The following is a 113,559-nucleotide window of genomic DNA, read 5'->3' on the forward strand; positions in this document are numbered from 1 at the left end:
ACCGGCCTGTCACGCCGGGGGTCGCGGGTTCGAGTCCCGTCCGCTGCGCCATATTTAACGAGTCAGACACTGTCTGGTTCGCGATTGAAAAGCACCGAAGCTTTCAGTCAAACGAGTTACTTGAGCGTCAGCTCAAAGCGATACGCAGCGGTAGTTCAGTCGGTTAGAATACCGGCCTGTCACGCCGGGGGTCGCGGGTTCGAGTCCCGTCCGCTGCGCCATATCTGTTTCAAGGACCACTGAACGCCTTGAAACACCGAAAGCAACCTCTGGTTGATTCGGAATCGATAGCAAAGACCCTGGTCGAAAGACCGGGGTTTTTTGTGTCTGAAATTTGACCTCTCCCAAATTCCTCCCTTGTAGCCGGCGACGAACCCTAGCCGTGGCTCGTTCGATGCTGCCGGGCAATCTACCTGCGTCTCCGAGTCGCTGCGATGCAATGCCGCATTGATTTTTTGATTCTTTAGTCAAATTTTTGTAACTGGTTGTTTGCTGCGAGCTCAGAAACCTATAAAGTTAACCTTTCGGTCAGCTTTGCACTGTCATCACGCCCTTTGCTTCGTCAAAAAGGGCTTCTGCAAGACTCGAGATTCCCAGTAGATAACCAGAAGGGCGGATCCATAACCGCCCAGAGGATGATCCATGTCCAACCGTGAAATATCCCGGCGCTCGTTCCTTCAGGGCGGGCTGGTGGCGGGTGTGAGCGTTACGCTCACGCCGCTCAGCAGTCAGGCGCTCGGTGCCTTGATGGAAAACAGCGTGACCGTGCCGTCCGAGCAGTGGCTCGGCAACAACGGCAAGGCGCGCCAGCGTAACGATGCATTGTCCAAGGTCTGCGGCAGCAAGGTGTTTGCTCGCGACATCCGTTCCAAGGACATGCCGGGCTGGCCCCAGCAGCAAGGCCACGCCATGTTGCTGAAAACCATCAAGGCTGACCGCATCTACGACGGCTATGACCTGTCGTGGCTTGGCGCCGATCTGCAGCCTGACCGCATCGTCACCGCTGCCGACCTGGACAAGGACGGCATCGTGTTCCCTGAAGAGCACGCACCGGATCCTCTGCTGCCGGAAGGCAAGGTGCCGATGTTCATCGGTCACCCGGTCGCGATCCTGATCTGGAACGATTTCGAGCGTTTCCGCCAGGCCAAGAACAAACTCAAATTCAATGACAAAGCGATTCGTTACGGTGCCCATGTGCCGTTCTACGAAGGCGATCCCTATGGCAGTTTCCGCTACGTGCGCGTCGGTGGCCCGACGTCGGCGGACGAGGATGAGTTCGCCAGCCTCAAGGACTCGATCCTGTTCCCGATGCTGAAGAACCGTCGCCCGGTGTGGAATTCCCAGCCGAACCTGCACGGCAACCTGACCGAGCGCGGCCTGTTCTACGCCGACCGCATGAAGAAAGAGATCGACACCCCGCCGGACAACTGGCTGGTGTTCGACGAACGCTACAAGACCCCGTCGATCGAGCCGGCCGCGATGGAGCCGGACAACGGCAACGGCTGGTACGACCCAGCGACCAAGACCCTGCATTTCGTCGTCGCCACCCAATGTCCGCTGGAAACCGCCACCGAGACCGCGAAGATGATCGGACCGTCGCGTTTCGGCCTGGCGAACCTGAACATGCACCCGGGCTACACCGTCGGTTACGGTTCCAAGGACCACAACATTTTCGTTTACTACGCGGCTTTGGCGGCGTTGTACGGCGCAGGTGTGCCGATTCGCCTGGCCAACGACCGTTACGAGCAGTTCCAGAGCGGCATCAAGCGCCACCCGTTCGACATCCGTTACCAGTTGGCGGTGGACAAGACCGATCACAGCTTCAAGATTTTCCGTGCCGAGATGAGCGTCGATGGTGGCGGCCGGATCAACTACAGCCCGTCGGTGGCCGCCGTTGGCGCCACTGCCGCGCAATCGATCTACTACATGCCGCAGAACGACCTGCAGGTCACCGCTTACCATTCCCGTGCCGTTGAAGCAGGTTCGATGCGCGGTTACGGCACGCTGCAGAGCATGGCTTCCACCGAGATGATGGTCGACGAAATCGCTGATCGCCTTGGTGTCGACGCCATTGATCTGCGCCGCAAGAATGCGCTGCGTTCGGGGATGAAAAACACCCAGGGTGCGATCCCGGCCGGTGCGTTGCGCCTGCACGAGATTCTCGACAAGGCTTCGCTGCACGAAGTGTGGAAAAACCGCGACGCGATCAAGAAGCAGCGCGAAGCGGCAGACCCGGATAACTGGTATGGCGTAGGCTTTGCCATTTGCCAGAAAGACTTCGGCACCGGTTCCGAAGCACCGATGGCCAGCATCGAATTCACCGCTGACGGGCACATTTCCCTGCGTCATATCGGAATCGAGATCGGCACCGGCATGTCCACCTCGCAAGCGTTGGTGGTGGCTGACTTCCTCGGCAGCGCGGCTCACGACGTGAAGACCGGCGAAACCGAGTGGGATGAGATGCAGCTGGTGACCGCCGGCAACCCTTACATCATGAGCCAGGCCGAGCAGGACAACTTCCTGCGCAATCCGCGCTGGGTCGGCAAACTGGCGTCGGCCTCGTCGGCGACCAACTCCGCCTATTACTTCAGTCACGCCACCCGCGAAGCGGCGCGCGTGCTATTCAACCACGGTCTGTGGCCGGCAGCGCTGGAGATCTGGCGTCAGGGTCCATACGGCGGCCAGGCCAACCCTTACGTGGTGCGTCGCGAAGATGCGCACTGGGTCGACGGCAAACTGACCGCCAACGGTATGCAGCCGCTGACCTTCGAAGAGCTGGCCAAACGTGCTCACGAGCGCGGTCTGGTCACTGGTGCCACGGTTCACGGTTTCAACCGCTGGAGCTGGGCCGAAGCCGAATACAGCATCGACGGCGTGCGCGAGCGTCTGCCGCTCGACGGTCTGGCGGTGAAGTACGGCGACGGCGCCCCGAAAGCGAAAAAGGCACAGATGACCAGTGCCGGTTTCCACCTGTTGGATCGGCAGAATGTTGCCTATCCGGTGGTTCAACTGAACAACGCCGCCGTGACCTATTACAGTCCGGTCGCGACGCTGGTCGAGTTGAAGGTCAACAAAGGTTCGGCAGAAGTCGAAGTGCTCAACCATCACTCGTGGCTGGAATGCGGTCGGGTGCTGGTCGAAGAACTGGTTCGTGGCCAGCTCGAAGGCGGGATCGCCATGGGCATCGGTCACGCCTTGATGGAAGAGATGCCGCTATACGAAGGCGGGCCGGGGGAGGGTGACTGGAACTTCAACCGCTATCGCCTGCCGATGGCACGGCATGTGGCGGTGTGGAAGCAGACGTCGGAAATCCTGCCGCCGCTGTCCCCAAGCGACCCGTCCAAAGGCATCGCCGAAGTGGTGATGATCCCGGTGGTCGGCGCCATCGGTAACGCCGTGGCCCACGCCATCGGTAAACGTGTTCGCGATCTGCCAATCACTGCTGCGCGCATCAAGGAGGCCCTCAATGGCTAACCGTCCGCTTCAACTGACCCTCAACGGTCAATCCGTCGGCCCGGTGGACATCCCTGATGACCTGCCGATGATCGATTACCTGCACGAATACAAGAACCTCACCGGTTCGCGCCTGGGTTGCGGCCAGGGCATCTGCCACGCCTGCGTGGTGATCGTCGACAACCCGGACGGCAGCAGCGAAGAAGTGCGTACCTGCATCACCGGCGCGCATTACTTCGAGGGTAAGAAAGTCCGCACCATCGAAGGCCACGCCAAGCGTGACGAGCAAGGTCAGGTCACCGAGCTGAACCCGATCCAGCAGCGTTTCGTCGACGAATTCGCCTTCCAGTGCAGCTACTGCGCGCCGGGCTTCGTCAACGCCGCGACCGTGCTGGTGGAAAAGCTGCAACGCCAGCCGATCGTCGAAAGCAAACTGGAGCAAGTCATCGAGGACAGCCTCGGTCATCACGTCTGCCGTTGCACCGGGTACGTGCGTTACTACAACGCTACCCGCAACGTGCTGACCGATCTCGGCCTGGTCAAGGAGGGTTAAGCATGAAGCAATTACTGACCCGCCTGACCCTGGCGGTCGGGCTGGCTGCTCCTGTGTTGGCGGCGCATGCGGATGATCAGGTCAAGCGCGGCGAATACCTTGCCCGCGCGGCCGACTGCATGGCGTGCCACACGGCGCCAGGCGGTGCGCCGTTTGCCGGAGGCCTGCCGATCGTGTCGCCGTTCGGCACGATCTACGGCACCAACATCACTCCAAGCAAAGAGCACGGCATCGGTTTGTACAATGATGACGAATTCTTCGCTGCGCTCACTGAGGGCAAGCGTCGTGACGGCGCGAACCTCTATCCGGCGATGCCGTACACCTCCTACCACTTGATGCCGCGTGCGGATTCGGATGCGATTCATGCGTATCTGAAAACCGTCGAACCGATCGAGCGTGCAGCTCCGGTGACGAGCCTGAGCTTCCCGTTCAACGTGCGTCCGGGCTTGATTGGCTGGAACATGATGTATGGCAAAGCCTTGAAGCTCGAATCTGCCGAAGGCAAAAGCGAGGCGTGGAAACGCGGCCAGTACATGGTCGAAGTGCTTGGCCATTGCGGCGAATGCCACACGCCGCGCGGCCTGCCGGGCGCGATGCAGTTGGACAAGCGCCTGACCGGCGGCATCCTCAACGGCTACCTGGCACCGAGCCTGCTCGCCACTGATCTGGCGGCGCGCGGCTGGAACCATCAGGACCTGAGTACGTTCCTCAAGCACGGCATGAGCGCCCAGGGCACGATGTTCAACGAGATGTTTCCGGTGTTCCACAACAGCACTCAGGGTCTGAATGATCCGGATCTGGCGGCGATGGCGACTTTCCTGCTGGGCGACAAGCCTCCGGCGGCGAAAGAGCTGACCGAAGTGCCGGTGGAAAAACTCAGTGCCAGCGCTCAACGCGGCCGTCAGGAATACTTGAATGTCTGCGCTGGCTGTCATGCGGCCGGTGGCGAAGGCAAACCGCACATTGCGGTAGCCATGCGCGGCAACACCACGCTGCGCCTGGAAGATCCGCGCAACCTGTTGCGAGTGATCGAGGACGGTATCGGCGAACAGAAATTCGCCGGGTTCGAACACATGCAGCCGATGCCGGGTTTTGCCGACAAGCTCAGTGCCGAACAACTGACCGATCTGCTGAACTACCTGCGTCAGGGGTGGGGTGGGCAGTCGGCCGAGCTGGCGGTCGGCGATGTGCAGAAGCTTCAGGCTGATGCTCCGTCCATCGAGCACAAGGCGCACTGATCATGCAGCATCTCGATCTGCAAGTTGTGCGCCGGGCGCTGGAGTGGTCGACGGCGGGGCAGCGCATCTGGCTGTGTACCGTGCTGACGACCTACGGTTCGGCGCCCCGCGCGCCGGGTTCACTGCTGGCGGTGAACGACGGCGGGCAGTGGATCGGGTCGTTGTCCGGTGGTTGCGTCGAGGAAGACTTTCTCGAGCGCGTCGCCGAAGGTGCGTTTCTCGATTCGATCAATGTCGTGCGTTATGGCGAAGGTGACGATCCGCGTTCTCGGGTCAGCCTGCCGTGCGGCGGTATTCTCGATGTGCTGGTAGAGAAATTTGACGCCGGCTGCGATGTGCAGGCGCACCTGCGTGAACTCGAATCGGCGTTGCTGGGGCAGCGCCGGTTGATTCGCGAGGTCGATCTGACCACCGGAGCGCGCAGCCTGTTTGCCGATCGCGAGCAGGGCGCGCGGATCGAGCGTGAAATCGACCGGGTACGGATCCGCATCGGGGCCGCCCAGCGTTTGCTGCTGGCCGGCTATTCCAGCGTGGCGCAGGCCTGTGCGGAGTTCGCGGTCGGTCTCGGCTTCGAAGTGATTCTCTGCGACCCGCGTGATGAAGTGCTGGAAGGCGTGGTGCTCAATGGCGTGGAGATCCGCCGGCAATTGCCGTCGGTGTTCATCGCCGATGGCGGTTGTCACCGTGATACAGCGGTGGTGGCGTTGACCCACGATCCGCGCATCGACGATCTGGCGATGATGGAAGCTGTGCGCACCGAGGCGTTTTACATCGGCGTGATGGGTTCGTTGCAGACTTCACAAAAGCGCTTCGAGCGTTTGCGCCGGATTGGCGGGCTGGGGGAGAGCGAGCTGGCGCGAATTCATGCGCCGATCGGCCTCAACCTTGGCAGCAAGACGCCGGCGGAAATTGCTTTGGCGGTGCTCGCAGATATCCTGCGGATTCGCAGCGGCATTGCACGCGATCAGTTGTGATTGATGCTGGATGTAAAAAGGGCCACTTTTCAGTGGCCCTTTTTTTGCTCATCAGAAACCGAGCTTGTCGCGCAGTCCGTAGTACCACGCGCCCAGTGCGGCAAACGGTGTGCGCAGCAGTTGCCCGCCGGGGAACGGGTAGTGCGGCAGGTCGGCAAACGCATCGAAGCGCTCGGCTTGTCCGCGCAGAGCCTCGGCCAGTACCTTGCCGGCCAGGTGTGTGTAGGTCACGCCGTGGCCACTGCAGCCTTGAGAATAATAGATGTTGTCGCCCAGACGTCCGACCTGAGGCAGGCGCGACAGGGTCAGCAGGAAATTGCCGGTCCAGGCGTAGTCGATTTTCACGTCCTTGAGCTGCGGGAAGGCCTTGAGCATTTTCGGGCGGATGATCGCTTCGATGTTCGCCGGATCCCGCGCGCCATATACCACGCCGCCGCCGAAGATCAGGCGTTTGTCGCCGGTGAGGCGGTAGTAGTCGAGCAGGTAATTGCAGTCTTCTACGCAGTAGTCCTGCGGCAGCAAGGATTTCGCCAGTTCATCGCCGAGCGGTTCGGTGGTGATGACCTGAGTGCCGCACGGCATCGATTTGGCCGCCAGTTCCGGCATCAGATTGCCGAGGTAGGCGTTGCCGGCAACGATGATGAATTTGGCTCGGACCTTGCCCTGCGGTGTATGCACGACCGGGTTGGCGCCGCGTTCGATGCGCACGGCCGGCGACTGTTCATGGATGGTGCCGCCCAGGGATTCCACAGCGGCGGCTTCGCCCAGCGCCAGGTTAAGCGGGTGGATGTGGCCGCCGCTCATGTCGAGCATGCCACCGACATATTGGTCACAAGCCACCACTTCGCGGATGCGGCGTTGATCGAGCAGTTCCAGTTGGGTATGGCCGAAGCGTTCCCACAAGCGCTTCTGCGATTCCAGGTGGCCCATTTGCTTGGCGGTGAGGGCGGCGAATACGCCACCGTCCTTCAAGTCGCACTGAATGTTGTACTTGCTGACGCGCTCACGAATGATCCGGCCGCCTTCGAACGCCATCTGCCCAAGCAGTTGCGCCTGCTTCGGGCCGACGCTGCGTTCGATCACATCGATGTCACGGCTGTAGCTGTTGACGATTTGCCCGCCATTGCGCCCCGAAGCGCCGAAACCGACCTTGGCGGCTTCCAGCACGGTCACGCGAAAACCGTTCTCCAGCAGGAACAGGGCCGAGGAGAGTCCCGTATAACCAGCGCCGATCACACAGACATCCGTCTCCACGTCATCCTGCAGGGCAGGGCGTGGTGGTACGGCGTTGGCCGACGCAGCGTAATAAGACTCTGGGTAAGGGGTGTTCGCCATCCTGCAGCCTCTGTTTAATATATTTTACGAGTGCAGCGATCCTACCCCAGTTGAAAAACCTCCGCCAGCCACCGAGAAATCTTCTTGCGCCGGGTCAAAATTAAATATTTTGCATATTCATAGGGTTAGGTGAAAAAAAGGTGTTGACACCCCTCCGGAATTCCGTAGAATGCCGCCTCACAGCAGGCACGTAGCTCAGTTGGTTAGAGCACCACCTTGACATGGTGGGGGTCGTTGGTTCGAGTCCAATCGCGCCTACCAAACAAAATCCGCTCTGCTGGGCGGTCTGGAAGGGCTCACCGAAAGGTGGGCCCTTTTTTGTTGTCTGCGATTTGCAGAGCCTATGCAAATTTCGGTTTGGCCCACCTCCGCTACACTTCGGCACATCTGCAGGAGTGTATTCATGAGTCGCCAATTCAGGCGCGCCAGTCCAGGCGATATCGAAAGCCTGTTGAAGCTTGATCCTGTCGCTGAAAAAAAATGGCGACCGTCGTGAGGACATCGCGAGGGCCGTTAGGGCAGAGGAGTGCTGGGTTGTCTGCGAGGCGAGCGTACCCCTCGGTTACGGATGTCTGGATCGAAGCTTTTTTGGTGAATGGTTCATACCCCTCGTGATCGTCTCCAGTGCGAACAGGCGTTCCGGTGTGGGGCGGCAAATCGTGAACGGTCTGGAGCAGCATGCTTGTGCAGAAAAGATCTTCACGTCGACCAATACGTCCAACTCGCCGATGCGGCAGCTGCTGACCAATCTTGGATATCAGCACAGCGGAATAGTAGAGAACCTTGATCCGTGGGATCCCGAGCTCATTTTTGTAAAATTCTTGAGCCAGGCGCGTATCGATCGCGATGCATTTTGATCCATTCGTCGCCGACCGTTGCGAGCGTCCTTTTAAATAGTGTGGATATTTAAGGGGTTACGCTTCTTATTAACCATTCGGTTATCAAAAATGCGTTGTTACATACTGGAAAAATCAGTAATATCCGTCCCGCGTTCACCACCACGGTTTATGCATTTTTAAATCCCAAGCTTCCATCAGCTGCTTGGGATTTTTTTTGCCCGCGATTTGCCTTTTCCGCACCTCTGCCCATTCTCTCGTCTCGCCCGCTTCTGTTTTACGGGAAGGGTGACAGGCAAGCCCACACTTTTTCGACTACTACTGATTGGCTGATTTCATCTCTGCCGGACGGGAGTTAATCGATGCTGGTTCACTGGTTTCTTGCAGCGATTCATTTACTGGCATTTGCCATGGGCTTCTGGGCGGTGTTGACGCGTGGGACGGCCCTCAGCTGCCTGGCGTCTGGATCCGGTGAGGTCGGGCGCGTATTGCTTGCCGACAATCTCTGGGGGCTTTCGGCGCTGGTGTTGCTCATCACCGGTGGCATGCGCGCCTTCGGAGGGTATGAGAAGGGAGCCGACTACTACCTGCATCAACCGCTGTTCCATCTGAAAATGACGCTGTTTGTGTTGATTCTGCTTCTGGAGCTCATGCCGATGATCACCCTGATCAAATGGCGTGTGGGACGGGCGCGTGGTGTTGTCCCTGATACGGGGCGAGCAAAGGTTTTCGCACGGATCAGTCATGCCGAAGCGCTGCTGTTGATATTGATTGTCGTGGCGGCCACCGGGATGGCGCGTGGCGTTGCATTCGGCTAGGTGGGCGAGTTTCCCAGCCGCTATTCGGAAATGTCCGACAGCCAGCCCATGGAATGACGGTTAGTATCGGTTGCAAGAAGGCTTGAGGCAGGAAGGGGCGTAGCACGCGCCGTCACCAGGGAGGTGGGGGGAATGGCAATACGGCGCTTGAATCTTTAGCCAGTCATTGGCGCGCAGGCAAACGAACTGGCTACTGACTGCGATAGGGCTCAGGGCGTTTGTGGCTTGTCCGGAGCGGTCAGGCCCGCCTGGATGCGCTGGTAGATCTCTTCCCGGTGTACTGCAACGTTCTTCGGAGCATTGATGCCGATTCGAACTTGCTGGCCGCTGACGCCGAGAATGGTGATCGTGATGTCATCACCAATGTTTATGCTTTCACCGACTTTGCGGGTGAGTATCAGCATGGTCTTCTCCTTGATTGCTTTGTAGGGCACCTGATTCAGACAGTGCAGAGGTCGGTGGTACGTATAGATTAGTGCGAAGTCTTACAGTTTGGGTGCCTCTTTCTGACGCGCAGCAGCGGCATTAATTCCCAGCGCGTAACTATACAGGGGCTGCCAGCATCAATCTCGTCCTTTTGTGCCCATTTTGCGGGGCTCCGAAAGTATTCTCGAATGTTAAGATCGCCGCTTTGAAAATTCAGAGGGAAGCGTTGTGCGCAAATTGGTCTGGGTAGTCGCGGCACTGGCATTGGCAGGATGTGGCGAAGGCAAGAGTGTGGATGCGCAAAAGCCGAAACCGGCGGTAGTAACGGCGCCTGCTGTGGTGGGTCCGCAGTGGGAGCTGGAAGTGCGCGGTGAAACCCCTCAGGCCGTCAGCGACCTCAGCGGCTGGCTGATCGAGCACGGCTTTGTGGCTAGCGTCATCAAGGATGCCAGCGGCAAGACCCGAATCCTCCTCGGTCCTTTCAATTCGAAAGATGATGCCGAGGCGCGTCAGGCGGATGTGAATGCAGCACTGGTCAAGGCGAAGAAGCAGAACATCGAAACGCTGGTGATCGAGCGCGCCCCCGCGCAATAAGCGATCCATTTGGCGGAGCTGACTAAAGGGTGCCTCCCGTGATTCGTTTTCAAGGAATCACTGAAGATACCCGGAAGGAGCTCCGCATGGCCTCCGCCAATCCTTACAAGTTGTTCGACGTTGTTTTGCGTCATAAGCAGCAGTTGAGCCCGCATCTCATGCGGATCACGCTCGCAAGCCCCACCGTCACCGAGATGGCAACCTGGGCGCCGGATCAGCGAGTAAAGCTGTTTTTCCCGGCAGCCGACGGTTCACCCGCCAGGCTTTCTCAGGGCGAGGGGTGGTACGCGCGGTTCCGCTCGATGCTGGTTGATCGTCGCCCGGCGATGCGTACCTACACCATCCGTCATTTGCGCGCGGAAGCGGGCGAAGTCGATATCGATTTCGTCCTGCACGGCGAGACCGGTCCAGCCTCCCGTTGGGCGTTGCGAGCGCTGCCTGGCGAGTCAATGCAGATTCTGGCACCCGACAGCCGATTCTCGGCACAAGAAGCAGGGGGATTTGAATGGAAGCCACCGCAAACGCTCAAGCAACTTCTGCTGGTCGCCGACGCCACAGCGTTGCCGGCCGCCATGGGGATTCTGGAAGAACTGGCGACTCTGGCTGCACCGCCGCAGACCCAGGCGTTTTTCGAAGTCGACAGTCGTGAGGACATGTTGGCGGTTCCTGACTGGCCCGGGCTTTCGGTGCAATGGCTGATCCGCAATCACGCAGCTGCCGGCACGTTGATGGTGGAAGCTGTGCGGCAGGCAACGTTGCCTGTCGATGCATCGCCCGTTGGGCAGGCGGTCGAACTGGCGGATGTCGACATCGAAGAAGAGATTCTGTGGGAGATCGCCGATACGGCCAGCGAGGGATTCTATGGCTGGATTGCCGGGGAGTCCGCCGCTGTAATGAGTCTGCGCAAGTACTTGATCAAGGAGCGTGGCATCCCTCGCGAGTCGCTCAATCTGATGGGCTACTGGCGTTACAACAAGTCCGGCGATTGAGCACAAAAAAGGCCTTGAGTTTATCGCTCAAGGCCTTTTCTTTTGATCAGGTAATCAACCGCAGGATTTCAGGTTCACCGGACCGACAAACTCGTTGCCGCGTCCCATCACGCACGCCACGCTCTGGTTGCGTTGACGTTCCCAGTCTTGCACCGGATAAGTCTTGTCCCAGGCTTCGTACAGTTGGCGATCCTGCTTCGACAAGCGCAAGCCGTACTGTTTGCTCATGTAAAAGTAGGTGCGGGCGATCATGCCGCGAATCGAAGGGCGGGGCATGACCTTCTTCGCCTTGAAGTCGACTTGAGTCAGGCATGAGCCGTACTGACCCTTTTCGACCGGCAGCCAGCCATAGCTGAAATTGCTGCGGTCGCCATTCACCTCGCCAATGCTCGGCACCAGGTTGTGCAGGTCGGCTTCGGCTTTCTGATAGCTCGGGTCGTAGCGGGCGCAATTCTTGCGACCGCCTTCCTGCCAGCATTGACGTTGATGGCCGAACTGCCAGGCCGGAACGATGTGCTCCCATTCAATGCGGGACGCCCGCTTGGCGTTCTTGCGTGGGACGTAGCCGCAGGCGGCCAGATCGACCTTGTTGCCAGTGTATTTGCACCCGCAATAAAACTCGGTGGATTGTGGAGCGTACAGCTTCCAGGCGACCTTCTTGGCCTCGGTGAACGTACGCGGCGCGCCAGCTTGCGCACCCAGGGAAATGAACAGCAACAGCACAGCAGCAAAACGCAGAATCATTGAATCAATCTTCCTTCGGCACAACCCAGAAAATCTGTACGCCGCCATCGTCGCGGTAGGCGAGGGTGACGTTGTCGTTCTCGTCGATTTCTTCCAGCAAGCGCTCCCAGTCATCCACCGGCTCGTCCGGAAGGCGGAAGATCAGTGCGGCTTTGGCTTTTTGTGCGGTAGGCGAGTTGATGATTTTTTGAACGCGCATGCCCATGCGTTCGTAAGCGTCAGGAGCATCAGGGGAAGTGGCCACGAGGTTATCCTTATTAAGCTGTACGTGCATACAGTATTTAACTGTAGGCATTTTCGCAACTGCTTAAAATTCAAGAAAATCCTCTGACAGCGGTTTTCCGATTTTGATGTCACTCAGGTGAAATTTTTCTTTTGAGGAGACGCAAGCTTCACCCTCCGTCAAGTTGACGAAGGGTGAAGTCAGTGCCCGATCAGGAAAGGATCAGGCGAGGATGAATCAGTATTCCCAGAACATCCGTTGCAGCTCTTTGCTGTCGTTGGTCTTGGTCAGCGCGACCATGGCCAGGATGCGGGCTTTCTGCGGGTTCAGATCGTGGGCAACCACCCAGTCGTACTTGTCGTCAGGCTGTTCGGCGTTGCGCAGGACGAAACCACCGGCATTGACGTGAGACGAGCGAATGATCTGCACGCCGTCCTTGCGCAGCGCCTGCAGGGTCGGAACCACGCGGGAGGAAACCGAACCGTTGCCGGTACCGGCATGGATGATCGCCTTGGCGCCGGACTGGGCGAGGGCCTTGTAGGCTGTGTCGCTGACATTGCCGTAGGAATAGGCGATTTCTACATCAGGAAGGCTCTTGATGTTTTTGATATCGAATTCCGAATCCATGGTGTGGCGCTTGGCTGGCAGGCGGAACCAGTAGGATTTGCCTTCAACCACCATGCCGAGCGGGCCCCAGGCGCTTTTGAAGGCTTCGGTCTTGATGTTGATCATCTTGCTGACGTCGCGACCCGACTGGATTTCATCGTTCAGGGTCACCAGTACGCCTTTACCGCGAGCTTCTTTGCTGCTGGCGACAGCCACGGCGTTGTACAGGTTCAGCATGCCGTCCGCCGACATGGCGGTGCCCGGGCGCATGGAGCCGACGACGATGATCGGCTTGTCGGTTTTTTCCACCAGATTCAGGAAGTACGCGGTTTCTTCCAGAGTGTCGGTGCCGTGAGTGATGACGATGCCATCGACGTCTTTGCTGTCGGCCAGTTCGGAAACGCGACGACCCAATTGCAGGAGGTTTTCGTTGGTGATGCTTTCCGAGGCGATTTGCATGACCTGTTCGCCGCGTACATTGGCCAGCGTGCTCAGTTCGGGAATGCCGGCGATCAATTGTTCGATGCCCACTTTCGCAGCCTGATAGGTCGCGCTGTTGGCAGCGCTGGCGCCTGCGCCGGCAATGGTGCCGCCGGTGGCCAGTACCACCACGTTGGCCAGTTTGGTCTGGGTTTCAGCTTCTTTTGCCTGGAGGGCGGTTGGCAGGAGCAGGAGGAGGGCCAAAGCGCCCGGAACGAAACTCTTCAAAGCAGATGTCATTATTTTTCTCTCTAGTAGTGAGACGGTGCTGATGCAGGTTCATCTAGATGCGCCCCGGGCCGATCTGAATGCCAGGGGTGCAGGGAGGGAGCAGGATCTGTACCAGTCGTACTGTGCGTGAGAGAAATGTTTAACCTTATGATTTAAATCAAGATTTATTTGAAGTGTGGTTGTGAGCTTGTCTCGCTCATCCGGGTTTCCGAACACAGGCTGTTTTCTCGTTCGGCTCACCGAAAAGGACTACGAACCTCGTCCACAGACTGAACTGGCTGCTTTCCAGATCTCTGCTAAAGAAAACGGCGCGCTGGCCGATGTGCCTTGATAGGGATCCAATTTTTCAGGAGTTCAAATGTCATTGACTATCGGTTTTTCAAATCCCGGTTCGGTCACGATCGGCGGCAAAACGGCAGCTACGATCAATGCAATGAGTGAAGCTGAAGCCGACGCGTCAGCCGAGGCACTGGGTACCGAGAAGGTTGAAACCAATCAGGTCAGAACCGGTGGTCCTGCCCAGGAAGCAAGCGCGAGCGAGGCTGAAGGCGGTGACAATCTGAGCATCACTATCAAGACGTTGCTCAAGCGCATGCAGGAATTGCAGAAGCAGCTTCAGGAGCAGCAACAGCAACTGGCCGCCGCGCAGGCTGCGAGTTATCCAACCCCCGAAGCCAAGTCGCAAGCGGTGATGTCCATCCAGGGGCAGATCGCTCAAACCAGCGGTGCCCTGCTGGAAGTCTCGGCTGCACTGGTCAAGGAAATGTCGAAGGGTTCTTCTGCTGGTAACGTGGTCAACACCACGGCTTGAGCGCTCAAGGGGCGGATCGATGGATTCGCTCTGCAACGCAATACCGATTTCTGATTGTTGACAAATGAAGGCGTGATTCGCATAGTTCGGTCTACGCAAACGTTTGCGCGGCCTTCGCGATGGATTGAATTGTCGTGGGTGCAGCGAGCTTACGCCAGCGCAAGCGTTGCTCACAATAATCATAAGATCGGAGTGAACCCATGAAGCTGCCATTCGCTGGACGTCTTCTTGCTGTCGCCATGCTGGCTGCCGCATCCGCCGCACTGCCTGTCTCTTCGGCTTTCGCCGAATCCCCTGAAAAACCCAAAGTCGCCCTGGTCATGAAATCCCTGGCCAACGAATTCTTCCTGACCATGGAAGACGGCGCCAAGGCCTACCAGAAAGAACATTCCGCCGATTTCGACCTGATCTCCAACGGCATCAAGGACGAAACCGACACGGCGGGGCAGACGCGCATCGTCGAGCAGATGATTCTGGCGAAGGTCAACGCACTGGTCATCGCACCGTCTGATTCCAAGGCGATGGTGCCGGTGATCAAGAAAGCCGTCGATGCCGGTATCACTGTGATCAACATCGACAACCAGCTCGATCCGGCTGTGATCAAAAGCAAGAACATCAGCGTTCCGTTCGTAGGCCCGGACAATCGCAAAGGCGCGCGTCTGGTGGGCGAATATCTGGCCAAGCAACTGAAGGCCGGTGACGAAGTCGGCATCATTGAAGGCGTCTCCACGACGACCAACGCCCAGCAGCGTACCGCTGGCTTCAAAGATGCTATGGAGGCTGCGCAGATCAAGGTTGTCTCCCTGCAGTCCGGCGATTGGGAAATCGACAAGGGCAACAAGGTGGCCGCTTCGATTCTCAGTGAATACCCGGACGTCAAAGCGCTGCTGGCCGGTAACGACAGCATGGCCGTGGGTGCCGTTTCCGCCGTGCGCGCTGCCGGCAAGGCGGGTCAGGTGAAGGTTGTCGGTTACGACAACATCAATGCCATCAAGCCGATGCTGAAGGACGGCCGCGTTCTGGCGACTGCCGACCAGTACGCCGCGAAGCAGGCGGTGTTTGGCATCGAGACCGCGCTTAAAATCATCAAGGGCGAGAAAGTCGACAGTGGTGCCAATGGCGTGATCGAAACGCCGGTCGAGCTGGTCACCAAGTAAGTCCTTTGGCGACACAATGGCGCTCGTCCGTCCGGGCGAGCGCATGGAGATTTTTATGTCAGTTTCCGCTCCGAACGCTGTCCTCTCGGTCAGCGGTATCGGCAAGACCTATGCGCAACCGGTTCTGACCGGCATCGACCTGACGTTGATGCGCGGTGAAGTGCTGGCGCTGACCGGTGAGAACGGTGCAGGTAAAAGCACCCTGTCGAAGATCATCGGTGGCCTGGTCACCCCTACCACTGGCCAGATGCAGTTCCAGGGCAAGGATTATCGCCCCGGCAGTCGCACGCAGGCTGAAGAACTGGGTGTGCGCATGGTCATGCAAGAGCTCAATCTGCTGCCGACGCTTTCGGTGGCGGAGAACCTTTTTCTCGACAACCTGCCGAGCAATGGTGGCTGGATCAGTCGCAAGCAACTGCGCAAAGCCGCTATCGAAGCCATGGCTCAAGTCGGCCTCGACGCCATCGACCCGGACACACTGGTCGGCGAGCTTGGGATCGGTCACCAGCAAATGGTCGAAATCGCCCGTAACCTGATCGGCGATTGTCACGTGCTGATCCTTGATGAACCGACCGCGATGCTGACCGCGCGCGAAGTCGAGATGCTGTTCGAGCAGATCACCCGGTTGCAGGCGCGCGGCGTCTCGATCATCTACATCTCCCATCGCCTCGAAGAACTGGCCAGGGTCGCTCAGCGCATTGCTGTGTTGCGTGACGGTAACCTCGTTTGCGTCGAGCCGATGGCCAATTACAACAGCGAGCAACTGGTCACCCTGATGGTCGGTCGCGAGCTGGGCGAGCATATCGATCTGGGGGCTCGCCATATCGGCGCGCCGGCCCTGACGGTCAAAGGCCTGACCCGCTCCGACAAGGTTCGCGACGTGTCCTTTGAGGTTCGCGCCGGTGAGATTTTTGGCATTTCGGGGCTGATCGGGGCAGGGCGCACCGAACTTTTGCGGCTGATCTTCGGTGCTGATGTCGCGGACAGCGGCACGGTGGCACTCGGTTCACCGGCAAAAACGGTGAGCATTCGCTCGCCAGTCGATGCGGTGCGCAACGGCATCGCCTTGATCACCGAAGATCGCAAGGGCGAAGGACTGCTGCTGAGTCAGTCGATCAGCGCCAACATTGCCCTGGGCAACATGCCGGAAATTTCCAGTGGCGGGTTCGTCAACAACGGCGACGAAACGAAGCTCGCGCAACGGCAGATCGACGCCATGCGTATCCGCAGTTCCAGCCCGACGCAGCTGGTATCCGAGCTGTCCGGCGGCAATCAGCAAAAGGTGGTAATCGGTCGCTGGCTTGAGCGCGACTGCTCGGTGTTGCTGTTCGACGAGCCGACTCGTGGTATCGACGTCGGTGCCAAATTCGATATCTATGCCTTGCTCGGCGAACTGACCCGGCAGGGCAAGGCCTTGGTCGTGGTGTCCAGCGATTTGCGCGAGTTGATGCTGATCTGCGACCGCATCGGTGTGTTGTCGGCGGGGCGTCTGATCGATACGTTCGAACGCGACAGCTGGACCCAGGATGACTTGCTTGCCGCCGCATTCGCCGGCTACCAGAAACGTGATGCGTTGCTCAACGAAGCAGCGCCTAGGGATCTCCCATGAAAACTGCATCTTCCGCCGGCAAATCCAGTGGCAATTTCTACGGCCTTGGCACTTATCTGGGCCTCGCGGGCGCCTTGCTGGCAATGATTGCGCTGTTCTCGGTCATGAGCAGCCATTTCCTGTCGTACAACACCTTCAGCACCCTGGCCAACCAGATTCCCGACCTGATGGTGCTGGCAGTGGGCATGACCTTCGTCCTGATCATCGGCGGTATCGATCTGTCGGTGGGCTCGGTACTGGCACTCGCGGCCTCCACTGTCAGCGTGGCGATTCTTGGCTGGGGCTGGAGCGTACTGCCGGCGGCCTTGCTGGGTATGGCTGTCGCGGCGTTGGCTGGCACGGTAACTGGCTCGATTACCGTGGCGTGGCGAATTCCGTCGTTCATCGTGTCTCTGGGTGTTCTGGAGATGGCCCGTGGTCTGGCCTATCAGATGACCGGTTCGCGCACGGCCTACATCGGTGATTCCTTCGCCTGGCTGTCGAACCCGATCGCCTTCGGCATTTCGCCGTCGTTCATCATTGCCTTGCTGGTCATCTTTATTGCCCAGGCCGTTCTGACCCGTACTGTGTTCGGTCGCTACCTGATCGGCATTGGCACCAACGAAGAAGCGGTGCGTCTGGCGGGGATCAATCCAAAACCCTACAAGATCCTGGTCTTCAGTCTGATGGGGCTGCTCGCCGGCATTGCGGCGCTGTTCCAGATTTCCCGGCTGGAAGCGGCCGACCCGAACGCCGGTTCCGGCCTTGAGCTGCAAGTGATCGCTGCGGTGGTGATCGGCGGCACCAGCCTGATGGGCGGACGTGGTTCGGTAATCAGCACCTTTTTCGGCGTGTTGATCATCTCCGTCCTGGCGGCCGGTCTGGCGCAGATTGGCGCGACCGAGCCGACCAAGCGCATCATCACCGGCGCGGTGATCGTAATCGCCGTGGTGCTCGATACCTATCGCAGTCAACGCGCAAGCCGACGGGGCTGATAAATGGCAACGATCAAGGATGTGGCGGCACTCGCAGGAATTTCCTATACGACCGTGTCCCACGTAGTAAACAAGACCCGGCCGGTGAGCGAAGAGGTGCGGGTCAAGGTCGAGGCGGCGATCAAGAGTCTCGACTATGTACCGAGCGCCGTGGCCCGGTCGCTGAAAGCGAAAACCACCGCCACCATCGGTTTGCTGGTGCCCAACAGCCTCAACCCATACTTCGCCGAACTGGCGCGCGGGATCGAGGATTACTGCGAGCGTAACGGTTACTGCGTGATTCTCTGCAACTCCGACGACAACCCGGACAAGCAGCGCAGCTACCTGCGGGTCCTGTTGGAAAAACGCATCGACGGCTTGATCGTCGCCTCGGCGGGTGGCGACAGCGGTCTGGCGCAAGGGTTGGCGGGTGTAAAGACGCCGATGGTAATCGTCGACCGTGGGCTCGAAGGCGTGGATGCCGACCTGGTGCGCATTGATCACGAATATGGCGCGTACCTCGCGACGCGGCATCTGCTCGAGCTCGGTCATCGCGATATCGCCACGATCGGTGGTCCGGCCAGCACCAGTGTTGCGCAAATGCGTCAGGCCGGTTTTGCTCGAGCGCTGAAAGAGGCCGGTGTTGAAGTGGCCCCGTCGCGCATGCTGGAAAGCGACTTCACCAGCACTGGCGGTTACAACGCTGCTTCCATCCTGCTTGAACGTAACCCGCCGAGCGCGATTTTTGCCGGTAACGACATGATCGGCATTGGTGTGCTGCGGGCGGCGGCAGAGCGCAACGTGCGCGTGCCCGCCGAGTTGTCGGTGATCGGTTTCGACGATATCCAGATGAGTCGTTACGTGTATCCCGCGCTGACGACCGTGGGCCAGTCGATCCTGCAATTGGGCGAGATGGCCGCGGAAGTTCTGTTGCGAAGAATTGCCACCCCGGATCTGGCGACGGATCAGCGGATCGTGACCCCGAGTATTGTCCTGCGCGAATCGACTGCACCGCTGTCCGGCGTGTTCACCGAATACCGCTGAAACGAATTGAAGAGTAGTGATGTATGTCCGCAAATGTAGTGGTAATAGGCAGCCTGAACATGGACCTGGTCACCCGGGCGCCGCGCTTGCCCCGGGGCGGTGAGACGCTGATCGGTCATTCCTTCGCGACCGTGTCCGGTGGCAAGGGCGCCAATCAGGCGGTGGCCGCTGCGCGACTGGGAGCGCAAGTGTCGATGGTCGGCTGTGTCGGCAACGATGAATATGGCGTGCAATTGCACGACGCGTTGCTGGCCGAGCAGATCGATTGCCAGGCGCTCAGCGTGGTGGAGGATTCCAGTGGCGTGGCGCTGATCGTGGTCGATGACAACAGTCAGAACGCAATTGTCATCGTGGCCGGTGCCAATGGCTCGATGACCCCGGCGGTCATCGACCGGTTCGACGCCGTGCTAAAGGCTGCCGACGTGATCATCTGCCAGTTGGAAATCCCTGATGCCACCGTAGGCCATGCCCTCAAGCGCGGACGTGAGCTGGGCAAGACAGTCATCCTCAACCCGGCGCCGGCCAGTCGTCCGCTGCCGGCAGACTGGTTTGCCGCCATCGATTACCTGATTCCCAACGAGAGCGAGGCCGCCGCCCTCAGCGGTTTGCCGGTGGACTCGCTGGAGACCGCTGAAAAAGCCGCGGCGCACCTGATTTCACTGGGCGCCGGCAAGGTCATCATCACGCTGGGCGCTCAAGGCTCTTTGTTCGCCAACGGTACGGGTTACCAGTATTTTCCTGCACCCAAAGTGAAGGCTGTCGACACCACCGCCGCCGGGGACACTTTTGTCGGCGGATTTGCCGCTGCACTGGCGGCCGGCAAAACCGAGGACGAGGCCATTCGTTTCGGGCAGGTCGCTGCGGCCCTGTCGGTTACCCGGGCAGGTGCCCAGCCGTCCATTCCCACCACCTCCGACGTACAGGCATTCAAACCCGCATGAAAAAGACTCCTTTGCTCAATGTCGCCCTGTCGCGGCTGATTGCCTCCCTCGGCCACGGCGACGTGGTCGTGATCGGTGATGCCGGCCTGCCGGTGCCGCCGGGTGTCGAGCTGATCGACCTAGCGTTGACGCACGGCGTGCCGGATTTCGTCAGCACCCTGAAAGTCGTGCTCAGCGAGATGCAGGTGGAAAGCCACGCGCTGGCCAAGGAGATTTTCGACAAGCAACCGACCGCGCTGTCCACGCTGGACGAGCTGAATGACGAAGGCTCGCTGGGGCGGCGTGACCTGCTCAGTCACGAGCAATTCAAAGTACTCAGCCGACAGGCACGAGCGATTGTTCGTACGGGAGAATGCCAGCCGTACTGCAACATCGTGCTGGTGGCTGGGGTTACGTTCTAAACAGGGTTCGCCCCTTTTGATTTCATCTGCACAAGGAATGCGCCATGCACCGCTATGCTCAAAAATTGCATCAATTGATTCGGGGGCTGCTGCTTTTGTCCGTGATAACCGCGACCGGCGCCCAGGCGGCGGAAAAGATCGACCTGATCATTGACACCGATCCGGGTGCCGACGACGTGGTCGCCCTGTTGTTTGCCCTGGCCTCCCCGGAAGAGCTGAACATTCGCGCGTTGACCACCGTGGCCGGCAATGTGCGTCTGGACAAGACTTCGCGCAATGCCAGGTTGGCCCGTGAGTGGGCTGGGCGGGAAGATATTCCGGTGTACGCCGGGGCGCCAAAACCGCTGATGCGCACGCCGATCTACGCTGAAAACATCCATGGCAAGGAAGGCCTGTCGGGTGTCACCGTGCATGAGCCGAAGAAAGGCCTGGCCGAAGGCAATGCGGTCAACTATCTGATCGACACCCTGAAAAAAGCCAAGCCGCACAGCATCACCATCGCGATGCTCGGCCCGCAGACCAACCTGGCCCTGGCGCTGATCCAGGAGCCGGAGATCGTTCAGGGCATCAAGGAAGTCGTGATCATGGGGGGCGCTCACTTCAATGGCGGCAACATCACGCCAGTGGCCGAATTTAACTTGTACGCCGACCCGCAAGCCGCGGAAGTTGTGCTCAAAAGCGGCGTGAAACTGACTTATCTGCCGCTGGACGTGACCCACAAGATCCTCACCAGTGACGCACGCCTGAAGCAGATTGCGGCGCTGAACAACAATGCGAGCAAGATTGTCGGCGACATCCTCAACGAGTACATCAAAGGGGATATGGAGCACTACGGCATTCCGGGTGGCCCGGTGCATGACGCCACCGTCGTGGCTTATCTGCTCAAGCCTGAACTCTTCACGGGTCGTTCGGTGAATGTGGTGGTCGATAGCCGTGAAGGCCCGACATTCGGCCAGACCATTGTCGACTGGTATGACGGCCTGAAGGCGCCGAAGAACGCTTTCTGGGTGGAGAACGGCGATGCCCAAGGCTTCTTCGATCTGCTGACCGAGCGTCTGAAGCGTCTGAAGTAAGCCATACGCCCGCAAGCGCCAGCTTGCGGGCTTTTACTTTCTCTCGGTGTCCGATGTCCCTCCGAAGTCATCGGGATACTTCTCGAACAGCTGGGCAATGAACGACTGTGCGCCTTGCGTTCCCAGGGTCTTCACCAGCAAGTCAATGCTGATCAATGCCAATTCCTCCGGGCTGCCCGGACTGTAAGAGCTGTGCCCTTGCGGCCAGGTGGCCTTGATGTCGGCGGTAATGCTTACGGTGGTCATGGCAAGGCTCGGTCACGGGATTGAAGTCTTGAGTTAACCACTTTGTCGGGCGGTTAGCACTGCGACTTAGGCATGAGCACAGCGCTATGCGACACTTGGTCGTTTCCGCAAAAAAACAAGGATTGCGCTGTGCAGATCGATTTGAATAGCCCCGACGGCCTGACCCTTGATGCTGTCCGCCAGATGCTGGCGTCAGCCAGTGATGACGAACATACCCAGCTGCGGGTGACCAAGGGCGGGATTGCTTATATTTCTTCGGGTGTCACTGGCGGTCAGGACATCGACGGTTTGCTGTTTCGCCTGGAGACTTGGGCTAAAGGATCGGGATATGTGGGGAATGTTGCGGCCAGTGATGAAGTCTGGGTTATGCAGATCTTCAATGCGCTCAAGGACAACTGGCCGAATCCGCCCTTTGACTACATTGATGTCTACTGAACGTCATTAATATTCAGTGACGTTTTACGGGGTGAAGCGACACGCGTTGCTCAGGCACACTCGGCGTTTTTCCGATGGTGGGGCAGGGTGATGGCACTCATCGGGAAACCAATCGCCGTATTGGTGGTCGCACGATTTCTGGTAAAAATTGAATAAGGAGGCTTCATGCCTTGGAAGTTCGCGTCACTGGGTGCACTGATGGCCGTTGCTTTGTTGGGAGGTTGCACCACGACCTCCAGCGAGTCGCAAAAGGATCCCGTGGCGACTGAGGCCGGACATGGTCGTTGTGAAGTATCGGCTGCGGAGTTCGCTCTCGGCAAGAAAGCTTCGCCAGAGCTGTTGGAGCAAGCGCGCAAGAAAGCCGGTGCGCAGAACGCCCGGTTCCTCAAGCCGAATGACATGATTACTTTGGAGTACCGCTCCGATCGCCTCAACCTGAATACCGATCAGAACCTGGTGGTCACTCGCGTCAGCTGCGGCTGAGTTTCGGGCATTTGTCTTACCCATAAAAAACCCCGTCACATGGACGGGGTTTTTTTAGTGCGCCGGGAAATTACTCTGGGCGAACTTGTGCAGCTTGCATACCCTTTTGGCCTTTCTCAGCCACGAAGGAGACGGTCTGGCCTTCTTTCAGGCTTTTGAAACCGTCAGTTTCGATAGCTTTGAAGTGTACGAACAGGTCGTCACCGCCACCTTGAGGAGTGATGAAGCCGAAGCCTTTTTCATCGTTGAACCATTTAACGGTGCCGGTTTGGCGATTAGACATGGTGTATCTCCAAGAAACATATATTTTCAGTAGTACTGTGCTGCTCAGGCCAACTGGGCACACCGGGGTATCATAGTCGAAATGTTCGCTTTGGTAGCCCCCCGGACGTGCTGTTTGCCAATCAGTCGTGTTTTCTTTACTGCCTGTTTCGGCTGGAGGCCCCGGTTTAAAAGGCTTCGAGCGAAAAATAAAGACAATAAAAAAACCTGTAAAACCTGCATAAATCGTACGAAATGGCCTGAATCAGATGCTTTTCAGCGGTGCTGGAGGCAGTGAAAAGGCCTGTTTCATCATTTTTTCGCCGGGGTATTGGCCTTGCATTTGGCAATTTGCCCCAAGGCTTTCTGTTGCAGTTCAGGCGTGGCCTTGTTGTCCATCAATGCCTGAATGTCGCTGGCCGGGTAGGACTTGATGGCATCGGCACCGCACGCGCAGTGGGATTTTGCGGCAGCGGCACCTATTTGCGGAGTGGCCGCCTGGGTGCACTGAGCCATGTATTTCTCACGCTCGCCCTTTGGCCAGTCGGCGTGGGCGCTCAGCGGCAGCAGCAAAACGAGGGGGGCGACTGCAGCAAGCAGGGTGTTAAGACGCATGCGAGGATGCTCCTTGTGGGTCAATGTCTTGTTATCTGAGGGCCCAAAGGCCGATCAAGTTCAGCACTCTGGCATAAAACAGACGATTTGCCTCTCGCTAAAACCTGAGTGCATCGGTGACCGTTCATCTGTGCTAGCATGCCTGGCTCGGGCGTTCGCAGGCTCCGGATGACCTTCAGTCCCGGTAGCGGCAGCGCACGAATTTTCCGATTTGAATCCCAGTCACTCTGGTTCGGTTTTCCGGTTGGCCGCAAGGCTCCTGCCGCTGTAAGGCAGGCGTTCGTCATTGAATGGCCTGGATCGGATCTTGTACTGGCTCATCCCAACCCACGTGACCTTTGGTAGGGGTCACCACTAGGAGAGGAGGCGCCATGCCAACTATTACTCTTCCCGACGGCAGTCAACGTTCATTCGATCACCCGGTTTCCGTAGCCGAGGTCGCCGCCTCCATCGGTGCAGGTCTGGCCAAGGCCACCGTAGCCGGCAAGGTCAATGGCAAGCTGGTCGACGCCTGCGACATCATCGACAGCGATGCGACGCTGCAAATCATCACGCCAAAGGATGAAGAGGGGCTGGAGATCATTCGCCACTCTTGCGCCCACCTGGTCGGCCATGCGGTCAAGCAGCTGTACCCGACTGCAAAAATGGTCATCGGGCCGGTCATCGACGAAGGTTTCTACTACGACATCGCCTTCGAGCGTCCTTTCACTCCGGACGACATGGCCGCCATCGAGCAGCGCATGCACCAGCTGATCGATACAGAATATGACGTCATCAAGAAAGTCACTCCGCGTGCCGAAGTGATCGAAGTGTTCAAGGCTCGTGGCGAAGACTACAAGCTGCGCCTGGTCGAAGACATGCCGAACGAGCAGGCCATGGGCCTGTACTATCACGAAGAATACGTCGACATGTGCCGCGGTCCGCACGTGCCGAACACTCGCTTCCTGAAATCCTTCAAGCTGACCAAGCTGTCCGGCGCCTACTGGCGCGGTGATGCCAAGAACGAGCAATTGCAGCGCGTTTATGGCACCGCGTGGGCTGACAAGAAGCAACTGGCTGCTTACATCCAGCGTATTGAAGAAGCTGAAAAGCGCGATCACCGCAAGATCGGCAAGCGCCTGGGCCTGTTTCATACCCAGGAAGAAGCGCCGGGCATGGTGTTCTGGCACCCGAACGGCTGGACGCTGTACCAGGTGCTCGAGCAGTACATGCGCAAAGTGCAGCGCGACAACGGCTATCTCGAGATCAAGACGCCGCAAGTCGTTGACCGCAGCCTGTGGGAGAAATCCGGGCACTGGGCAAACTACGCCGACAACATGTTCACCACTGAGTCGGAAAGCCGCGACTACGCTATCAAGCCAATGAACTGCCCATGCCATGTGCAGGTGTTCAACCAGGGCCTGAAGAGCTACCGCGAGCTGCCGATGCGTCTGGCCGAGTTCGGCGCCTGCCACCGTAACGAGCCATCGGGTGCGCTGCACGGCATCATGCGTGTGCGTGCGTTCACTCAGGACGACGCCCACATCTTCTGCACCGAAGAGCAGATGCAGGCTGAATCCGCTGCGTTCATCAAGCTGACCATGGATGTTTACCGCGACTTCGGCTTTACCGACGTCGAGATGAAGCTGTCCACTCGTCCGGAAAAACGCGTCGGTTCCGACGAGCTGTGGGATCGCGCCGAAGCAGCTCTGGCTGCAGCCCTTGATAGCGCGGGTCTGCCTTACGATCTGCAGCCGGGTGAGGGGGCGTTCTACGGTCCGAAAATCGAATTCTCGCTGAAAGATTGCCTCGGCCGCGTGTGGCAGTGTGGTACCTTGCAGCTCGATTTCAACCTGCCTGTGCGTCTGGGAGCCGAATACGTTTCCGAAGACAACAGCCGCAAGCATCCGGTGATGTTGCACCGTGCGATCCTCGGTTCGTTCGAGCGTTTCGTCGGAATTCTGATCGAGCACTACGAGGGTGCGTTCCCTGCGTGGCTGGCGCCAACCCAGGCAGTGATCATGAATATCACTGATAAACAGGCAGATTTCGTCGTTCAGGTCGAAAAAACTCTCAACGAAAGCGGGTTTCGTGCCAAGTCCGACTTGAGAAATGAAAAGATCGGCTTTAAAATCCGCGAGCATACTTTGCTCAAGGTTCCATATCTCTTGGTTATTGGGGATAAGGAAGTCGAGATGCAGACTGTCGCTGTGCGTACTCGTGAAGGTGCTGACCTGGGCTCGATGCCCGTCGCCCAGTTCGCTGAGTTTCTCGCGCAAGCGGTTTCCCGGCGTGGTCGCCCAGATTCGGAGTAATTATTATTAAGCGTGAAATGAGACAAGATAAACGAGCTGCACCGAAAGCCCCGATCAACGAGAATATCTCGGCACGCGAGGTTCGGTTAATTGGCGCTGATGGCGAGCAGATTGGCATCGTCTCGATTGATGAAGCGCTTCGTATTGCTGAAGAAGCAAAGCTTGATCTGGTAGAAATTTCTGCCGACGCAGTCCCACCGGTTTGCCGTGTGATGGACTACGGCAAATCGATCTTCGAAAAGAAGAAGCAGATTGCTGCGGCGAAGAAAAACCAGAAGCAGATTCAGGTAAAAGAAATCAAGTTTCGTCCAGGGACGGAGGAAGGGGATTACCAGGTAAAACTGCGCAACCTGGTACGTTTCCTGAGTGACGGGGACAGGGCCAAGGTATCCTTGCGATTCCGCGGCCGTGAGATGGCCCACCAGGAGCTGGGGATGGAACTCCTCAAGCGGGTTGAACAAGACCTGCTCGAGTACGGTTCGGTCGAACAGCATCCTAAGATGGAAGGACGCCAGCTGATCATGGTCATCGCCCCGAAAAAGAAGAAGTAATCAACAGGGCACGGCAGGCCTTCTGATTATGTTTATCAACTGAATGCGGAGTATCCGAACATGCCAAAGATGAAAACCAAAAGTGGTGCTGCTAAGCGGTTTCTGAAAACTGCTAACGGTATCAAGCACAAGCACGCTTTCAAGAGCCACATCCTGACCAAAATGTCGACCAAGCGTAAGCGTCAACTGCGCGGTAGCAGCTTGCTGCATCCGTCTGACGTGGCAAAAGTCGAGCGCATGCTGCGCCTTCGTTAATTTTTGGATCAAGAATAGAGGAAGTAACTCATGGCTCGTGTAAAGCGTGGCGTCATTGCCCGTAAACGTCACAAAAAAATTCTGAAACTTGCTAAAGGCTACTACGGCGCACGCTCCCGCGTATTCCGTGTTGCCAAGCAAGCGGTAATCAAGGCAGGCCAATACGCCTACCGTGACCGTCGTCAGAAAAAACGTCAGTTCCGCGCTCTGTGGATCGCTCGTATCAACGCTGGTGCTCGTGTTAACGGTCTGTCCTACAGCCGTTTCATCGCTGGCCTGAAAAAAGCGTCCATCGAGATCGACCGTAAGGTTCTGGCTGATCTGGCAGTGAACGAAAAAGCGGCGTTTGCTGCGATTGTCGAGAAAGCTAAAGCCACCTTGGCTTAAGTACCCCCGACAGTCACCCGGCCTCACCTCTGTGGAGCCAGGTGTTAAACGTCATAAATAGGGGAAGAGCCTTCAAGCTCTTCCCCTATTTTGTATCTGGAGTCTGTACATGGAAAACCTGGATGCGCTGGTCTCTCAAGCACTAGAGGCTGTGCAAAGCGCTGAAGATATCAATGCCCTGGAGCAAATCCGGGTTCAATACCTTGGCAAAAAGGGTGAATTGACTCAGGTGATGAAGACCCTGGGGAATTTGCCGGCAGAAGAGCGTCCGCAGGTCGGCGCGCTGATCAACGTTGCCAAGGAACGTGTCACAGGCGTTCTCAATGCGCGCATGGCTCTGTTTGAGGAAGCCGAACTGGCTGCCAAGCTGTCTGCCGAATCCATTGACGTGACCCTGCCGGGCCGTGGTCAGACCTCCGGTGGTCTGCATCCGGTAACCCGGACTCTGGAACGTATCGAACAGTTCTTCACTCATATCGGCTACGGCATTGCCGAAGGCCCTGAGGTCGAAGACGACTATCACAACTTCGAGGCGCTCAACATCCCAGGCCACCACCCGGCCCGGTCGATGCATGACACCTTCTATTTCAACGCCAACATGTTGCTGCGCACCCATACCTCGCCGGTACAGGTCCGCACCATGGAATCGAAAAAGCCGCCGATCCGCATCGTCTGCCCAGGCCGTGTGTACCGCAGCGACTCCGATATCACCCACTCGCCGATGTTCCACCAGGTCGAAGGTCTGCTGGTCGATCGCGATATCAACTTCGCCGACCTAAAAGGCACGATCGAAGAGTTCCTGCGGGTGTTCTTCGAGAAAGAACTGGCCGTGCGTTTCCGTCCTTCGTACTTCCCGTTCACCGAGCCTTCCGCCGAAGTCGACATGGAATGCGTGATGTGCAGCGGTAAAGGCTGCCGCGTCTGCAAGCAGACCGGCTGGCTGGAAGTGATGGGCTGCGGCATGGTTCATCCGAACGTGCTGCGCATGTCCGGAATCGATCCGGAAGAGTTCTCGGGCTTCGCCTTCGGCATGGGCGTTGAGCGTCTGGCCATGCTGCGTTACGGCGTGAACGACTTGCGTCTGTTCTTCGACAACGACTTGCGGTTCCTCGCGCAATTTCGCTAGTCGTAACGAATTCTTAGGAGAGCAGGATGAAATTCAGTGAACAATGGCTGCGTGGCTGGGTCAGCCCGCAGGTAGATCGCGACGCGCTGGTTGCCCGTCTGTCGATGGCCGGTCTTGAGGTCGATAGCGTTACGCCGGCCGCCGGTGTTTTCAGTGGCGTGGTTGTGGGCGAGGTGCTGAGCACCGAGCAGCACCCCGATGCCGACAAATTGCGCGTTTGCCAGGTCAGCAATGGCGCGGAAACTTTCCAGGTTGTGTGTGGTGCGCCAAACGTGCGTCCGGGCCTGAAAATTCCGTTCGCAATGATCGGTGCCGAGCTGCCGGGCGACTTCAAGATCAAGAAGGCCAAGCTGCGCGGCGTCGAGTCCAACGGCATGCTGTGCTCGCAAGCCGAACTTCAGATCGGCGAAGGCAATGACGGTCTGATGGAGCTGCCGGCTGATGCGCCGGTGGGCGAAGATTTTCGTGTTTATCTGGACCTGGAAGACGCCAGCATCGAAGTCGATCTGACTCCGAACCGCGGCGACTGCCTGTCCCTGGCCGGTCTGGCCCGTGAAGTCGGCGCGTTGTACGACGCTCCGGTCACTCGCCCGGTGGTGAAGGCCGTTCCTGCAGTGCACGACGAAGTGCGCTCCGTCGAAGTCCTGGCACCTGCTGCCTGCCCGCGTTATCTGGGCCGTGTCATCCGTAACGTTGACCTGTCCAAGCCGACGCCACTGTGGATGGTTGAGCGCCTGCGTCGCGCCGAAGTCCGCAGCATCGACGCCGCCGTCGACATCACCAACTACGTGATGCTCGAGCTGGGTCAGCCGCTGCACGCTTTCGATCTCGCCGAAATCAATGGCGGCATCCGTGTGCGCATGGCAGAAGAGGGCGAGAAGCTTGTGCTGCTCGACGGTCAGGAAGTCAGCCTGCGTAGCGATACGCTGGTGATCGCCGACCACACTCGCGCTCTGGCCATTGCCGGCGTGATGGGTGGCGAGCATAGCGGTGTATCTGCGACCACTCGCGACGTATTCCTTGAAAGTGCGTTCTTCGACCAGATCGCGGTGGCGGGCAAGGCTCGTTCCTACGGTCTGCACACCGACGCTTCGCACCGCTACGAGCGCGGTGTAGACTGGCAACTGGCCCGTGAAGCCATGGAGCGCGCCACTGGCCTGCTGCTGGAAATCACCGGTGGCGAAGCTGGCCCGATCATCGAGACCGTCAGCGAGCAGCATCTGCCGTCGATCGCACTGATCACCCTGCGTGCTCAGCGCATCACCCAGATGCTGGGCATGCAAATGGATTCGGCCGAAGTCGAGCGCCTGCTCAATGCTTTGGGTCTGAAGGTTTCCGCCGACGGAGCAGGGCAGTGGCGCGTAGAAGTGCCAAGCCACCGCTTCGATATCAGCCTGGAAGTCGATCTGATCGAAGAGCTGGCGCGTCTGTACGGTTACAACCGCTTGCCGGTTCGTTACCCGCAAGCTCGTCTGGCGCCACAGGCCAAGGCTGAAGCGCGCAGCGATCTGCCGGAGCTGCGTCGTCTGCTGGTCGCTCGTGGCTATCAAGAAGCGATCACTTACAGCTTCATCGATCCGAAGCAGTTCGAGCTGTTCAACCCGGGCGTCGAGCCGCTGCTGTTGGCGAACCCGATCTCCAATGACATGGCCGCCATGCGTTCGTCGCTGTGGCCGGGTCTGGTCAAGGCGCTGCAGCACAACCTCAACCGTCAGCAGGATCGTGTTCGTCTGTTCGAGAGCGGTCTGCGCTTCGTCGGTCAGCTGGAAGGTCTGAAGCAAGAACCGATGATCGCCGGTGTGGTGTGCGGCAGCCGTCTGCCGGAAGGCTGGGCGCAAGGCCGCGATACCGTCGACTTCTTCGACGTCAAGGCTGATGTTGAGGCGGTGCTGGGCTTTGCCGGTGCGCTGGATCAGTTTACTTTTGCACCGGGCAAGCACCCTGCACTGCATCCAGGCCAGACCGCACGCATCGAGCGGGAAGGGCGTGAAGTCGGCTTTATCGGCGCGATTCACCCTGAGCTGTCGAAATCCCTGGGTCTCGACCGTCCGGTCTTCGTCTTCGAGCTGGTTCTGGCTGAAGTCGCTCTGGGGAAAATGCCGAAATTCCACGAGTTGTCGCGCTTTCCTGAAGTGCGTCGTGACCTGGCACTGATTGCGCACAAAGACGTTGCAGCCTCGGCTGTACTGGACGTAATCCGTGAAAATGCAGGCGAATGGCTGACAGACCTCAGGCTATTTGACGTGTATCAGGGTAAAGGCATTGATCCTGATAGAAAAAGCCTCGCAGTCGGCTTGACCTGGCAGCATCCATCGCGCACTCTTAATGACGATGAGGTGAATTCGACGACGCAAAATATCCTCACCTCGCTCGAACAAAGGTTGAACGCCACGTTAAGGAAGTGACGTATGGGGGCTTTGACGAAAGCTGAGATGGCGGAACGTCTGTATGAAGAGCTGGGCCTGAACAAGCGGGAAGCCAAGGAGTTGGTGGAACTGTTTTTCGAGGAAATCAGGCACGCTCTTGAAGACAACGAGCAGGTCAAATTGTCGGGTTTCGGCAATTTCGACCTTCGGGACAAACGCCAGCGGCCTGGCCGCAACCCGAAAACGGGGGAAGAAATCCCGATCACGGCTCGCCGTGTGGTCACCTTTCGTCCAGGGCAGAAGTTGAAGGCCCGAGTTGAGGCTTATGCTGGAACCAAGTCATAACGACGAACTCCCCGTCATCCCGGGCAAACGCTACTTCACCATCGGTGAAGTCAGCGAGCTGTGTGCGGTTAAACCTCATGTGCTGCGCTATTGGGAGCAGGAGTTTCCTCAGCTCAACCCCGTCAAACGGCGCGGAAACCGCCGGTATTATCAGCGCCAGGACGTGCTGATGATCCGGCAGATCCGTGCGCTCCTTTACGATCAGGGGTTCACCATCGGCGGCGCGCGCCTGCGTCTGTCCGGCGATGAAGCCAAAGACGACACCACCCAATACAAGCAAATGATCCGCCAGATGATCGCCGAGCTCGAAGACGTTCTGGTGGTTCTCAAGAAATAATTTCCTGCTTTTAAATACTTCCAGTTTTCAAAAGCTTGCGATATATTCTTGAGCGTTCTTCGAGATGAAGAACGAGTTTCAAACCTAGTCGGGGCGTAGCGCAGTCCGGTAGCGCACTAGCATGGGGTGCTAGGGGTCGAGTGTTCGAATCACTCCGTCCCGACCATTATTCCTGAGTAGAATCAGACACTTAAGCCGATCAGCCAGATCGGCTTTTTTGTGCCTGCGCAAAACTCCTGGTGCAGCAAAATCGTTCAAGGTTTTCTTTCTTCAGCTTCATTCTTAGATCCGCTGGATGTTTGCGCATCCTTCTCGGTCTCATGGGCCTCTGCGCCGGAGTTCGACCCCGAGGCTTCTTCACCCTTCTTGTCGGCCTTGTCTATCCTGGATTCGGTGCCTCCCTGGTTGACCCCGGGAATACCCGTAGGCGGAACGGTGCTTCCCGCCATCGCCAACGGTGCGGTGGCAGATAAAAGACTTCCAAGCATGAGGGCTGCAATGGTTCTGTTCATCGTCGGGCTTCCGCGTCAGGTGGATAGACGTTGGAAGTTCTGACGCGGGGTAAAGTGCCGGTCAACTGACGGGCGGGAACTCATAGCTATTTGTTCACGGACGCCCGCTATAGATGTGGTTCAGCAAGAACAGCTCGATGATCGCCACAAAGACGCAGGTCACGACAAATCCGCGGGTGAAGACTCTGCGAGGCTTTTGGCCGGACGTCTCGAAGCTGCACAGTGATAGCAGGTCTGAGAAAAACTCCAGTAAGCTCATCCGTGTCTGTCCTTCGCTTGATGTTTGTATCGCGGTGTGGCGCAGTTTATCTCAACGGCTTAGTCGATTGCGGCCGCGCTTCACTGCTCACGCAACTGGTTCCATTCAATGCCGAACCTTCCAAGATACTTCCTCAATCGGTCCGCATCGTTGGGCTGTGCTTTCGCCTGTCGCGACACGCCGAACAGTCGTCTGCCGGCATCCGACAAGCTGTCTGCCTGTCTGCAAACCTCCAGCACTGCCTTCAATTGCAATCGATCGAACAGGTCCAGCGTCTGCGCATCGCCCGGCAGCTCATTCTTCATCCCGGTTGGTTGCGCCAGGCCCCACGCATACCGCAGCCGATCAATTTCCTCCTCGACCTGCGCTTCATCGATTCGCCCGCTGTCGGCCAGCGTCGCCATACGCGTGATCGAGGCCGAGAGTTCACGGAAATTGCCCAGCCACGCAGCTTCCCGTGAGCTGGCGAAACTCAGGTAGCGCCGTCGGGCTTCAAGATTGAAACGCACCAGTTGGCCGTATTCGCGTGCGTGACGTTCAAGCTCGAAATCGATATTGGGTTCGATGTCTTCGCGGCGTCCGGCCAAGCCTGGCAGGTCGAACGTCCAGAGGTTGATCCGTGCGTAGAGATCTTCCCGGAACAGACCTTCGGCGACGCGACTGCGCAGGTCGCGGTGGGTGCCGGCGATGATCAGGAAGTCGCTGTCGACTTCCTTGTCCGAGCCCAGCGGGAAGAAGCGCTTCTCTTCGATGGCCTTGAGCAGCATCGCTTGTTCATCTGCCCCCAGTTCGCCGATCTCGTCGAGAAACAACATGCCGCCGTCAGCCGCTCGCAGCAGGCCGTCGCGAGCGTTTTGTGCGCCGGTAAAGGCGCCTTTGACGTGGCCGAACAGCGCGGACATTGCGCCGTCGCCACGCAGGGTCGCGCAGTTGACTTCAACGAAACGCCCCTGCATTTGATGGCGACTGCGTTTGAGCTCATAGATGCGTCGGGCAAGAAAGGACTTGCCGGCGCCGGTCGGGCCGATCAGCAGCATCGGCGCTTTGGAGCGCACGGCCACGCGTTCGATCTGCTCGATGGAACGGTTGAACGCGGTGTTGCGAGTGGCGATGCCGGACTTGAGAAACTCCAGGCCTTCCAGACGTTTGTGGGTGAATCGTGAGGCAATCCGGTCGTAGCGCGACAGATCAAGGTCGATCAGGGCGTGGGTGCCGGTGGCCGGCTCTTCTTCGCTCTTGCGACGGGCGGGGGAGGTCTGGATCAGGCGTGCCGGCAGGTAGCGCGCCTCGGTCAGCAAGAACCAGCAGATCTGCGCGACGTGGGTCCCCGTGGTGATGTGCACCAGATAGTCCTCACGCTCGGTATCGAAGGTGTATTCGGAGGTGAAGTCGTGGAGTGCGCCGTAGACCTCTTCGAAATCCCAGGGGTTGCGCAACGCCATCGGGTGGAGGCGTACCTCTGTGTCCGGCGATACCTGACGGATGTCCTCGCGAATGCGTTCGGCCAGGCTTGCGTCCCGTGCATCTGTGCCGTGTATCAGTTCCAAGCGATGGATCAAGACGTCCGGTTGCTGGCACAGGCCGACGCTAGGCCGCCAATGGCTCCAGCGATTGGCGCCTTTGCCGACGCGATCGAGGGTGGCGCCGATGAAACCGATGGCGACAGTGCGCTTGCTGGGCATGGATTATCCTGAAAGATAAATGACGATAACCAATGATAGTATTCGAGGGCGTTATTTGTCGTGGCGAAAATTCAGGGATGCTCGTTGTTAGAACAAAACCCTTTAAAATCAACTAGATAAAAATATTTCGCGAACGTTTTCCAAAACTGGCACAGCGGCTGCAATACCTGTCACAACGAACAGGACAACACAGCGAGACGCCACGATGGCCAACTTCAACCTCTTCAACACGCAATCGAAAAACCTGCCGGCGTGCGACACCTTGAATGCTTCCGGGGCTGCGGCTTATGCCTACACGCCCAAGCATCAGCTGGCCCAGCTGGCAGTCACCGGTTGCCTGAATTCGACCTTTTACGCAACGGCTCAAAGCCAGTTGGATCAGGTGCTGAAGCTGGTGGCGGAGCTGGACAGCCGTTTCGTGGCAAATGCCGCTCTTTATGCTCGCCAGAAAGGACACATGAAAGATATGCCGGCGTTGTTGCTGGCAGCGCTGACGGCTCAGCGTTCGGCTCTGGTGCCGGAGGTGTTCGGGCAGGTCGTGGACAGCGGCAAGATGCTGCGCAACTTCGTGCAGATCTTGCGCAGTGGCGCCACCGGTCGCCGCTCCCTCGGTTCTCAACCCAAGCGTCTGGTGCAGAACTGGCTGAACAGCGCGACCGAGCGACAGCTGTTGCAGGCATCGATCGGCAATCAGCCTTCGCTGGCGGATGTGGTGAAGATGGTTCACCCAAAACCGTCCGAGGCCTGGCGTGAAGCGTTTTTTGCCTGGGTGATCGGCAAGCCGGTGGATGCAAAGGCGTTGCCCGCACTGACTCGCGATTTGCTGGCCTTTCGCAGCGGTGCGAGTGAGCAAGTGCCTGAAGTGCCTTTTCAATTGCTCGGTAACGAAACCTTGAGCAAGGAGCAATGGGCGGCTCAGGCACGAAATATGGGATGGCAGGGCCTGCGCATCAACCTCAATACGCTGGCGCGCCACGGTGCTTTTGAAGTACCGGGTTGCACCGAATACGTGGCCGCGCGGTTGGCGGATCCTGAAGCCGTGGCCAAGGCGCGGGTGTATCCGTACCAGTTGCTGGCGGCGTACCGGATGGTCGGCGATGACGTGCCGGCGCTGATTCGCGAGGCTTTGCAGGATGCGCTGGAGCTGTCGTTGACCAATGTGCCGAAGCTGCAGGGTGCGGTAGTGGTTTGCCCGGATGTTTCCGGCTCGATGGGCAGCCCGCTGACGGGTTACCGTCAGGGTGCGACCACGGCGGTGCGCTGCATCGATGTGGCGGCATTGATTACGGCGGCGGTGTTGCGTAAACAACCGACGGCACGGGTGATGCCATTCGAATGGAAGGTGGTGGATATCACCCTCAACCCGCGCGACAGTGTGATCAGCAATGCCGAAAAGCTTGCAGGCATTTTCGGCGGCGGAACCTGCTGCTCGGCGCCGTTGAAGAAACTGGCGGACAGCAAGGCCAGGGTCGATACGCTGATCATGGTGTCGGACAACGAATCCTGGATCGATGCGCGACGTCAGGGCGCCAGCGAGACGATGCTGCAATGGGAGCGGATAAAGCGCATCAATCCCCAGGCACGCCTGATCTGCATTGACCTGCAACCGGGTTGGGCGACACCGGCGGCGGATCGTGACGACATCCTGAATATCGGCGGTTTCAGTGACGCGGTGTTCGATGTGATCGAACAGTTCACTGCCGGCCGGTACGGACCGCAGCACTGGGTCGAAGCGATTGAGCGCATGGGATGAAGCCATGAGCCGCCCAAAGAATTGATTTGTCACGGGCACTGAATGCCGGTGGGACTACATCCAAGACGTCCCACCAAACCCTTGTCAGTGCGCGTGACGGCACGAATGCCGATGGCTGTACATCTGAGGCCGGCTAACCCCGGTGCGTGGCAACGCGCAACAGTCATCAATCTTTGTCGTGCCACCTTTTTGAATCCGCCGGCGAATGCCGGTGGAACTACCTGAAGAATCGAGATGATGAAAGAACACACTTACCAACTGCTGAAAGTCGCCAACGGCAAACCGATCAAGCTCTGGACCGAAGGCGTCCCGGTGGAAAACGAAGCGCGCGAGCAGTTGATGAACACGGCGAAGATGCCCTTCATCTTCAAGCACCTGGCGGTCATGCCGGACGTCCATCTGGGCAAGGGCTCGACCATCGGCAGCGTGATTCCCACGGTCGGCGCGATCATCCCGGCAGCGGTCGGGGTGGACATCGGTTGCGGCATGATTGCCGCGCGAACCTCGCTGACGGCGGCCGATCTGCCGGACAACCTGCATGGTCTGCGCAGTGCCATCGAGCAAGCGGTGCCCCATGGCCGCAGTTCGACCCGCTCGCGCCGCGACAAAGGCGCCTGGGACGAGATTCCGCAGCAGGCGGATCAGGCCTGGGCGGCGCTGAATCCACGGTTCAAGGCGATCACCGACAAGTACCCGAAACTGGCCAACACCAACAACCGCGGGCATCTCGGAACACTGGGCAGCGGTAATCATTTCATCGAAGTGTGCCTGGACGAGGCCAACCGGGTCTGGTTCATGTTGCACAGCGGCTCGCGCGGTGTCGGCAACGCCATCGGCAACCTGTTCATCCAGATGGCCCAGGCGGATATGCGACAGCACATCGCCAATCTGCCGGATCGTGACCTGGCGTACTTCGAAGAAGGCAGTCGGCATTTCGACGATTACGTCGAAGCCGTGGGCTGGGCCCAGGATTTCGCCAAACAGAACCGTGCGCTAATGATGCACGCGGTGATTCAGGCCACGCGGCAGATCATCCGCAAGCCATTCGACGTAGCGCTGGAAGCGGTGAATTGCCACCACAACTACGTGCAGAAAGAGCGGCATTTCGGCGAGGACATTCTGGTCACCCGCAAAGGCGCGGTGTCAGCGAAGAAGGGCGAGTTGGGGATCATTCCCGGTTCGATGGGCGCCAAGAGTTTCATCGTGCGCGGTCTGGGCAACGAAGAATCGTTTTGCTCCTGCAGCCACGGTGCCGGTCGGACCATGAGCCGTACCAAGGCCAAAAACACCTTCACCGTCGAAGACCAGATCCGCGCCACCGCGCACGTCGAATGTCGCAAGGACGCTGCGGTGATCGATGAAATTCCGATGGCCTACAAGGATATCGACAAAGTCATGCACGCCCAGCGTGAGCTGGTTGAGGTGCTGCACACCCTGCGTCAGGTGGTGTGCGTCAAGGGATAACGCGTGCCGCCAGGCACGCCGGAACAAGGATTGAAGGACATGAAATTCGAAGAACGTCACCCGCTGTGCAACACCATGCGTGCCCGGGTACTGGAAGAACTGACGCGCATAGAGCGCGAACGCAATGTCACAGTGCTGTATGCCTGCGAATCGGGCAGCCGGGCCTGGGGTTTTGCCTCGCCGGACAGTGATTACGATGTGCGCTTCGTTTATGTGGAGAAACCGGAGTGGTTCGTCCAGGTCGATGCACCAAGTGATGTGATCGAGCGCCCGCTGGATGACGAGCTGGATGTCAGTGGTTGGGAGCTGCGTAAAACCCTCGGGCTGTTGCGCAAATCCAACCCGACCTTGCTCGAATGGCTCGACTCCCCGCTGGTTTATCGCAGCGAGACTGCAGCGGTTTCCCAACTGCGGGCACTGGCCGAGGCGTTCTACAGCCCGTCAGCCGCGCGCAATCATTATCTGTCGATGGCGAAGAAGAACTTCCGTGGTTATCTGCAAGGCGAAAGCGTGCGGTTCAAAAAGTACTTTTACGTACTGCGGCCGCTGCTGGCGGTGCGCTGGATCGATCAGGGACGGGGTCGGCCGCCGATGACGTTCAGCGATCTGCTGAGTACCGTCGATGACCGAGCCTTGCTCGATGAAGTTGATGAACTGCTCGCGCTCAAGCGCAATGCCGATGAGAGCGCATACGGTCCTCGTCGTCCGGCGCTGCATGCGTTCATCGAGGCGGAGCTTGAGCGTGCGGTGCCGACATTGCCCAGAACCCGGGAGGATTCGCGGCAGCTCGATCGATACCTGCGGGAAACCGTTGGTCTGTACGCCTAAGGAAAAAAATGAAACAGGACGTGATTGAACTGGACGGCGCCATCGGCGGTGGCCAGGTGTTGCGCAGTGCGCTGAGTCTGTCGATGGTGACGGGCCAGGCGTTTCGAATAGTGCGGATTCGGGCCCGGCGCAGTCGTCCGGGCCTGTTGCGCCAGCACCTGACCGCCGTGATGGCGGCGGCGCAGGTCTGCGGTGCAAAGATCCAGGGGGCTGAACTGGGCTCGCAGACATTGAGCTTCGAGCCGGGGCCGATTCGTGGCGGCGATTATCGCTTTGCCATTGGCACCGCCGGCAGTTGCACCCTGGTGTTGCAGACCTTGCTGCCCGCCTTGTTACTGGCGCCGCAAGCCAGCCGCGTGCGGATCAGCGGCGGCACGCATAATCCGCTGGCGCCACCGACCGATTTTCTCAGCCGCAGCTGGTTGCCGCTGCTGCGACGGATGGGCGCGGAGGTTGAACTGACGTTGCTGCGCCACGGGTTTGTACCGGCCGGCGGCGGTGAAATTGACGTCAGGGTGCAACCATCGAAACTGTCAGCACTGCACCTGTGTGAGCGCGGCTTGCCGCTCTCGCAACAGGCGTTTGCGCTAACGGCCGGACTGGCGCCGAGTGTCGGTGTCCGCGAGCTCGAAAGGGTGGCCCAGCGATTGAACATGGCGTCAGCAGAATTGAACACCGTCATCCTTGATCCGGCCTGTGGCCCGGGCAATGTGCTGCTGCTGGAATATTCGTTCGAACACGTCACGGAGGTTTTCAGCGCTTTCGGTCAAGCCTCACTGCGTTCGGAGAAGGTTGCGGACGCCGCGATCGATCAAGCGACCGATTGGCTGCACAGCGGTGCGGCGGTGGCAGAGCATCTGGCCGACCAGTTGCTGTTGCCGATGGTGCTGGCCGGAGGTGGATCGTTCACCACACCCAGGATGACCGAGCATTTGCACAGCAACATTTTGGTCATCGAGCGTTTTGTACCGATAACGATCCAGTGTGAGGAAGAAGGTGCAGACCGGTTGAGGGTTGAAGTTCGAACCAAGGAGTAACAGGCGGCAAATTGCTGGCCCCCGAATGTTTCAAGTCCCGGCAAACTCGCTTTTTTTCAAAAGGTTAGGTGGGCTATATGCGGACGATTGTCATCACCGTAGCAACGCTTTCCCTCGCTCTGTTCGCGGTGCAGGCCCAGGCCAGGGAGCTGAGCAAGAGCCATCGTTTTGCGTGTACCTGGGGTTCGGACATTGCCGCCGGTGCGCAACAGTCGAAGCTGTCCGGGATTTCCCTCTATGGCGCGCGCAAGCGCTTGCAGGCGCGCAAGTTCCAGCAACCGTGGATGCGCATGACCGCCATGGGCATCACCGAGCAGACCTACGACAGCGCGTCGCGGCTCAAACCGGCGGCCGTCAAGCAGACCTATTACGAACAGTGCATTCGCCACGAATTGGCCCAGCGTTGAACGAAAAAGCCCGACCTGAAAAGGTCGGGCTTTTTCATGTCCGGCGCAATGACAGCGTCACTTGTCACTTTCGCAATTGACCATCCACGACACGCCAAAACGATCCACCAGCATGCCGAATCGTGCGGCCCAGAAGGTGGCTTCCAGCGGCATGTCGACGCGACCGTCTCTGGCCAGGGCGTTAAATACCCGCTCGGCCTCGACGATGCTGTCGACATTCAGCGAAATCGAGCAACCGCTCATGCCTTGGGTCGGGCGGTCGGGGGTGGTGTCCGAAGCCATGAGCATCTGATCACCGACTTTCAGGCAGGTGTGAATGATCAGGTTGTGGTGCTCTTTCGGTACATGTTCGGCGGCTGGCGTTTCGCCGAAGGTCATCATCGCTTCGAGCTTGCCTTGCAGGCATTGCTCGTAAAACGTAAAGGCTGCGCGGCAGTCGCCGTTGAAGATCAGGTACGGGTTGATTTTCATGGTGGTGCTCCCGAATAGGCAGTGGAACGCTGCGCGGCCGGGTGTGCCGAAGCAGCGTCATGGATTGACTCCATCCAGCAAAGCGTCAGATCGCCGAATTTCCAGCCGATGCTGCAAGAATTTCCTTTCGGGGTGACCGATGGTCTGCGGGGGAGGGACGTCAGGAATCGCGCGGATTCTTTTGCACCGCAGCGCCGGCCACCCGGGCGGCAGGTCGGGTTTGCATCAGCGCATCGATTGCCTTGCGATAGTTCTGTCCGCCCAGCGCCATGCTGTTGTTGTGCGTTGCGCCGGGCACCAGCAACAGGCGTTTCGGCTGCCGGGCGGCGGCGAACAGTTGTTCGCTGAAGCGTGACGGCACGAAGGCGTCGGCCAGGCCGTGTACCACCAGCAACGGCATGTGGATCTCGGCGATCTTGTCGATGGAATCGAATTTCTGCGACAGCAACCAGCGGACTGGAAGGGAGGTGTTGGCCACGGCTGCCGCAACATCCGCCAAGGAGGTGAAGGTGGATTCGATAACCAGTCCGCGCACCGGCAATGGGGTGTGGTTTCTGGTGGCGTCGCGACCGAGTTCGGCAGCCAGATCGATGGCGACCGCGCCACCCAATGAATGCCCGTAGATCAGGCGTTTGTTCGGATCGGGTTGCAACAGCTGGAAGCGTTCCCAGGCTACCCGGGCATCTTCGTACACCGTGCTTTCCGACGGCAGATCGCCACGGCTCTGGCCGAAACCGCGATAGTCGATGGCCAATACCGAATAACCTGCCGCGCGCAATTGTTCGATACGAAACAGTTGCCCTGTCAGATTCCAGCGTACGCCATGCAAATAAAGAATGGCCGGTGCATCGGCGCGCTCTGCCGGCCACCACCAGGCGTGAATGTTTTGCCCGGCCTTGAAGCTTTTCGGTTGCAGGTCGAGTTCCTGCACGCTGCCGGGCAAACCGTGATACCAGCCGGCGGTGCCCGGTTCGATGCGAAACAGAAGCTTGCGCTCTGTGTGTTCCAGCACGGCACAACTCGCCGGCACGCCGACGATCAGGGCGGCCATGCAGGCGAACGCCAGACGGCGGCGTCGAACTCGGGTCATGAAGGCCAGGAACATTAAACGTTTCACCACCGCGTGGACAAAGAACGCTTTTTACCAGAAGCCTGGACACGCGCGTGACATTTTCGACCGCCGCCCACCCGCAACGATTACAAAATGCTGCAACGACTCAGTCGATCTTCAGCACGATCTTGCCGATGTGGTCGCCCGCTTCCATGTGCGCATGGGCCTTGGCTGCTTCGGCGAGCGGATAGACCTTGTCGATGATCGGCAGGCAGCGTCCGGCGGCCAGCACCGGCCAGACGTGTTCGCGCAATTGATCGGCGATGGCGGCTTTTTCCGCCGAGGTACGGGCGCGGAGGAGGGAACCGGTGACCACCGCACGTTTGCCGAGGATCGCCAGCAGATCGATGTCATTGGCTCGCGCGCCGCCGAGGAAACCGAGCATCACCAACCGTCCATCCATTCCCAAGGCGCTGATGTTCCCGTTGAGGTATGAGCCGCCCATGATGTCGAGGATCACATTCACGCCCTGGCCGGCGGTTTTCTCGGCGATGACCGCCGCGAACTCCTGTTCCCGGTAGTTGATCGCGTCGCCGCCCAGATTGCGGATCGCTGCACATTTATCGGCGCTGCCGGCGGTGGCGAAAGCTTCGATGCCAAACTCGCGGCACAGCATGAGCGCGGTGGTGCCGATGCCGCTGGTGCCGCCGTGGATCAAGGCGCGCTGACCACGGCTGGCGCCGCCGAGGCCGAACAGGTTGGCCCACACAGTGAAAAAGGTTTCAGGAATAGCCGCAGCCTGAATCCAGTCGAGCCCGTCGGGAATTGGCAGAGTCTGGCCGGCCGGGACCGTGCAGTATTCGGCGTAACCTCCGCCATTGGTCAGCGCGCAGACCCGGTCACCGACCGCGAATGTGCTGACACCGCTGCCAATCGCCACGACCTCGCCGGCCACTTCAAGGCCCGGAATCGGGTTCATGCCGGGCTTCATCGGGTACTTGCCGGCGCGTTGCAGGGCGTCCGGGCGATTGACGCCGGCGGCGTGCACGCGGATCAGAACTTCGCCTTCGGCGGCGACCGGCAGCGGCACGCGTCGGGATTGCAGAACCTCGGGCCCACCCGGTTCGGTGATTTCGATTCGGGTCATTTCATTGGGCAACGTCATTTTCGATTCCTCTTGAAAAAGTGATCAGTAGATGGGAACGCAGTCAGGGCGCAATGATTCCCGTCATTCGGCGCAGCAGCGTTGTTCGACGGAGGAGGGCAGCAATTTCATGGCGTACTCAAGTATCAGAGCGATCAAGATGGCACCGCCGGCTATCACGAAGAGCAACACATGCTGTCCGCCCGTGGCGTTGAACAGCGCCGAATAGGCGAACCCGGCCAGCGCCTGAAACGTGGCGAACGACACTGTGGCCCGGCTCCACGCCACCTGTTGGCGATGGTGATCCGGCACCAGCTCATGCACCCGAGCCAATGCCAGCGGCACAATGCCCGGTGGAAAGGAACCGAGGACCACCGCCAGCAGCGCCAACGCCAGGAACGAATGCGAAACCGCCAGCAAACCCAGGGTGATCGCCTGCACCACCAGCACCACACGAATGCCGGTCCGCGCGCCGAGGTGGTCGGCGAGAAAGCCATAACTCACCGGGCCGACGATGGCGCCCAGACCGTACATGACCCAGATCAGCGCGCCGACGTGCGCCCCGGCGCCCAGGCCACGGGCGACGTAATCCACCAGAAAGACCATGGCCGGTACCAGCCCGGCAGCCATGAATGCGTACTGGGCAAACAGCAGATAAACAGCGGGCGGTGTCGGCTCGACCGGTTCCACCTGAGCCGTTGCGGTGGTTGCATGGGGCAGCTCCGAGGGCCAGCCGAACCAGCTCAATGCCGTCAGTGCCAGCGACAAAGCGCCCAATCCCAGCCACGTTGCTTGCAAGCCCAGGCTCAACAGCAGCGGAACGATCGTGCCCGAGCCGGCGATGCCCAGACCGATGCCGAGGAAAATCGCCCCACTGGCCAGGCCTTTGCGCGCGGCCGGTACATGGGGCAATACAGTCGCAGCCACCAGCACCATGATCGCGCCGCCCGCGATTCCCGACAGCAGGCGCCAGCCGAAATACCAACTCACCGACACGGGGTACGCACAGGCAAAAAACGCCACGGTCACCGCCAGCATCATCAGGCGCAGAGCGTTTCTCTGGGTAAGCCGGCGTGCCAGCGGGCGGCCGAGGAGGGCGCCGATCAGGTAACCGACCAGATTGGCCGCGCCGAGATAGACCACATCATGGGCGGAAAACCACTGCGCCTGAATCAGCGAAGGGATCAGCGGTGTGTAGGCGAAACGCGCCAGACCGATGCTGACCAGGCTGGCGCAGAGTCCGGCGAAGATCGCCAGCCAGACACTTGTGTCCGGACGTTCGGGCGAAGCAATTGAAGTGTGCATCACGGCAATCCTTTGAAAGGTTTATGGCGCCCAGCATATCGGCTATCGTTGCTGCGTTAATGCAGCGAGTTTGCGTGATAGTGATGCGTTTATGCATCAATGGAGAACGCTATGAACTGGGATGATGCAAGGGTGTTTCTAGCGGTCTGCCGCGAGTCGACATTGCGCGGGGCCGCGCGTGTACTGGGCGTGGATCAGGCGACAGTCGGGCGCCGCATCACGGCACTGGAAAAGTCGCTGGGCGCGACCTTGTTCCTGCGCACCTCCGAGGGCTATGCACTGACGGCAGTCGGCGAAGCGGCGCTCAAGTCGGTGGAAAAAATGGAGCATTCGGCGCTGGAACTGGAGCGGCGTATCCAGGGCCTGGACGACCGCCTGACCGGCAGTGTGCGGGTCAGCACCACCGATTCGCTGGCCATCGACTTTCTGATCCCGGCGATGGCGCAGTTGCACGAACAGCATCCCGACGTGCGCGTGCAACTGGACGCCTCCACACAGATCCTCAGCCTGGCCAAACGCGAAGCGGACATCGCCGTGCGCAATACCCGTCCAGACAATCCGGACTTGATCGCCCGGCGCATCGCGCGTTGGCCGGTGGGGCTGTTTGCCTCGCAGGCTTATGTCGACAGCCATGGCGTACCGGCACCGGGCAGTGCGTTCGAGGGCCACGATCTGGTGGTTTACGAGCCGTATCTGCAGGGCAACAAGGATCTGACCCTGGTGTCCGAGCCCATGACTCGCGGGCGGATCGTCGCCGGTCTGAGTTCCAGTCTGCTGGTGCGGCGCTCGATTGCCGCCGGTCTGGGTGTAGGAGAAATCCCGGTCTACATGGGCGAGCGTGATGGTCTGGTCAGGCTGTGGCCGGAACGTACGCGGCCGTTACCTTATGAAGTGTGGCTGGTGACCCATGCGGATTTACGCCACACCGCGCGGGTCAGGGCGGTGATCGAACACATCGTCGAGGCCTTTATGTCGGAAAACGAGTAGTTGTTCTGCCAATAAAAAACGGCCTTCAGTGAAGGCCGTTTTTTGTGGGCGCCGAAACCTGCCCCTCATGGCATTTCCGGCAGTTCCTGCGGCCGCAGGTCAAACACCAGGACTTCGGCATCCTGGCCATTGCTCAGGGTCAGTGCCTGTTCTTCACGAACCCTTACGCCGTCGCCTTCCTTCAACTGCATGCCGTTCAGTTCAACGCTGCCGCGAGCAACGTGCACATAGGCGTAGCGGTTGGCGGGCAGTTCGAGTGTCGCGCTTTCCTGGCCATCGAACAGTCCGGCATACACCCGTGCGTCCTGCCGTACTTTCAGCGAGCCGTGGCTGCCTTCGGGCGAAATGATCAGTTGCAGGCGACCGCGTTTTTTCTGTTCGCTGAAGTGCTCTTGCTGGTAACGCGGTTTCGCGCCGCTGACGTCCGGCACGATCCAGATCTGCAGAAAGTGCACCGGCTTGGTTGCCGAGTGGTTGAACTCGCTGTGGGCCACGCCGCTGCCGGCGCTCATCAGTTGCACATCGCCGGGGCGGATCACCGAACCGGTGCCGAGGGTGTCCTTGTGTTCCAGCGCACCTTCGAGCACATAGGAGAAAATCTCCATGTCACGGTGCGGGTGCTGGCCGAAGCCTTTGCCAGCGGCGACGCGGTCATCGTTGATGACCAGCAGGTCGGAGAAACCCTGTTCACGCGGGTCACGGTAGCTGGCGAAGGAAAAGGTGTGGAACGACTTCAACCAGCCATGATTGGCCAGACCACGGTCGGAAGCTTTGCGAAGGGTCAGCATGATGAAATCTCCTTTCAGGACGTTGATTCGTCCGAGTGAGGAGAAGGTTACTGGTTACCCTGCGATGCAATAAGTAGATGAAAATTGAAATACTGTCCCTTTATGGTTGACAGTTGTGTGGGCTGGATCACGCATTCTTTTCCAACGATTTCGCCTGTTCCGGCCATAATGCGCAAACTTATGACTTTGCATGGATTTTGGTGATACCCCCATGAAGACCGTGGCCATGGTGCTGTTTCCCGATTTTCTGCTGCTCGACATGGCCGGGCCGCTGGAAGTGTTTTCGGTTGCCAACCGCTACCTGAAACCGCAATCCCACTATCACCTGACCACCCTGGGCACCGAGCGCGGGCCGTTGCGTGCGTCCAATGGCGTGCTCGTGCACACCGATCGGCACATCGACGAAGCCGATGAGCGCTATGACTTGCTGCTGGTACCGGGCGGCCCCGGCGCCTACAACGAAAAACACCCGCCGTTGCTCGCCTGGCTGCAAGGCGCGGTCACGCGCGCCGGGCAATATGGCTCGATCTGTACCGGCGCCTTCGTGCTGGGCCATGCCGGACTGCTCGACGGCTATCGTGTGACCACCCACTGGAATTACACCGAACGCTTGATCAAGGGCTTTCCGAAGGCAAACGTCGCGACCGACCAGATTTTTATTGAAGATCGCAACCTGATCACCTCCGGAGGTGTCACCGCCGGGATCGATATGGCGTTGGCGGTGGTGGCTCGCGATCATGGCAAAAAGATTGCCCAGGATGTGGCCAAGGTGCTGCTGGTCGTCATGAAACGTCAGGGCGGGCAATCGCAGTTCAGCCCGTTGATGGCGGCAGTGGCGCCCCAGGAAACCCCGATCACCCGGGTGCAGAACCATGTGCTGGAGCACCTTGAAGAAGCTTTTACCGTCGAGCGCATGGCAGGGCTTGCGAACATGAGTGCGCGGCATTTTGCCCGGGTGTTTGCCCGTGAGGTCAACATGACGCCCATGGAATTCCTGCAAAGTGCGCGCATCGATTGCGCGCGCAATCTGCTGGAAACCAGCGATCTGCCGTTGAAAACCGTGGCCTACAAAAGCGGTTTCGGCAGCGTGCGGCACATGCGTTTTCTGTTCGGCGAAAAGCTTGGGCTGACCCCGACGCAGTATCGCGAACAGTTCAGCTAGAGCGGTTCTGTCCGTTACGGGCATCCGGATGTCCGTGCTGGACCCCGCGTGGTGGTTGTACCGTCATCGAGGCCTGCGAAGATAACGGACATGAACAGCCTCAACGAATTGAACTCGGCGTCGGTCCTGCGTTTCGGGCCGTACGCCTTCCATTTGCGCCAACGGCTGATCCTCGAAGGGGATCGGCAATTGCGCATGGGCGGTCGTGCGCTGGACATTCTGCAAGTGCTGGTCGAGCGCGCCGGCCAGGTGGTCAGCAAAGAACAATTGATCGCGCTGGTGTGGCCGACCTCGGTGGTCGAGGAGATCAACCTGCGGGTACACATCGCCGCGCTGCGCCGGGCCCTCGGAGAGGGTGAAAACGGTCAGCGCTACATCGTCAATGTGCCGCAACGCGGGTACAGCTTCGTGGCTCCGGTGCAGGGCGACAGCGTCACCCAAGTGGTGTTCGAAAACCTGCAAGCGCCCCAGCACAATTTGCCTGCACGACTGACGCCGGTCACCGGGCGCGATTCACTGGTCGGCGGTCTGGTGCGGCAACTGCCGTTGTCCCGGCTGCTGACGGTGACGGGGCCTGCCGGTGTCGGTAAGAGCACCGTGGCGCTGCGCGCAGCGGAACTGCTGCTGCAACATTTTCGTGACGGCGTGTGGCAGGTGGATCTGTCGCTGATCGATGAAAACATCCCGCTCCTCGATCACTTGCTGAAAACCCTCGACCTCGATTTCCCCACTCTGGCAGCGCGCCATGCCTTGCTGGTGCTGGACAACTGCGATCACCTGCACCAGGCCTGCCGGAGCCTGCTGCAAACATTGCTCGATGCTGCGCCGCGTCTGTCGATCCTGGCCACCAGCCGCGAGCCGTTGCGTCTCGCTCTGGAAGTCCTGCAGCCGCTGGCGCCCCTGACCCTTCCCAAAGCTTCGGCCCTCAACAGTGTCGCCGAGGTCATGGGCTATTCGGCGGTGCAGCTGTTTGTCAGTCGTGCCCGCGCCCGTCAACACGGCTTCAGTCTGCGTGAGCAGGATCTGGAAACGGTGCGCGATATCTGTCGCCGGCTCGACGGTCTGCCGCTGGCGATCGAGTTGGCAGCCGCGCAGATCGATGCGCTGGCGCTGGTCGGATTGCAGACGCAACTGGACCAAGGCCTGCAAGTCCTGAGTCACGGTCGCCGCACCGCCGTGCCGCGCCACCAGTCAATGAAGGCTGCGCTGGACTGGAGCTATCAACGCTTGAGCGAGCAGGAACAGCGCGTGCTGCAACGCTTGTCGGTGTTCAAGATGGCATTCACCCTGGATGCCGCCATCGGCGTGATCAGTTGCGCGCAATTACCACCCTCGACACTGGTGGCTGTGGTCGAACAGCTCGCGGCCAAATCGCTGCTGACAACGGACCGGTCCGGCGGAGCACTGCGCTATCGAATGCTCAACATCACGCGCCGCTATGCCCGCGAACAGCTGGAGCAGGGCGGCGAACTCAATGATGTCGAGCGTCGGCACGCGCGCTACCTGGGCCGTACCCGTCCCGTCTCAAGCGGCCGACTGACCGCGCAGTTCGTCGAGCAGTAAGCGCACTTTGCGCAAGTCCGGGGTGGCATAGCCTTCGGTGAAGCGCTGGTAGACCGGCGTCAGCAATTCGATAGCCTCACGATAACGCGACTGGCGCTGCCACCACTGTGCCAGCGAAGTCGCGCTGCGCAACTCCCAGGCCAGGGCACCTTGAGTCCGGGCAATCTCGAGCGATTGCTGCAAGGCGCTTTCGACCGTGTGATGACAGGGCGATTCAGCGGCCAGCAATCGCTCGGCCCGGGCCCGCAAAATCTCCGCAGTACTCCAGCCGGCCGCGCCGCTTTGTGCTCGTTCAAGCAGGGCATCGTCAACGAAGCCCGGATCCAGCGTGACCATGATTTCCCTGACCAGACCGCTGTCGGCGGGCGGGATGGTGGGGGATTTGTCGGCGTCGATCACCTGTGCGTACTGCCGCGCCCACGTGTAGAACAGCAGCACCGAATGCTTCTGCGCCTGTTCGAGCAACAGTTGCAGCAGCGCCCGGGCGTTCTGTGTATCTCCGTTGTAATGGGCGATCAGGCACGAAGCGAGTGCCAGGGTGTAGCAGATCGAGGTGCCGTGATTGATCTGCACCGCGATGTCCAGCGCCTGCCGTGCTGTACGCCAGGCTTGCTCGGGGAAACCTTGCAGCCACAGCACACGGGCAAGGACGGTCAGCGAAGCGACGCTCTGGTCGTATTGCACGCCGAAACCGTGAGTGAAGCGGTTGAGGTGGCCGCTGTGGGCCATGCGCTGAATGACTTGCTCGGCGTGGATTCGCGCCTGGTGCTGATCGCCGGCGTAATGCAGCGCGAGCACCCGCAAGCGGTGGGTACTCAGGGACAGCTGCGCATCGCCGTGCACTCCGAGACTTTCGAATTGCTCGCTCTGCTCCAGTGCCATCCGGTAATGCCCGCAACTGAGATTGACCGCCATGTGCCCCGACACGGCGCGCAACTGACCGGCCATGTCGTCGTGCTGTTGTGCCAGCAGCCGGGCGCTGACGAAGGCCTCGATGGTTTCCGGCGTGCCGCCCCAGGTGTGGTAACAGGCGCTGCCCAGGGCCAGTTTCAAGGCGATTTCCAGTCGCGGGCAGGGCTCGTCGGATGAAGCCAGCAGCGCCAGTGCCCGGCGCACATGAACGCCGTACTCCTTGAGCAAGGACAGTTCCTGCCACAACGGCGCCGAGGTCGCCGTCAGTCGAACGCCGAGCGCGCGCGAGCCTTGGTCATTCAGCGTCCACTCAAGGGCCGCCCGCAAGTCTTCAAGGCCACGGGCGTAACGCTCGATCCAGACTTCAGTCGCCGTGTTCTCCCAATCGGCCTGGGCCTGATACATCAGCGCCAGGCTGCGTTCGGCATGGCGTTCGCGGGTTTCGCCGAGTTCGGCGGCCTGGTCGAGTTTTTCCAGCGCATAGCGGCGGGTGGTGTCGAGCAGGCGATAGAACACTTCTTCATCGCCGACCTCGACGTTGAGCAGCGACTTGGCGACCAGTTGCGTGATCGAAGCAAAGACTTCGTTCGGCTCGATGTGCTGACCGACGATAACCGCCGCCGCCGATTCCAGCGTGAACGCGCCACGGAATACACCCAGTCGGCGCAGGCCGGTCTGTTCGCAGGCATTGAGCAGATTGAAGCTCCAGTCCAGCGTAGCGCGCAGGGTTTCATGCCGACCGAGGCGAGTCTGGTTGCCAGCCGGCAAACGCCCCTGGAGCTGACTCAGCAAACCCTCCAGCCCAAGACCCGCGACCTGCGCAGCGGCCAGTTCCAGTGCCAGCGGGATGCCGTCCAGTCGCCGACAGATGTCGATGATCAAGGGCAGGTCGGCATTACCCGGCTCAAAATGTTCGTGGGCCGCCATCGCCCGTTCGACGAACAACTGCAGCGCGGAGAATTCCATCGCCTGATCGCGATCCAGCACCGCAATCGGCGGCGGGCAGTCGAGGGATTCCAGGCGCTGCACATACTCGCCCTCGGCACGCAGGCTTTCGCGGCTGGTGGCCAGAATGTGCACCTGCGGTGCGCCGCGCAGAATGTTTTCACTCAGCATCGCCACGGCGTCGATCAAGTGCTCGCAGTTATCGATCACCAGCAGCATCTGCCGCTCGCGCAGGCTGTTGATCAGGCAGGCCATCGGTTCACTGTCGTGCAGCGAAAGGTCCAGCAGGGCGGCGAGGTGCGAGCAGATCGAGCCCGGATGTTTGAGCGGGGCCAGATCCAGCAGACGAATACCGTCGCGATAACGGCCGATCAGTTGCTCGGCGACACGCAGGGCCACGGTGGTCTTGCCGATGCCGCCGGGGCCGACCAGGGTGATGCAGCGCTGGCGCGGCAGTTGCGTCATCAGGCTGTCGACCACCGACTGGCGCCCGATCATCCGCGTGCGGCGCAGCGGCAGGTTATGCCGGCCGAGGTTGGCGGTGGTGGGACGTTGTTCAATCGATTGCAGCACGACCGGCGCGACGAAACTGTATCCGCGCTGCGCCACCGTGACGATGTAGCGCTGCCCGGCCTGACCGTCGCCGAGGGCCTTGCGCAGCGCGGCCATGTGCACCCGCAGATTGATGTCCTCCACCACGCTGTCGGGCCAGACTCCGGCGATCAACTGCTGCTTGCTCACGACCTCGCCGGCATGGGCCAGCAGGATCAGCAGGATGTCCATGGCGCGCCGGCCCAGGCGCAAAGGCTGGTCGCCTTCAAGCACCAGCCGCTGGCCGGGGTGGATCCGATAGGGGCCGAAACCGATGGCCTGATTCGGGGAAAGACTCAACCGCTCACTCCTTCGACGCTTTTTATGATCCTGATCCGTCAGGGTGAAGAATCCGTGACGGGCAGGGCGAATAGAGGCTTGAGGGGCACGCAAGCCGTCTGATCCGCAGTATCCGAGCATATTCCTCAGGATTTGACGCCAGCGCAACTTTCGCGAAGGACTCGGGCCTTTGCATCACTCGGCATCCAGTACCGTCACCACTGTATTCAAAGGCCGGACCCCGTGCCGTTTTGCCCGATAGCCGGGGAAAATTAACAACGATTAACTCGTCCGCGTCGGCTTCAGAGCCAAAACTCCACGGCAATGGAATGCATACGTCCGGAGGACGCTGCGATGAGCAAGGTAGTAGTGGTTTATCACAGTGGCTACGGGCATACCCGCGTCATTGCCCAGGCTGTGGCCAAAGGTGTGGAACGCCACCTGGGCAGCACCTGCCTGTTGCTGGCCGTGGAAGACGTGGAAGCCCACTGGGATGACCTGCACCGCGCCGACGCCATCATTTTCGGCGCGCCGACCTACATGGGCAGCGCGTCGGCGGCGTTCAAGCAATTCATGGAGGCCACGGCCTCGTTCTATCTCGCCCGGCCGTGGCGCGACAAACTCGCGGCGGGCTTCACCAATTCCGGCAGCCTGTGCGGCGACAAGCTCAATACCTTGCTGCAAATGGCGGTGTTTGCGGCCCAGCATTCGATGATCTGGGTCGGGCTCGATCTGTTGCCGGCGCGTTCGTGCGCAGGTGTTTTCGACGGGCAATTGAATCGCCTCGGCAGCTCCCTCGGCGCCATGTCCCAGTCCTGTGTCGAGCAACCGCCCGAGCAGGCGCCGCCGCTGGAAGACCAACAAACCGCTGCGCACCTGGGCGAGCGGGTGGCGCGACTGGCCCAGCGGATGGCTCGAGGGTGAAACCGCCTCAGCGGTTTTTCATGACCTGACAACGCCACGCAAACGGGTTGATCCCTTCGCTGCGGGTGAAGATGTGGCAGAAGTGCGCCTGATCGCAAAAGCCGCACTCCAGGCTGATCTGCGTGAGGCTGTGGTTGGTGTGTTGGATCAACTGCTTGGCTCGGGCAATGCGCTGGGTGCGGATCCAGTCTTGCGGCGAGTACCCTGTGCTGCATTTGAACGCCCGGGAAAAATGGCTGCGCGAGAGTGCGCAGGCGTTGGCCAGTTCGGTGACTTCAAGGCTGTCGCCGAGGCGGTCGAGAATCAGCTGTTTCACCAGCCGTTCCCGTTGCGGGCTGAGGCCGCCGGTGCTGGGCTTGCGGGGTTCGCTGGCAGGGGCGAGGGCGACGGTTTGCTGTGAGTGAGCCATGGCCAAGGTCCGTGTCGGTGGGGAACGCACGGTCAGCGCTTTCCCTCAGGTCAAAAAAACAACGCTGCGCAGAGGGATTCATTGTTTGGCGAGGGGCGGGTGCTGACGAGTTAAACGTTGTTAATTCCACCGTCGGCTGCAACTCAGCACACCGCTGCAAGTCCCCATGACGGGAACCGGGCAGGATGGCGACGATTGGGGGCGGGCCATAAGGGGCCGCAGAATCGGGCTCGGGCGAGGGGGATGCAGATGAAAGATTTGGTACGCGGCGTAATCGGCTTGGCGTTGGTCGGTGTGATGTCCAGCACCATGGCGCAGGCACCGCAGGTCGGCACGCAGGCGCCGGGTTATTTCCGGCTGGCGCTGGGCGATTACGAGGTGACGGCGCTGTTCGACGGCTACAACGATTTGTCGCCGAAGCTGTTGCAGGGCATGAGTCAAAGCCAGATTCGCGCGCTGCTGGCCCGGCGCTCGATTGAAACGCCGGGCGTGCAGACCGCGTTCAATGCCTTCCTGGTCAACACCGGCAAACAACTGATTCTCGTGGATACCGGAGCGGGCCAGTGCATCGGCGCCACCGCCGGCCAGCTCTCGGCGAACATGCAGGCAGCGGGTTACAAGCCTGAGCAGGTCGACGCGATTCTGCTGACGCACCTGCACCTGGATCACGTCTGTGGGCTGGTCGACGGCCAGCAACGGCCGATCTTTGCCAATGCCACGGTTTATGCAGCCAAGGCCGAAGCCGATTACTGGCTCGATCCGCAGGCCGAGGCCAAGGCGCCGGCCGGTGCCCGGGAGTTTTTCAAGATCGCCCAGGATTCCACTGCGCCTTACGTGGCGGCCGGGCGCTTCAAGACGTTCGCAGAGGGCCAGTCGCCTTTGCCGGGTGTGGTCGTAGCCACACTGGAAGCCGGGCACACGCCGGGCAGCACCACCTACCGCTTCACTTCGCAGAACCAGAGCATCGTGTTCATGGGCGACCTGGTGCACAACCTGGCGGTGCAGTTCGACCACCCGGAGGTGTCGATCCGCTTCGACGTCAACGGTCAGCAGGCGATCAAGAGTCGTAACGCCGTGTTCAGTGCAGCGGCGGCCAGCAAGACCTGGGTCACGGCCGCGCACTTGCCATTCCCGGGCATCGGCCACATCACGGCGGTCGACAAGCACTTCCAGTGGGTGCCGGTCGAATACGGCCCCTACAAACGCGCGGCCAAAGTGCCGCTGATCGAGTAAAGTTCCCACCTTTCACGTCAGGCTAAAACAAGGAAAACGTGCCCCATGAACCGTAACGATCTGCGCCGCGTCGACATGAACCTGCTGGTGATTTTCGAAGCGCTGATGTTCGAAAAGAACCTGACCCGCGTCGCCGAAAAACTGTTCATGGGCCAACCGGCGGTGAGCGCGGCGCTGGGGCGTCTGCGCGATCTGTTCGATGATCCGCTGTTGCTGCGCAATGGCCGGGGCATGGAGCCGACGGCGCGGGCGCTGGCGATTCTCCAGGAGCTGCAACCGGCGATGGACGTGATTTCCGGCGCGGTCAGCCGGGCCAAGGAATTCGATCCGGCGACCAGTTGCGACGTGTTTCGCATCGGCTTGTCGGACGATGCCGAATTCGGTCTGTTCCCTCCGCTGCTGCGCCAGTTGCAGGAAGAAGCGCCGGGGATTGTCGTGGTGGTACGTCGCGCCAATTACCTGCTGATGCCGGGGTTGCTGGCATCGGGAGAAATTTCTGTCGGCGTGAGCTACACCACCGATCTGCCGGCCAACGCCAAACGCAAGAAATTGCGCGACATTCCCTGCAAGGTCCTGCGTGGCGACAATCGTCCGGGCCCGCTCACGCTTGACGAGTATTGCGAGCGCCCGCATGCGATGGTCTCGTTCTCCGGAGACCTGAGCGGCAACATCGACATGGACCTGGCCAAGGTTGGCCGCAGCCGCCGTGTGGTGCTTGGTGTGCCGCAGTTCAGTGGATTGCGCGCGCTGCTGGCGGGCACCGAGATGATCGCCACCGTGCCGGATTATGCGGCGTGTGCGTTGGTGGAAGGGTGTGCGTTGCGGGCTGAAGATCCGCCGTTTCCGATTGATGCGGCGCAACTGTCGATGGCGTGGAGCGGGGTGCATGACAACGACCCGGCAGAGAAATGGCTGCGTTCGCGGATCAGTCAGTTCATGTCGGTGACGCTGGATATTCCGGCGGTTTAGCGCGGTGTTGAAAGGCGTTTAAGGTTACTTCCGGTAAGCCACAACGCCTTGCGCCTTTGCCTACGTGTACGCCAGAATCCGCCGGCTTGTGCGCCTTGGGGTTGGGTCTTATCGTTTCCGGGTCGCTGACGAATCAGCGATCGGGTCTCGCAGCCCGCGATCTCTGGACGCACAACATCCTCCGGTTTTATGGCGGCTGTACGTGGGAGACCCTCGGGTCTGCCGGTTCTAGAGTCCCGGTCTGCGACCCGCGTATGGCTGCCACCCCTTCGTATCGCAGCGAATCGTGGCAGCTCAATGACTCTGGAGATGCAAGCATGATCAAACCCACGCCAAACCCGCCTGAAACCGACACAACCTCGCCCTACGAAACCCTCGACTCCAAGAAATTCCACGAAGCCGCCGAGCGCGCCCTCGACCATTACCTCAATCCGCTGCTCCCCCGAAAACCGCTGCTCAAACCCAACACCCGCTACCTCATCGCCCCCGGCATCGACAGCGAAGAACTGCTGGCGGACGCCTGCGAAACCCTGACTTCGGCCAAAATCATGGCCACCGACTTCGCCGGGCTGGTGGACGGCCCGCAGCGGCATGTGCTGCTGGGGATCGCGCAATTGATCATGCTGGGTGAGCTGGCGGTGAACCGGGCGCTGGATAATCTGGAGTTGAAGACTGAGGCGCCGCTGTAGCCTGCTCAGTTTCACTGATCGTTCCCACGTCGAGGCGTCGAACCGTCCGCGTTGGAATGCAGCCCGGGACGCTCCGCGTCCCAAAGAGCGGACGCAGAGCCTCCATTGAGGCATTCCCACGCAGAGTGGGAACGATCGACGGTGGTCTCAAAAAGAGAGCACACCCATCCAATTTCCCCCCCGGTCAATCGTTGCACCATTGCCTGCAATGATTGATCAAGGGTGGGCCCATGAACGCTGTACAACGCAATGACCAGGCGCAAGATCTCGGCCTGCTGTTTCTGCGGGTCGCCGGCGGACTGTTTCTGCTGTTCGTCCACGGCTTGCCCAAGCTGCTGGACTTCACCGCGCAGCTGCAACTCATCGAAGATCCGTTTCACCTCGGTGCCCACCTCACTTTGATTCTGGCGATCTTCGCCGAAGTCCTCTGTCCGCTGCTGATCGTCGCCGGGGTGCTGGCGCGTCTGGCGTGCTTGCCTATTCTCTTTGTGCTGCTGGTGGCGCTGCTGCTTGTGCATCCGCAATGGAGTGTGGCCGAAGGGCAGTTCGGCTGGTTGCTGTTGATCCTGTTTACCACTGTTCTGATCGCCGGGCCGGGACGGCTGGCGCTCAATGTTCGTTTGCCCGGAGTGCTCCGTTATGCCTGATGCCCAGACCCCGAAAAAACCGGGACCCGAAGAAACCGTGACGCTGATCGTAAAGCACCGGGTCAAGGCCGGTTTCGAACAGCCGTACGAAGCGTGGCTGCGCAATATCGTCAGCGTGGCGGGGCGCGAAGAAGGGCATCTGGGCGTGGACGTGATGCGCAGCCAGCAGGGCGGGCTCGCGCTGTTCACCTGCGTGCTGCGTTATTGCTCGACCGACGCGATGCAGCGCTGGCTCGACTCGCCGCAGCGTCAGAAACTGATCGATGAAGCCGCGCCGATGCTCGCCGACGGCGATCAGACCGAAGTCAACGCAGCCAACGAATTCTGGTTCACGCCGACGGCCGAGGCCGGATCGCCGCCACCACGCTGGAAGCAGGCCGTGGTGACGCTGCTGGTGATCCTGCCGCACACCTTGCTGGTGCCGCTGATCTGGGGGCCGTTGCTGCAACTCAATGCGTTCCTGTCCAACTACGTGGTCGCCACGTTCCTGATCACCCTGACCATCGTGGTATCGGTGGTCTACGTGTTCATGCCGCCGGTGACCCGTCTGTTCGCGCCGTGGCTGGAAGCCGGTCAGTCACACAAACACCTCGAATCCAATGCCAATCCGCCGCGCTGAAGCGGCGGGTCCGGGCTCCGTTTCACTTATCTCGAAGGAACTGCGATGAACGCCGATCTGATTCTGTTCAATGGCCAATTTCATACGGTAGACCGCGAAAAACCCCTCGCCAGCGCCGTGGCAATCAAGGACGGGCGCTTCGTCGCCGTCGGTAACGATGCCGAGGCGATGGCGCTCAAGGGCGCCGGCACTCAAGTGGTCGACCTCAAGGGCCGCTGCGTGATTCCCGGCCTCAATGACTCGCACTTGCACTTGATCCGTGGCGGTCTGAACTACAACCTCGAACTGCGTTGGGAAGGCGTGCCGTCGCTGGCTGATGCGCTGCGCATGCTCAAGGATCAGGCCGACCGCACACCGACCCCGCAATGGGTGCGCGTGGTCGGCGGCTGGAACGAATTCCAGTTCGCCGAAAAACGCATGCCGACCCTCGAAGAAATCAACCAGGCCGCGCCGGACACCCCGGTATTCATCCTGCACCTGTACGACCGTGCGTTGCTCAACCGCGCTGCGTTGCGCGTGGCCGGTTACACCCGCGACACGCCGAACCCGCCGGGTGGCGAGATCGTGCGCGATGCCAACGGTAACCCGACCGGCATGCTGGTGGCGCGGCCGAACGCGATGATCCTGTACTCGACGCTGGCCAAGGGGCCGAAGCTGCCGCTGGAGTATCAGGTCAACTCGACCCGTCAGTTCATGCGCGAACTCAATCGGCTCGGCCTGACCAGCGCCATCGATGCCGGCGGCGGTTTCCAGAACTATCCGGACGACTATCAGGTGATCGAGCAACTGGCCAAAGACGACCAGTTGACCGTGCGCATCGCCTACAACCTGTTCACCCAGAAGCCGAAAGAAGAGCTGACCGACTTCCAGAACTGGACCGGCAGCGTCAAGTTGCATCAGGGCGATGACTTCCTGCGCCACAACGGCGCCGGGGAAATGCTGGTGTTCTCGGCAGCGGACTTCGAAGACTTCCTCGAACCGCGCCCGGACCTGCCGCAGACCATGGAACAGGAGCTTGAGCCGGTGGTGCGCCACCTGGTCGAGCAGCGCTGGCCGTTCCGTCTGCACGCCACCTACAACGAATCGATCAGCCGCATGCTCGACGTGTTCGAGAAGGTCAACCGCGACATTCCGTTCAACGGTTTGCCGTGGTTCTTCGATCACGCCGAAACCATCACCCCGCAGAACATCGAGCGGGTGAGGGCACTGGGCGGCGGCATTGCGATCCAGGATCGCATGGCCTTTCAGGGCGAATACTTCGTTGACCGTTACGGCAAACAAGCCGCCGAAGCCACGCCACCGATCAAACGCATGCTCGCCGAAGGCGTGCCTGTCGGCGCGGGCACCGATGCCACCCGCGTGTCGAGCTACAACCCGTGGACTTCGCTGTACTGGATGGTCAGCGGTCGCACCGTTGGCGGTCTGGCGCTGTACGAAGAAGGGTTGCCACGCAGCACCGCGCTGGAACTGTTCACCCATGGCAGCGCCTGGTTCTCGTCCGAACAGGGCAAGAAGGGCCAGATCAAGGTCGGGCAACTGGCGGACCTGGCAGCGCTGAGCGCGGACTTCTTCAGCGTCGAAGAAGAAGCGATCAAGTGGATCGAGTCGGTAATGACCGTGGTCGGCGGCAAGATCGTGTACGCCGCCGGCGACTTCGAAGACCTCGGCCCACGTTCATTGCCGGTGCTGCCGGACTGGTCGCCGGTAGTGAAAGTCCCTGGCCACTGGCGCCCGAATTCGCCCTTGCAGGCCCAGGTTCATCAGTGCAGCGGCCCGTGCGCAGTGCATACCCACAGCCATGAAAAAGCGCGGATGTCGAATGCGCCGGTCAGCGATTTCGCCGGTTTCTGGGGCGCGTTCGGCTGCTCCTGCTTCGCGTTCTGATCCTTTTGAAAAAGCGCCGCTCTGTGTGAGCGGCGCTCCCCGCAACAACCATCCATCGAGGAGTTTCACATGAGCAACGTTCCTTACAAACGCTTGAACAAAGACGATGCCGTTGTGCTGTTGGTCGACCACCAGACCGGTCTGATCTCGCTGGTGCAGGATTTCTCGCCGAACGAGTTCAAGAACAACGTGCTGGCCCTGGGCGACATCGCCAAGTTCTTTAACCTGCCAACCATCCTCACCACCAGCTTCGATTCCGGCCCGAACGGCCCGATCGTGCCTGAGCTGAAAGAGCAATTCCCGGACGCACCGTTCATTGCCCGTCCTGGCCAGATCAACGCCTGGGACAACGAAGACTTCGTCAAGGCCATCAAGGCTACTGGCCGCAAGCAACTGATCATCGCCGGTGTGGTGACTGACGTGTGCGTGGCGTTCCCGACCCTGTCGGCCATCGCTGAAGGCTTCGAAGTGTTCGTGGTCACCGACGCTTCCGGCACCTTCAACACCACCGTGCAACAAGCGGCGTGGGCGCGTATGTCGGCTGCCGGCGCACACCTGCTGAACTGGTTTGCTGTGGCCTGCGAGCTGCAGGGTGACTGGCGCAACGACATGGAAGGCTTGGCGAATCTGCTGTCGCAGCGCCTGCCGAACTACCGCAACCTGATCAACAGCTACACCAAGTTCACTGCCAAGTAAGCTTGTAACGAAGAGGCCCGCCAAAATGGCGGGCCTCTTTTTGCCTTCAGAAAAGGGCTCAGCGCTTTTGCAACCAGCCCAGAAATCCACCTTTTTTCACCGGTGCCGGTTTGGCCATCAACGCCAGCCGACTGTTCTGCTGCCTTACCGCCTGCAACTTGTTCAACGCCCGACCCACTTCACTGCGCTGTTCCATGCACTGGCGAGTCAGGTTCTTGTCGAGGCGATAAATGATCGAAGACGTCAGTGCGGTGAACGTCGCTTGCGAAGGCGTATCCGCCAGAATGCTCTGCTCGCCCATGACCTCGCTCGGCCCCATGCGCCCGGCCTCGGTGAAGCCGTTGCCGTCCGGAACGCTGGCGCTGACCACGCCGGTGGCGATCACGAACAGGCTGTCCGGCACTTCCTCCAGATCGAGCACCACCTGCCCGGCGCTGTACTGCTGCGCGACCATCGACTCGGCGAGGCGATCGCGTTCCTCATGGCTCAGGGAGCGGAAGATTTTCACTTCATCGAGCAACGCGCGGGCGCGGGTCGAAGGTTCGATCACACCGTCCGGGTGCCGCGAAATACCGGCCGCTTCGAGATGGCGGTGGGCGAGGTCGAACAGTTGATTGCGCACCTCGCTTTTCTTGCCCAGTTCGGCGATGAATCCGCTGGCCACGTATTCCGACATTTCGTCGCCGGCCTCTTTCAGCACCGCTTTCGGTGCGGGCGTCAGCAACAGACTGCTGCTGCCTTGCAGCGTGCGCTCGAGGGCGTCGAGCACTCGGCGCGGGCGAATGTGGTTCGGCACCTTGATGCTGATCGACACGCCGTGCAGGTTGTTCGGGCGGCTGAGGTTGACGATCTTGGCCTTGGCCGCCACCGAGTTCGGCACCACGGCCAGAGTGCCGGTGCTGGACAGCAGGTGCGTGGCACGCCAGTTGATGTCGAGCACCTTGCCTTCGACACCATCGATGACCACCAGATCATCTACCTGATACGGCTTGGTGGTGTTGAGCACGATGCCGGAAAACACGTCGGCCAAGGTGCTTTGCAGCGCCAGACCAATGACGATCGCCACCACCCCGGAAGTCGCCAGCAGGCCTTTGACCGGCAGATCCAGCACATAACCGGCCGCTGCGACGATGGCCGCCAGAAACACCAGCGCACCGATCACGTCCTGCAACAGACGACCGCTGTGGCCGATGCGGCGCATCAGGATCAGGCCGATGACTTCGGTCAGCACCCGCGCGGCGTACAGCCACCAGAGAATGCCCAGTGCCGTCGCTCCGAGTTGCGCCACCGGGTCGTCGGCAAACAGCGGCGCCTGCAACGGGCTGACGCCGGCGTTGATGGCCAGCGCGTTGAAGGCCAGGAACAGCACCAGTCGCACGGCGACCCGTTGCGCGCGATGCTTGAACGGTGCGAGGTGCCAGAGCAAGGTGTCGAGCACCAGCAGCAGAGCGCTCCAGGACAGCAGGTGGGCAGAAAAAAGGCTCATGAGGTGAACTCCGGCGGACACAAAAGAAAACGCCACACCCGAAGGTGTGGCGAGTGGCTGGACTCAGTTCAGGTGGGTCTTGAGTTCTGCCGCAGCCTGGCGCACGGCGGCCTTCACCTCAGGAATACCGTTCAGCGGGTTGAGCAGGCCGAAGTCGTGAATCATCCCGTTGTAGCGCACCGAGGTCACCGGCACGCCAGCCGCGTCGAGGTGGCGGGCGTAGCCTTCGCCTTCGTCACGCAGCACGTCGAACTCGGCGGTCTGCACCAGCGCGGCGGGCAGGCCCTTGAGCTGTTCGGCGCTGGCGTTGAGCGGCGAGGCATGGATCTGCGCACGCTCGGCCGGGTTGGTGGTGTAGTTGTCCCAGAACCACTGCATCATGCCCTTGGTCAGGAAGTGGCCCTCGGCGAATTGCTGGTACGAGCCGTTATCGAACCCGGCGTTGGTCACCGGCCACATCAGCAACTGGAAGCGCAGGGCCGGGGTTTTCTGTTCCTTGGCCATCAACGCCACGACCGCCGCCATGTTGCCGCCGACGCTGTTGCCGGCCACCGCCAGACGCTTGCCGTCGACACCGATGTCCTTGCCGTGCTCGGCCACCCATTTCGTCGCGGCGTAAGCCTGATTGATCGCGGTCGGGTACTGCGCTTCCGGCGACGGCGTGTAATCGACGTACACCGCCACCGCGCCAGAGCCCACCACCAGATCACGAATCAGGCGTTGGTGCGTCGGGAAGTCGCCCAACACCCAGCCGCCACCGTGGAAGAACATGAACACCGGCAACTCGCCTTTGACCTTGGCTGGACGCACCACCTTCAGGTTGATCGTCTGGCCGTCGACCTTGATCGCCTTGTCGCTGACTTCAACGCCGGACAGGTCAACCTTCACCGAAGCCTGGGCGCCGGTCAGCACCGCACGGGCGTCTTTCGGGCTCAGTTGCTCGAGCGGTTTGCCACCGCCGGCGGCGAGGGCGTCGAGGAAGGCCTGAGTGTTGTGTTCGACGCCAGTGCTTTCGGCGGCGAAGGCGTTGCCGATGGACAGGGCGAGCAGGGAAGCGGCGAGGGTTTTCTTGATGTTCATGTGCAATTCCTTTTTAAGTCGTTTGAGTTTTTGTATGCCTTGGGATCGGGCTGCTGTGGCGCTGGGCTTCAGGCCTCAGCAACACCGTGAGCACAGATTAATGAGGTGCCGGAAAGTGAAAAAGCGGCTATAAAGCGTTTAACTGTCAACCAGGGAGTGACAATGAACCCGTTCGAAGACATGCGTATTTTTTGCCAGGTGATGGACTCCGGCAGCTTCACGGCGGCGGCCGATCAGTTGGGCCTTTCCAAGCAGTTCGTCAGCCGTCGGTTGATGCAACTGGAGGAGCGCCTCGGCGTGCGATTGCTCAACCGTTCGACCCGGCGCCTGGACGTGACGCCGCTGGGCCAGAGCTATTACGAGTCGGCGCTGCGTTTGCTCGGTGAAGTCGAGTCGGTGGAGCAGGGCATCGCCGGGCAGACTGCCGAGCCGCGCGGGGCGATTCGCGTGAGTGCGCCGCTGTCGTTTGCGTTGGCCCATCTGGGCTGTCTGCTGCCGCCGTTTCTGCAGCGTTATCGCGAGGTCACGGTGGAGGTGGACTTGAGCGACCGGCCGGTGGATCTGCTGGGCGAGGGTTACGACCTGGCGCTGCGTATCGGCGTGCTGGAAGACTCGACCCTGATCGCCCGACGCATCGCGTCAATCGAGCGGGTGTACTGCGCCAGTCCTGCTTATCTGGCCGAGCGCGGTGCGCCGGTCAGACCGGAAGATCTGCTGGGCCACGACTGTCTGCCTTACGGCCACGGTCGTTCGGTGCAGTGGCGGTTCAACGCGGGGCAGGGCAAGCCGCTGCTGGTGAATGTCACCGGGCGGATGCGCGTCAACAACGGTGAGTTGCTGCGGGATGCGGCGGTGGCGGGGATGGGGATTACTTATCTGCCGACGTTCATCGTTGGCGCGGCGCTGAAGGATGGGCGGCTGGTGCCGGTGCTGGACGAGTTTCGGCCGGAACCGCTGACGCTGTCGGCGGTGTACCCGCAGCATCGTCAGGCATCACGGCCGGTGCAGGCGTTGATCGAGTTTTTGCGCGAGCGGCTGGATCAGAATCATGTCGCTCTCTAGGTTTTTTGGTGAACTGGTGGGCACCGATGAGCCCTGTGGGAGTCGGGCTTGCCCGCGATAGCGGTGGGTCAGTCAGTGATGCTTTAACTGACCAGGCCTCATCGCTGGCAAGCCAGCTCCCACAGGAATTGCGGTGCTTTCAGTTCGGGTCAGTTGGCGCGCTTGTCATCGCCAGGCTCGCCGCCGACATGCACACCGCGATCATCGCCCGGTTGGCCGGCTGCATGCAGGCCATGGTCATCACCGATTTCACCGGCACGATGTACGCCATGGTCATCGCCGACTTCACCAGTGCGGTGTACACCATGGTCATCGCCGATTTCACCAGCGCGATGCACGCCATGGTCATCGCCGACCTCTCCGGCCCGATGTACACCATGGTCGTCGCCGGGTTCAGAATGCGTGCCGCTGCGGCCCGATGACGCCGTGTTGCCGGAATGGCCCGAGCCGTGGTCACTGCCGCTGTGGCCACTGTTGCCACCGCCGCCACTGCCGCTGTTGCCGCCACTGCCGCTGCCGCCGTGACCACCACCATTGCCACCGCTGCCGCCGCCTCCATTACCGCCACCACCGCCACCGCTGCCGCCGCCTCCATTACCGCCACCACCGCCTCCGCTACCGCCCCCTCCATTACCGCCGCCACCCCCACCGTTACCACCGCCGCCGCCCCCCCCGCCGCTTCCTCCACCACCACTTCCCCCTTCCTTGGCCTGAACACTCGATACCCCGGACAGGTTGTCCGGAATCAGTACGGTAGACGCCGACAGGACTGCGCCGATGGCCATTGCGAGCACGAGCTTTTGAATGTGCATATCGTTCTCCGTCTTTGTTGTCTTGATTGGGAACGTGGATGTGGCTTGTTGCGTGTGATCCGACCCGTTCCCGAGGTCAGTGGATACTCGAAGCCAGTTCGAAGATCGGGATGTACATCAGGATTACGATCACCCCGATCAACAGGCCGATGAAAGTCATGAGCAGCGGTTCGAACAACCTCACGAACCACTCGATCCAGCGGCTGATTTCCTCGTCGTAGAAATCGGCGCTGCGTTCCATCATTTGCCCGAGGTTGCCGGACTGCTCGCCAGCGCGCAGCAGGCGCAGGGACACGGGCGTCACCAGCCGGTTGAGCTCAAGGGCAGTGGACAACGATTGCCCCTCGCGCACCCGCTCGCAGGCCTGGTCCAGCCGAGCTCGCGAGGCCACGGTGAGCAGGCCACGCACCATGCCCATGGCGGTCACCAGCGGAATTCCGCCTTGCAGCAGAATCCCCAGTGACCGGTAAAACCGTGCCAGCTCATACATGAAAATCCGCTGGTGCACGGCAGGCAGTTTCTCCACCAGCCGATCCAGCCCACGGCGAAACGCCGGTTGTTTCTGCAGCACGGCGAGGGCGATGACGATTGTCGCCAACAGGCCGAAAAACTCACCCTGATGCGCATGCAAAAACATGCCGCTGCTCATCAGGATCTGCGACAGCCACGGCAGGTTCGAGCCCAGTCCTTCGAACACCAGGCTGAAGCGCGGCACCACATAGCCCATCAGAAACAGCACCACGCCACCGCCGACCACCAGCAACAGCAGCGGGTAGATCGAAGCGCTGACGATCTTCTGCCGCACCTCGTCCATGCGCTGGCGATAGCTCACGTAACGGCCCAGCGCATCGCCGACCGCGCCGGTCTTCTCGCTGGACTGTACCAGCGCCACGTACAACGGCGGGAACACCGCCGACAACTGGCCGAGCGCCTGGGAGAACGATTTGCCCTCGTACAGCAGCCGCACCAGCTCACTCAAGGTTTTGCGGGCGGCGGGGGCGGTTTCTTTTTCGGCCAGGCTCTCCAGCGCATCGATCAGCGGCAGGCCGGCGTTGAGCAGGGTAGTCAGTTCCTGGCTGAACAGCACCAGGTTGAAGGTTTCTCGCTTGCTCAGGCGCAACGAACGCCAGTGCCTCTCGGCGTGCAGGCTGACCACACGCAAGCCCTGATCCTCGGCGATGCGCCGCGCTTCGCTCTGGCCGGGCGCCTCGACGCTCAGCGACACCACCCCGGCCTTGCCCACTGCTTTGAGTTGAAATCGCATGCCGTGAGCTCCGCTTATTGCCAGTTGGTGACTTCGGCGTTTTCGCCTTCGCCGCCGGGCTGGCCGTCCTTGCCCATCGAGAGCAGGTCGTACTCGCTGTTTTCGCCGGGATAGCGGTAGGTGTAGTTACGCCCCCACGGATCCTGCGGCAGTTTTTTCTGCAAGTACGGGCCGGTCCATTTGGCTTCGTCGCTCGGTGCGGTCACCAGCGCCTGCAAGCCCTGTTCGGTGGACGGGTAGTGGCCGACCTCCAGTCGATAGAGATCCAGCGCCTTGCTCAGGCCTTCGATCTGCGCCTTGGCGACCTTCACCTCGGAACGCCCCAGCTGGGCGAAATATTTGGGCGCGACGATCCCGGCCAACAGGCCGAGCACCACCAGCACCACGAGCAATTCGAGCAGGGTGAAACCGCGTTGGGCACGCGGACGAAATTGCAGCTTCATGATGACCTCCCGTGAGTGGCAGCCGTGTTGCCACAAGGGCTTATGCAATTGCCATGCTCAGCCTCCGATAAATTCGGCTGTCGGGCTGGAGCCCTTGTATTACGGGCTTTTCCAGAGTCGGCACAGTGCTTGCGTACGGCTGATCAACGACGGGTCAGTGGGGCATTTCCCCCAATTTTTCGGGGCCTGTCAGGGGAGGCCCAATGATCCATTCATTCACTGCAGGACTGCTCGGCTGCGTGCTGTCGGTCGGTGTCGCGCAAGCCGATGTCTTCGTTTCCATGGACGCCAAGGGCAGCTACGTGCTGTCCAACGTCCACCGTCCCGGACGCACTTACGAGCGGGTGATTCGCGAGTCCGATGCGCCGCTGGTCAGCCTTGACCGGCAACCGCAATTGATCGCCAACCAGCCCTACGCCGAGCTGGTGTCAGCGGCGGCCAGCGCCAATCACCTGCCCGAGGCTTTGCTGCACGCGGTGATCAAGTCCGAATCCAATTACAACCCCGGTGCCACCTCGCCCAAGGGCGCCGGCGGACTGATGCAATTGATGCCCGACACCGCCCGCGAGCTGGGGGTGAAAGATGTCTACGACCCCAAGGCCAACATCCAGGGCGGGGCCAAATACCTCAAGCGCCTGATGACCCTGTTCGACAACGACATCGCCCTGGCCGTAGCGGCCTACAACGCCGGGCCTGACGCGGTGCTCAGCCGCGGCCGGGTGATTCCTCCGTTCGCCGAAACCCAGCGCTATGTCCCGAGCGTGCTGCGTCAGTACCGGCGCCTGCAGGGGCTGGCGGTGGATGCACCGTTGTAAAGGATGTCCCCGGTTTCCCCACTTTCGGGGCAAACCCGAGGGCCCGGAAAAGTGGGGAAACGGGTGGGGAATATCCCCCGGATTCTCAAGTGACCTGTGTAACCGTTTGAGTTGGAACGACATTTTTTGTGGCACGCGGATTGCTCCAAGGGGTTTATCGAGAATCGTTCCCTGTGAGCACCCACTACGAGGTTTCCGATCATGGTTGGCATTCACCACGCTCCGCCCCTGTTGAACTGGCTGCTGTTGCTGGTCTCGATGCTCAGTGTCGAACTGGCCAGCGCCGCCGTGCGCTGCGAGCGCAATCTGGTGGCCAATGTGGTCGCCTTCGATCAACCGCTGATGTTCAACCGCCTCGGTGCGCAAAATGCCAACGGCATGATGTACGCCCTGCGCCGTGATGTGGTCGATGAGCACGATGTCTCGCTGGCCTATGGCGGCAGCGCGGTGCCGGGGAAGGTGTCGCTGCGTGCGGACAAGCGTCCACGGCCGCTGGTGCTGCGGGTGGCCGCCGGTGATTGCCTGACGATCAACCTGCAGAACCTGCTCGATTACCAGGCCAACCCGAACAAGCATTTCGAAGGGCCTGAAGGCGAGGAGGGCACCGTGAACCCCGGTGGCGCCGATGCCTTCAAGGTCGACGAGCAGGTCGCCGACCGCCATGTCGGCTTCCAGGTCAACGGCCTGCAAGCGGTGAACAGTATCGACGACATTTCCTCCTACACCGGGCGTAACGCCAACACCCTGGTGCCGCCGGGCGCGAGCCGTTCGTACGTGCTGTACGCCGAGCGCGAAGGGGCGTTTGCCGTCAGCAGCCGTGGTGCGACATTCGGCGGGGAAGGCGCGGCCGGCAACACCGCCAATGGCCTGTTCGGTCAGGTCGTGGTGGTGCCGAAGTCGGGACGCACCTATCGCAATACCCTCACCGAAGAAGAAATGCGTCTGGCCACCACCGGCCGCACACCGGCCGGTCACCCGATCGTCGATTACCAGGCCCGCTACCCGCAGCGCGAACCGTGGCTGCGTGAAGGCAAGGCCGGCACGCCGATCATCAGCATGGTCGACGGCAACGAAATCATCTCCAGCGAAAGCGATGCAATTGTCATGGGCAGCAACGCCGATGGCAGTTTTGCGCCCAGCACCTATCCGCTGGAATCGGTGGGCAAACGTAACCCGGCGATCCCCAACCGCCTCGAGCCGTTTCGCGATTTCGCTTCGCAGTTCCAGGACGAAACCGCTGCCACCCAGGCATTCCCCGCCTACTGGGCCGACCCGGTCATGGCCCATGTGCTGGAGCCGACCCGCGACTCGTTCATGATCAACTACGGTTCCGGCGGCATGGGCGCTGAAGTGGTCGCCAACCGCCTCGGCGTGGGGCCGATGCACGACTGCCTGTCGTGCGCCTACGAAGAATTCTTCCTCAGCTCGCACACCGTCGGCGACGTGGCGATGCTGGTGGACGTGCCGGCCAACACCGGGCTCGAGAACATCGCCCCCGGCCAGACACCGAGCGCCGATCAGGTCGGCGTCAAGGCCACCATGGCCCTGTATCCGTCGGAGCCGTCGAACGTCAACCACAGCTACATCGGTGACTTCGTCAAATTCCGCAATACCCACAACGGCCACGAGCAGCACATTTTCCACCTGCACGGCCATCAGTGGCTGTTCAACCCCAACGACGACAACTCCGATTACGTCGATGCCCAAGGCATCGGTCCGGGCGCCGGCTATACCTACGAAATCGCCAACGGCGGCTCCGGCAACCGCAACCGGGTGGCCGGTGATGCGATCTATCACTGCCACTTCTACCCGCATTTCGCCCAGGGCATGTGGTCGATGTGGCGGGTGCACGATGTGTTCGAGGAAGGCACCCGGCTGGAAGTCTCGCAACAGGGTGCCGATGGTTATCACAGCGAACCTTACGCACTGCGCAGCGGTAAACCGGCCGCCGGTGCACGGGCCTTGCCGGATGGCGAGATCATTGCCGGCACGCCCATTCCTGCCGTCGTGCCGCTGCCCGGCAAAGCCATGGCGCCGATGCCGGGCAAAGTGGTGGTGGTGCCGAAAATCGGCGAAACCCTGGTCGCCGGTAACGATGACGACGATGAGGGCGATGACGACGGCGAACACCACGGTGGTAACGGTGAATCGCAAGCCATCGGTTCGCTGGCACTGGTCGATCGCAGCGAAGCCAACCGCAACGCCGACGGCAGCCTGAAAAACCCTGGCTATCCGTTCTGGATCGGCGGCATGGAAAGTTCGGTGGGTCAGCGTCCGCCAACCCCACCGCTGGACATGCTCGACGCGGCCACCGCGCAATCCTTGAAAGCCAGCGGCAAAGCGCTGTGGGCCAACCTTGACCCGAATCAGTCCGGCGGCTGGGATGGCGGCTTGCAGCGTCACGCCCTCGACGGGGTGGCGGCCGGAGGCGCGGCGCACACCGTGACCACCTCGCTGGACTTCTCCAAGGAAGTCACCCGCGCCAAACCGATTTACCTGCCCGAAGAGGGCACCGAAGTGGAACAGGCGGCGATGGCGTTCCACGCGAAAAAGGATCACCCAAGCTTTGCCTTGCTGCCCGGCAATCAGATCGTGGCCAAGGCCTTCCGCACCAACGGCGCCTTGCCGATGGCCGGCGCGCCGTACTACGAACCGTGCATGGACGACCGGCAAAAGCGCCTGACCAGCAGCGCCGGCAGCGGTGAATTCGCCAGCGGCGACCGGCTGGACGGCATGTCTTTCGTCGGCGCCTCGACCTTCACCGCCGACCGGCCACGGATCTACAAGGCCGCCAACATCCAGTTCGATGCGGTCTACAACAAGGTCGGTTATCACTTCCCGCAAGCCCGGATTCTGGCGTTGTGGGAAGACGCCTGGCCGGTGATCACCAAGCAGCGTCCGCCAGAGCCGCTGGTGATGCGCATGAACACCTTCGACTGCGTGCAATACCAGCAAACCAACCTGGTGCCCGCCACCTACGAGATGGACGACTATCAGGTGCGCACGCCGACCGACGTGATCGGCCAGCACATTCACCTGCCGAAGTGGGACCTGACGGCTGCCGACGGTTCTTCCAACGGCTGGAACTACGAGGACGGCGTGCTCTCGCCCGGTGCTGTTCAGGAACGCATTCACGCGATCCGCGAATTCAACCAGTGCGCAGGCAGCGATCCGCGCGACGGCACCCAGGCGTGCCCGAAAGCCAAGGCGCATCCGTTCTTCGGTCAGTTCGGGCGCAGTGACTGGATGGGCGCGCGCACGGCCATGCAACGCTGGTTCGTCGACCCGGTGGTCAACGCCAAGGGCGTGGATCGTGGGCTGGGCACCATCTTCACCCACGACCACCTCGGCCCATCGACTCACCAGCAGATCGGGCTGTATGCCACGGTGCTGGCGGAACCGGCCGGTTCCACCTGGTTCCACGCCGAAACCGGCGAGCCTCTGTACAGCGGCGCGCGCCAGGACGGCGGGCCGACCTCGTGGCAGGCGGTGATCAACACCGGCGACCTCGACGGCGACGGCAAGAACGACAGCTTCCGTGAGTTCTTCCTCGAATACAGCGACTTCCAACACGCGTATGAAGCCGGTGTGTACGTGGGCGCCGGCCCCAACGGCGTGCCGAATCCGCAAGCCTTCCCGGCCACCGCCGACAGCTTCCGCTACGCGATCAACCCGCCGGTGCGCAACAACGCCAGCACTCTGCTCGAAGGCGTATTGGAAGTGCAGGGCGGTCAGGTGCCGGGCTGCCCGAGCCGGCCTTGCCCGCAAGCGATCTCCGTGGATGATCCGGGCATGTTCGTCGTCAACTATCGCAACGAGCCGCTGGCCCTGCGGGTCTACGACCCGAACAAGGTCGGTCCGGACGGCAAGCGCGGCATGCAGGCCGACGGCCTCGGCGGCGATCTGGCCTATGCCATGCAAAGCCGTACGGACCGGGCGATCCCGGCGATGAACCTGGCGCCGAACCTGGTGACGGCTGCCACCGGCCCGACCGGCGGCACCACGCTGTTCCCGCCGCACATCAACAAGGGTGGCAGCGAACCGGGCGATCCGTTCACCCCGATGCTGCGCACCTACACCGGCGACAACGTGCGTCTGCGGGTGCATGCCGGCGGCCACGAGGAAGAGCACAACGTCACCCTGCACGGCGTGAAGTGGCTGCAGAGCGGTTCCGGTTTCGGCAACAGCTCCAACTCGGGCTGGCGTGCCTCGCAGATGATCGGCATCTCCGAACAGATGGGCTTCATCGCACCGGTGTCGATGCTGTCCAGCTCTGCGGCGACCACCGGTGACTATCTGTACTCGATGGACGCTTCGATCGAAGGCTACTGGAGCGGGATCTGGGGCGTGATGCGCAACTACACGGCCAAACGCAATGACTTGTTCGCCATCCCCAACAACCCGAATCCGGCCGGCATGCGCAACACCGTGGCGTTCGAAGGCAGTTGCCCACGGATCAGCGCCAACCCCAACGGCATCGGCACCCGGCCGACGGTGCAGCGCAACTATGAAGTGGTGGCGGCGCTGGCCAACGACATCCTCGGCAATTCGCTGGGCCTGAGCATCGGCGATTCGGCCGGGCTCGGTCAGCATGTCGGCGGGCCGCTGAATCCGGCGGGCGGCACCCTGGTGCTGAACTCGCGCACGGTGAGCATCCCGCAGGTCACGGTCACTGATCCGGAAGACGGCGAGACCATCACCATTGGTGGTCAGAGCGGGCCGCTGCATGATCCGACGGCGATCCTGTACGTGCGCAAATCCGACCTCGATCCGGTCAGCGGCAAGCTCAAACCCGGCATTCCGGTCGAACCGCTGGTGCTGCGCGCAGCGGCCGGGGACTGCATCAACATCACCCTGGAAAACCGTCTGCCGAGCGTGATGCCGGACCTGACCCAGACTGCGGTGATGCAAGGCATGGTCAAGCGCGACCGCAACAGCGGCCTGGGCTCGACCACCTTCAGCAACAACCTGATGCGGCCATCCAGCCACGTGGGGTTGCACGCCCAGCTGCTGGCCTACGACATCACCAAATCCGACGGCACCAACGTCGGCGCCAACCCGACCCAGACCGTGCCACCACGGGTTGGCAGCAGCGGCGCCTACCCGACCCGTACCTATCAGTACTACGCCGGGCACCTGGAGCGTGAAGGCAAACCGGTCACGCAACTGGGCCGCAGTGTCGACAACATCAACGCCACGGCCGTGGAGTTCGGAGGCCTGAACTTCACCCCGGCAGATGTGATCAAGCAACCGCAAAAAGGTCTGGGTGGGGCGATGAGCATCCTGCCGATCGGCGCGACCTGGGTCGACGATGCGCGCAAGGTCAACGCCACGGTCACCGCACCGGGGCAGACGACTTACCGCGACTTTGCGATGGTCTGGCACAAGGCGCTGAACACCCGCTGGGCCAATGGCCGGCCGGTCGAAGGCATCGCTGCCGAGGGCTTCGGTGTGCCGACCGATCCGCAGGACAACTCGAGCATGGCCATCAACTACAAGACCGAACCGCTGTGGTATCGCTTCGGCCTCGCTCCGGATGCGCCGTTCGGCCATGCCGATGGCGCGGGTTACGGCGACATGACCAACGCGCACATGGCCTACAGCAATGCGCTGGTGGGCGGCGATCCGCAGACGCCGGTGCTGTATGCCAAGCCGGGTCAGCCGTTCCGCACGCACATCCTGATGCCGAGCGGCGGCAGTCGCGGCACGACGTTCCAGCTCGACGGACACGTCTGGTCGCTCAACCCGTTCCAGGCCGAGAAGAGCGACACCGGTGGCTACCCGATGGGCACGCCGGGCGTGGGTTCGGTGCGCTTCGGCTACAACCCGATGTCGATGTACATCGGCGCTCACGAAAGCATCCTGCCGGCGGCGCACTTCAGCTTCATGATCCCGAGCGCCGGGGGCAGCAACGCGATACCGGGGGACTACCTGTTCCGCGATTACGCCGCCTATGGCAACACCTCGGGGCTGTGGGGATTGCTGCGGGTGACCAATGAGCCGGAGCCGGCGCCGCCTGCTCAGTAGGTGCCAATGCGCGACCTGTGGGAACCGGTGAACCCGCTCCCACAGGTAGGGACAGGATTTGTAGGGGAGAGCGACATGAACAGGATCATCAACATCATCGGCGTCTGCCTGCTGGCGATGGCCGGCGCGCTGCTCACGCTGAGCGAGATTGCCCTGGCGCAAACCGGCGCCGGGCAGGTGCTGACCCGCGACGGCGTATCGATCGCCTTCGATCTGAAGCCGCTGGCCAGCGACGGCCAGCTGCGTGAGGGCGAGTTTGCCGACGTGCAGTTTCGCGTCACCGACGGCGCCTCCGGCCAGCCGTTGTCCGGTGTGGCGCCGGGGGCGTGGATCGATCCGCAAGCCCTTGCCGCCGATCAGGCCCAGGGCCGTGACCAGAGCTGCAAGTCGCGGGTCGGCACGTTCCTCAAGTCCAACATCGGCGCGCGGCCGCTGCTCGACCTCAACAGCTATTTCCTGCTGGTGATGAACCGCGATGCCAGTGTTTCGGTGGTTGATCCGTCCGTCTCGGTCGGCGGCATTACCAGCACCCTGGCGCGGATCGAACTCAAGCAATCGCCGATGGACTGGGTCACGCCCAAGGACAACAAAAAGGTCTTCGTGTCGATGCCGACGGCGGGGGAAGTGGCGGTGATCGACAGCGAGCAATTCAAGGTCATCGACTCGGTGGCCGCCGGCAGCCAACCGGTGCGGGTCGCCCTGCAACCGGACGAGCGCCTGCTGTGGGTCGGCAACAACGCGAGCAAGGCTGAAGAATCCGGGGTCACGGTGATCGATACCCAGAGTCTCAAGCCGCTGAAACACCTGGCGACCGGTCGCGGCCACCACGAAATCACCTTCAGCAAGGACAGCCGTTTCGCCTTCGTCAGCAACCGCGACGACGGCACCCTGAGCGTCATCGACGTCGCCAGCCTGAGCCTGCTGCAACAGATCAAGACCGGCTCCAGCCCGTTGTCGGTGGCGTATTCGCCGTTGTCCGGCGCGGTGTACGTGGCCGATGGCAAGGACGGCACCGTCACCGTGATCGACAGCAACAGCCGCGCCGTACGCCGGGTGATCAAGCTGCAACAGGGCCTCGGCCCGATGGACTTCAGCGCCGACGGCCGTTTTGGCGTGGTGCTGAACACGGTGGAAAACCGCGCCACAGTCATCGACGCGGCCAACGATTCGGCGATCCATGACCTGGAGGTTTCAGCCGAACCCTATCAAGTGGTGTTCACCCAGGCCTATGCCTACGTGCGCGGACTGGCCTCGCCGAAAGTCACCATGATCAACCTGTCTTCGCTGGGCGAAGGGCGTCAGCCGATTACTCAGGGTTTCGAAGCCGGGCCGCAGCCGCCACGGCTGGCCGGGGATTTGCCGCTGGCGTCAAGCCTTGCGGTATCGCGCGATGACAACGCGGTGTTCGTGGTCAACCCGGTGGACAACACCACCTATTTCTACGCCGAAGGCATGAACGCGCCGATGTCCGGTTACCCCAACCGGGGGCAAATCGCCCGCGCCGCGCTGGTGATCGACCGCAGCCTGCGCGAAGTGTCGCCGGGGCTCTACAGCGCCCGGGTCAAGCTGCCAGCGGCGGGGCGCTTCGACGTGGCGTTCCTGCTCAACCAGCCGAACATCATTCATTGCTTCACCGCCCAGGTAGCGTCCGACGGCGCGCCGGAAAAACACCTGGGGGCGGCAAAAGTCGAGTTCCTGCTGGACAAGACCGCCGTGGCCCTCAACGACCCCTACGTGGTGCGGTTCCGCATCGTCCAAGGCAAACAGAAGACCCAACGCAGCGGCGTGACCGACGTGCAGTTGCGCTACTTCCTCGCGCCGACTTCCCGGCCCCGTGAAGTGGCGGCACTGGAAGTCGCCGACGGCGTGTACGAAGCACCGGTGACCCTCGACCGCAGCGGCGCCTGGTACCTGCACGTGCGCGCGGCCTCGCTGGGCGCCGGTTTCGACGACAAGACCTTTGCCAGTGTCCGGGTGCTGCCCGGCCAGACTCAGTGACGAGGAAACGACCATGAACCGATTTGCATCCCGTGGCCTGCTGACCCTGTGCCTGTTGGCCGTCGGTATCCAGCAGGCCAGCGCCCACTCGGCGGACGAGCATGCCGGCCACACCGCACCGGCCGCCAACAGCCAGGAACACGCCCAGGTCAAATTCGCCGACGTGCCGCTGCTTGACCAGAACGGCAAGACCGTGCACCTGGAGCAGGATCTGGTGCACAACAAAATCGTGGTCATGAGTTTCATCTACACCAGTTGCACCACGGTCTGCCCGGTGGTCTCGTCGATCATGGGCAAGGTGCAGAAACAGCTCGGTGCCCGGGTCGGCACCGAAGTGCAACTGGTGTCGATCAGCATTGACCCGCAGCGCGACGACCCGAAACGCTTGCAGGATTACGCCCGCACCTTCCAGAAAGGCCCCGGCTGGAGCTGGCTGACCGGTTCGCCGCAATCGATCAGCGCCACGCTCAAGGGTCTGGGCAGTTTCAGCGGCGACTTCAAGAATCACCAGCCGCTGATCCTCGTCGGTGACGGCAACAGTCGCCACTGGACGCGCTATTACGGCTTCACCGACCCGGCATTGCTGGCCAAGGAAGTCGAGAAACTCAGCGGCCTGCGCACCCACGCCAAACACACCGCGATTGCCATGGAGCAACAGCCATGAGAACCCTGGACTGGCTCACCCTGACGGTGTGTTTCTGGATTTTCAGCGCCATGGCCCTGGCTCACGAAGGCCACGAACAGCCCACACCGGCACCGGCCAGCGCTGCGCCCGCACCGGCCAAAGGCACCCACGACGCGAAAACCTGGTTCACCGACACCCCGTTGCTCGACCAGCACGGCGACGTCCAGCGTTTCTACAGCGATGCGCTGCACAACCGCGTGGTGCTGCTCAATGTGATTTTCACCAGTTGCAATGACGCCTGCCCGCTGATCACTCGCAAGCTCAAGGAAGTCCGTGAGCTGCTGGGCGACAAGGCCGACGGCATCACCTTCATTTCCCTTACCAGTGATCCGCTGCGCGACACGCCGGCGGTGCTCAAGGCTTACACCTTGAAGCAGGGTGCCGATGACCCTCACTGGCTTTTCCTTACCGGCGACAAGGCGCAGATGGACCTGGTGCTGGGCCGCATCGGTCAGATCGTGCCGACGCCCGAGCAGCACTCGACCCAGTTGATCGTCGGCGATGTGGCCAACAAACGCTGGAGCAAAATCCGTCCCGACGCCCCGGCCGCCGCCATTGCCCAGCGCTTGCAGCTGCTGACAATGCCCGTGGCCGGCCGCTGAGTCCGCGCCATGAACCTCGGCCGCGTCCTCGCCCTGATCCTGCTCGCTGGCGTCAGCCTCGGCGCGGCCGCGTTGCCGCTGACCGATGAGGAAAGCGCCGGCAAGCGTCTGTACCGCGAAGGCCTGTCCGCCAGCGGCGAGCCGATCATGGCGCGGGTCGGGGCGGCGGATGTGTTGCTGCCGGCCACCAGCCTGCCGTGCGCCAACTGCCACGGCGCCGACGGTCTCGGCCGGCCCGAGGGCGGGGTGCGTCCGCCGGAACTGAACTGGTCGCGGCTGACCAGCATCCACGGTCAGCAACAGGTCAACGGGCGCAACTACCCGGCCTACACCGACAGCAGTCTGGCGCGGGTGATTCAGCAGGGCCGCGACCCCGGTAACAATCGCCTTGACCCGAGCATGCCGCGCTTCCTGCTGTCGATGAAGGATCAGCGCAATCTCACGGCTTACCTCAAACGCCTGGCCGATGACCGCGATCCGGGGCTCGATGACCAGACCTTGCACTTGGGCACCTTGCTGCCCAGCCAGGGGCCGCTGGCCGAGGAGGGCGCCACCATCGCGGCGGTGCTCAACGGCAGTGTGGCGCGGATCAATCAGGCCGGTGGCATTCACGGTCGGCAGTTGCGCCTGACCGTGGCCGATCCCGGCCCGGATCGCGCCAGCGCCGAACAGGCCCTGCAACGGCTGATCGAGGAAGAGCAAGTCTTTGCCCTGATCGCGCCGCTGGCCCCGGCGCTGGACAGCGAACTGGCGCCGCGTCTGGAGCAGTCCGGCGTGCCGCTGATCGGGGCCCTGTCGTTGCTCGGCCCGGTGCAGGCCAGCCCACAGATTTTCGAACCGCTGCCGGGCCTGCGTGAGCAACTGATCGCATTGGCCGACTACGCCACCGCCAGTTTGCGAGTGCTGCAAGGGCCGACGCTGATTGCCTATCCCGATGACCCGGCGCAGGTGCTGGCGGCGCAGACCCTCGGCCGCTATCTGCAGGAACACGGCTGGGAAAAAGTCCATCTGCAGGCCTACGACCCGGCGGCGGACAGCTTGCCGCTGGGCTCGCGCTCAGTGTTCTACCTCGGTAGCGGCGGAGGTTTCAGTCGGCTGGCGGCCGGATTGCAGAATGCCGGGCAGGTGCCGTACCTGTTTGCTGCGTCGAGCCAAGTGGCGGGGGATCTGCTGCAAGTGCCGGAGGGTTTTTCCCGGCGGGTGTTTCTGGCGTATCCGTTCGTGCCCAGCGACTGGACCCAGGCCGGGCGCATGGCCCTGACGCTGTTGCGCGAGCATCAAGGCCTCGGCGCCCAGCACGCGGTGCTGCAAGTCGGCGCCTACGCCTCGATGCTGTTGTTCAGCGAAGGCATGAAGCAGGCCGGCCGCGACGCCAGCCGCGAAAAACTGGTGGCGGCGCTCGAAGGCCTGCATGACTTCGACACCGGCCTGACCCCGCGCCTGAGCTTCGGCCCCGGCCGACGATTGGGCCTGAGCGGGGCGCACGTGGTCACCGTTGACTTGCCCGACCAGCGTTTTTATCTGGTCGCTCCCTACAAACCGATTATTGCCACGCCCTGACCGGAGGCCCTGATCATGAAGCTCAAAACCCTGTGTTGGCTGCTGACAGGCTGGTTGTCGGTGGGAATGGCAAACAATGAGCCGGTGGCCGCCCGGGTCAACGGCGAGGCGATTTCCGAGTTTCGCCTGGAACGTTTTTTCGCCGAGTACCTGGAAGATCAGGGCCGCGCCGTGGCGAGCATCCGCAACCCCAAGGCCTATAAACAACTGCGTCAGGCCGCGCTGGACACGCTGATCGACAAGGAATTGCTCTGGCAGGAATCGCGCAAGCGTGGGGTGAAGATCGATGAGCAAGCCGTGCGCGAACAGGTCGAACGGACTCGCACCGCCATTGGAGGCACCGAGAAATTCCTCCAGCGTTTGCAGGACGCCGGTTTCGATGAGGCCTCGTTCACCGAGTACACCCACCGCGAACTGGCGGCGCAGCGGATGTTTGCCGAACTGACCCAAGTCCAGGCCCCGGACGAGCAGACGGTGCGGGCGTTTTTTGCACAACACCGCGCTGAAATGGCCGCACCGGAGCAGGTCCAGGCCCGGCACATTCTGATCAAGGTTGCCGGCGATGCCGATGCCGCCACGGTTGAAGCGGCGCGACTACGCTTGATGCAGATGCGTGCGGCTATCGCAGGGGGGCAAACCTTTGCTAGCGTCGCGCAATCGGGATCGGAAGATGTCACCGCCAGCCAGGGCGGGGACCTGGGGTATTTCGCCCGTGGGCAGATGGTGCCGGCCTTCGAAACGGCAGCGTTTGCCCTCAAGCCTGGTGAAGTCAGCGAGGCGGTGCGCACACCGTTCGGCTGGCATTTGATTTTTGTCGAGAACCACAAGGAGGCGGCCGATGTCCCAGAGGAGCAAGGGCTGGAAACAGTCAGGGCGTACCTCGCCCGACAGCAACAGACCCAGGCTCGTCGTCAGGTGCTCGCGCAATTACGGGCAGAGAACAGGATCGAACGAATTGACGACGACTGAAGGTTCCCCCCCAATAGTGGGGAATGGCTTCGATGCCCATTCAGGTGCTTCCCCGTTTCTGGGGAACGGGGTACCGGGACGAGCGGGCATTTCCATTCAATTCAAGGACATGAAGACAAAAAATTACCGGCATTCAGCCTGGCATGAAGTGTGCGTTACCTCTTGTGAGGCGCACTCCAGCAGGTTCGGGTCATTGAATTTCAATTGCCGGCACTTGAGGTTTCAGGGAGTCCACCTTGGTTAACAAAGTACTGGTTGTCGAAGACGAACAGCTGCTTGCACAGAACCTTCAGGATTATCTGTCGGCGCAAGGGCTGGAAGTCCGGATTGCACATGACGGCGCAGAGGGAATCGGCCTGGCCGAGACTTTCGCCCCCGACGTGCTGGTGTTCGATTACCGCTTGCCCGATATGGAAGGGTTCGAGGTGCTCGACGCGGTCCGCCAGAACAGGACGTGTCATTTCGTGCTGATAACGGGTCACCCGACCGCTGAAGTCTGTGAGCGGGCGCGGCAACTGGGGGTCAGTCACATCCTGTTCAAACCGTTTCCTTTGGCGGAACTGGCCCGAGCTGTCTGCGACCTTCTGGGGATCCAGCGCGAAGCGAAACCCGGTGCGAGCCCATCCGAAGGCTTTGTCGAACGACGCCAGAGCAGGACCGAGAGCTTCCCGTTGCAGTTGTACGATGGCAGTTGGGTGCTGGCGGACCGCCGACGAAACCGGTCGGAGGTCATGGCACCGGACGACGATCAAATGCTCACCGGGGAGTAATGGCGCGATAGACGTTCCGGCACTCGCCGAATTCGCCTCCCGCGCCGTCAGGGCCTCAAGCCCCGGGTGTTGGAGAGCAAGCCATGGATCGTCTGTCCGTTGTCGTCGAACCGCTGTCGGTCAACCCTCCACAGGAGGCACAGACCCCGCCACGCTTTTCCAGTGAGCAACTGGCCCAGGCCCGGGCACGGGCCAGCACGTCCGGGGAACGGGTGCTCGATGCACTGGCCGTGCTCTGTGAACTGGCGCCGATGCCGTTCATTGCCAGCCTCGGCGCCACCCTGCATTACCCGGTGCTCGACACCGACACGCTGTTTCTGGCGAGCCCGGTGTTCGACCGGGTCACCCTCGCGCAATGCCTCAAACGTGAATTCATCCTGCTGCGCCACAACGACGAAGTCATCGGCGTGTTCGCCGACCCCTTCGACACCGCGCGCCTGGCCTGGATCGACGAATGCCTGCACGGCGCGCCGCTGTATCTGGTGCACGCCGATGACCTCAAGGCCTATCTGGCCCGCCACGAAGAAAGCTTCCACGCGGTCGAATCGCTCAATGCTCAGGCTGACGCCGGCAGCGAGACCGACACCCTGCAAAGCCTGTCGCTGACCAGCATCAGCGAAGACTCGAGCGTGGTGGTGAAACTGGTCAACTCGACCCTCTACGACGCGCTGAAAATGCACGCCAGCGACATCCACCTCGGCACCACCGGCCAGGGGCTGGTGATCAAGTACCGGATCGACGGCGTGCTGAACAACATCGGCAAGATCCAGGGCAGCGAGTTCGCCGAGCAGGTGATCTCGCGGGTCAAGGTCATGGCCGAACTGGACATCGGCGAAAAACGCGTGCCCCAGGACGGTCGCTTCAAGATCGGCATCAGCGGTCGGCAGATCGACTTCCGGGTGTCGATCATGCCGAGCATCTTCGGTGAAGACGCGGTGCTGCGGGTGCTGGACAAACAGGACCTGGCCGACAAGGTCTGCGGCGTGCAACTGCAAGCGCTGGGCTTTGAAGACGAAACCCTGCGCCAACTGCGTCGCCTGGCCGCCGAACCCTACGGCATGGTGCTGGTGACCGGCCCCACCGGCAGCGGCAAGACCACCACGCTGTACGCGATGATCACCGAGATCAACCACGGCGTGGACAAGATCATCACCATCGAAGACCCGGTGGAATATCAGCTGCCCGGCGTGCTGCAAATCCCGGTCAACGAGAAAAAAGGCCTGACCTTCGCCCGTGGCCTGCGCTCGATCCTGCGTCACGACCCGGACAAGATCATGGTCGGCGAGATCCGCGACCCGGACACCGCACAGATCGCCGTGCAATCGGCGCTCACCGGTCACCTGGTGTTCACCACCATCCACGCCAACAACGTGTTCGACGTGATCGGTCGTTTTACCCAAATGGAAATCGACCCCTACAGCCTGGTCTCGGCGCTCAACGCGATTCTCGCCCAGCGCCTGATCCGGCTGGTGTGCAGCAGTTGCAGCACGCCGGTCAACCCGAGCGATGAAGAGCTGCGCGCCTCGGGCCTCGACCCACAGAAAGTCGATCACTACCACTTCGTCCACGGCAAGGGCTGCGGCCACTGCCGGGGCAGCGGCTATCGCGGACGCACGGCGATTGCCGAACTGCTGCACCTGGACGACGAACTGCGGCAGATGATCGTCGAGCGCCAACCCATCACCCAGATCAAAGCCCTGGCCTGCGCCCGTGGTTTGCGCCTGTTGCGCGAATCGGCGCTGGAGCTGGTGGAGCACGGTCGGACCACGCTGGAGGAGATCAATCGTGTCACTTTTATCGCGTGATCAATTTATCGCCGTGCTCGGCGCCAGCGGTGTCGGCCTCGGTCAGCGCCGGGGCAGCGACACCCTGTGGCTGGGCAGCGTCGGCTACATCGACGAAGGCTTTCAGAGCTACGCGGTGGCGCTGGACACCCTCGACCGTCTGCTCGGCGAACACACCCGTGCCGGTGCCGAGCTGAGCGTGGTGATCTCCGGCCACTTCAGCCGCTTCTGTCTGGTGCCGTGGAGCGAGCAGATCAGCAGCCCTGACGAACTGCGCGGCTTCGCCCAACTGTGCTTCGAAGACCTGTTCGGCGCCCCGACCCAACCGTGGAGTCTGGTGTTGTCGGCCGAGCCGGCCGGGCATGACCGGATCGCCAGTGCCTTGCCGCAGGACTTGCTGGAACGCCTGCGCACGCTGGTCAGCGGTCGCGGCCTGCGCCTGCGTTCGGTGCAGCCGTACCTGATGACCGCGTTCAACCGCTTCGACAAAAGCCTCGACGCCGGCGACTTCCTGTTCATCGTCGCCGAACCGCAACGCAGCGTGTTGCTGCTGGCAAGGGAAGGGCGCTGGTCGTCGGTGCGTTCGGTGGGCGGCAGCGACAGCGACGCGGCACTCAGCGCGCTGATCGGTCGTGAACGGCAACTGCAAGCCTCCACCAGCGAACGCGCCTTCAACGTTTATCTGCACGCCCCGGCGCGCCTCGATGCGCAACCGGATGTGGCGGGGGTGCACCTGCGCACCCTCGAAGACGACTCGATGACCGTGCGTGACGCCTTGTACGTCATGTCCCGGGCGGTGGCCTGACATGCGCGCCTTGAACCTCGACTTCCAGCCTCGTCCGCGTTCCGGCCCGTTGGGCTGGAGCCTGCTCGGCGGCGGTGTATTGCTCGCGCTGGTGTGCTTCGGCGTGCAGCAGCACCTCGGCGATCAGGCCGAACAACAGCAAGGTCACTTGCAGCACACCCAGCGCCAGCTCACCGGCGACAGCGGCAGCAAGACAACGCTGAGCCCGGCGGAAACCCGCGAGCAGGCGCAGAACCTTGCTGAAATGCGCAAGGTCTCGCAGCAACTGCGCCGCCCCTGGGAACGCCTGTTCGCCATGCTCGAAGCCATGCCGCGCGACGACATCGCCTTGCTGACCCTGACCCCGGATGCGCGCAAGGGCCAGGTGCGGATCAGCGCCGAAGCCCGCGATCTGCAAGCGATGCTGGATTTCCACAAACGGCTGGAGGCCAGTGACGAGCTGTCCGACGTGTCGCTGCTGAGCCACGAAATCGTCGTCAAATCGCCGGAGCAACCGGTGCAATTCAACCTGTCGGCGACCTGGGAGATAGGCGATGCGAATCCCTAGACTGATCGTTCACGAATACCTGCAAGGCCTCGGCGTACCGGGCCTGGCCGGTCTCGCGCTGCTGCTGGTCACGCTGGCCTGGGCACTCGGCGGTTTGCTGCCGGGCTGGCAATCGCTGCAACAGCTCAGCCAGCAGACCCAGGAAGCCACCGAGTACCTGGCCAAGGTCGAAGACGGCAGCATCGCCCCGCCCGTGGTGCCGCAACGTCAGCTGGATGATTTCCGTAACAAGCTGCCGGCCCAGCCGCAAGCCACCGTCGCCATCGACCGCATCTACGCGTTGGCCGCGCAGGAGCACATCACCCTGGCGCGCGGTGAATACGCCCTCGGCGTCGATCCCAAGACCCATCTGGCGCGCTACCAGATCCTGTTGCCGGTGCGCGGCAGCTATCCGCAGCTGCGCCGTTTCCTGCACGCCTTGCTCGGCCAGTTGCCGGCGGTGGTGGTGGAAGACGTCGAGTTTCAACGCAAGAAGATTGCCGACACCGACCTCAGCGGCCGGATCCGTATGACCCTCTACCTGTCGAGGTCGTGATGGACACCAAACGCATAACCGGCTGGGTGGCGTTCTTCGGCGTGGCGGCGGCGCTGGCCTGGTTGCCGGAATATTTCTCGCCGAGCGACGAGGCGGATTCGACCGAAGTCGCCGTGGCCAGCCCGGCGAAAGCCAGCGCCCGTGGCGCCTTGCCCGCCAGCAGCGCCAAGGCGAATGCGGCGCCGATCAAGGACCTGAGCCCGGCCGGCGACCTGTTTGCGAGCAAATCCTGGAAGGCCGCGCCGACTCTGGCGACGGTCACCGAACAAGCGATCAACCCGACCCCGGTGGTGCAAGCCCCGAGCCTGCCACCGGTGCCGTTTCAGTTCGTCGGCAGGCTGCATGACCGCAGCGACCTGCAGGTGTTCTTGCAGGACGGCGAGAAAATCTACGTCGTGCGCAGCGGGGATGTGATCGACGACACCTGGAAGATTGCGGCGATTTCCGATGTGGAACTGAGCCTGGTCTACCTGCCTTTGCATTTGTCGCAGACCTTGTCTGTGGGGAGTACGCAATGAACAGATCCCGTTTGCTGATGAGCCTCGGCCTGTGTGCCGGGCTGGCCGCGTGCAGTTCCGCGCAGGTCGCCAACAAGGAAGCCGCCGACCTGATCGATCAGGGGCAGTACGAGGCGGGCCTGGCCCGGATCGAGGAAGGCTTGCGGGAAAATCCGCGCGACACCGAGCTGCACCTGCTGCTCAACAGCGGCCGGGCCAAGGCGATCACCGCGCTGCTGACCTCCGGCGACACCGACCGCGCCCGCCGCGACTTCGCCTCGGCCCGCACCGCCTACAGCCGGGTGCTGACCATCGAGCCGAACAACCGCCGCGCCCAGGATGCCCTGCGCCAGCTCGACTACCTGCGCAGCATGGATGAGAAACTTGAGCTGGCCCGTGGCGACCTGCGCCGGGGCGACATCTACGGCGCCGACCGTCAGGTCAAACAGATCCTTGAACTCGACCCGAAAAACGACGGCGCGCTGGAGCTGCAAGGCAACATCCGTCTGGTGCAGAGCCGCAACGTGATCCAGTACCCGCAACTGCGCACCCGGCTTGATCGCCCGGTGACCCTGGAATTTCGCGACGCCAACCTCAAGACCATTTTCGAAGTGCTGTCGCAGGTTGCCGGCCTGAATTTCATCTTCGACAAGGACCTGCGTCCGGACATGAAAGCCACGATCTTCGTGCGTGACGTGCGCATCGAAGACGCCGTGCAACTGCTGCTGCAACAGAACCAGCTGCACCAGAAAGTGGTGAACGAAAACACCTTGCTGATCTTTCCGGACTCGCCGCAGAAGCTCAAGGATTACCAAGAGCTGGTGATGCGCACCTTCTATCTGACCAGCATCGACGCCAACACCGCGCTGAACATGATCAAGACCATGCTCAAGACCCGTGACGTGTTCGTCGACGAACGCCTGAACACCCTGACCATGCGCGACACCGAAGACGCCGTGCGCATGGCCGAGAAACTCCTGCAATCGCAAGACCAGTCCAACCCCGAAGTGGTGCTGGAAGTGGAAGTGATGGAAGTGGCCACTCAGCGCATTCTCGATCTGGGTCTGCAATGGCCAAACACCTTCGGCGTGGTCAACAGTGACGGTTCGGCGGTGAGCATTCTTGATCAGCTCAAAGGCATCAACTCCAGCCGCATCTCAATCGCGCCTTCGCCGCAAGCCAAGATCAACGCCCAGGACAACGACATCAACACCCTGGCCAGCCCGGTGATCCGCGTCAGCAACCGCGAACAGGCGCGCATCCATATCGGTCAGCGCGTACCGATCATCAGCGCCACCTCAGTGCCATCCACTCAAGGCCCGGTGATCACTGAAAGCGTGACCTACCTCGACGTCGGTCTGAAGCTCGAAGTGCAGCCGACCGTGCACCTGAACAACGAAGTGGCGATCAAGATCGCTCTGGAAGTGAGTAACGCCACGCCGCTGGAACCGACCCGCCAGGGGACGATTCCGGTGCAGGTCGACACCCGCAACGCCCAGACTTCGCTGCGTCTGCATGACGGCGAAACCCAGATCCTCGCCGGCCTGATGCGCAACGACCACGGCGCCACCGGCAACAAGATTCCGGGCCTCGGCGACATTCCGGGTCTGGGTCGGTTGTTCGGCAGCAACAAGGACACCATCGGCAAATCGGAACTGGTGCTCTCGATCACCCCACGGATCGTGCGCAACCTGCCGTACCAGAGCCCGTCGGACATGGAATTCCCCACCGGCACCGAAACCAGCATGCACATCCAGGCGCCGGACCGTTCGCAGAGTTACTCGATGCCGACGCCTGCCGCGCAGCCTCGTGCAGTCGGTGAAGCGGCCGTGGCCACCACCCGTGTAACCGTCGAGAAGCCTTGATCATGAACGCCTCCCAACGCGGTTTTACCTTGATCGAAGTCGTGGTGACGCTGGCCCTGATCGGCCTGCTGGCCGGCATGGCCGCGCCGCTGACCGAGACCCTGGTACGGCGTGGCAAGGAGCAGGAACTGCGCACCGCGCTGTATCAGATTCGCGATGGCATCGACGCCTACAAGCGTGCCTTCGATGCCGGCTACATCGAGAAATCCCTGAACAGCAGCGGCTATCCGCCGAACCTGAAAGTGCTGGTCGAAGGCGTGCGCGACGTGCGCAGTGCCAAGGGGGCGAAGTTCTACTTTCTGCGCCGGATACCGCGGGATCCGCTGGTGCCGGCCAAACGTGACGACAACGGCGGTTGGGGCCTGCGGGCCTACAACAGTTCGGCCCAGAACCCGCGCGATGGCGAGGACGTGTTCGACGTCTACTCCCTCGCCAGGGGCCGTGGCCTCAACGGCATCGCGTACCGCGAGTGGTGACTCTCATGCGCCGGGAAAAGGGGTTTACCTTGCTCGAGCTGATGGTGGTGATGGCGATCATCGCGACCCTGATGACCATCGCCTTGCCACGCTACTTCAACAGCCTCGAGGCCTCGAAAGAGACCACGTTGCACCAGAGCCTGTCGGCCATGCGCGAGGCGCTCGATCACTACTACGGCGACACCGGGCGCTATCCCGACTCCATCGAGCAACTGGTGGAGATGCGTTACCTGCGCAACGCGCCGCTGGACCCGATCACCGAACGCAATGACCAATGGGTGCTGATCGCACCACCGGACGGTGTGGCGGGCGGCGTCGCCGACATCAAGAGCGGAGCTACCGGGAGGGCGCGTGATGGCAGCCAGTATTCCGAGTGGTAAGCACGCGGAGCAGGGTGGGTTCACCTACCTGGGCGTGCTGTTCCTGATCGTGATCATGGGCATGGGCCTGGCCAGTGCCGGCGAGTTGTGGTCGACCGCGTCGCGCCGCGATCGCGAGAAGCAATTGCTGTGGGTCGGCACCCAGTACGCCCAGGCGCTGCGCAGCTACTACCGTAGTTCGCCGGGCCTGGCGCAGTACCCGAAAGAGCTGGTCGACCTGTTGCAGGACGAACGTTTTCCGGAAGCCCGCCACCATTTGCGTCAGCTGTATCCGGACCCGATCGGCGGCGGCGAATGGGCACTGCAACGGGGTTTCGACGGACGCATCACCGGCATCAACAGTGCCTCCACCGAGGTGCCGTTGAAGCAGGCGGACTTCCCGTCGCAGTGGTCGGATTTCGAAGGCATGCAGCGTTATTCGGACTGGCAGTTCGTGGCTGAAAAAGCCTTTCTCGATGGCACCAACGGCCCGGCGAAGGGCCAGTCGGCATTGCCACAGGCGTTGCAGCCATGAGCCGCCATGTGTGGTGCGCGTTGATCCTCGCGGCCGTGGCGTCTTTCGCCAGTGCCAGCGAAGAAGACGAAATGATGGGCTTCATCGTCGACGACACGATCTCGCACATCGGCCACGACTTTTACTACTCGTTCAGCGAGCGCCTGCGCGACACCAGCCGCATGGATTTCAACCTGGTGGTGCGCGAGCGCCCCGACGCGCGCTGGGGGAGCCTTGTGACCGTCGAGTATCAACAACGCCTGGTGTATCGGCGCTTCCTGCCGCCGAACACCGTGGAACTGAAGGACGAGGCCTACGAGGCCGCCGACTCGGTTCGACTGGAGGTCGTCCGGCGCAAGCTGGAAGCCTTGTTGCAGGACACCACCGACCTTGAGAAGGACGAACTATGAACACGACAACGTTCTCACGGCGCAGCGGATTCTGGATCTCGGGGTTGTTGATCGGGCTTGCCAGCGCCGCTGCCGTCCAGGCCACCGAACTGGTCTACACGCCGGTCAACCCGTCGTTCGGCGGCAACCCGCTCAACGGCACCTGGTTGCTCAACAACGCCCAGGCACAAAACGACCACGACGATCCGGATCTCAAGAAACGCTCGACGGTGGCCGGTACTTCGGCGCTCGAACGTTTCACCAGCCAATTGCAGTCACGGTTGCTGGGGCAACTGCTGGACAACATCTCCACCGGCAACACGGGGAGCCTGTCCACCGACGCTTTTATCGTCAACGTCGTTGATGACTCGGGGGCCCTCACGATCGAGGTGACCGACCGAGCGAGCGGCGAAGTTTCCGAAATTCAGGTGAACGGCCTCAACCCATGACGGGATGACGGTTCCGGGGAGAGATGGACATGAAAAAAATAATTGCGCTAGGGCTGATGTTGGCAGCATTACAAGGGTGCAGTCTGCGCGAGCCGATGCCGGCCGAGCAGGACACCGATACCCCGACCCTGACCCCCAGGGCCTCGACCTACTACGACTTGCTGAAAATGCCGCGACCCAAGGGCCGGCTGATGGCGGTGGTGTACGGCTTCCGTGACCAGACCGGGCAGTACAAACCGACCCCGGCCAGTTCGTTTTCCACCAGCGTCACCCAGGGCGCGGCGTCGATGTTGATGGACGCCATGCAGGCCAGCGGCTGGTTTGTGGTGCTGGAACGTGAAGGGCTGCAGAACCTGCTGACTGAACGCAAGATCATTCGCGCTTCGCAGAAGAAACCGAATACGCCGGTGAACATCCAGGGTGAGCTGCCACCGTTGCAGGCGGCGAACATGATGCTAGAGGGCGGGATCATCGCTTACGACACCAACGTGCGCAGCGGTGGGGAAGGGGCGCGGTATCTGGGGATTGATCTGTCCCGTGAGTACCGGGTGGATCAGGTGACGGTGAATTTGCGTGCGGTGGATGTGCGTAGCGGGCAGGTGTTGGCGAATGTGATGACCAGCAAGACGATTTATTCGGTGGCGCGCAGTGCGGGGATTTTCAAGTTTATCGAGTTCAAGAAGTTGCTTGAGGCTGAGGTCGGGTATACGACCAATGAGCCGGCGCAGTTGTGTGTGCTTTCGGCAATTGAGGCGGCGGTGGGGCATATGGTGGCGCAGGGGATTGAGCGGCGGTTGTGGCAGGTGGCGGGGGATGCTTCTACCCCTGGGCAGGATGATGTTTTGAATCGGTACCTGACTCAGAACAAGATTGATCCGGAGGCTGAGTGAACTTGGCGGCCTTTGGGCCGACCAGGTTCTTTGGTTGTTTTGGGTACATATCCGTTGCTGCGGTAACGGCTTCTTATGGTTTCGCCCTTACGGCGACTCCCTTTGGCAAACGCCCCAAAGGAAGCAAAGGTCTGGGCCCCGGCGTTCGGCCCCTCGCTGGGGCTCGGGGTTCCTTCGCTCCGGGATTCATCCGGGGGCATCGCCTCCGGTTTGCTTCGCTGCACCTCCTCTCGATGTGTTTGGCTTCGCCAAACTGTCGCTTCGCTCCCACCCCCGGATGAATCCCTCCACTCAGCCTTCCGATGGGGCCGGCACGTCAAGAGCGGTACTCGAGCTAACGCTCATTGTTTGGTTTGGTGTGGGCGCAGATTGTGTAGGTGGGGTTCGTTGTTTGGTTTGGTGGGGGCGCAAGAATGTGTAGATGGGTTTGGTTTTGATTTTTTGTTTTGAAAGCTTGAGTTCAACTCGATGGTTCAGGTCGATGTAACTCGAATGAACAACTCGGTCGGCTCCCTCTCCCCCCGGGAGAGGGCTGGGGTGAGGGCCAGCGTCCTGAAGTCTGTTTAAAAACGTGTCTGAATACACCGAACCTTCCCACAAGGTTTTCAGGTTGTACGTCGGAAGCGCGGGCTCTAGCCTGTTTCGGTCGCTGCCAATTCAGCGATCGGGCATGGAAACCCGCGTAACAACAGAGCGCACAAGCGCCATTCATAACGTATCCTGCGCACCCTCATGGTGTGCACTTTGTTATGGCGGCTGTGCGTAGGAGACCTCGTGTCTGCCGGGTTGCTCTGTCCCGGGTTTCCAGCCTGCGTACAGCTGCCACCTATTCGCTTGGAAACCGAATAGGGCCAGCTATAACCGTCATACAGGGTAAAAAATCATGAAGAAACCAACACCCAACCCACCCGAAACCCAAGCCAACCCCGAAACCGACCCAACCTCCCCATACACCTCCACCACCTCCAGAAAACTCCACGAAGCCGCCGAACGCGCGCTCGATCATTACCTCTGCCCCGGCGCCCACATCATGGGCAGCGTCAACGAACCCGCGCGGATGTACCTCGCCAACCCGGCCTACAACACCGAATCCCTGCTCGCCAACGCCAGCGAATCCCTGGGCTCTGCCAGCGAAATGCTAAACAACTTCGCCGCCACCCTCGACCCGGCCCACCGCAAGACCGCCCTGGGCATTGCACAGATCCTCATGCTGGGTGAACTGGCCGTGAATCAGGCCTTGGATCACGTCGAACTGAAGGGCTGATCCAGCACATCCCCAATAAAAAAACGCGGCCCAGTAATGGGTCGCGTTTTTCACATTCGAACTGGAGTCACCATGGATCCCCTGATCTCCCCAATCATTTCAGACTTCGAAAGCGAAGAGCAGGCCGCCAGCTACGACCGCTGGTTGATTGCCAAAATACAGGCTTCAATCGATGACCCACGACCCAGCATTCCGAATGAGCAGGTGATGGCTGATATGTCGGCCCTGATGGAGGACAAACGAAGAAAGCATGAGGCGGGGTGAGGCTCTCGCAGCGGCAATACGAAAAAACCGCGATCCCTGACAGGAGCGCGGTTTTTGTTTGGAACGGAGCGAGCAACGTACTAGAAAAAACGACGTCGCGGGTACTCCTGACGCGTGTGCAGTACGTTCACGATTTCTATTCGATCAGTTACCCGATAGATGATCAGATAACTCGAATGTACAACAGCTTCTCGAGTGCTCGGGATCCGACCGGTTCGATAGAGGCGAGGATGTTCCAGAAGGTTGGATGCAGCTTTTCCAATCGCCCTGACGAGCTCTCTGGCTGCTCTCGGATGTCTTTCTGTTATGAAGTCGATAATTAGCATCAGCTTGGCCCGTGCTTCGGGCCTCCACTCAATCGACCTCGAAACCATTGTCTTTTGCCTTGAGCAAGGCATGTATCTCAGCCATCACCTGGTCATGCGAAATATTCGGACGCGGATCATCGAGAGAAGCCTGTACTTCGGCCCGAAACCAACGGTCATAACTCGCAGCCTGCTCCTCAGGACCAAGATCCGAAACAACCGGGCACAGTGGGTCGATCAAAGACGGGTCGATCATGGAACCTCCGGGTTTGGTGCCTGGAAGTCTATTCGGTAACGGAATCGCTGTCGTCGCTGTCTGGATGAATTGCATGTGGGCCAAGCTCCATGGGGATCAAGTTGTCCCGGCAAATCCTAGAGCCTGCACTTCCGACGGCCAACCGCCAGAATTCGTCAGAAAACTCCCCGAATTTCTGAAAACGTTCCGTTTTCCGTAGGACGCCACTCAAGCGTCAGCGCAAAAAAAACCGCGACCTCAAGATCGCGGTTTTCCAACACCCAACACTTACTGCTGCAAAACCGTCGCCTGGTTAGCCGACCCGAACTGCTGAATATTCGCGGTCTGCGTCATCCCGCTCTGATCCACATTGGCAATGTTCCCGGTGCCGCCCTGGGTTACATACGCCACGTTCATGGTGTCAGCCTGTTTGACGGTGATCATGTTGTCGCTGCCATACAGCTGCGCGGTGTAAGCCTGGTTGCCGGTGCCGGATTGATCGAATTCGGCGCTGTTGCCCGAGCCGTTCGATGAGCCCTGCACCAGGTTGGTGGTGCCGCGTTGGTCGGCGATGAGGATGTTGTCGCTGCCGTTCTGATCGAAGTACAGCTCGTTGTAGGAATCCGCCTGGCTGACCGTGGTTTTGTTGCCAGTGCCGGTCTGATTGGTGGTCATGATCTGGCCGATGCCGTCCTGGGTGAAGCTGGCGATGTTGCCGTTGCCGGTCTGATTGACCGTGGCGCGCTGGTTGCTGCCGAACTGGCCGCCATGTTGCGGGCCTTTCCAGTTGCTGGCGTAGACCTTGTTGTCGTTGCCCACCGAGGTGGCGTTGAGGGTGTGGCTGTCGCCGTTCTGGTAGGTGAAGTGCACGTTGCCGTTGCCGACTTGATACAGGGCCAGGGTCGAGTTGACCGATTCGAACTGGTCGGCATAGATGGCGTTGGTGTTGCCGACCTGGGTGACGGCGGCGGTGTTGTTTTCGCCGAAGCTCTGGTCGACCACGGTTTCGTTGCTGTCGCCGTACTGGTTGACGGTGGCCTGGCTGGCCAGTTGCGAGTCTTGCCAGATTTCGGTGCCGTTGAGGTTGCCGAACTGGTTGATGGTGATGGTGCCGCCGGTGCCGTTGCGCTGGTCGCCGTAGGCGTAGTTGCCTTCGCCGGCCTGGTTGATGCCGATCTGGCCGCCGTTGTGCAGCACTTGTTCGGCGGTGCCGTAGTTGGCGGTGCCGTACTGGGTGATCACCGAGCTGTTGCCGGTGCCTTCGTACAGTTGCTCGATGTTGGCTTCGTTGCTGTCGCCGAACTGGAAGGTCTTGCCTTCGCTGCCGTTCTGCGAGTCCTGGTAGACGAACGAGAAGTTGCCGGTGCCTTGCTGTTGTTGCAGGGCCTGGTTGCCGGCGCCGAAGCCGAGGGACTGGCTGGCGTGGGCGGTGTTGAAGGCACCGGTCTGTTGTTGGGTGATGGTGCTGTTGTCTTCGAAAAGCTGCTCGGCGTAACCGGCGTTGTAATCGCCGACCGCGTCCTGGGTGATGACGCTGGTGGCGGTGTCCTGCACGGCGGCGGCGTTGTTGCCCTGGCCCAGTTGGGTCTGGGTCGCGGTGCTGAACGGGGCCTGGGTCTGCTTCACATCAGCGATGTTGGCCGTACCGAACTGGCTCTGGGTGGAAAGGCTGTCGTCGGCCATGGCCTGGGCACTGATCATGACCAGGATGGCGGCGGTGAGGGGCGTCAGTTTGAACATGATGAACTCTCCGATGATTGCAGTGCTTAGCGATATTGCTTGACCGAAACGCTCATGCCGTTGCCCGACTGGCTCACGGCGCTTTGCAGCCCCGTGCCGGCCTGCTCGATGCTGGCGTCGTTGTTGTTGCCGTTTTGCGAAATCTGCGCACGGTTGTGGCTGCCGGTTTGCGTGATGGACGCGGCGTTGCCGGAGCCGTTTTGCGTGATCAAGGCCATCAGGTCGCTGCCTTGTTGCAGGATGTACGCCTCCTGATTGCTGCCCGACTGCACGATCTTGCCCAGCAGCGACTGACCGTTCTGCGAGAGCAGGGCGAGGTTGACCTGGCCGTTCTGGTCGATCAGGGCTTGCTGGCCCACGGGGGGCGGCAGTTCGCCGAGATCGGCGCTGTTGGGCGCCAGGTCGTCGTTTTCCATCAGGTCGTCGGCGCGCACGCCCGCACTGACGCACAGGGCGAGCAGGCAAAGCAGGGCGGCGGTCGGCGTGTTCATGGCAAATATCCTCTCGGGCGTTAACCGTTGAGCGTTGCCCCGCCTGCCCGAAAGCAGGCGGGGCACTGGCTCAGAGCGTGGTCACCGACACCGTTCGCACGGTGCCCTGGGACGAGCGGATCGTGGCGGTCGGGTTGGCTGATGGCACGACCAGCGTGTTGTTCAGCGTCAGCCGCCAGCGTCCGGTCACCGGTACCGTGGTGGTGCCCAGCGTTACCAGCCCGGTCGGGGTGGTGACCTGCACGGTGATGGTGTTGCCGGTGGTCACCGACGAGGTACCGGCGAAGTCCCAGTTGAAGCGGCCGCCGGAACGGGCCTGCACGGTCGAAGTGGTGATCGTGAAGGTTTCCGCCGCTGGCCGTGGCGACACTTGCACCGTGACGGTCGCCGGCGTCGACTGGGCGCCGAAGCTGTCCCGGGCGATGTAGGTGAAGGTCGTGGTGAAGGCCGTGGTCACGGTGGCCGGTGGGGTGTAGGTGATCACCGTGCCGTCCGTGCTTACCGTGCCGCGTCCTGCCGGCGGTTGGGTCAGGCTGGCGACGCCCAGCGGCACATTGCCCTCCGGATCGGTGTCGTTGGCCAGGACGTTGATCGGGATCGCGACACCGAGGGTGGCGACACTGTCGGCAACGGCGGTCGGTGGCCGGTTCGGCGCGACGCTGATCGTTACCGTGGCCGGGTTCACCGAGGCCAGGCCTTTGTTGTCCTGGGCCTTGTAGGTGAAGGTGGTGGTCAGCGGAGTATTGACCACGGCTGGCGGGGTGTAGACCACCGACGTGGTGCCGTTCAGGGCCACGGTGCCTTGGCCGGCTGCCGGTTGAGTCAGGGCAGTGATGCTCAGCGGCACATTGCCGTCGGGGTCACTGTCGTTGGTCAACAGGCTGAGGGTGATCGGCACGCCGAAGCTGGTGCTGCCGGTGTCGGCGACGGACAGTGGCGCCTGGTTCTCACCGGTGTCCGGTGCTGCACCGACCACTACGACTGGCTCGGTGTCGCTGCCGCCGGCGGCGGATTTCACCGTGACGGTGGCGGGTGGCTGGGTCAGGTCGGCCACGGTGATTTTTTGCAGCGTGCCGGTTTTCGACAGGCGTCCGTAGCCCTGCGCAACCATGTCCGGCACCGCAACTTCATCGGTCGAGGTGGCTTCGATCAGCAGGCTGTGGCTGGCCCAACTGTAGCGGGCGGTCTGGATTTTCACCACGTCGGTGAGTTTGGCCGAGACGGCAGTCGGACGGGTCGTGCCGGCCGGGTTGGTGGCGGTCACGACCACCACCGACGGCAAGGTGCCGGTGCCCAGGCGCTGGCCGAAGAACAGCCCGTTGTTGTCACCCAGCAGACTGGTCTCGCAAGGCGTCGGCGGCGGGCCGGGCAGCAGCGCTACCGTTTCGCGGAAGCACAGGGTCGAGCTGCTGTCGGCCTTGGCAAACACTTCGGCGCGCACACCGGCCGAGGTACGGCGATAGGTGGCGCGGTCGACGGCGACGTGGGTTTGCTGACGATTGTCGAGGACCTTGCCGGCGACGGTGAACAGGTTGGTCTGAATCGAGCCAACACCCGACGGACCGTCGATCCGCAGGAAGTTGGTGTTGAACGGGCTGCCGGTCACCGCTTCGGTGAGGTTCGGGTCGCCGACGAAAGTTTCGATGCCGCCGGTGTCCGGGTTCACTTCGGTGTACGGGCCGTTGATGCTGCGCAGGAACGGTCCGATGGCACCGTTGAGCGCGCCACTGAAGTTGCCCGGCGCACCGATGCCGATGTCTTTGGTGATGTTGATCGCCCGCCGGCCAGGGGTGGTGACGTTGACGGTTTCAACGCCGTACGGGTGGGTGATGGTGTAGGTGCCGGCCACCGGGACGTTCACCCGGATGCGGATCCGCGCGAAGCTTTGCTGATCGCCATCCACCGGATTCCCCGAGGCGAACGCCGCTTCGATCCCCGCCACGTAGGCATCCACGCCGAAACCGGCGCCGTTGTTGGGGATCGCGGTTTCCGCCAGGAACCAGAAAGCTTCCGGCGGCCAGTTGTCCGGGAACACCATCGGCAGGGTGTCATCGAACACGCCCGGTTCCGGCAGCAGGGTGCACATGTACGCCGGCGGGGTGCTGACCGGCACCCGCGAACTGGCGGCGCGCGACTGGCAGAGCTCCATCGACAGTTGATTGTTGTCCTGATACCACATCGGGAATTTCCCGGTGGCGAAGGTGTAGGGGCCGGGATCGACGGCGGCCAGTTGCGCGAACGCACTGCCGGTCAGCGAGATTGTCAGCCCGAGCGCGTTGAGCGCGAAGCGTGGCCACTTGTTCATGATGCCTCCTGATGCGGATCTGGGCATGTGAGCGTTCATTGCACGATGACCACTTCTTCGGTATCGCTGCCGCCGTTGGACGACGTCACCCGAACCTTGGCCGGTGGTATCGGCGTGATCCCGGTGGCCAGGGTTTTCTCCGCACCGTCGCCACCCAGCGCACCGATAGCGGCGCCGGTGTCGGAGGTGGCGGTGAGCACCGGTGGCGAGGTTTCGTCACTGGTCGTGGCCACCACGGTCAATTGCCCGGAACTGAGGCTGTACTCGGCGCGCTGGATCACCACCAGGTCGGTCAGGGTCATGGGCAGGGTGGTCGGCGAGCTGGTGGCGATCGCCAGGTGGTTGTCGGCGGTCACTTGCAACACGGCCGGCAAAGTCGGGTTGACCGCCGATTGCGCATACCAGCTGCCGGTGCTGTCGGCTTCTTTCATGTTCACCACGGGCGTGCTGCTGGTGATGGCCGCGGTGCCCGGTGCCGGCGGGGCTTTGACGAACACGTCTTGTTGGGCCACTGGTGCGCTTTCACCGGGCTTGCGCGAGTAGGTGCTGCGCTCAGTGATCAAAGGCGTTGGCCGCACCACTGTCGACAACTTGCCGGACACGGCGAAAGTCGTGCTGCGCAGGTCGATGCCACCGGGGCCTTCGATGCGTACGAAGTTGGTGTTGAACGGGCTGCCGGTTACGGCCTCATTGAGGTTCGGATCGCCCACGAACTGCTCGGCCGCACCGGTCAACGGGTTGGTCTCGGTGTACGGCCCGTTGACGCTGCGCAGGAACGGGCCGATGTCACCCTTGAGCGCGCCGTCGTAGGTTTGCGGGGTGCCGATGCCGATGTCGCGGGTCATGTTGATCGCGCGCCGGCCGGGGGTGTCGACGGTGAACACATCGACGCCGTAGGGGTGGGTGATGACGTAGGTGCCGGCGGTGGGCACATCGACCCGGATGCGGATCCGCGCGAAGCTGATCTGGTCGCCCTCCACCGGATCACCGGCGGCAAAGGCAGCTTCGACGGCGCTGACGTAAGTCAGATTGATGCCGCGTGCCGCATCGACGATGGAGGTATCGCCAGTGAACCAGAAGGCTTCATCGGGGAAGTTGGTGGGGAATACGAGCGGTTGCGTGTCATCGAACACGCCGGGGGTCGGCAGCAGCGAGCACATGTAAGACGGGGCGCCCGGGGTGCTCGGCACGCGTGAGCTGAGTGCTTTGGACAGGCACAGATCCAGGGTGCGACCGTGGGTGTCCTGATACCAGCTGGCGAAACCGCCATTGGCCGGTGTGTAGGGACCCGGGTCGACGGCGAACAGAGCGGCCTGGGCAATGCCCTGGGCCAAGGCGCTCACGACCAGGACGGTCGCGGTTTTGGACAGTAAAGGGTGCATGAGTTAATCCCTCTATCAAAGTACCTGCCCCTTGGGGATGGGTCAGTTGCAGAGGGCTTTACAACTTCCATACCAACGACCGGCCAACCGACCGCAAAGGCCCGTGGCGCAAGGGCTGGAAGCTGGACACGCGGGAAGAGGGCGAACGTCCGGATAGGGCGACTGTCCCCAGCATTGGGGATTGTGGGGGCATGAACGCCTGGCGGTTTTCGCCTGACCGGGAAATCGGCTGAGTGTGGGGCCGTTCACCCCCCGCATCCGGGCAAACACCCAACCGTGGGCTATAACCCTATAGGGACGTATCGGGAAGTCGCCGCCATGAACATGCAGTCACAATCGCTACCGGTCGAGGAGGGCAGCCAGCGGCTGAACTCGCGCAAGCAGCCGTTCAACCTGTTGCGCTGGTTTTCATTGATCAGCATGGCGGTGATCGGCACCGTGGCGGTGGCGCTCGGGGCGGTGTCGACACGGTTCGTGATCGAAGAAAGCGTGCAGCGCGATGCCTTGCTGACCGCGCAGTTCATTCAGGCCATCGCGTCGGCGGAAGTGCGCCACGTCTCGATTCCCAATATCCGCACCATGGGCGAGTTGCTCGACCCTCGTCAGGACAACGATTTTCCCGATGTCGACCCGCAGGCCCGGGCCAGCGCCAGAGGTGAGTTTCTTGATCACATCGAGCATTTGCCGGATGTGATTCTCGCCAACGTTTATGCGCCGGATCGTACCGTGATCTGGTCGACCAACCCGGCGCTGGTCAACACCCGCATTCATGCCGACGAAGATCTTGACCGGGCGTTCGAGCAAAGGATCCCGGTGTCGGCGAGTTACCACAACGTAGACAAGGGCCGTGAAGAACAGAAGTTCGTGGTGCCGCCGGAATACATCTTCATTGAAAACTACATTCCACTGTTCGACGCCGAGGGCAAGAACGTCACGGCGATGGTCGAGATCTATAAGGAGCCCAAGGACCTGATCGCCCGCATGGAGCGCGGTCTGGCGCTGATCTGGCTGGCCACCGCGCTGGGCGGCGGGCTGATTTATCTGGGGTTGTACTGGATCGTGCGCCGGGCGGCGATTCTGCTGGCGGCCCAGCAAAAACAACTGATCGCCAACGAAACCTTTGTTGCGCTGGGCGAGATGTCTTCGGCGGTGGCCCACAGTCTGCGCAACCCGCTGGCGACCATTCGCTCGAGCGCCGAGCTGGCCCTGGAATTCGACGCCGGGCCGGCACAGAAGAACATCAAGGACATCATCGGCCAGGTGGATCGCATGTCGAAGTGGGTGCGCGAACTGCTGCAATCGCTGCGACCGCTCAATGACGACCCGGAACCGGTGAACCTGGTGGCGGCGCTGCACGACAGCCTGATGGCTTTCGAGCAGCAGATTGCCAAGGCTGGCGTGCACGTGGTGTTTCAACCTCAGCAGACGCCGATGGTGCTGAGCCATCCGGTGCAGCTCACACAAATCCTCAACAGCCTGCTGGCCAACGCGCTGGAAGCGATGGACAAGGGCGGCACACTGACCATCACCCTCGAACCGAGCGACAGCCGTGGCGTGAGCGTCATGCTCAGCGACACCGGCAAAGGCATGAGCGAAGAGCAGCGCAGCATGGCGTTCCGGCCGTTCTTCACCACCAAACAGGGCGGCCTCGGCGTGGGGCTGGTGCTGGTCAAACGGATCATGGAGCGCTTCGGCGGAGGCGTAAGCCTCGACAGCCGGGAAGGCAAGGGCACCACCGTTCGTCTGGCGTTTCAACTCATTCAGTAAATTGGGGTGAACTTCTCCCCAGCAGTGGGTGTCAGGCCCCAGTCACCGGGGAGTGGGGCATGCAACAGCACTCGCAAGCCCCTGTAACAACTGGAAATGATTTTTTGGCGAGTTAATTGCAAAACACCATCACCCCTTCCTTAGATGAGGCGGCTGATGATGGACAAAGCAATGCGTGACCCCAAAAAGCTGTTCCTGTTGACGCCACTGAGCGTCTTCCTGATGTTGGCCCTTGGCCAGATGACCGGGGTCCGAGCGAGCCCGATCGACGACGAGAATCAGCCGGAAGCGTCCGACCCGTCGGCCTATTACGACGAGCCCGAAGACCGCGCTGGCGCGCTCAATGCAATCCTGACGATGCCCGAGGCCAACTTAGACTCCTTCGATCTGCCTGACGGGGTCAAAGGCACGCGCAACACGACGCGCATGGAAAACATCCTGCCGCCCACCGTCCAGACCAGTTTCAATTACCCCACCAACGGCAAGCCAAGCCCGCTGTACGGTGCCCAGCCGTTCACTCAGCAACTGGTGCTGTTCGAAGAGTTCGGCCCGGAAAAACTCGACCCGACCACACCGGCCGCGCCGTTGAGTTTCCCGCCGGCCGCCATCGGCCCGGCGCCGGCGCAAGACCCGAACAACATCGCCCGCAGCGCGCCTCCCGGCACGGCGCTGGATGCGTTTTTGCGTCAACCGGGGCTCACGCCATTTCCGAGCCAGTATGCCAACACGGTTGACCGCAACCCTTGGCAGGCGCAGATCGAACTGTTTCTCAACCGTCACATCGGTTCCTCCGCCGAAGGCCGGCCACCGGGAAAAGGCTGGGCTCATCAGCGCTGGAACGAGTTCTACCCGCAAGTCGCCTACAAGACCGTGCAGACCGGTGCGCGGCTGAACGGTGGTCTGCGTGACAGTCGGCAGATGCACGGTTACGCGGTCGGCGAATTCGGCCCCGGCGGTCTGTACCACAACGTCGCGGGCGTGCCGGCGACCGATGGCACGGCCAAGGGTGTCGACCCACGGTTCCACCCGGCGATGCCGGTGCAGGACCACAACTCGGTGTGGACCTTCGACGGCACGCTGCCGCCGAAACTGTTGATGGTGCGCTACGGCCAACCGGTGCTGATGCGGCACTACAACGGTTTGCCGATCGACCCGTCGGCCAACCGCGGTTTCGGTCTGCACACCATCACCACCCACGAGCACAACGGCCATGCGCCAGCAGAAAGCGACGGTTATGCCAACGCGTTCTTCTTCCCCGGCCAGTTTTACGACTATCGCTGGCCGATCCAGCTCGCCGGCTACGACAGCATCAACACCAAGGCCGAAGATCCACGCGCCGCATTCCCCTGCGCACCGGGGGAAACCCTGTGGGTCAACGACCTGCAACCTGCGAAAAAGACCTGCGACCACGGAACCATCAGGATTCGTGGCGACTGGCGCGAAACCATGAGCACCCACTGGTTCCACGACCACATGCTCGATTTCACCGCGCAGAACGTCTACAAGGGCAACGCGGCGATGATGAACTACTACAGCGCCTTGGACCGTGGCAACGAATCGGTGAACGACGGCGTCAACCTGCGTTTCCCCAGCGGCAGCGCCTTGCCGTGGGGCAACCGCGACTACGACGTCAATCTGGTGTTCGCCGACAAGGCCTGGGATCAGCAGGGCCAGTTGTGGTTCAACCCGTTCAACACCGACGGCTTCATCGGCGATCAGGTGCTGGTCAACTGGCAATGGAAACCGACCCTCGACGTGCGGGCGCGCAGTTATCGCTTCCGCCTCCTCAATGGTTCGGTGTCGCGCTACTTCAAGCTCGCCCTGGTGCGTGAAGTCAAAGGCACCAGTGGTGAGTTCCAGGGGCCGAGAAACTCCGGTGTGTCGTACAGCCGGGTGCCGTTCCACATGATCGCCAACGACGGCAACATCATGGAACACAGCGTACCGTTCGACGGCACGATGGACCTGGATGCCGACGGCGACAAGCAGAACCACAACGCGATTCTGCCGACCCAGGGCATCGCCGAGCGGTTCGACATCATCGTCAACTTTGCGAAAAACGGCATCAAACCGGGCGACAAGCTGTTCTTCGTCAACCTGCAAGCCCAGGACGACGGCAAGGGCCCGAAAGAAGTGATCCCGCTGGCCGACGTGCTGTCGGAGAAATACCTGGCAGTCATCAAACAGACCAGCAAGGGTCCGCAATGGGATCGGGGTGACCCGGTGGTAGGCAAGGTCCTGCAACTCAACGTCAAGGCTTATACCGGCCAGGATCTGTCGATGAACCCGGCAGCCTACGAACCGGCCAAACCGGGCAAGGCCGAAGGCATGGTGATGATTCCGCTGAAGATCCACCGCGACAACGCTGCCGACAAGGCATTGCTGGCCAAGGCGCTGCACCGGACCTTCACCTTCGGTCGCGCCGACGGCACCGATGAAGCGCCGTGGACGATCAAGACCGATAGCGGTTTCGGCTTCCACATGGACCCACGCCGGTTGAATGCCTCGACCAAACTGGCCAGCGGCCCGACCGACGCCGGAGTCAGCGGCATCGGCACCCTGGAAGTGTGGAACATCAAGGCCGGCGGCACGGGCTGGAGCCATCCGGTACACGTGCACTTCGAGGAGGGGATCATCCTCAGCCGTGGCGGCAAGGCCCCGCCTGAGTGGGAAAAATGGGCGCGCAAGGACGTCTACCGGATCGGTTCGGAGGCCGACGGGCTGGACAACGTCGAGATGGCGATCAACTTCCGCGAGTTTGCTGGGACCTACATGGAGCACTGTCACAACACCCAGCATGAGGACAACTCGATGCTGCTGCGTTGGGACCTCGAGAAACCCGGGCAACTGCAGTTGATGCCGACACCGCTGCCTAGCTGGGATGGCGTGCGCTACGTCAACTCCGCCGCGCTGCCAACCTTCCGCACCGGCGACGGCTTCGGCCCGCAAGTGACCGTGAAACCATGAAACGGGAGGGAGCCGACATGAACCTGCCAACGCCGCGCTCCCGCGCCCTGGGCATGCACCTGATTCTGGTGCTGGTCACCTGCCTGCTCGGCAGCCAGGTGCTCATCGCCCATCAGGCGCAGCCCGAAGGCGCCAGTGAATCCGCCACCCCGTGGGGTGGCGACTATTTCCCCAACACCCTGCTGACCGACCAGGACGGTCGGCAGGTGCGTTTTTTCGATGACCTGATCAAAGACAAGGTGGTGGTGATCAATTTCATCTTCACCTCGTGCAGCGACTCCTGCCCACTGGAAACCGCGCGCCTGCGCCAGGTGCAGAAACTGCTGGGGGACCGGGTCGGGAAAGACATCTTTTTCTACTCGATCACCATCGATCCGCTGAGCGACACCCCCGCAGTGCTCAAAGCTTATGCGCAACGCTTCAAGGTCGGCCCCGGCTGGAAATTTCTCACCGGCGAGTTCGAAGACGTCACCGAGCTGCGCAAGAAGCTCGGGCTGTTTATCGAAGGCGTCGACAACGGCCGCACCAAGGATCACAACCTGAGCCTGATCGTCGGTAACCAGAGCACCGGGCGCTGGATGAAAGCCTCGCCGTTCGAGAACCCGTGGATCCTCGCCGACCAACTCGCCAACACGCTGCAGAACTGGAAGCAGGCCAGCAGCGAAGAAAGCTATGCCGATGCCCCGCAGATTCGTCCGCCGAGCAATGGCGAAGAGCTGTTCCGCACCCGCTGCGCTTCCTGTCACAGCCTCGGCCCGCAGGATGGCGAAGGCATCGGCATGCGCAACATCGGCCCGGACCTGATCGGTGTGACCCGTCAGCGCGACGCGGCCTGGCTCAATCGCTGGATCCGCGAACCGGATCGTGTGCTGGCGGAGAAAGACCCGATCGCAGTGCAACTGTATGAGCAATACGAGCGTATCCCGATGCCCAATCTGCGCCTGGACGAGGCCTCGGCGCAGTCGATCATCGACTTTCTGAGTGCCGAAACCGAGCGTCAGCATCCGTCCGTGCAGCCCTTGGCCGACGGGGCATTGACGCCAGTAAAACCGGCTTCTGCCAGCGAAACGGTGAGTCGAATGCAGTAGCGGCTAAATAGCATCATTGAACCGTGTGTCACGGTCATTGCCACCTACACTCATTCGAGAGAGGGCGGCTGTAACCGGCTCGATACCAGAACGCCAGGGCATCCCCATGCAACGACTGGAAGAACAGAAAACATCGGCACCGAACCTCGCGCTGGCGGCCATCAAGAGCTGGGGCGGGCAGTTCAATCTGCTGCGCTGGTTTTCGCTGGCCAGTTTTTTCATCATCGCGGCCGTGGCGCTGGGGCTGGGGTATATCTCCACGCGCTTCGTGGTCACCGAAAGCGTGGAGCGCGATGCGCTGCTCACCGCGCAATTCGTGCAGGCCATCGGCGATGCGGAAATGCGCCATGCCAACATCACGCCGCAACGGACCATGGGCGAGATGCTCGACTCGCGCCAGGACGGGAACTACCCCGACGTCGATCCGCTGTCCCATGCAATGGCCCGTGCCGAGTTTCTCGATCATGTCGAACACTTGCCGGATGTTCTGCTGGCCACGGTGTACGCCCTGGACCGCACGGTCATCTGGTCGACCAACCCCGAACTGATCAACGTCAAGTTCGAAGACGACGACGAGCTGGATGAGTCGTTCGAGATGAAAGTCCCGGTGTCTTCCAGTTATCACAAGATCGACGATGAAAAACCCGAGCAGCGGCTGTCTCGCGAACCCAAATACCTGTTCATCGAAAACTACATTCCGATGTTCAACGCCGACAAAAGCAAAGTGGTCGCCATGGTCGAGATCTACAAGGAACCGGCGGATCTGGTCGACCGTATCGACCGAGGGTTCGCCTCGATCTGGGCTGCGACGATCCTCGGCGGCGCGGCGATTTACCTCGGCTTGTTCTGGATCGTGCGGCGCGCCTCGACGCTGCTGCAGAGCCAGCAGCAGCAACTGATCAGCAATGAAACCTTTGTCGCTCTGGGCGAGATGTCTTCGGCGGTGGCCCACAGCCTGCGCAACCCGCTGGCGACCATTCGTTCCAGCGCCGAACTGGCCCAGGAAATTGCCAGCCCGGGCGCACAGCGCAACATCGGCGACATCATCAGCCAGGTCGACCGCATGTCGCGCTGGGTTCGCGAACTGCTGGTGTCGTTGCGCCCGATGAGTGACGACGGCGAGGCGGTGGACCTGCTGGCGGCGGTCGAGGACACCCTGGGGGCGTTTGACGCGTTGATCCGGCGCAATGGCGTCGAAGTGCGATTCGCACCACAAGATTGCCCGCCGGTGGTCAGTCAACAGGTGCTGCTCACGCAAATTCTCAATAGCCTGTTTGCCAATGCCCTGGAAGCGATGCCCAGAGGCGGCGTACTCAGTGTCGAGATTGAAACGGCGCAGACCGGTCAGGTGCGCATGACCCTGAGCGACACCGGCAAAGGCATGAGCGCGCAGCAGCAACAACTGGTGTTCAAACCGTTTTTCACCACCAAGCAGGGCGGCCTCGGGGTCGGCCTCGCGCTGGTCAAGCGAATCATGGAGCGGTTTCAGGGTTCGGTCGTCCTGACCAGCCGGGAGCAGGAAGGAACCCGCGTCAGTCTCAACTTTAGAGTGGCATCGGGAGGGGAATATGGAACACAGCATTCTGCTGGTCGAGGATGACGAACTGCTGGCCGAGAATATTCAGACCTACCTGGAGCGCAAGGACTTCGAGGTGACGGTCTGCCACTCGGCCGAGGACGCGCTGGGGCAACTGGAAAGCTTCATGCCGGACATCGTCCTGACCGACAACTCGCTGCCGGGCATGAGCGGTCACGATCTGATCCAGAAGCTGCGCATCAGCGCGCCGGACCTGAAAGTGATCATGATGACCGGTTACGGCAACGTCGAAGACGCGGTGGTCGCGATGAAGGAGGGCGCCTTTCATTACGTCACCAAACCGGTCGCGCTGCCGGAACTCAAACTGCTGCTGGACAAGGCCCTGGCCACCGAACGGATGGAGCGCACGCTGTCGTTCTATCAGGAGCGTGAGGCGCAGAAATCCGGAGTACAGGCGCTGATCGGCGAATCGGCGCCGATGCTGCATTTGAAGAACACCATCGGTCAGTTGCTCGACGCCGAGCGGCGCATGACCAACGGTGATCTGCCGCCGGTGCTGGTGGAGGGCGAAACCGGTACCGGCAAGGAACTGGTCGCCCGTGCGCTGCATTTCGACGGCGCGCGCAGCAAAGGCCCGTTCATTGAATTCAACTGCGCGTCGATTCCGGCCAACCTGGTGGAGTCGGAGCTGTTCGGTCACGAGAAAGGCGCGTTCACCGATGCCAAGGACCGCCGGGTCGGGCTGGTGGAAGCCGCTGATGGCGGCACGCTGTTTCTCGATGAAATCGGTGAAATGGATCTGGTGCTCCAGGCCAAGCTGCTGAAATTGCTGGAGGATCGCACCATTCGGCGGGTCGGTTCGGTGAAGGAGCGCAAGGTCAACCTGCGGGTGATCAGCGCCACCAATTGCAACCTTGAGCAAATGGTCCAGCAGGGCAAGTTCCGCCGCGATCTGTTTTTCCGGCTGCGGATCATCTCGATCAAGGTCCCGCGCTTGTACGCCCGTGGCGAAGACATCCTGCTGCTGGCCCGGCACTTCCTCGCCAGTCACGGCAAGCGTTACGGCAAACCGAACCTGCATTTCAGCGATCAGGCCGAAGAGCTGCTGCTCAGTTACACCTGGCCGGGCAACGTGCGGGAGTTGCGCAACATGCTTGAACAGACCGTGCTGCTGGCGCCAAACGACACCATCGCCGCTCATCAACTGAACGTGTGCATGAGCCTGTGCGATGAGCTGCCACCGCAACATCAGCACGAGGTGCCGCACACGCACTTCGAACCGCGCCCGGCGAGCAACACCGAATCGATGAACCTGCCGGAAGTCGAACGCGACATGGTGCGCAAGATGCTCGACAAGACCGACTGGAACGTCACCAAATCGGCGCGCCTGCTGGGCCTGAGCCGCGACATGCTGCGCTACCGCATCGAAAAGCTCGGCCTGGCGCGCCCGGACAAGCGTCAGTGGTAAACGGCGGTGCTGCGTGGATTCGGCGAGCCGAGGCATTCCAGCACGCACGTCGGGTCCAGCACCTCGTCGTTGACGTAAATGCCGCGCTCGGCATCGTAGGTGCGGATAAACACCCGTACCGTCGCATCGGCCACGGTCGGCAGTTGCGAGTCCTGGAATACATGGCGATCCGGGATAACGATGAAATCCTGCGGCGGCGTGTCATCGAACGGCCGGGGCGGCTGGGCCGACAGCGACGGTGGAGCAGGGTGGGCAAAGGGCTGGTCCGCCCCGTAGTAGTTGAAATTGCTGTCCAGCGCCTGCGCCTGGGCGGCGGCGAGCAGACAGGCGGACAACAGCAGTCGATTGAACATTCCCATGGCAGCACCTGTGGAAGCGGATTTCCCCAAGGCTATTAACTATAGCTGCCCGCGTTGCAGGCGTTGGTGCAGGCGCTGTCGGCTTACAAGTTCGCAACAACCTGTTGCGCGAGGCTGAACTAGACTCGGACCGCTCAATCGTGAGCATCGCCCGGAGTGCGCCATGGAAGTGCCAAACCATAGAAATGCCGTCGAGAGCAATCGACAGGCGTGGAATGATTCCGCCCGTCATCACCAGGACTCTGCCGAGTGGCAGGCCTTGCTGACCGAAGTTGCGCAGGCCGATTTTTCCTGCCTCGACGACACCCTTCGCGGCTTGCTCGAGCAGGTCGGTGTCGATGGTAAAGACGTTGTGCAGCTGTGTTGCAACAACGGTCGCGAAAGCCTGTCACTGTTCGCCCTCGGCGCACGGAGCGTGATCGGCATCGATCAGTCGAGCGCGTTTCTCGAACAGGCCCGCGAACTGAACAAGCGTTCGCCGCACAACGCCGAGTTCATCGAAGCCGATATTCATCATTTGCCCGAATCGCTGCGCGCCCGTTTCGACGTCGCGCTGATCACCATCGGCGTCTTTGGCTGGATGCCCGACATCGGCGAATTCTTCCGCCACGTCGCCTCGACCCTCAAACCGGGCGGACAACTTGTGATCTACGAGACCCACCCGTTCCTGGAAATGGTCGACCCCGAGGCCGAAGACCCGTTTCGCCTCGCCAGCTCGTATTTCCGCGAAGAACCGTTCGTGCAGGAGGACCCGATCGTCTACGTCGGCAAGGTCGAACAGCCGGCGGCGAAGTCCTACTGGTTCGTGCACACCCTCGGCGCAATCTTCACCGCCGCCCTCGAGGCCGGCCTGAACATCTCGCACTTCAAGGAATACCCGCACTCGAACCGGGAAGAAGTCTATGACCAGTACCAGAACCGCGAGGCGCAGATGCCGATGTGTTTTACGTGGGTGGGGGTGAAGCGCTGAGTAGCGCAGGTTTCAGGACGTGGAGTGATTCAGCACATGTCCCGGTTGCGCGCACAGATCGATGCCAAGGGCATGAATGACTTTAAGTACCGTGTCGAAGCGAGGCTTGGCTCCTGGTGCGAAAGCCTTGTACAGACTTTCGCGACCCATGCCCGAATCCTTCGCGACCTGCGTCATGCCCCGCGCCTTGACGACATAACCGATCGCACGAAGAAACTCCTCGTTGTCTCCGTCGGCCAACACTTGGGATAGGTATTCACTGATGGCTTCATCACTGTCCAGCAGAGCTGCCATATCAAAAGCTGTCAAAGTCTGGCTCATGGTTAAACCTCCTTTGCCATGTTTTTTGCACGTCTGATGTCCGCGCTTTGTGAGGATTTGTCGCCGCCGGCCAGCAAAACGATAACTACACCGTTACGCATCGTGAAGTAGACCCGATACCCGGCGCCGACATCAACGCGCATTTCCGACACACCATCACCTACGGGTTTAATGTCGCCTAGATTACCTGCTGATGCACGATCTATGCGACGGGCAATAGCAACCTTGGCACGGAGATCTCGAATAGAGGCATGCCAGGTCTCGAACACGGATGTTTGTTGCACGAAATAGTTCATGGCTCGACTGTATCCATTTGGATACGGCCGAGCAGTCAGCCGGTTCTGGTATCGGCCTTGGATGTGTCGTCTGCATGTGTAGGCAAGTAGTCTCAGATTACGTAGGAGCTATCGTCTCCGATAGCTCCCACAGTGCTGCGGTGAACCTTTAAGCCTGCGCAGCCGCCGTCACCACCGGCCGTCCCGGTTTGCGCAGCGGGTCAAGGCGTGAGCCTTCGTAGCGGGTTTCACGGAAGAACCGCCATTTGCCGAACAGGCAATAGACGTGGGTGACGCGGCCCTGTTCGTGATAGCCCATGCGGATGTGCAGTTTCAGCGCCGGGATGTTGTGGGTTTCGCACACGTCGACCACCTTGTTGCAGCCCTGGGCGGCCATGGCTTCCCAGAGGGCGACCTGCACGTCCACCGACAGGCTGCTGCCGAAGTAGGCGCGAATCATTTCACCGCCGAACTCGAAGAACTCGCCGGGTTTGACCGGGAAGGTGCAGCCGTAATAGTGGCGGTCGTGGTAGTCACGAGTGCTGCCCCAGATGAACCCGACCGCATGGCCGTCGGCGTCCAGGTACATGTGCCCGGTGTGGCCCTCGTCGGCCAGTTCGGCCATGGTCTGCACCCGGTCACCGAAGTGTTTGGCAAACGCGCCGGCATTCTGTGCGGTGATGTCGACTTTGCGTAGACCGTCGTAGGGGCGCAGCTTGTGCGGCGGTACCGGGCTGACCAGGTCGCGCTCCATCCACAACAGTTCCCAATGGAAGAACACGTAGCGTTTCCACAACGTGCCGAAGGTGCGGCCCAGGCCTTTTTGCTTGATACGTTCACGCAGCTTTTCAATGACGCTCATGATGCCCTCCGAGGCCGGAGCCCGGGTGTTGTGGATGACGCTTTTGTGGGTATAGATCAGCCCTGCAAGTTCATGTCAAAGCGCCAGCTTTGAATGTATTGCAAGTTGTGTAACGGTTCAGAGTGCCTCGGCACCGCGTAGAAATTCCTTGTTCAGATCGGCATAGGAAACCCGTGGAACCCCCGCCAGCCGCAGCTCTAGCACGCGGCTCAGGGACTCTCCGGGTTGCAGATAGGCATCACCGAAATCCGCCCCGAGCTGGTTCGGATGGGCGACGATTTCCAGCACGCCGTCGGTCGGCGCGGGGGCGTTGCGCAGGTCCACCGGGGTGCAGACGTAATCGGCAGTGACCCCGGCCAGTCCCTGTAAACGACGGTTGAGCAAGCCTTTGAACACACGTTTGGGCAGGCTGAGGTTTTGCCCCAGGTTGCGCGCCAGGCGCACGGGCACGCCTTGGTGGGCAGCGAAGCGCGCGACGATCTCGCCGATCGGCCAGATGTTGTGCACGTGCTGATGCGAATCGAGGTGGCTGGGACGCACGCCGTGATCGACGCAGCGCTGCCACTGCGCCTGCAATTCTTCCTGCACCGCCTCGCGGTCTTCCCGGCCCAGCCACAAGCTGTGGCGAGGCAGGTTGAGGTCGAACACGCCGTGGCTGTCGCAGAAGGTGCGACGCTGGAGAATGGCCCGGCTCAAGGGCCGACCGTAGGTCAGGTTGAAGTGCAGGCCGATCCGGCCTTCCAGCAGCGGCAGCCGGGCCATGGCGCAGGCCGCTTCGAACGCCGGCATGTTGGCCATGGCGGTGGCGGAGCTGATGACCCCGGCCTGGAACGCGCCGAGGATCACCGCGTTTTCGTTCGGACTGAGGCCGAAATCGTCAGCGTTGACTATGACTTGGCGAGGCATGTTCGCCCTCCTTGGTGGGGTTGATCACAGGTGTCGCAATGACCGCCGCTCTGGCCGCCGCACGCTTCGCCCGCCATTGTTGCAACCCAGGCTTGAGCCGGTGCCAGACGCGCAGCCCCAGTCCCAGCAGCAGCCCGCTCAGGCGCCAGGAGTAGAAGCTCCAGCGCCAGTGTTCCAGTTGCCCGGTCATGCGTTCGTGCAGTTGATGGCTGGAGTTTTCCAGGCTGACCCGCGAGGCATCGATCCAGCGCCAGTTGTCGTCCAGTCCCCAGCGAATCCATTCCTCCAGCAACACCCGGCCGCTGCCAAGGTCGGCGTATTGCGGCAGGAAGGCGAGGTTGTAATCGTAGAGCCGGCCCTGTTCGAACAGGCCGAGCCGATAGCTGATGCAACGCCCGTCCAGTTCCAGCATCACCACGCGCACCCGATCCGAAGCGGCGAGGGCGGTGAAAGCGTTTTCCATGCAACGGCGGCTGCGCTCGCTGGCAAAGATCCCGACGCCTTCGTCACCTTTCCAACTCACCGCTTCGACTTCGCTGATGACCTGCAGCAACGGGCCCATGCTGGTCGCGTCGGGCGTGATCCGCCGGAGTTCGGCGCCGCACGCGGCAATACGCTTGCGCGCCCGGCGCAGTTTGTAGCGCGGGTCGCCCGAGACTTCCTGGCGGTCGGCGTCGCTGATCAGGTGGACCGGCACCCGGCAGCTCAAGCGACGTTCGCCGGTGGAGCTGTGGGCCATCCATTCGGTGAGCATGCTTTCGGCACCGACCGGCTCGGTGATTTCATTGAGTTGCAGCAGGGCGTGGGGCACTCGCTGGCGAATCAGCCGCAGGGCTTGGCGCATGTCGTTGGCGTTCAGCTGTGATAACAACGCCAGGCGATCGGCCAGCGGATAACCCAGGTGATGCATCACCCGAAATGGCAATCCGAAAAACCGTTCACGGCTTGTCACCAGCGGCAGGCACAGGCGCAATTCGTCCGCTTCCCAACCCAGCAAAATGTGCAGGCGGTCGTGCGTGTCGAGCGTCTGCTCTGCCGCACCCAGCCAGTCGAGGCTGTTGAACGGCGTGTGATCCGTCACCCGCAGGCGCAGCGCTTCATAGGCCGCCGCCGGGAAGTCGGGTGCGCACAACGAGGTGCGCCATTCGAATTGCGCCATAGGCTCAGGTCGCCGTTGCTGTGACAGGTGGACGGGAAGGTTTGCGCAACGCGTCCAGGCGCGAGCCGCTGTAGCGGGTTTCGCGATAGAAGCGCCAGCGACCGAACAACTCATACACATTCATGATCCGGCCCTGTTCGGTATAGCCCATGCGCAGATGCAGCTTGAGCGCCGGGATGTTGTGGAACTCACAGACGTCGACGACCTTGTCGCAGCCTTGGGCGGCCATGGCTTTCCACAGTTCCAGTTGCAGGTCCACCGACAGTTCGGTGCCCCAGTAGGCACGGGTCAGTTCGCCGCCGAATTCGAAGAACTCACCGGGTTTCACCGGGAACAGGCAGCCGTAGTAGTGCCGGTCGAAATAGTCTTGAGCGGTGCCCCAGATGAAGGCCACCGCATGGCCCTGATCGTCCAGGTGCATGTGCCCGGTGTGATGTTCCCGGGCAAGCTCCGCCATGGTGCCGACGCGGTCGCCGAAGTGGCGGGCGAAGGCGCTGACGTTGTCCGGGGTGATCTTCACCACCCGCAGTGGCGGGTAGGGCTTGAGGCTGTGGGGTGGCACCGGACTGACAAGGTCGCGCTCCATCCACAGCAGTTCCTGATGAGAAAAGACGTAGTGCTTCCACACCTTGGCCAAGGTGGCCCGCAGGCCTTTGTGTTTGATGTGATCGCGGATTTTTTGCAAAACATTCATGGTCGTGGCTCCTGATGACGAGTCATCGCGCGGCACAGGCCAGCGCGGCCGGACATCAACGGGGCGGTCATGAGGCGCTCCAGCGCAGGGCAAACAGGGTCTGTCCCGGCAGTTCGAATCGCACGCGGCCGTCCTGACAGCGAAAAGGCGCGTCGCGGCTGCGGTTGTCGGCGCCGAAATAGCGCAGTGCGCCGCCGCTTAGCGGGCATTTGGCTCCCGCCAGATCGACATGCTGCAAGCGCGTGCCCTTGTTCACGCCGAGCAGCCCGCGCTGATCGTCGCCGGCCATCGCCAGCACATCGACTTCGAACGCATCGTTCTCCAGCCACAACACCTTGTGCAGCCAGTGCTGCTGGATGAACTGCTGAGCCAGGCCCACCGGTTTCAACTCGAAGCGGTCATCGCCCAGCACCCGCAACATGCCTTTGGGGTACTGCGGCTCGTCGGCGGCCTGAAACCAGTTGAGCATGGTCAACAAACCGTCCTGGGAGGCGTTGATCACCACCGAGGCCCACCACAGCGAAGTGAAATGGGTTTCCTGATCGTAGGGGCTCAGGCTCGAGCCGCTGGACAGGTTGGTCTGGTCCAGCAGCAAGGCTTTGCGCGGTTGACCCTTGGCGTCGAGACCGACCAGATCCGCCGCCCGACGCACGCTGTCGCGGTATACGCGAGTGGCGAGCAGGTCGCGAATCATCCATTCGTGCCAGGCCAGCGCATCGACCTGATCGGCGGCTTCACCGAGCAGGCGTCGGGCCCAGTCGATGCCACGCTTGTTCGCGGCGTTGTCGGCGAACGGGCCGTTGACCAATCGCGAACTGGCCGGCATCGCGATACGCACGCCGGCCTTGGCATTGGCCGGGTCGCTGCGCACTTGCCGGGCCATGCTGGTGAAGATCGAACGGTATTGCTCGTAACTCGAATAATTCAGGTTGGGCTCGTCGGCGAACCCGATGTAGTGCGTGCCTTTGCCGCCCAGCGCACGGGTGCTGGCGAGCCATGCGTCGAGGCCGTTGTTGCTTTGCACGTCGGCGCGCAGATCGGCCTGACGCTGACTGCCGGCGAGCAAGGTGATGTCCTGGCGAATGCCGAAGCGATCCTGATAGACCTGGCGAAACGCATCTTCGAAGTGCGGTTGTCTCGCCGTCACGTCGACAAAACTGTAGTAACTGGCGGCCGTCGGTTTCAGCGCATCGAGCAGCGGATGACTGGCAGGCGGCGGCATCACGTAGGGCAGGGCGATGCCCAGATCCGGGGTGCGGCCGAGGACTTTGTCGTGCAGGGTCAGGCGCGTCTGGCCGTCGTCTTCACGCAGCGGTTTGAGCTGTTGCGGGGTCTGTGCAAACAGATTGGCCGTGCCGTCGAGCCAGAACGCCGCTTTGCCGCTGCCTTGCAGACGCAGGCGCCAGACCTGCTCGCGTTCGTTGACCGGCAACGCCACCTGATCGAACTGCCAATAGGCGCGATAGGGTTTCAGCGCCAGTGTCAGGGGCTGCCCGTCACCGACCCGCTGCGCTTGCAGGGCGCTGACCCCGCCGTGAAACTTGCCCGCCAAGATCGCGTGCTCACCGGCGGCGACCTTGAAATACAGTTCATCGCCGTTATGGGTTTCCGCACTGAAATGCACCTTGGCCGGGGCGAACAGGGCCACGGTGTTTTCGTCGTGTTCGACCCGGTAACTGCGGAAGCTGTAGCCGGGGATTTCCAGCTGATAACTCGCGGCCCCCGGCGCCAATGGCCAGCTCTGACTGCCACGGGTTTCACTGGCCTTGATGAAGCGCTCGCCCTGCAGTTGGCCCCGGCCGTCGAGCAGGAAAATGTGCTCTTCGTTGGCCTCCGCCTGCCACGCCGGCGCCCAGCGCACGGTCACCGTGTCGGGGCGATCTGCTTGCAGGTACAGGCTGCCGTCGCGAATGTCGCCCCAGCGCATCGACGCCGCGAAGGCGTCCAGCGACAGGCCGAGACCGAACAGCAGGGCCAGGCCTTTCATGCTGACTTCCGTTGTAAAAAACAACGCTGCAACATCAGCCACATCGGCGTGAGGTCGCTGGGCAGAATGATCAGGGTTTGCCAGAACGCCACGCCGCTCAATCGGCAGTACAACACCAGCATCGCCACGGTCACCGCCAGATAGGCAATCGACGACGCTGCCGCTGCACCGACGATGCCGTAGGCCGGAATCAGCAGCAGGTTCAGCGCAAGATTGAGCAGCGCACCGAGCCCCATCAGCAGCGACACCGTGCCGGGGCGGTTCTTGCCGATCAGGTCCAGGCGCAGGATGCTGGCATAACACAGGCCCAGCAGCCCCGGCAGCAACGCCAGCAGCGCCGGATACGCCGGTTGGTAGGCGACGCCGAACAGGGTGACGATCAGCCATTCGCCGATCACGGCCATGGTCAGGCAGGCGCCGAGCATCACCGTGGCGGTCAGGCGCAGGGCCAGCGGGGTGACCTTGTCCATGCCTTCGTCCTGTTGCAGCAGGCGTTTCATCAGCGGCGTGGTCACCGCTTCCGGGACGATCAGCAGCAGCTCGGCGGCGGCGCTGGCCATCGCGTAATGCCCCAGGGCTGTGCTGCCGAGCAGGGCGCCAATGAACAGGTAATCGGAACGCAGGATCACTTGCTGGAACAGCAGATCCGGATGGCTGCGCGCACTGAAGCGCAGCAGTTCGTTCTGGCTGGCGCGATCCCATTGCAGCTGCAACGGCTGCGCGCGTTTGAGCCACAGCCAGCCGACCAATACCACCAGACTGATGCCGGCCAGCCAACTGATCAGCGCCGCTTCAAGGGCCGCTTCTTTCCACATCCAGAACAACGCGAGAAACAGCAACAGCGGCGCCAGGGATTCCACCAGCCGCAAGGCATTGAACGCGACCACACCGCCGGACGCATTGTGCAAGGTCAGCAGACCGCTTTTGAGCACGGTCAACGGCACCGCCAGCAGCAACAGCCACGCCAGCAGACCGAGTTGCATCGTCACATCCAATTTACTGCCGAACTCGCGCACCAGCGCCACCACGAGCAAGGTCAGCAGCCCCGCCAGCAAACAGCCGAACACCAGCACTTGCGCGAGCAACAAGCCCATCGGCCGTTGCTTGGCCGCTTGATAGCCAACAGCGGAGTTCAAACCGCCGCTGGTGGCCGCGCTGATCAGGTCCGGCAAAGTGCTGAGCAGGGCGAACAGCCCGCGCTCACTGGGCCCGAGAATTCGCGCCAGCAGCACATTCCTCAGCAGGCGCAGGGCGATCATCGCCAATTTGGTGCCCATGCTCAGCGCCAGGTGCTTGAGGTAACTGCCTCGGCTCATGGCCGCGCCCCGCGATAGATCCGCCACGACAGCAGTTCCGGATTGCGCGCGGTACGCTGACTGACTCCGAATCGCGGCAGGTTCAGCGGATCGCCTGTGCCGCGATAGAGGCCGGTGCCGGTGCCGAGGGCGAACGGGTAATCGTGATTGGCAACCTGTTCGCGCACACGCTCATCGTTGTCCCCGTTGGGATAGCAATACACCGGCAACGGCCGGTTGCAGCCGTTGTTCAGGGCATCGCGGCTGCGGCTGAGTTCTTCGCCCAGACGCACATCGTCCAGGCCGGTGAGGATCGCGTGGCTGGCGCCGTGAGGACCGAAACGCACCAGTCCCGAGGCCTCCATTGCCCGCACCTGGTGCCAGTCCAGTGCCTGAGGCAGCGCCTCTTGCGGGCAATCGTCGGTCAGGCGTTCGAGCATCTGCGGCTCGAGTGCCTTGAGGCTTTGCAGGTAGTGCAACAGGGTCAGGCTGCGGCGATCGACATCGATGTCGTCCAGCAGTACTGGCAGCGGCTGGCCGATCGATCGCAGGCATTCGATCAGGTGCGTGCGGGCCTTTTCGCCATGGCTGCCCCACAGGGTTTCGCCGAGGCTTTCCCACCAGAAACGCTGACGACTGCCGATGAAATCGGTGGAGAGGAAAATGCTCGCCGGCACCTGATGTTTCTGCAGCAGCGGGAAGGCGTTGGCGGCGTTGTCGCGCCAGCCGTCGTCGAAGGTCAGCGCCACTTGCGGACGCTCGGTGCGCAAGGCATTGGGTTGCAGGATTTCCATCAGCGGCACGCAATCGAAATGCTTGCGCAGCCACACCAGCA

109 protein-coding genes and 3 tRNA genes (1 of these 112 only partly in view) are annotated in these 113,559 nt (G+C 61.3%); 74 read left to right on the plus strand and 38 right to left on the minus strand.

What is annotated here, in order from left to right:
- Window positions 1-144: 144 nt before the first annotated feature.
- The 5 genes from ACODTD_RS23475 to ACODTD_RS23495 all read left to right on the plus strand — a co-directional run bounded on the left by ACODTD_RS23475 (window position 145) and on the right by ACODTD_RS23495 (window position 6,218).
- Window positions 145-221: transfer RNA gene (locus ACODTD_RS23475), tRNA-Asp, on the plus strand.
- Between the two features lie 421 nt (window positions 222-642).
- Window positions 643-3,474: a xanthine dehydrogenase family protein molybdopterin-binding subunit gene (locus ACODTD_RS23480; protein WP_285358474.1), complete on the plus strand. Its 2,832-nt coding sequence runs from the start codon at window positions 643-645 to the stop codon at window positions 3,472-3,474.
- Window positions 3,467-4,006 (plus strand): (2Fe-2S)-binding protein, encoded by a 540-nt coding sequence (locus ACODTD_RS23485; protein WP_011333365.1) that lies wholly within the window; start codon window positions 3,467-3,469, stop codon window positions 4,004-4,006. Before ACODTD_RS23480 ends, ACODTD_RS23485 begins: the two co-directional genes overlap by 8 nt.
- A gap of 2 nt (window positions 4,007-4,008) precedes the next feature.
- Window positions 4,009-5,244 (plus strand): c-type cytochrome, encoded by a 1,236-nt coding sequence (locus tag ACODTD_RS23490; protein ID WP_285358496.1) that lies wholly within the window; start codon window positions 4,009-4,011, stop codon window positions 5,242-5,244.
- 2 nt (window positions 5,245-5,246) lie between these two features.
- Complete coding sequence (locus tag ACODTD_RS23495; protein WP_285358497.1) at window positions 5,247-6,218, plus strand: XdhC family protein; 972 nt, start codon at window positions 5,247-5,249, stop codon at window positions 6,216-6,218.
- A gap of 51 nt (window positions 6,219-6,269) precedes the next feature.
- Here the strand turns inward: ACODTD_RS23495 and ACODTD_RS23500 are convergent, their stop codons facing one another.
- Window positions 6,270-7,553, minus strand: coding sequence for an NAD(P)/FAD-dependent oxidoreductase (locus ACODTD_RS23500; RefSeq protein WP_011333368.1), 1,284 nt, complete (start codon window positions 7,551-7,553; stop codon window positions 6,270-6,272).
- Window positions 7,554-7,737: 184 nt separating this feature from the next.
- Here ACODTD_RS23500 and ACODTD_RS23505 point away from each other — a divergent pair.
- The 3 genes from ACODTD_RS23505 (at window position 7,738) to ACODTD_RS23515 (ending at window position 9,207) form a co-directional block, all read left to right on the plus strand.
- Window positions 7,738-7,814, plus strand: a tRNA-Val gene (locus ACODTD_RS23505).
- A gap of 197 nt (window positions 7,815-8,011) precedes the next feature.
- Window positions 8,012-8,410: a GNAT family N-acetyltransferase gene (locus tag ACODTD_RS23510; protein WP_489105275.1), complete on the plus strand. Its 399-nt coding sequence runs from the start codon at window positions 8,012-8,014 to the stop codon at window positions 8,408-8,410.
- Window positions 8,411-8,751: 341 nt separating this feature from the next.
- Window positions 8,752-9,207, plus strand: a complete 456-nt coding sequence (locus ACODTD_RS23515; RefSeq protein WP_489105276.1) for a DUF2214 family protein — start codon at window positions 8,752-8,754, stop codon at window positions 9,205-9,207.
- Between the two features lie 209 nt (window positions 9,208-9,416).
- Here ACODTD_RS23515 and csrA read toward each other — a convergent pair whose 3' ends face one another.
- Window positions 9,417-9,611, minus strand: a complete 195-nt coding sequence (csrA, locus tag ACODTD_RS23520; protein ID WP_003179932.1) for a carbon storage regulator CsrA — start codon at window positions 9,609-9,611, stop codon at window positions 9,417-9,419.
- 250 nt (window positions 9,612-9,861) lie between these two features.
- On the opposite strand from csrA, the gene ACODTD_RS23525 reads away from it, so the two are divergent.
- Entirely contained in the window at window positions 9,862-10,227 is a 366-nt protein-coding gene (locus ACODTD_RS23525; RefSeq protein WP_011333371.1) for an SPOR domain-containing protein, read from the plus strand.
- An 86-nt stretch (window positions 10,228-10,313) separates the two neighbouring features.
- On the plus strand, window positions 10,314-11,216 hold the full coding sequence (locus tag ACODTD_RS23530; protein ID WP_011333372.1) for a siderophore-interacting protein: 903 nt from the start codon (window positions 10,314-10,316) through the stop codon (window positions 11,214-11,216).
- A gap of 54 nt (window positions 11,217-11,270) precedes the next feature.
- Here the strand turns inward: ACODTD_RS23530 and ACODTD_RS23535 are convergent, their stop codons facing one another.
- From ACODTD_RS23535 to ACODTD_RS23545, 3 genes are all read right to left on the minus strand, one after another.
- A complete protein-coding gene (locus tag ACODTD_RS23535) occupies window positions 11,271-11,960 on the minus strand; it encodes an endonuclease (protein ID WP_011333373.1) in 690 nt (229 codons plus the stop codon).
- 4 nt (window positions 11,961-11,964) lie between these two features.
- Window positions 11,965-12,234, minus strand: coding sequence for a DUF1654 domain-containing protein (locus ACODTD_RS23540; RefSeq protein WP_371857356.1), 270 nt, complete (start codon window positions 12,232-12,234; stop codon window positions 11,965-11,967).
- A 186-nt stretch (window positions 12,235-12,420) separates the two neighbouring features.
- A complete protein-coding gene (locus ACODTD_RS23545; protein WP_011333374.1) occupies window positions 12,421-13,509 on the minus strand; it encodes an asparaginase in 1,089 nt (362 codons plus the stop codon).
- A gap of 349 nt (window positions 13,510-13,858) precedes the next feature.
- Between ACODTD_RS23545 and ACODTD_RS23550 the strand changes: the two genes are divergently transcribed.
- The 8 genes from ACODTD_RS23550 to ACODTD_RS23585 all read left to right on the plus strand — a co-directional run bounded on the left by ACODTD_RS23550 (window position 13,859) and on the right by ACODTD_RS23585 (window position 21,489).
- Window positions 13,859-14,311: a hypothetical protein gene (locus ACODTD_RS23550; RefSeq protein WP_134020740.1), complete on the plus strand. Its 453-nt coding sequence runs from the start codon at window positions 13,859-13,861 to the stop codon at window positions 14,309-14,311.
- A gap of 200 nt (window positions 14,312-14,511) precedes the next feature.
- A complete protein-coding gene (locus tag ACODTD_RS23555) occupies window positions 14,512-15,468 on the plus strand; it encodes a sugar ABC transporter substrate-binding protein (protein ID WP_433899431.1) in 957 nt (318 codons plus the stop codon).
- A 55-nt stretch (window positions 15,469-15,523) separates the two neighbouring features.
- Window positions 15,524-17,077, plus strand: a complete 1,554-nt coding sequence (locus tag ACODTD_RS23560; protein ID WP_207985606.1) for a sugar ABC transporter ATP-binding protein — start codon at window positions 15,524-15,526, stop codon at window positions 17,075-17,077.
- A complete protein-coding gene (locus ACODTD_RS23565) occupies window positions 17,074-18,051 on the plus strand; it encodes an ABC transporter permease (RefSeq protein WP_007956013.1) in 978 nt (325 codons plus the stop codon). Before ACODTD_RS23560 ends, ACODTD_RS23565 begins: the two co-directional genes overlap by 4 nt.
- Window positions 18,052-18,054: 3 nt before the next feature.
- Window positions 18,055-19,074, plus strand: a complete 1,020-nt coding sequence (locus ACODTD_RS23570; protein ID WP_201817691.1) for a LacI family DNA-binding transcriptional regulator — start codon at window positions 18,055-18,057, stop codon at window positions 19,072-19,074.
- 23 nt (window positions 19,075-19,097) lie between these two features.
- Entirely contained in the window at window positions 19,098-20,015 is a 918-nt protein-coding gene (gene rbsK, locus ACODTD_RS23575) for a ribokinase (RefSeq protein ID WP_489105277.1), read from the plus strand.
- Window positions 20,012-20,416 (plus strand): D-ribose pyranase, encoded by a 405-nt coding sequence (gene rbsD, locus ACODTD_RS23580; RefSeq protein WP_011333380.1) that lies wholly within the window; start codon window positions 20,012-20,014, stop codon window positions 20,414-20,416. Before rbsK ends, rbsD begins: the two co-directional genes overlap by 4 nt.
- Window positions 20,417-20,460: 44 nt before the next feature.
- Window positions 20,461-21,489, plus strand: coding sequence for a nucleoside hydrolase (locus tag ACODTD_RS23585; protein ID WP_011333381.1), 1,029 nt, complete (start codon window positions 20,461-20,463; stop codon window positions 21,487-21,489).
- Between the two features lie 33 nt (window positions 21,490-21,522).
- Here the strand turns inward: ACODTD_RS23585 and ACODTD_RS23590 are convergent, their stop codons facing one another.
- Window positions 21,523-21,735, minus strand: coding sequence for a hypothetical protein (locus ACODTD_RS23590; protein ID WP_201817675.1), 213 nt, complete (start codon window positions 21,733-21,735; stop codon window positions 21,523-21,525).
- Window positions 21,736-21,864: 129 nt separating this feature from the next.
- Between ACODTD_RS23590 and ACODTD_RS23595 the strand changes: the two genes are divergently transcribed.
- Together ACODTD_RS23595 and ACODTD_RS23600 are read left to right on the plus strand one after the other, a co-directional pair.
- Window positions 21,865-22,170: a hypothetical protein gene (locus ACODTD_RS23595; RefSeq protein ID WP_041475194.1), complete on the plus strand. Its 306-nt coding sequence runs from the start codon at window positions 21,865-21,867 to the stop codon at window positions 22,168-22,170.
- Between the two features lie 165 nt (window positions 22,171-22,335).
- Window positions 22,336-22,653, plus strand: a complete 318-nt coding sequence (locus ACODTD_RS23600) for an I78 family peptidase inhibitor (RefSeq protein WP_011333384.1) — start codon at window positions 22,336-22,338, stop codon at window positions 22,651-22,653.
- 70 nt (window positions 22,654-22,723) lie between these two features.
- Here ACODTD_RS23600 and ACODTD_RS23605 read toward each other — a convergent pair whose 3' ends face one another.
- Together ACODTD_RS23605 and ACODTD_RS23610 are read right to left on the minus strand one after the other, a co-directional pair.
- On the minus strand, window positions 22,724-22,936 hold the full coding sequence (locus ACODTD_RS23605; protein ID WP_007956027.1) for a cold-shock protein: 213 nt from the start codon (window positions 22,934-22,936) through the stop codon (window positions 22,724-22,726).
- 290 nt (window positions 22,937-23,226) lie between these two features.
- Entirely contained in the window at window positions 23,227-23,529 is a 303-nt protein-coding gene (locus tag ACODTD_RS23610) for a hypothetical protein (RefSeq protein WP_011333385.1), read from the minus strand.
- 371 nt (window positions 23,530-23,900) lie between these two features.
- Between ACODTD_RS23610 and thrS the strand changes: the two genes are divergently transcribed.
- From thrS to ACODTD_RS23655, 9 genes are all read left to right on the plus strand, one after another.
- On the plus strand, window positions 23,901-25,823 hold the full coding sequence (thrS, locus tag ACODTD_RS23615) for a threonine--tRNA ligase (RefSeq protein WP_011333386.1): 1,923 nt from the start codon (window positions 23,901-23,903) through the stop codon (window positions 25,821-25,823).
- Entirely contained in the window at window positions 25,823-26,374 is a 552-nt protein-coding gene (gene infC, locus ACODTD_RS23620; protein ID WP_169432615.1) for a translation initiation factor IF-3, read from the plus strand. Before thrS ends, infC begins: the two co-directional genes overlap by 1 nt.
- Window positions 26,375-26,434: 60 nt before the next feature.
- Window positions 26,435-26,629: a 50S ribosomal protein L35 gene (gene rpmI, locus ACODTD_RS23625; RefSeq protein ID WP_002553160.1), complete on the plus strand. Its 195-nt coding sequence runs from the start codon at window positions 26,435-26,437 to the stop codon at window positions 26,627-26,629.
- A 30-nt stretch (window positions 26,630-26,659) separates the two neighbouring features.
- A complete protein-coding gene (gene rplT / locus ACODTD_RS23630; RefSeq protein ID WP_002553161.1) occupies window positions 26,660-27,016 on the plus strand; it encodes a 50S ribosomal protein L20 in 357 nt (118 codons plus the stop codon).
- A 109-nt stretch (window positions 27,017-27,125) separates the two neighbouring features.
- A complete protein-coding gene (gene pheS, locus ACODTD_RS23635) occupies window positions 27,126-28,142 on the plus strand; it encodes a phenylalanine--tRNA ligase subunit alpha (protein ID WP_011333387.1) in 1,017 nt (338 codons plus the stop codon).
- Between the two features lie 26 nt (window positions 28,143-28,168).
- The gene (gene pheT / locus ACODTD_RS23640) at window positions 28,169-30,547 is read left to right on the plus strand and encodes a phenylalanine--tRNA ligase subunit beta (RefSeq protein WP_489105278.1); all 2,379 of its coding nucleotides are present in this window, start codon (window positions 28,169-28,171) and stop codon (window positions 30,545-30,547) included.
- 3 nt (window positions 30,548-30,550) lie between these two features.
- Window positions 30,551-30,853: an integration host factor subunit alpha gene (gene ihfA, locus ACODTD_RS23645; RefSeq protein ID WP_002553164.1), complete on the plus strand. Its 303-nt coding sequence runs from the start codon at window positions 30,551-30,553 to the stop codon at window positions 30,851-30,853.
- Window positions 30,834-31,190 carry a MerR family transcriptional regulator gene (locus ACODTD_RS23650; RefSeq protein WP_003179985.1) on the plus strand — a complete coding sequence of 119 codons (357 nt, stop codon included), beginning with the start codon at window positions 30,834-30,836 and terminating at the stop codon, window positions 31,188-31,190. The genes ihfA and ACODTD_RS23650 overlap by 20 nt, the downstream gene beginning before the upstream one ends.
- Window positions 31,191-31,279: 89 nt before the next feature.
- Window positions 31,280-31,356 (plus strand) — tRNA-Pro (locus tag ACODTD_RS23655).
- Between the two features lie 88 nt (window positions 31,357-31,444).
- On the opposite strand, the gene ACODTD_RS23660 is transcribed toward ACODTD_RS23655, so the two are convergent.
- Window positions 31,445-31,702, minus strand: coding sequence for a hypothetical protein (locus ACODTD_RS23660; protein ID WP_201817670.1), 258 nt, complete (start codon window positions 31,700-31,702; stop codon window positions 31,445-31,447).
- A gap of 339 nt (window positions 31,703-32,041) precedes the next feature.
- Window positions 32,042-33,643, minus strand: coding sequence for an RNA repair transcriptional activator RtcR (gene rtcR, locus ACODTD_RS23665; RefSeq protein WP_285354562.1), 1,602 nt, complete (start codon window positions 33,641-33,643; stop codon window positions 32,042-32,044).
- Between the two features lie 205 nt (window positions 33,644-33,848).
- On the opposite strand from rtcR, the gene ACODTD_RS23670 reads away from it, so the two are divergent.
- The 5 genes from ACODTD_RS23670 to ACODTD_RS23690 all read left to right on the plus strand — a co-directional run bounded on the left by ACODTD_RS23670 (window position 33,849) and on the right by ACODTD_RS23690 (window position 39,132).
- Window positions 33,849-35,396 (plus strand): RNA-binding protein, encoded by a 1,548-nt coding sequence (locus ACODTD_RS23670; RefSeq protein ID WP_489105279.1) that lies wholly within the window; start codon window positions 33,849-33,851, stop codon window positions 35,394-35,396.
- A gap of 237 nt (window positions 35,397-35,633) precedes the next feature.
- Entirely contained in the window at window positions 35,634-36,860 is a 1,227-nt protein-coding gene (locus ACODTD_RS23675) for an RtcB family protein (RefSeq protein WP_489105280.1), read from the plus strand.
- Between the two features lie 39 nt (window positions 36,861-36,899).
- Window positions 36,900-37,688 (plus strand): nucleotidyltransferase domain-containing protein, encoded by a 789-nt coding sequence (locus ACODTD_RS23680; RefSeq protein ID WP_489105281.1) that lies wholly within the window; start codon window positions 36,900-36,902, stop codon window positions 37,686-37,688.
- A gap of 8 nt (window positions 37,689-37,696) precedes the next feature.
- On the plus strand, window positions 37,697-38,725 hold the full coding sequence (gene rtcA, locus ACODTD_RS23685) for an RNA 3'-terminal phosphate cyclase (RefSeq protein WP_011333398.1): 1,029 nt from the start codon (window positions 37,697-37,699) through the stop codon (window positions 38,723-38,725).
- A 77-nt stretch (window positions 38,726-38,802) separates the two neighbouring features.
- On the plus strand, window positions 38,803-39,132 hold the full coding sequence (locus tag ACODTD_RS23690) for a hypothetical protein (RefSeq protein WP_011333399.1): 330 nt from the start codon (window positions 38,803-38,805) through the stop codon (window positions 39,130-39,132).
- A gap of 57 nt (window positions 39,133-39,189) precedes the next feature.
- Here ACODTD_RS23690 and ACODTD_RS23695 read toward each other — a convergent pair whose 3' ends face one another.
- The 4 genes from ACODTD_RS23695 to ACODTD_RS23710 all read right to left on the minus strand — a co-directional run bounded on the left by ACODTD_RS23695 (window position 39,190) and on the right by ACODTD_RS23710 (window position 43,103).
- Window positions 39,190-39,603, minus strand: coding sequence for a VOC family protein (locus tag ACODTD_RS23695; RefSeq protein WP_011333400.1), 414 nt, complete (start codon window positions 39,601-39,603; stop codon window positions 39,190-39,192).
- Between the two features lie 160 nt (window positions 39,604-39,763).
- Complete coding sequence (locus ACODTD_RS23700) at window positions 39,764-40,708, minus strand: alpha/beta hydrolase (protein WP_011333401.1); 945 nt, start codon at window positions 40,706-40,708, stop codon at window positions 39,764-39,766.
- A gap of 112 nt (window positions 40,709-40,820) precedes the next feature.
- Window positions 40,821-41,819 (minus strand): NAD(P)H-quinone oxidoreductase, encoded by a 999-nt coding sequence (locus ACODTD_RS23705; protein ID WP_201817644.1) that lies wholly within the window; start codon window positions 41,817-41,819, stop codon window positions 40,821-40,823.
- A 63-nt stretch (window positions 41,820-41,882) separates the two neighbouring features.
- Window positions 41,883-43,103 (minus strand): YbfB/YjiJ family MFS transporter, encoded by a 1,221-nt coding sequence (locus ACODTD_RS23710; protein WP_011333403.1) that lies wholly within the window; start codon window positions 43,101-43,103, stop codon window positions 41,883-41,885.
- Window positions 43,104-43,214: 111 nt separating this feature from the next.
- On the opposite strand from ACODTD_RS23710, the gene ACODTD_RS23715 reads away from it, so the two are divergent.
- Window positions 43,215-44,090: a LysR family transcriptional regulator gene (locus tag ACODTD_RS23715; RefSeq protein WP_489105282.1), complete on the plus strand. Its 876-nt coding sequence runs from the start codon at window positions 43,215-43,217 to the stop codon at window positions 44,088-44,090.
- A 65-nt stretch (window positions 44,091-44,155) separates the two neighbouring features.
- Here ACODTD_RS23715 and ACODTD_RS23720 read toward each other — a convergent pair whose 3' ends face one another.
- On the minus strand, window positions 44,156-44,878 hold the full coding sequence (locus ACODTD_RS23720; protein WP_011333405.1) for a pirin family protein: 723 nt from the start codon (window positions 44,876-44,878) through the stop codon (window positions 44,156-44,158).
- A gap of 211 nt (window positions 44,879-45,089) precedes the next feature.
- On the opposite strand from ACODTD_RS23720, the gene ACODTD_RS23725 reads away from it, so the two are divergent.
- Both ACODTD_RS23725 and ACODTD_RS23730 read left to right on the plus strand, forming a co-directional pair.
- On the plus strand, window positions 45,090-46,040 hold the full coding sequence (locus ACODTD_RS23725; protein WP_489105283.1) for a GlxA family transcriptional regulator: 951 nt from the start codon (window positions 45,090-45,092) through the stop codon (window positions 46,038-46,040).
- A gap of 90 nt (window positions 46,041-46,130) precedes the next feature.
- Complete coding sequence (locus ACODTD_RS23730) at window positions 46,131-47,603, plus strand: ATP-binding protein (protein WP_489105284.1); 1,473 nt, start codon at window positions 46,131-46,133, stop codon at window positions 47,601-47,603.
- Here the strand turns inward: ACODTD_RS23730 and ACODTD_RS23735 are convergent.
- Window positions 47,565-50,351: an ATP-binding protein gene (locus ACODTD_RS23735; protein WP_489105285.1), complete on the minus strand. Its 2,787-nt coding sequence runs from the start codon at window positions 50,349-50,351 to the stop codon at window positions 47,565-47,567. The genes ACODTD_RS23730 and ACODTD_RS23735 overlap by 39 nt on opposite strands.
- Before the next feature lie 333 nt (window positions 50,352-50,684).
- Between ACODTD_RS23735 and ACODTD_RS23740 the strand changes: the two genes are divergently transcribed.
- Window positions 50,685-51,254: a flavodoxin family protein gene (locus tag ACODTD_RS23740; RefSeq protein ID WP_489105286.1), complete on the plus strand. Its 570-nt coding sequence runs from the start codon at window positions 50,685-50,687 to the stop codon at window positions 51,252-51,254.
- Window positions 51,255-51,261: 7 nt separating this feature from the next.
- Here the strand turns inward: ACODTD_RS23740 and ACODTD_RS23745 are convergent, their stop codons facing one another.
- Window positions 51,262-51,663, minus strand: coding sequence for a helix-turn-helix domain-containing protein (locus ACODTD_RS23745; RefSeq protein WP_489105287.1), 402 nt, complete (start codon window positions 51,661-51,663; stop codon window positions 51,262-51,264).
- A gap of 249 nt (window positions 51,664-51,912) precedes the next feature.
- On the opposite strand from ACODTD_RS23745, the gene ACODTD_RS23750 reads away from it, so the two are divergent.
- The 7 genes from ACODTD_RS23750 (at window position 51,913) to ycaC (ending at window position 58,400) form a co-directional block, all read left to right on the plus strand.
- Entirely contained in the window at window positions 51,913-52,896 is a 984-nt protein-coding gene (locus ACODTD_RS23750) for an MBL fold metallo-hydrolase (RefSeq protein WP_489105288.1), read from the plus strand.
- 45 nt (window positions 52,897-52,941) lie between these two features.
- A complete protein-coding gene (locus tag ACODTD_RS23755; RefSeq protein WP_011333412.1) occupies window positions 52,942-53,865 on the plus strand; it encodes a LysR family transcriptional regulator in 924 nt (307 codons plus the stop codon).
- A gap of 317 nt (window positions 53,866-54,182) precedes the next feature.
- Entirely contained in the window at window positions 54,183-54,554 is a 372-nt protein-coding gene (locus tag ACODTD_RS23760; RefSeq protein ID WP_285354553.1) for a DUF6124 family protein, read from the plus strand.
- A 230-nt stretch (window positions 54,555-54,784) separates the two neighbouring features.
- A complete protein-coding gene (locus tag ACODTD_RS23765; protein WP_074687718.1) occupies window positions 54,785-55,201 on the plus strand; it encodes a DoxX family protein in 417 nt (138 codons plus the stop codon).
- Complete coding sequence (locus ACODTD_RS23770; RefSeq protein ID WP_011333415.1) at window positions 55,194-55,820, plus strand: antibiotic biosynthesis monooxygenase; 627 nt, start codon at window positions 55,194-55,196, stop codon at window positions 55,818-55,820. Before ACODTD_RS23765 ends, ACODTD_RS23770 begins: the two co-directional genes overlap by 8 nt.
- Before the next feature lie 45 nt (window positions 55,821-55,865).
- Window positions 55,866-57,704 carry an amidohydrolase gene (locus tag ACODTD_RS23775; RefSeq protein ID WP_011333416.1) on the plus strand — a complete coding sequence of 613 codons (1,839 nt, stop codon included), beginning with the start codon at window positions 55,866-55,868 and terminating at the stop codon, window positions 57,702-57,704.
- A gap of 69 nt (window positions 57,705-57,773) precedes the next feature.
- Window positions 57,774-58,400, plus strand: a complete 627-nt coding sequence (gene ycaC / locus ACODTD_RS23780; RefSeq protein ID WP_011333417.1) for an isochorismate family cysteine hydrolase YcaC — start codon at window positions 57,774-57,776, stop codon at window positions 58,398-58,400.
- Window positions 58,401-58,458: 58 nt separating this feature from the next.
- Here the strand turns inward: ycaC and ACODTD_RS23785 are convergent, their stop codons facing one another.
- Window positions 58,459-59,886: a mechanosensitive ion channel family protein gene (locus ACODTD_RS23785; RefSeq protein ID WP_011333418.1), complete on the minus strand. Its 1,428-nt coding sequence runs from the start codon at window positions 59,884-59,886 to the stop codon at window positions 58,459-58,461.
- A 63-nt stretch (window positions 59,887-59,949) separates the two neighbouring features.
- On the minus strand, window positions 59,950-60,966 hold the full coding sequence (locus tag ACODTD_RS23790; RefSeq protein ID WP_007956098.1) for an alpha/beta hydrolase: 1,017 nt from the start codon (window positions 60,964-60,966) through the stop codon (window positions 59,950-59,952).
- Window positions 60,967-61,128: 162 nt separating this feature from the next.
- Between ACODTD_RS23790 and ACODTD_RS23795 the strand changes: the two genes are divergently transcribed.
- Window positions 61,129-62,028: a LysR family transcriptional regulator gene (locus tag ACODTD_RS23795; RefSeq protein ID WP_011333419.1), complete on the plus strand. Its 900-nt coding sequence runs from the start codon at window positions 61,129-61,131 to the stop codon at window positions 62,026-62,028.
- 149 nt (window positions 62,029-62,177) lie between these two features.
- On the opposite strand, the gene ACODTD_RS23800 is transcribed toward ACODTD_RS23795, so the two are convergent.
- From ACODTD_RS23800 to gspG, 3 genes are all read right to left on the minus strand, one after another.
- Entirely contained in the window at window positions 62,178-62,840 is a 663-nt protein-coding gene (locus ACODTD_RS23800; RefSeq protein WP_285354552.1) for a hypothetical protein, read from the minus strand.
- Window positions 62,841-62,916: 76 nt separating this feature from the next.
- Window positions 62,917-64,104: a type II secretion system F family protein gene (locus tag ACODTD_RS23805; protein ID WP_007956102.1), complete on the minus strand. Its 1,188-nt coding sequence runs from the start codon at window positions 64,102-64,104 to the stop codon at window positions 62,917-62,919.
- Window positions 64,105-64,118: 14 nt separating this feature from the next.
- Window positions 64,119-64,547 (minus strand): type II secretion system major pseudopilin GspG, encoded by a 429-nt coding sequence (gene gspG / locus ACODTD_RS23810; protein ID WP_011333421.1) that lies wholly within the window; start codon window positions 64,545-64,547, stop codon window positions 64,119-64,121.
- Window positions 64,548-64,750: 203 nt separating this feature from the next.
- On the opposite strand from gspG, the gene ACODTD_RS23815 reads away from it, so the two are divergent.
- From ACODTD_RS23815 to relB (ACODTD_RS23920), 22 genes are all read left to right on the plus strand, one after another.
- A complete protein-coding gene (locus ACODTD_RS23815) occupies window positions 64,751-65,362 on the plus strand; it encodes a lytic transglycosylase domain-containing protein (RefSeq protein ID WP_011333422.1) in 612 nt (203 codons plus the stop codon).
- 201 nt (window positions 65,363-65,563) lie between these two features.
- Window positions 65,564-71,389 carry a manganese-oxidizing multicopper oxidase MnxG gene (gene mnxG, locus ACODTD_RS23820; RefSeq protein ID WP_285354551.1) on the plus strand — a complete coding sequence of 1,942 codons (5,826 nt, stop codon included), beginning with the start codon at window positions 65,564-65,566 and terminating at the stop codon, window positions 71,387-71,389.
- Between the two features lie 75 nt (window positions 71,390-71,464).
- Complete coding sequence (locus tag ACODTD_RS23825) at window positions 71,465-73,387, plus strand: YncE family protein (RefSeq protein ID WP_285354550.1); 1,923 nt, start codon at window positions 71,465-71,467, stop codon at window positions 73,385-73,387.
- A gap of 13 nt (window positions 73,388-73,400) precedes the next feature.
- The gene (locus ACODTD_RS23830; protein WP_085613423.1) at window positions 73,401-74,051 is read left to right on the plus strand and encodes an SCO family protein; all 651 of its coding nucleotides are present in this window, start codon (window positions 73,401-73,403) and stop codon (window positions 74,049-74,051) included.
- Window positions 74,048-74,674, plus strand: a complete 627-nt coding sequence (locus ACODTD_RS23835) for an SCO family protein (RefSeq protein ID WP_221615679.1) — start codon at window positions 74,048-74,050, stop codon at window positions 74,672-74,674. Before ACODTD_RS23830 ends, ACODTD_RS23835 begins: the two co-directional genes overlap by 4 nt.
- 9 nt (window positions 74,675-74,683) lie before the next feature.
- Complete coding sequence (locus ACODTD_RS23840; RefSeq protein WP_285354549.1) at window positions 74,684-76,234, plus strand: ABC transporter substrate-binding protein; 1,551 nt, start codon at window positions 74,684-74,686, stop codon at window positions 76,232-76,234.
- A 15-nt stretch (window positions 76,235-76,249) separates the two neighbouring features.
- Window positions 76,250-77,203, plus strand: coding sequence for a peptidylprolyl isomerase (locus ACODTD_RS23845; protein ID WP_221615680.1), 954 nt, complete (start codon window positions 76,250-76,252; stop codon window positions 77,201-77,203).
- A 236-nt stretch (window positions 77,204-77,439) separates the two neighbouring features.
- Window positions 77,440-77,973 carry a response regulator gene (locus ACODTD_RS23850; RefSeq protein WP_039769033.1) on the plus strand — a complete coding sequence of 178 codons (534 nt, stop codon included), beginning with the start codon at window positions 77,440-77,442 and terminating at the stop codon, window positions 77,971-77,973.
- Window positions 77,974-78,056: 83 nt separating this feature from the next.
- The gene (locus tag ACODTD_RS23855) at window positions 78,057-79,778 is read left to right on the plus strand and encodes a GspE/PulE family protein (RefSeq protein WP_236191730.1); all 1,722 of its coding nucleotides are present in this window, start codon (window positions 78,057-78,059) and stop codon (window positions 79,776-79,778) included.
- A complete protein-coding gene (locus tag ACODTD_RS23860) occupies window positions 79,759-80,562 on the plus strand; it encodes a hypothetical protein (RefSeq protein ID WP_285354548.1) in 804 nt (267 codons plus the stop codon). The genes ACODTD_RS23855 and ACODTD_RS23860 overlap by 20 nt, the downstream gene beginning before the upstream one ends.
- A gap of 1 nt (window position 80,563) precedes the next feature.
- Window positions 80,564-81,109, plus strand: coding sequence for a PilN domain-containing protein (locus ACODTD_RS23865; RefSeq protein WP_007956129.1), 546 nt, complete (start codon window positions 80,564-80,566; stop codon window positions 81,107-81,109).
- A complete protein-coding gene (locus ACODTD_RS23870) occupies window positions 81,096-81,644 on the plus strand; it encodes a GspMb/PilO family protein (RefSeq protein ID WP_011333432.1) in 549 nt (182 codons plus the stop codon). Before ACODTD_RS23865 ends, ACODTD_RS23870 begins: the two co-directional genes overlap by 14 nt.
- Window positions 81,644-82,162, plus strand: coding sequence for a hypothetical protein (locus tag ACODTD_RS23875; protein WP_007956134.1), 519 nt, complete (start codon window positions 81,644-81,646; stop codon window positions 82,160-82,162). The genes ACODTD_RS23870 and ACODTD_RS23875 overlap by 1 nt, the downstream gene beginning before the upstream one ends.
- Window positions 82,159-84,006, plus strand: coding sequence for a secretin N-terminal domain-containing protein (locus ACODTD_RS23880; RefSeq protein WP_221615683.1), 1,848 nt, complete (start codon window positions 82,159-82,161; stop codon window positions 84,004-84,006). The genes ACODTD_RS23875 and ACODTD_RS23880 overlap by 4 nt, the downstream gene beginning before the upstream one ends.
- Window positions 84,007-84,008: 2 nt before the next feature.
- Entirely contained in the window at window positions 84,009-84,482 is a 474-nt protein-coding gene (locus ACODTD_RS23885; RefSeq protein WP_064378909.1) for a type II secretion system protein, read from the plus strand.
- Window positions 84,483-84,487: 5 nt separating this feature from the next.
- On the plus strand, window positions 84,488-84,862 hold the full coding sequence (locus ACODTD_RS23890; protein ID WP_011333435.1) for a type II secretion system protein: 375 nt from the start codon (window positions 84,488-84,490) through the stop codon (window positions 84,860-84,862).
- Entirely contained in the window at window positions 84,837-85,376 is a 540-nt protein-coding gene (locus tag ACODTD_RS23895; protein WP_201817625.1) for a type II secretion system protein, read from the plus strand. The genes ACODTD_RS23890 and ACODTD_RS23895 overlap by 26 nt, the downstream gene beginning before the upstream one ends.
- Window positions 85,373-85,765 carry a curli production assembly/transport protein CsgE gene (gene csgE, locus ACODTD_RS23900; RefSeq protein ID WP_039769043.1) on the plus strand — a complete coding sequence of 131 codons (393 nt, stop codon included), beginning with the start codon at window positions 85,373-85,375 and terminating at the stop codon, window positions 85,763-85,765. The genes ACODTD_RS23895 and csgE overlap by 4 nt, the downstream gene beginning before the upstream one ends.
- A complete protein-coding gene (locus tag ACODTD_RS23905) occupies window positions 85,762-86,193 on the plus strand; it encodes a curli assembly protein CsgF (RefSeq protein WP_007956141.1) in 432 nt (143 codons plus the stop codon). The genes csgE and ACODTD_RS23905 overlap by 4 nt, the downstream gene beginning before the upstream one ends.
- 29 nt (window positions 86,194-86,222) lie before the next feature.
- The gene (locus tag ACODTD_RS23910; RefSeq protein ID WP_221615685.1) at window positions 86,223-87,083 is read left to right on the plus strand and encodes a CsgG/HfaB family protein; all 861 of its coding nucleotides are present in this window, start codon (window positions 86,223-86,225) and stop codon (window positions 87,081-87,083) included.
- 883 nt (window positions 87,084-87,966) lie between these two features.
- Window positions 87,967-88,347 (plus strand): DUF6124 family protein, encoded by a 381-nt coding sequence (locus ACODTD_RS23915; protein ID WP_108560862.1) that lies wholly within the window; start codon window positions 87,967-87,969, stop codon window positions 88,345-88,347.
- Between the two features lie 72 nt (window positions 88,348-88,419).
- Window positions 88,420-88,611 (plus strand): type II toxin-antitoxin system RelB family antitoxin, encoded by a 192-nt coding sequence (relB, locus tag ACODTD_RS23920; protein ID WP_085748461.1) that lies wholly within the window; start codon window positions 88,420-88,422, stop codon window positions 88,609-88,611.
- 80 nt (window positions 88,612-88,691) lie between these two features.
- Here the strand turns inward: relB (ACODTD_RS23920) and ACODTD_RS23925 are convergent, their stop codons facing one another.
- The 6 genes from ACODTD_RS23925 to ACODTD_RS23950 all read right to left on the minus strand — a co-directional run bounded on the left by ACODTD_RS23925 (window position 88,692) and on the right by ACODTD_RS23950 (window position 95,069).
- Window positions 88,692-89,009: a type II toxin-antitoxin system RelE/ParE family toxin gene (locus ACODTD_RS23925; RefSeq protein WP_489105289.1), complete on the minus strand. Its 318-nt coding sequence runs from the start codon at window positions 89,007-89,009 to the stop codon at window positions 88,692-88,694.
- Entirely contained in the window at window positions 88,966-89,172 is a 207-nt protein-coding gene (gene relB, locus ACODTD_RS23930; protein WP_085712084.1) for a type II toxin-antitoxin system RelB family antitoxin, read from the minus strand. Before relB (ACODTD_RS23930) ends, ACODTD_RS23925 begins: the two co-directional genes overlap by 44 nt.
- A gap of 267 nt (window positions 89,173-89,439) precedes the next feature.
- Window positions 89,440-90,891, minus strand: coding sequence for a curlin (locus tag ACODTD_RS23935; RefSeq protein ID WP_011333441.1), 1,452 nt, complete (start codon window positions 90,889-90,891; stop codon window positions 89,440-89,442).
- 26 nt (window positions 90,892-90,917) lie between these two features.
- The gene (locus ACODTD_RS23940; protein ID WP_011333442.1) at window positions 90,918-91,382 is read right to left on the minus strand and encodes a curlin; all 465 of its coding nucleotides are present in this window, start codon (window positions 91,380-91,382) and stop codon (window positions 90,918-90,920) included.
- 70 nt (window positions 91,383-91,452) lie between these two features.
- Complete coding sequence (locus ACODTD_RS23945) at window positions 91,453-93,687, minus strand: Ig-like domain-containing protein (RefSeq protein WP_201817620.1); 2,235 nt, start codon at window positions 93,685-93,687, stop codon at window positions 91,453-91,455.
- Window positions 93,688-93,722: 35 nt separating this feature from the next.
- On the minus strand, window positions 93,723-95,069 hold the full coding sequence (locus ACODTD_RS23950) for a hypothetical protein (RefSeq protein ID WP_011333444.1): 1,347 nt from the start codon (window positions 95,067-95,069) through the stop codon (window positions 93,723-93,725).
- 318 nt (window positions 95,070-95,387) lie between these two features.
- Here ACODTD_RS23950 and ACODTD_RS23955 point away from each other — a divergent pair, with 318 nt between their 5' ends.
- The 5 genes from ACODTD_RS23955 (at window position 95,388) to ACODTD_RS23975 (ending at window position 103,896) form a co-directional block, all read left to right on the plus strand.
- The gene (locus ACODTD_RS23955; RefSeq protein ID WP_489105290.1) at window positions 95,388-96,836 is read left to right on the plus strand and encodes a sensor histidine kinase; all 1,449 of its coding nucleotides are present in this window, start codon (window positions 95,388-95,390) and stop codon (window positions 96,834-96,836) included.
- A 159-nt stretch (window positions 96,837-96,995) separates the two neighbouring features.
- Window positions 96,996-99,803, plus strand: a complete 2,808-nt coding sequence (locus ACODTD_RS23960; RefSeq protein WP_285354571.1) for a multicopper oxidase domain-containing protein — start codon at window positions 96,996-96,998, stop codon at window positions 99,801-99,803.
- Between the two features lie 17 nt (window positions 99,804-99,820).
- Complete coding sequence (locus ACODTD_RS23965) at window positions 99,821-100,891, plus strand: SCO family protein (RefSeq protein WP_285354546.1); 1,071 nt, start codon at window positions 99,821-99,823, stop codon at window positions 100,889-100,891.
- 106 nt (window positions 100,892-100,997) lie between these two features.
- On the plus strand, window positions 100,998-102,491 hold the full coding sequence (locus tag ACODTD_RS23970; RefSeq protein WP_285354545.1) for a sensor histidine kinase: 1,494 nt from the start codon (window positions 100,998-101,000) through the stop codon (window positions 102,489-102,491).
- A complete protein-coding gene (locus ACODTD_RS23975) occupies window positions 102,460-103,896 on the plus strand; it encodes a sigma-54-dependent transcriptional regulator (protein ID WP_489105291.1) in 1,437 nt (478 codons plus the stop codon). Before ACODTD_RS23970 ends, ACODTD_RS23975 begins: the two co-directional genes overlap by 32 nt.
- Here the strand turns inward: ACODTD_RS23975 and ACODTD_RS23980 are convergent.
- Window positions 103,887-104,255 (minus strand): hypothetical protein, encoded by a 369-nt coding sequence (locus ACODTD_RS23980; protein ID WP_221615693.1) that lies wholly within the window; start codon window positions 104,253-104,255, stop codon window positions 103,887-103,889. The two genes, ACODTD_RS23975 and ACODTD_RS23980, sit on opposite strands and share 10 nt — an antisense overlap.
- A 163-nt stretch (window positions 104,256-104,418) precedes the next feature.
- Here ACODTD_RS23980 and ACODTD_RS23985 point away from each other — a divergent pair, with 163 nt between their 5' ends.
- On the plus strand, window positions 104,419-105,225 hold the full coding sequence (locus ACODTD_RS23985) for a class I SAM-dependent methyltransferase (RefSeq protein WP_221615694.1): 807 nt from the start codon (window positions 104,419-104,421) through the stop codon (window positions 105,223-105,225).
- Window positions 105,226-105,237: 12 nt separating this feature from the next.
- Here the strand turns inward: ACODTD_RS23985 and ACODTD_RS23990 are convergent, their stop codons facing one another.
- From ACODTD_RS23990 to ACODTD_RS24030, 9 genes are all read right to left on the minus strand, one after another.
- Window positions 105,238-105,546, minus strand: a complete 309-nt coding sequence (locus ACODTD_RS23990; RefSeq protein WP_011333452.1) for an addiction module antidote protein — start codon at window positions 105,544-105,546, stop codon at window positions 105,238-105,240.
- 2 nt (window positions 105,547-105,548) lie between these two features.
- Window positions 105,549-105,842 (minus strand): type II toxin-antitoxin system RelE/ParE family toxin, encoded by a 294-nt coding sequence (locus tag ACODTD_RS23995; protein WP_011333453.1) that lies wholly within the window; start codon window positions 105,840-105,842, stop codon window positions 105,549-105,551.
- A gap of 148 nt (window positions 105,843-105,990) precedes the next feature.
- Window positions 105,991-106,683: a GNAT family N-acetyltransferase gene (locus ACODTD_RS24000; protein ID WP_085648957.1), complete on the minus strand. Its 693-nt coding sequence runs from the start codon at window positions 106,681-106,683 to the stop codon at window positions 105,991-105,993.
- Between the two features lie 117 nt (window positions 106,684-106,800).
- Window positions 106,801-107,589: a ChbG/HpnK family deacetylase gene (locus ACODTD_RS24005; protein ID WP_041475200.1), complete on the minus strand. Its 789-nt coding sequence runs from the start codon at window positions 107,587-107,589 to the stop codon at window positions 106,801-106,803.
- Window positions 107,561-108,748, minus strand: coding sequence for a GNAT family N-acetyltransferase (locus ACODTD_RS24010; RefSeq protein ID WP_201817610.1), 1,188 nt, complete (start codon window positions 108,746-108,748; stop codon window positions 107,561-107,563). Before ACODTD_RS24010 ends, ACODTD_RS24005 begins: the two co-directional genes overlap by 29 nt.
- 4 nt (window positions 108,749-108,752) lie before the next feature.
- Window positions 108,753-109,442, minus strand: a complete 690-nt coding sequence (locus ACODTD_RS24015) for a GNAT family N-acetyltransferase (RefSeq protein ID WP_011333457.1) — start codon at window positions 109,440-109,442, stop codon at window positions 108,753-108,755.
- A 67-nt stretch (window positions 109,443-109,509) separates the two neighbouring features.
- Window positions 109,510-111,429 carry a hypothetical protein gene (locus ACODTD_RS24020; RefSeq protein ID WP_201817608.1) on the minus strand — a complete coding sequence of 640 codons (1,920 nt, stop codon included), beginning with the start codon at window positions 111,427-111,429 and terminating at the stop codon, window positions 109,510-109,512.
- Window positions 111,426-112,745, minus strand: coding sequence for a lipopolysaccharide biosynthesis protein (locus tag ACODTD_RS24025; protein ID WP_489105292.1), 1,320 nt, complete (start codon window positions 112,743-112,745; stop codon window positions 111,426-111,428). The genes ACODTD_RS24020 and ACODTD_RS24025 overlap by 4 nt, the downstream gene beginning before the upstream one ends.
- Window positions 112,742-113,559: the 3' portion of a polysaccharide deacetylase family protein gene (locus tag ACODTD_RS24030; RefSeq protein ID WP_201817604.1), read on the minus strand. The gene runs 184 nt beyond the window's last position; 818 of the gene's 1,002 nt are visible here — the last part of the coding sequence; its start codon lies beyond the right edge, outside the window; it ends in the stop codon at window positions 112,742-112,744. The genes ACODTD_RS24025 and ACODTD_RS24030 overlap by 4 nt, the downstream gene beginning before the upstream one ends.

The organism is Pseudomonas sp. FG35 (assembly GCF_057809295.1).

Coding starts and splice junctions, on each gene's coding strand:
- ACODTD_RS23745 (WP_489105287.1), bottom strand. CDS start 51,663: ATGGCTCACTCACAGCAAACCGTCGCCCTCGCCCCTGCCAGCGAACCC.
- pheT (WP_489105278.1), top strand. CDS start 28,169: ATGAAATTCAGTGAACAATGGCTGCGTGGCTGGGTCAGCCCGCAGGTA.
- ACODTD_RS24020 (WP_201817608.1), bottom strand. CDS start 111,429: ATGAAAGGCCTGGCCCTGCTGTTCGGTCTCGGCCTGTCGCTGGACGCC.
- ACODTD_RS23775 (WP_011333416.1), top strand. CDS start 55,866: ATGAACGCCGATCTGATTCTGTTCAATGGCCAATTTCATACGGTAGAC.
- ACODTD_RS23995 (WP_011333453.1), bottom strand. CDS start 105,842: ATGAACTATTTCGTGCAACAAACATCCGTGTTCGAGACCTGGCATGCC.
- ACODTD_RS23600 (WP_011333384.1), top strand. CDS start 22,336: ATGCCTTGGAAGTTCGCGTCACTGGGTGCACTGATGGCCGTTGCTTTG.
- ACODTD_RS23480 (WP_285358474.1), top strand. CDS start 643: ATGTCCAACCGTGAAATATCCCGGCGCTCGTTCCTTCAGGGCGGGCTG.
- ACODTD_RS23855 (WP_236191730.1), top strand. CDS start 78,057: ATGGATCGTCTGTCCGTTGTCGTCGAACCGCTGTCGGTCAACCCTCCA.
- csgE (WP_039769043.1), top strand. CDS start 85,373: ATGAGCCGCCATGTGTGGTGCGCGTTGATCCTCGCGGCCGTGGCGTCT.
- ACODTD_RS23910 (WP_221615685.1), top strand. CDS start 86,223: ATGAAAAAAATAATTGCGCTAGGGCTGATGTTGGCAGCATTACAAGGG.
- ACODTD_RS23795 (WP_011333419.1), top strand. CDS start 61,129: ATGAACCCGTTCGAAGACATGCGTATTTTTTGCCAGGTGATGGACTCC.
- ycaC (WP_011333417.1), top strand. CDS start 57,774: ATGAGCAACGTTCCTTACAAACGCTTGAACAAAGACGATGCCGTTGTG.
- ACODTD_RS23955 (WP_489105290.1), top strand. CDS start 95,388: ATGAACATGCAGTCACAATCGCTACCGGTCGAGGAGGGCAGCCAGCGG.
- ACODTD_RS24025 (WP_489105292.1), bottom strand. CDS start 112,745: ATGAGCCGAGGCAGTTACCTCAAGCACCTGGCGCTGAGCATGGGCACC.
- ACODTD_RS23590 (WP_201817675.1), bottom strand. CDS start 21,735: ATGACCACCGTAAGCATTACCGCCGACATCAAGGCCACCTGGCCGCAA.
- ACODTD_RS23895 (WP_201817625.1), top strand. CDS start 84,837: ATGGCAGCCAGTATTCCGAGTGGTAAGCACGCGGAGCAGGGTGGGTTC.
- mnxG (WP_285354551.1), top strand. CDS start 65,564: ATGGTTGGCATTCACCACGCTCCGCCCCTGTTGAACTGGCTGCTGTTG.
- ACODTD_RS23540 (WP_371857356.1), bottom strand. CDS start 12,234: ATGCACGTACAGCTTAATAAGGATAACCTCGTGGCCACTTCCCCTGAT.
- ACODTD_RS23695 (WP_011333400.1), bottom strand. CDS start 39,603: ATGAAAATCAACCCGTACCTGATCTTCAACGGCGACTGCCGCGCAGCC.
- ACODTD_RS23815 (WP_011333422.1), top strand. CDS start 64,751: ATGATCCATTCATTCACTGCAGGACTGCTCGGCTGCGTGCTGTCGGTC.
- ACODTD_RS24000 (WP_085648957.1), bottom strand. CDS start 106,683: ATGAGCGTCATTGAAAAGCTGCGTGAACGTATCAAGCAAAAAGGCCTG.
- ACODTD_RS23985 (WP_221615694.1), top strand. CDS start 104,419: ATGGAAGTGCCAAACCATAGAAATGCCGTCGAGAGCAATCGACAGGCG.
- ACODTD_RS23785 (WP_011333418.1), bottom strand. CDS start 59,886: ATGAGCCTTTTTTCTGCCCACCTGCTGTCCTGGAGCGCTCTGCTGCTG.
- ACODTD_RS23865 (WP_007956129.1), top strand. CDS start 80,564: ATGCGCGCCTTGAACCTCGACTTCCAGCCTCGTCCGCGTTCCGGCCCG.
- ACODTD_RS23875 (WP_007956134.1), top strand. CDS start 81,644: ATGGACACCAAACGCATAACCGGCTGGGTGGCGTTCTTCGGCGTGGCG.
- ACODTD_RS23530 (WP_011333372.1), top strand. CDS start 10,314: ATGGCCTCCGCCAATCCTTACAAGTTGTTCGACGTTGTTTTGCGTCAT.
- ACODTD_RS23680 (WP_489105281.1), top strand. CDS start 36,900: ATGAAATTCGAAGAACGTCACCCGCTGTGCAACACCATGCGTGCCCGG.
- ACODTD_RS23690 (WP_011333399.1), top strand. CDS start 38,803: ATGCGGACGATTGTCATCACCGTAGCAACGCTTTCCCTCGCTCTGTTC.
- ACODTD_RS23990 (WP_011333452.1), bottom strand. CDS start 105,546: ATGAGCCAGACTTTGACAGCTTTTGATATGGCAGCTCTGCTGGACAGT.
- ACODTD_RS23880 (WP_221615683.1), top strand. CDS start 82,159: ATGAACAGATCCCGTTTGCTGATGAGCCTCGGCCTGTGTGCCGGGCTG.
- rpmI (WP_002553160.1), top strand. CDS start 26,435: ATGCCAAAGATGAAAACCAAAAGTGGTGCTGCTAAGCGGTTTCTGAAA.
- ACODTD_RS23960 (WP_285354571.1), top strand. CDS start 96,996: ATGGACAAAGCAATGCGTGACCCCAAAAAGCTGTTCCTGTTGACGCCA.
- rbsK (WP_489105277.1), top strand. CDS start 19,098: ATGTCCGCAAATGTAGTGGTAATAGGCAGCCTGAACATGGACCTGGTC.
- ACODTD_RS23545 (WP_011333374.1), bottom strand. CDS start 13,509: ATGACATCTGCTTTGAAGAGTTTCGTTCCGGGCGCTTTGGCCCTCCTC.
- ACODTD_RS23725 (WP_489105283.1), top strand. CDS start 45,090: ATGAAGACCGTGGCCATGGTGCTGTTTCCCGATTTTCTGCTGCTCGAC.
- ACODTD_RS23800 (WP_285354552.1), bottom strand. CDS start 62,840: ATGCACATTCAAAAGCTCGTGCTCGCAATGGCCATCGGCGCAGTCCTG.
- ACODTD_RS23790 (WP_007956098.1), bottom strand. CDS start 60,966: ATGAACATCAAGAAAACCCTCGCCGCTTCCCTGCTCGCCCTGTCCATC.
- ACODTD_RS23610 (WP_011333385.1), bottom strand. CDS start 23,529: ATGCGTCTTAACACCCTGCTTGCTGCAGTCGCCCCCCTCGTTTTGCTG.
- ACODTD_RS23500 (WP_011333368.1), bottom strand. CDS start 7,553: ATGGCGAACACCCCTTACCCAGAGTCTTATTACGCTGCGTCGGCCAAC.
- ACODTD_RS24010 (WP_201817610.1), bottom strand. CDS start 108,748: ATGGCGCAATTCGAATGGCGCACCTCGTTGTGCGCACCCGACTTCCCG.
- rtcA (WP_011333398.1), top strand. CDS start 37,697: ATGAAACAGGACGTGATTGAACTGGACGGCGCCATCGGCGGTGGCCAG.
- ACODTD_RS23890 (WP_011333435.1), top strand. CDS start 84,488: ATGCGCCGGGAAAAGGGGTTTACCTTGCTCGAGCTGATGGTGGTGATG.
- ACODTD_RS23605 (WP_007956027.1), bottom strand. CDS start 22,936: ATGTCTAATCGCCAAACCGGCACCGTTAAATGGTTCAACGATGAAAAA.
- ACODTD_RS23935 (WP_011333441.1), bottom strand. CDS start 90,891: ATGTTCAAACTGACGCCCCTCACCGCCGCCATCCTGGTCATGATCAGT.
- ACODTD_RS23550 (WP_134020740.1), top strand. CDS start 13,859: ATGTCATTGACTATCGGTTTTTCAAATCCCGGTTCGGTCACGATCGGC.
- ACODTD_RS23555 (WP_433899431.1), top strand. CDS start 14,512: ATGAAGCTGCCATTCGCTGGACGTCTTCTTGCTGTCGCCATGCTGGCT.
- ACODTD_RS23835 (WP_221615679.1), top strand. CDS start 74,048: ATGAGAACCCTGGACTGGCTCACCCTGACGGTGTGTTTCTGGATTTTC.
- ACODTD_RS23535 (WP_011333373.1), bottom strand. CDS start 11,960: ATGATTCTGCGTTTTGCTGCTGTGCTGTTGCTGTTCATTTCCCTGGGT.
- ACODTD_RS23700 (WP_011333401.1), bottom strand. CDS start 40,708: ATGTTCCTGGCCTTCATGACCCGAGTTCGACGCCGCCGTCTGGCGTTC.
- rbsD (WP_011333380.1), top strand. CDS start 20,012: ATGAAAAAGACTCCTTTGCTCAATGTCGCCCTGTCGCGGCTGATTGCC.
- ACODTD_RS23515 (WP_489105276.1), top strand. CDS start 8,752: ATGCTGGTTCACTGGTTTCTTGCAGCGATTCATTTACTGGCATTTGCC.
- rtcR (WP_285354562.1), bottom strand. CDS start 33,643: ATGCCCAGCAAGCGCACTGTCGCCATCGGTTTCATCGGCGCCACCCTC.
- ACODTD_RS23915 (WP_108560862.1), top strand. CDS start 87,967: ATGAAGAAACCAACACCCAACCCACCCGAAACCCAAGCCAACCCCGAA.
- ACODTD_RS23965 (WP_285354546.1), top strand. CDS start 99,821: ATGAACCTGCCAACGCCGCGCTCCCGCGCCCTGGGCATGCACCTGATT.
- relB (WP_085712084.1), bottom strand. CDS start 89,172: ATGATCGACCCGTCTTTGATCGACCCACTGTGCCCGGTTGTTTCGGAT.
- thrS (WP_011333386.1), top strand. CDS start 23,901: ATGCCAACTATTACTCTTCCCGACGGCAGTCAACGTTCATTCGATCAC.
- ACODTD_RS23950 (WP_011333444.1), bottom strand. CDS start 95,069: ATGCACCCTTTACTGTCCAAAACCGCGACCGTCCTGGTCGTGAGCGCC.
- gspG (WP_011333421.1), bottom strand. CDS start 64,547: ATGAAGCTGCAATTTCGTCCGCGTGCCCAACGCGGTTTCACCCTGCTC.
- ACODTD_RS23840 (WP_285354549.1), top strand. CDS start 74,684: ATGAACCTCGGCCGCGTCCTCGCCCTGATCCTGCTCGCTGGCGTCAGC.
- ACODTD_RS23730 (WP_489105284.1), top strand. CDS start 46,131: ATGAACAGCCTCAACGAATTGAACTCGGCGTCGGTCCTGCGTTTCGGG.
- ACODTD_RS23650 (WP_003179985.1), top strand. CDS start 30,834: ATGCTGGAACCAAGTCATAACGACGAACTCCCCGTCATCCCGGGCAAA.
- ACODTD_RS23805 (WP_007956102.1), bottom strand. CDS start 64,104: ATGCGATTTCAACTCAAAGCAGTGGGCAAGGCCGGGGTGGTGTCGCTG.
- ACODTD_RS23675 (WP_489105280.1), top strand. CDS start 35,634: ATGAAAGAACACACTTACCAACTGCTGAAAGTCGCCAACGGCAAACCG.
- ACODTD_RS23710 (WP_011333403.1), bottom strand. CDS start 43,103: ATGCACACTTCAATTGCTTCGCCCGAACGTCCGGACACAAGTGTCTGG.
- ACODTD_RS23490 (WP_285358496.1), top strand. CDS start 4,009: ATGAAGCAATTACTGACCCGCCTGACCCTGGCGGTCGGGCTGGCTGCT.
- ACODTD_RS24015 (WP_011333457.1), bottom strand. CDS start 109,442: ATGAATGTTTTGCAAAAAATCCGCGATCACATCAAACACAAAGGCCTG.
- ACODTD_RS23770 (WP_011333415.1), top strand. CDS start 55,194: ATGCCTGATGCCCAGACCCCGAAAAAACCGGGACCCGAAGAAACCGTG.
- ACODTD_RS23825 (WP_285354550.1), top strand. CDS start 71,465: ATGAACAGGATCATCAACATCATCGGCGTCTGCCTGCTGGCGATGGCC.
- ACODTD_RS23970 (WP_285354545.1), top strand. CDS start 100,998: ATGCAACGACTGGAAGAACAGAAAACATCGGCACCGAACCTCGCGCTG.
- ACODTD_RS23830 (WP_085613423.1), top strand. CDS start 73,401: ATGAACCGATTTGCATCCCGTGGCCTGCTGACCCTGTGCCTGTTGGCC.
- ACODTD_RS23870 (WP_011333432.1), top strand. CDS start 81,096: ATGCGAATCCCTAGACTGATCGTTCACGAATACCTGCAAGGCCTCGGC.
- ACODTD_RS24005 (WP_041475200.1), bottom strand. CDS start 107,589: ATGCCTCGCCAAGTCATAGTCAACGCTGACGATTTCGGCCTCAGTCCG.
- ACODTD_RS23485 (WP_011333365.1), top strand. CDS start 3,467: ATGGCTAACCGTCCGCTTCAACTGACCCTCAACGGTCAATCCGTCGGC.
- ACODTD_RS23905 (WP_007956141.1), top strand. CDS start 85,762: ATGAACACGACAACGTTCTCACGGCGCAGCGGATTCTGGATCTCGGGG.
- ACODTD_RS23885 (WP_064378909.1), top strand. CDS start 84,009: ATGAACGCCTCCCAACGCGGTTTTACCTTGATCGAAGTCGTGGTGACG.
- ACODTD_RS23560 (WP_207985606.1), top strand. CDS start 15,524: ATGTCAGTTTCCGCTCCGAACGCTGTCCTCTCGGTCAGCGGTATCGGC.
- ACODTD_RS23845 (WP_221615680.1), top strand. CDS start 76,250: ATGAAGCTCAAAACCCTGTGTTGGCTGCTGACAGGCTGGTTGTCGGTG.
- ACODTD_RS23670 (WP_489105279.1), top strand. CDS start 33,849: ATGGCCAACTTCAACCTCTTCAACACGCAATCGAAAAACCTGCCGGCG.
- relB (WP_085748461.1), top strand. CDS start 88,420: ATGGATCCCCTGATCTCCCCAATCATTTCAGACTTCGAAAGCGAAGAG.
- ihfA (WP_002553164.1), top strand. CDS start 30,551: ATGGGGGCTTTGACGAAAGCTGAGATGGCGGAACGTCTGTATGAAGAG.
- ACODTD_RS23720 (WP_011333405.1), bottom strand. CDS start 44,878: ATGCTGACCCTTCGCAAAGCTTCCGACCGTGGTCTGGCCAATCATGGC.
- pheS (WP_011333387.1), top strand. CDS start 27,126: ATGGAAAACCTGGATGCGCTGGTCTCTCAAGCACTAGAGGCTGTGCAA.
- ACODTD_RS23715 (WP_489105282.1), top strand. CDS start 43,215: ATGAACTGGGATGATGCAAGGGTGTTTCTAGCGGTCTGCCGCGAGTCG.
- ACODTD_RS23740 (WP_489105286.1), top strand. CDS start 50,685: ATGAGCAAGGTAGTAGTGGTTTATCACAGTGGCTACGGGCATACCCGC.
- ACODTD_RS23760 (WP_285354553.1), top strand. CDS start 54,183: ATGATCAAACCCACGCCAAACCCGCCTGAAACCGACACAACCTCGCCC.
- ACODTD_RS23750 (WP_489105288.1), top strand. CDS start 51,913: ATGAAAGATTTGGTACGCGGCGTAATCGGCTTGGCGTTGGTCGGTGTG.
- ACODTD_RS23925 (WP_489105289.1), bottom strand. CDS start 89,009: ATGCCTTGCTCAAGGCAAAAGACAATGGTTTCGAGGTCGATTGAGTGG.
- ACODTD_RS23565 (WP_007956013.1), top strand. CDS start 17,074: ATGAAAACTGCATCTTCCGCCGGCAAATCCAGTGGCAATTTCTACGGC.
- ACODTD_RS23755 (WP_011333412.1), top strand. CDS start 52,942: ATGAACCGTAACGATCTGCGCCGCGTCGACATGAACCTGCTGGTGATT.
- ACODTD_RS23570 (WP_201817691.1), top strand. CDS start 18,055: ATGGCAACGATCAAGGATGTGGCGGCACTCGCAGGAATTTCCTATACG.
- csrA (WP_003179932.1), bottom strand. CDS start 9,611: ATGCTGATACTCACCCGCAAAGTCGGTGAAAGCATAAACATTGGTGAT.
- ACODTD_RS23975 (WP_489105291.1), top strand. CDS start 102,460: ATGGAACACAGCATTCTGCTGGTCGAGGATGACGAACTGCTGGCCGAG.
- ACODTD_RS23495 (WP_285358497.1), top strand. CDS start 5,247: ATGCAGCATCTCGATCTGCAAGTTGTGCGCCGGGCGCTGGAGTGGTCG.
- ACODTD_RS23945 (WP_201817620.1), bottom strand. CDS start 93,687: ATGAACAAGTGGCCACGCTTCGCGCTCAACGCGCTCGGGCTGACAATC.
- ACODTD_RS23765 (WP_074687718.1), top strand. CDS start 54,785: ATGAACGCTGTACAACGCAATGACCAGGCGCAAGATCTCGGCCTGCTG.
- ACODTD_RS23980 (WP_221615693.1), bottom strand. CDS start 104,255: ATGGGAATGTTCAATCGACTGCTGTTGTCCGCCTGTCTGCTCGCCGCC.
- ACODTD_RS23660 (WP_201817670.1), bottom strand. CDS start 31,702: ATGAACAGAACCATTGCAGCCCTCATGCTTGGAAGTCTTTTATCTGCC.
- ACODTD_RS23940 (WP_011333442.1), bottom strand. CDS start 91,382: ATGAACACGCCGACCGCCGCCCTGCTTTGCCTGCTCGCCCTGTGCGTC.
- ACODTD_RS23585 (WP_011333381.1), top strand. CDS start 20,461: ATGCACCGCTATGCTCAAAAATTGCATCAATTGATTCGGGGGCTGCTG.
- rplT (WP_002553161.1), top strand. CDS start 26,660: ATGGCTCGTGTAAAGCGTGGCGTCATTGCCCGTAAACGTCACAAAAAA.
- ACODTD_RS23705 (WP_201817644.1), bottom strand. CDS start 41,819: ATGACGTTGCCCAATGAAATGACCCGAATCGAAATCACCGAACCGGGT.